118 protein-coding genes, 1 tRNA gene, 1 pseudogene and 1 riboswitch (1 of these 121 running past the window's edge) are annotated in these 111,437 nt (G+C 68.7%); of the genes and pseudogenes, 76 read left to right on the forward strand and 44 right to left on the reverse strand.

Annotated elements, in window-relative coordinates; genetic code table 11:
- The first annotated feature begins 175 nt into the window (after nt 1-175).
- The 4 genes from AB0H50_RS31550 to AB0H50_RS31565 all read left to right on the forward strand — a co-directional run bounded on the left by AB0H50_RS31550 (nt 176) and on the right by AB0H50_RS31565 (nt 3,190).
- On the forward strand, nt 176-646 hold the full coding sequence (locus AB0H50_RS31550) for an SRPBCC domain-containing protein (RefSeq protein WP_357459885.1): 471 nt from the start codon (nt 176-178) through the stop codon (nt 644-646).
- Between the two features lie 215 nt (nt 647-861).
- Nucleotides 862-2,028, forward strand: a complete 1,167-nt coding sequence (locus tag AB0H50_RS31555; protein ID WP_357459887.1) for an alpha/beta hydrolase — start codon at nt 862-864, stop codon at nt 2,026-2,028.
- Nucleotides 2,029-2,136: 108 nt separating this feature from the next.
- On the forward strand, nt 2,137-2,733 hold the full coding sequence (locus AB0H50_RS31560; protein ID WP_357459889.1) for an ABC transporter permease subunit: 597 nt from the start codon (nt 2,137-2,139) through the stop codon (nt 2,731-2,733).
- Nucleotides 2,717-3,190, forward strand: coding sequence for a hypothetical protein (locus AB0H50_RS31565; RefSeq protein WP_357459892.1), 474 nt, complete (start codon nt 2,717-2,719; stop codon nt 3,188-3,190). The genes AB0H50_RS31560 and AB0H50_RS31565 overlap by 17 nt, the downstream gene beginning before the upstream one ends.
- A 52-nt stretch (nt 3,191-3,242) precedes the next feature.
- Here the strand turns inward: AB0H50_RS31565 and AB0H50_RS31570 are convergent, their stop codons facing one another.
- The gene (locus tag AB0H50_RS31570) at nt 3,243-3,824 is read right to left on the reverse strand and encodes a TetR/AcrR family transcriptional regulator C-terminal domain-containing protein (RefSeq protein ID WP_357459894.1); all 582 of its coding nucleotides are present in this window, start codon (nt 3,822-3,824) and stop codon (nt 3,243-3,245) included.
- Between the two features lie 132 nt (nt 3,825-3,956).
- Between AB0H50_RS31570 and bioB the strand changes: the two genes are divergently transcribed.
- The 4 genes from bioB to AB0H50_RS31590 all read left to right on the forward strand — a co-directional run bounded on the left by bioB (nt 3,957) and on the right by AB0H50_RS31590 (nt 6,501).
- The gene (gene bioB, locus AB0H50_RS31575) at nt 3,957-4,970 is read left to right on the forward strand and encodes a biotin synthase BioB (protein ID WP_068068418.1); all 1,014 of its coding nucleotides are present in this window, start codon (nt 3,957-3,959) and stop codon (nt 4,968-4,970) included.
- A 9-nt stretch (nt 4,971-4,979) separates the two neighbouring features.
- Nucleotides 4,980-5,207 carry a hypothetical protein gene (locus tag AB0H50_RS31580; RefSeq protein ID WP_097248370.1) on the forward strand — a complete coding sequence of 76 codons (228 nt, stop codon included), beginning with the start codon at nt 4,980-4,982 and terminating at the stop codon, nt 5,205-5,207.
- Nucleotides 5,207-5,875, forward strand: coding sequence for a DUF2567 domain-containing protein (locus AB0H50_RS31585; RefSeq protein ID WP_357459897.1), 669 nt, complete (start codon nt 5,207-5,209; stop codon nt 5,873-5,875). The genes AB0H50_RS31580 and AB0H50_RS31585 overlap by 1 nt, the downstream gene beginning before the upstream one ends.
- A gap of 92 nt (nt 5,876-5,967) precedes the next feature.
- Complete coding sequence (locus AB0H50_RS31590) at nt 5,968-6,501, forward strand: DUF1353 domain-containing protein (protein WP_357459899.1); 534 nt, start codon at nt 5,968-5,970, stop codon at nt 6,499-6,501.
- A gap of 312 nt (nt 6,502-6,813) precedes the next feature.
- Here the strand turns inward: AB0H50_RS31590 and AB0H50_RS31595 are convergent, their stop codons facing one another.
- Nucleotides 6,814-7,566 (reverse strand): NUDIX domain-containing protein, encoded by a 753-nt coding sequence (locus AB0H50_RS31595; protein WP_357459902.1) that lies wholly within the window; start codon nt 7,564-7,566, stop codon nt 6,814-6,816.
- Nucleotides 7,567-7,642: 76 nt separating this feature from the next.
- Between AB0H50_RS31595 and nadA the strand changes: the two genes are divergently transcribed.
- From nadA to AB0H50_RS31615, 4 genes are all read left to right on the forward strand, one after another.
- Complete coding sequence (gene nadA / locus AB0H50_RS31600; protein ID WP_357459904.1) at nt 7,643-8,686, forward strand: quinolinate synthase NadA; 1,044 nt, start codon at nt 7,643-7,645, stop codon at nt 8,684-8,686.
- 93 nt (nt 8,687-8,779) lie between these two features.
- Entirely contained in the window at nt 8,780-10,465 is a 1,686-nt protein-coding gene (locus tag AB0H50_RS31605; RefSeq protein ID WP_357459907.1) for an L-aspartate oxidase, read from the forward strand.
- Between the two features lie 58 nt (nt 10,466-10,523).
- A complete protein-coding gene (nadC, locus tag AB0H50_RS31610; protein WP_357459910.1) occupies nt 10,524-11,384 on the forward strand; it encodes a carboxylating nicotinate-nucleotide diphosphorylase in 861 nt (286 codons plus the stop codon).
- A 210-nt stretch (nt 11,385-11,594) separates the two neighbouring features.
- Nucleotides 11,595-12,092, forward strand: a complete 498-nt coding sequence (locus tag AB0H50_RS31615; RefSeq protein WP_357459912.1) for a YbaK/EbsC family protein — start codon at nt 11,595-11,597, stop codon at nt 12,090-12,092.
- 82 nt (nt 12,093-12,174) lie between these two features.
- Here the strand turns inward: AB0H50_RS31615 and AB0H50_RS31620 are convergent, their stop codons facing one another.
- Nucleotides 12,175-12,813: a GNAT family N-acetyltransferase gene (locus AB0H50_RS31620; protein WP_357459915.1), complete on the reverse strand. Its 639-nt coding sequence runs from the start codon at nt 12,811-12,813 to the stop codon at nt 12,175-12,177.
- Between the two features lie 42 nt (nt 12,814-12,855).
- The gene (locus tag AB0H50_RS31625; protein WP_357459917.1) at nt 12,856-13,305 is read right to left on the reverse strand and encodes a MarR family transcriptional regulator; all 450 of its coding nucleotides are present in this window, start codon (nt 13,303-13,305) and stop codon (nt 12,856-12,858) included.
- A 104-nt stretch (nt 13,306-13,409) separates the two neighbouring features.
- On the opposite strand from AB0H50_RS31625, the gene AB0H50_RS31630 reads away from it, so the two are divergent.
- Complete coding sequence (locus tag AB0H50_RS31630; protein WP_357459919.1) at nt 13,410-15,005, forward strand: DHA2 family efflux MFS transporter permease subunit; 1,596 nt, start codon at nt 13,410-13,412, stop codon at nt 15,003-15,005.
- A 230-nt stretch (nt 15,006-15,235) separates the two neighbouring features.
- Here the strand turns inward: AB0H50_RS31630 and AB0H50_RS31635 are convergent, their stop codons facing one another.
- Nucleotides 15,236-16,414: a winged helix DNA-binding domain-containing protein gene (locus AB0H50_RS31635; protein WP_357459921.1), complete on the reverse strand. Its 1,179-nt coding sequence runs from the start codon at nt 16,412-16,414 to the stop codon at nt 15,236-15,238.
- A gap of 61 nt (nt 16,415-16,475) precedes the next feature.
- Nucleotides 16,476-16,664: a hypothetical protein gene (locus AB0H50_RS31640; RefSeq protein ID WP_357459923.1), complete on the reverse strand. Its 189-nt coding sequence runs from the start codon at nt 16,662-16,664 to the stop codon at nt 16,476-16,478.
- A gap of 23 nt (nt 16,665-16,687) precedes the next feature.
- On the opposite strand from AB0H50_RS31640, the gene AB0H50_RS31645 reads away from it, so the two are divergent.
- From AB0H50_RS31645 to hisH, 8 genes are all read left to right on the forward strand, one after another.
- Nucleotides 16,688-17,551, forward strand: a complete 864-nt coding sequence (locus AB0H50_RS31645) for an arylamine N-acetyltransferase (protein ID WP_357459926.1) — start codon at nt 16,688-16,690, stop codon at nt 17,549-17,551.
- 101 nt (nt 17,552-17,652) lie between these two features.
- Entirely contained in the window at nt 17,653-19,359 is a 1,707-nt protein-coding gene (locus tag AB0H50_RS31650) for a penicillin-binding transpeptidase domain-containing protein (RefSeq protein ID WP_357460252.1), read from the forward strand.
- A gap of 224 nt (nt 19,360-19,583) precedes the next feature.
- Nucleotides 19,584-21,107 (forward strand): protein kinase, encoded by a 1,524-nt coding sequence (locus AB0H50_RS31655; protein WP_357459928.1) that lies wholly within the window; start codon nt 19,584-19,586, stop codon nt 21,105-21,107.
- 67 nt (nt 21,108-21,174) lie between these two features.
- Complete coding sequence (locus AB0H50_RS31660; protein ID WP_357459930.1) at nt 21,175-21,777, forward strand: maleylpyruvate isomerase family mycothiol-dependent enzyme; 603 nt, start codon at nt 21,175-21,177, stop codon at nt 21,775-21,777.
- 177 nt (nt 21,778-21,954) lie between these two features.
- A complete protein-coding gene (hisD, locus tag AB0H50_RS31665) occupies nt 21,955-23,292 on the forward strand; it encodes a histidinol dehydrogenase (protein ID WP_357459933.1) in 1,338 nt (445 codons plus the stop codon).
- The gene (locus tag AB0H50_RS31670) at nt 23,289-24,422 is read left to right on the forward strand and encodes a histidinol-phosphate transaminase (protein ID WP_357459935.1); all 1,134 of its coding nucleotides are present in this window, start codon (nt 23,289-23,291) and stop codon (nt 24,420-24,422) included. Before hisD ends, AB0H50_RS31670 begins: the two co-directional genes overlap by 4 nt.
- A gap of 20 nt (nt 24,423-24,442) precedes the next feature.
- Nucleotides 24,443-25,075, forward strand: a complete 633-nt coding sequence (gene hisB, locus AB0H50_RS31675; protein WP_068059554.1) for an imidazoleglycerol-phosphate dehydratase HisB — start codon at nt 24,443-24,445, stop codon at nt 25,073-25,075.
- Entirely contained in the window at nt 25,072-25,707 is a 636-nt protein-coding gene (gene hisH, locus AB0H50_RS31680; RefSeq protein ID WP_357459938.1) for an imidazole glycerol phosphate synthase subunit HisH, read from the forward strand. Before hisB ends, hisH begins: the two co-directional genes overlap by 4 nt.
- A gap of 696 nt (nt 25,708-26,403) precedes the next feature.
- Here hisH and AB0H50_RS31685 read toward each other — a convergent pair.
- Nucleotides 26,404-26,925 (reverse strand): nuclear transport factor 2 family protein, encoded by a 522-nt coding sequence (locus AB0H50_RS31685; protein WP_357459940.1) that lies wholly within the window; start codon nt 26,923-26,925, stop codon nt 26,404-26,406.
- Between the two features lie 102 nt (nt 26,926-27,027).
- Here AB0H50_RS31685 and AB0H50_RS31690 point away from each other — a divergent pair, with 102 nt between their 5' ends.
- The 5 genes from AB0H50_RS31690 to hisI all read left to right on the forward strand — a co-directional run bounded on the left by AB0H50_RS31690 (nt 27,028) and on the right by hisI (nt 30,321).
- Nucleotides 27,028-27,480: a MarR family transcriptional regulator gene (locus AB0H50_RS31690; protein WP_357459943.1), complete on the forward strand. Its 453-nt coding sequence runs from the start codon at nt 27,028-27,030 to the stop codon at nt 27,478-27,480.
- 63 nt (nt 27,481-27,543) lie between these two features.
- Entirely contained in the window at nt 27,544-28,275 is a 732-nt protein-coding gene (priA, locus tag AB0H50_RS31695; RefSeq protein WP_357459945.1) for a bifunctional 1-(5-phosphoribosyl)-5-((5-phosphoribosylamino)methylideneamino)imidazole-4-carboxamide isomerase/phosphoribosylanthranilate isomerase PriA, read from the forward strand.
- 11 nt (nt 28,276-28,286) lie between these two features.
- Entirely contained in the window at nt 28,287-29,114 is an 828-nt protein-coding gene (locus AB0H50_RS31700) for an inositol monophosphatase family protein (protein ID WP_357459948.1), read from the forward strand.
- Nucleotides 29,115-29,118: 4 nt separating this feature from the next.
- On the forward strand, nt 29,119-29,892 hold the full coding sequence (gene hisF, locus AB0H50_RS31705; protein WP_357459951.1) for an imidazole glycerol phosphate synthase subunit HisF: 774 nt from the start codon (nt 29,119-29,121) through the stop codon (nt 29,890-29,892).
- Nucleotides 29,893-29,976: 84 nt separating this feature from the next.
- On the forward strand, nt 29,977-30,321 hold the full coding sequence (hisI, locus tag AB0H50_RS31710; protein ID WP_068059116.1) for a phosphoribosyl-AMP cyclohydrolase: 345 nt from the start codon (nt 29,977-29,979) through the stop codon (nt 30,319-30,321).
- A 153-nt stretch (nt 30,322-30,474) separates the two neighbouring features.
- On the opposite strand, the gene AB0H50_RS31715 is transcribed toward hisI, so the two are convergent.
- From AB0H50_RS31715 to AB0H50_RS31725, 3 genes are all read right to left on the reverse strand, one after another.
- Nucleotides 30,475-30,918, reverse strand: a complete 444-nt coding sequence (locus tag AB0H50_RS31715; RefSeq protein WP_357460253.1) for a transcriptional regulator — start codon at nt 30,916-30,918, stop codon at nt 30,475-30,477.
- A 201-nt stretch (nt 30,919-31,119) separates the two neighbouring features.
- Complete coding sequence (locus tag AB0H50_RS31720) at nt 31,120-31,719, reverse strand: permease (protein ID WP_357459953.1); 600 nt, start codon at nt 31,717-31,719, stop codon at nt 31,120-31,122.
- Nucleotides 31,720-31,882: 163 nt separating this feature from the next.
- Entirely contained in the window at nt 31,883-32,344 is a 462-nt protein-coding gene (locus tag AB0H50_RS31725) for a peroxiredoxin (protein ID WP_357459956.1), read from the reverse strand.
- A gap of 178 nt (nt 32,345-32,522) precedes the next feature.
- Here AB0H50_RS31725 and AB0H50_RS31730 point away from each other — a divergent pair, with 178 nt between their 5' ends.
- From AB0H50_RS31730 to AB0H50_RS31780, 11 genes are all read left to right on the forward strand, one after another.
- The gene (locus AB0H50_RS31730) at nt 32,523-34,085 is read left to right on the forward strand and encodes an anthranilate synthase component I (protein WP_357459958.1); all 1,563 of its coding nucleotides are present in this window, start codon (nt 32,523-32,525) and stop codon (nt 34,083-34,085) included.
- Nucleotides 34,082-34,918 (forward strand): TIGR02234 family membrane protein, encoded by an 837-nt coding sequence (locus tag AB0H50_RS31735; RefSeq protein WP_357459961.1) that lies wholly within the window; start codon nt 34,082-34,084, stop codon nt 34,916-34,918. Before AB0H50_RS31730 ends, AB0H50_RS31735 begins: the two co-directional genes overlap by 4 nt.
- A gap of 183 nt (nt 34,919-35,101) precedes the next feature.
- Nucleotides 35,102-35,920, forward strand: a complete 819-nt coding sequence (trpC, locus tag AB0H50_RS31740) for an indole-3-glycerol phosphate synthase TrpC (RefSeq protein ID WP_357459962.1) — start codon at nt 35,102-35,104, stop codon at nt 35,918-35,920.
- Nucleotides 35,920-37,182, forward strand: a complete 1,263-nt coding sequence (gene trpB, locus AB0H50_RS31745) for a tryptophan synthase subunit beta (protein WP_357459965.1) — start codon at nt 35,920-35,922, stop codon at nt 37,180-37,182. Before trpC ends, trpB begins: the two co-directional genes overlap by 1 nt.
- Nucleotides 37,179-37,979: a tryptophan synthase subunit alpha gene (gene trpA, locus AB0H50_RS31750; RefSeq protein ID WP_357459967.1), complete on the forward strand. Its 801-nt coding sequence runs from the start codon at nt 37,179-37,181 to the stop codon at nt 37,977-37,979. The genes trpB and trpA overlap by 4 nt, the downstream gene beginning before the upstream one ends.
- A gap of 73 nt (nt 37,980-38,052) precedes the next feature.
- Nucleotides 38,053-39,288 carry a prolipoprotein diacylglyceryl transferase gene (lgt, locus tag AB0H50_RS31755; RefSeq protein ID WP_357459969.1) on the forward strand — a complete coding sequence of 412 codons (1,236 nt, stop codon included), beginning with the start codon at nt 38,053-38,055 and terminating at the stop codon, nt 39,286-39,288.
- Nucleotides 39,289-39,516: 228 nt separating this feature from the next.
- Entirely contained in the window at nt 39,517-39,978 is a 462-nt protein-coding gene (locus tag AB0H50_RS31760; protein WP_357459972.1) for a TM2 domain-containing protein, read from the forward strand.
- Between the two features lie 163 nt (nt 39,979-40,141).
- Complete coding sequence (locus AB0H50_RS31765) at nt 40,142-40,897, forward strand: amino acid ABC transporter substrate-binding protein (protein WP_357459974.1); 756 nt, start codon at nt 40,142-40,144, stop codon at nt 40,895-40,897.
- Nucleotides 40,898-40,903: 6 nt separating this feature from the next.
- The gene (locus AB0H50_RS31770) at nt 40,904-41,572 is read left to right on the forward strand and encodes an amino acid ABC transporter permease (RefSeq protein WP_357459977.1); all 669 of its coding nucleotides are present in this window, start codon (nt 40,904-40,906) and stop codon (nt 41,570-41,572) included.
- A gap of 70 nt (nt 41,573-41,642) precedes the next feature.
- Nucleotides 41,643-43,064 carry a pyruvate kinase gene (pyk, locus tag AB0H50_RS31775; RefSeq protein WP_357459979.1) on the forward strand — a complete coding sequence of 474 codons (1,422 nt, stop codon included), beginning with the start codon at nt 41,643-41,645 and terminating at the stop codon, nt 43,062-43,064.
- On the forward strand, nt 43,065-43,970 hold the full coding sequence (locus AB0H50_RS31780; protein ID WP_357459981.1) for an acyl-CoA thioesterase II: 906 nt from the start codon (nt 43,065-43,067) through the stop codon (nt 43,968-43,970). It begins immediately after the preceding gene.
- 48 nt (nt 43,971-44,018) lie between these two features.
- On the opposite strand, the gene AB0H50_RS31785 is transcribed toward AB0H50_RS31780, so the two are convergent.
- The 4 genes from AB0H50_RS31785 to AB0H50_RS31800 form a co-directional block, all read right to left on the reverse strand.
- The gene (locus AB0H50_RS31785) at nt 44,019-44,390 is read right to left on the reverse strand and encodes a hypothetical protein (protein WP_357459984.1); all 372 of its coding nucleotides are present in this window, start codon (nt 44,388-44,390) and stop codon (nt 44,019-44,021) included.
- Nucleotides 44,391-44,554: 164 nt separating this feature from the next.
- Nucleotides 44,555-45,175, reverse strand: a complete 621-nt coding sequence (locus tag AB0H50_RS31790) for a low molecular weight phosphatase family protein (RefSeq protein WP_357459987.1) — start codon at nt 45,173-45,175, stop codon at nt 44,555-44,557.
- Nucleotides 45,176-45,403: 228 nt separating this feature from the next.
- On the reverse strand, nt 45,404-45,916 hold the full coding sequence (locus AB0H50_RS31795; RefSeq protein ID WP_357459990.1) for a DUF4188 domain-containing protein: 513 nt from the start codon (nt 45,914-45,916) through the stop codon (nt 45,404-45,406).
- Nucleotides 45,917-46,880: 964 nt separating this feature from the next.
- Nucleotides 46,881-46,967, reverse strand: a tRNA-Leu gene (locus AB0H50_RS31800).
- A gap of 299 nt (nt 46,968-47,266) precedes the next feature.
- Between AB0H50_RS31800 and AB0H50_RS31805 the strand changes: the two genes are divergently transcribed.
- The 8 genes and pseudogenes from AB0H50_RS31805 (at nt 47,267) to AB0H50_RS31840 (ending at nt 56,529) form a co-directional block, all read left to right on the forward strand.
- A complete protein-coding gene (locus AB0H50_RS31805; protein ID WP_067846705.1) occupies nt 47,267-47,887 on the forward strand; it encodes an ANTAR domain-containing response regulator in 621 nt (206 codons plus the stop codon).
- 360 nt (nt 47,888-48,247) lie between these two features.
- A complete protein-coding gene (locus AB0H50_RS31810; protein ID WP_357460256.1) occupies nt 48,248-49,324 on the forward strand; it encodes a branched-chain amino acid ABC transporter substrate-binding protein in 1,077 nt (358 codons plus the stop codon).
- An 86-nt stretch (nt 49,325-49,410) separates the two neighbouring features.
- A complete protein-coding gene (locus tag AB0H50_RS31815) occupies nt 49,411-50,451 on the forward strand; it encodes a branched-chain amino acid ABC transporter permease (protein ID WP_357459992.1) in 1,041 nt (346 codons plus the stop codon).
- Nucleotides 50,448-51,851, forward strand: a complete 1,404-nt coding sequence (locus AB0H50_RS31820) for a branched-chain amino acid ABC transporter permease (RefSeq protein WP_357459994.1) — start codon at nt 50,448-50,450, stop codon at nt 51,849-51,851. Before AB0H50_RS31815 ends, AB0H50_RS31820 begins: the two co-directional genes overlap by 4 nt.
- Nucleotides 51,848-52,792, forward strand: a pseudogene (locus tag AB0H50_RS31825) (ABC transporter ATP-binding protein); the annotation flags it as partial. The gene AB0H50_RS31820 and the pseudogene AB0H50_RS31825, both read left to right, overlap by 4 nt.
- A gap of 246 nt (nt 52,793-53,038) precedes the next feature.
- On the forward strand, nt 53,039-53,734 hold the full coding sequence (locus AB0H50_RS31830) for an ABC transporter ATP-binding protein (protein ID WP_245668534.1): 696 nt from the start codon (nt 53,039-53,041) through the stop codon (nt 53,732-53,734).
- Nucleotides 53,735-54,255: 521 nt separating this feature from the next.
- A complete protein-coding gene (locus tag AB0H50_RS31835) occupies nt 54,256-55,035 on the forward strand; it encodes a purine-nucleoside phosphorylase (RefSeq protein ID WP_357459996.1) in 780 nt (259 codons plus the stop codon).
- Entirely contained in the window at nt 55,036-56,529 is a 1,494-nt protein-coding gene (locus tag AB0H50_RS31840; RefSeq protein WP_357459998.1) for a phospho-sugar mutase, read from the forward strand.
- Nucleotides 56,530-56,565: 36 nt separating this feature from the next.
- On the opposite strand, the gene upp is transcribed toward AB0H50_RS31840, so the two are convergent.
- Nucleotides 56,566-57,189 carry a uracil phosphoribosyltransferase gene (gene upp / locus AB0H50_RS31845; RefSeq protein ID WP_357460000.1) on the reverse strand — a complete coding sequence of 208 codons (624 nt, stop codon included), beginning with the start codon at nt 57,187-57,189 and terminating at the stop codon, nt 56,566-56,568.
- Between the two features lie 155 nt (nt 57,190-57,344).
- On the opposite strand from upp, the gene AB0H50_RS31850 reads away from it, so the two are divergent.
- The 6 genes from AB0H50_RS31850 to AB0H50_RS31875 are packed head-to-tail and all read left to right on the forward strand — an operon-like array spanning nt 57,345 to nt 60,923.
- Complete coding sequence (locus tag AB0H50_RS31850) at nt 57,345-57,653, forward strand: hypothetical protein (protein WP_357460002.1); 309 nt, start codon at nt 57,345-57,347, stop codon at nt 57,651-57,653.
- 4 nt (nt 57,654-57,657) lie between these two features.
- A complete protein-coding gene (locus tag AB0H50_RS31855; protein WP_357460004.1) occupies nt 57,658-58,782 on the forward strand; it encodes a C40 family peptidase in 1,125 nt (374 codons plus the stop codon).
- Complete coding sequence (locus AB0H50_RS31860; RefSeq protein WP_068061023.1) at nt 58,779-59,120, forward strand: hypothetical protein; 342 nt, start codon at nt 58,779-58,781, stop codon at nt 59,118-59,120. Before AB0H50_RS31855 ends, AB0H50_RS31860 begins: the two co-directional genes overlap by 4 nt.
- Nucleotides 59,121-59,143: 23 nt before the next feature.
- Nucleotides 59,144-59,302: a hypothetical protein gene (locus AB0H50_RS31865; protein WP_357460007.1), complete on the forward strand. Its 159-nt coding sequence runs from the start codon at nt 59,144-59,146 to the stop codon at nt 59,300-59,302.
- Nucleotides 59,299-59,646, forward strand: a complete 348-nt coding sequence (locus AB0H50_RS31870; protein WP_357460010.1) for a YbaB/EbfC family nucleoid-associated protein — start codon at nt 59,299-59,301, stop codon at nt 59,644-59,646. Before AB0H50_RS31865 ends, AB0H50_RS31870 begins: the two co-directional genes overlap by 4 nt.
- A 26-nt stretch (nt 59,647-59,672) precedes the next feature.
- On the forward strand, nt 59,673-60,923 hold the full coding sequence (locus tag AB0H50_RS31875; protein WP_357460012.1) for a primosomal protein: 1,251 nt from the start codon (nt 59,673-59,675) through the stop codon (nt 60,921-60,923).
- 36 nt (nt 60,924-60,959) lie between these two features.
- Here the strand turns inward: AB0H50_RS31875 and AB0H50_RS31880 are convergent, their stop codons facing one another.
- The 4 genes from AB0H50_RS31880 to AB0H50_RS31895 form a co-directional block, all read right to left on the reverse strand.
- Nucleotides 60,960-61,610, reverse strand: coding sequence for a hypothetical protein (locus AB0H50_RS31880; RefSeq protein WP_357460257.1), 651 nt, complete (start codon nt 61,608-61,610; stop codon nt 60,960-60,962).
- Between the two features lie 217 nt (nt 61,611-61,827).
- Nucleotides 61,828-62,925, reverse strand: coding sequence for an adenosine deaminase (locus AB0H50_RS31885; protein WP_357460014.1), 1,098 nt, complete (start codon nt 62,923-62,925; stop codon nt 61,828-61,830).
- 144 nt (nt 62,926-63,069) lie between these two features.
- Nucleotides 63,070-64,359: a thymidine phosphorylase gene (locus tag AB0H50_RS31890; RefSeq protein ID WP_357460017.1), complete on the reverse strand. Its 1,290-nt coding sequence runs from the start codon at nt 64,357-64,359 to the stop codon at nt 63,070-63,072.
- A 78-nt stretch (nt 64,360-64,437) separates the two neighbouring features.
- Nucleotides 64,438-64,839: a cytidine deaminase gene (locus tag AB0H50_RS31895; protein ID WP_357460020.1), complete on the reverse strand. Its 402-nt coding sequence runs from the start codon at nt 64,837-64,839 to the stop codon at nt 64,438-64,440.
- 336 nt (nt 64,840-65,175) lie between these two features.
- On the opposite strand from AB0H50_RS31895, the gene sdhC reads away from it, so the two are divergent.
- The 7 genes from sdhC to AB0H50_RS31930 all read left to right on the forward strand — a co-directional run bounded on the left by sdhC (nt 65,176) and on the right by AB0H50_RS31930 (nt 70,517).
- Nucleotides 65,176-65,574, forward strand: a complete 399-nt coding sequence (gene sdhC / locus AB0H50_RS31900) for a succinate dehydrogenase, cytochrome b556 subunit (RefSeq protein ID WP_357460023.1) — start codon at nt 65,176-65,178, stop codon at nt 65,572-65,574.
- Between the two features lie 5 nt (nt 65,575-65,579).
- Nucleotides 65,580-66,011 (forward strand): succinate dehydrogenase hydrophobic membrane anchor subunit, encoded by a 432-nt coding sequence (locus AB0H50_RS31905; protein WP_357460026.1) that lies wholly within the window; start codon nt 65,580-65,582, stop codon nt 66,009-66,011.
- A gap of 91 nt (nt 66,012-66,102) precedes the next feature.
- The gene (gene sdhA, locus AB0H50_RS31910) at nt 66,103-67,872 is read left to right on the forward strand and encodes a succinate dehydrogenase flavoprotein subunit (protein ID WP_357460028.1); all 1,770 of its coding nucleotides are present in this window, start codon (nt 66,103-66,105) and stop codon (nt 67,870-67,872) included.
- Nucleotides 67,872-68,645, forward strand: coding sequence for a succinate dehydrogenase iron-sulfur subunit (locus tag AB0H50_RS31915; protein WP_357460030.1), 774 nt, complete (start codon nt 67,872-67,874; stop codon nt 68,643-68,645). Before sdhA ends, AB0H50_RS31915 begins: the two co-directional genes overlap by 1 nt.
- Before the next feature lie 183 nt (nt 68,646-68,828).
- Nucleotides 68,829-69,563, forward strand: a complete 735-nt coding sequence (locus tag AB0H50_RS31920; RefSeq protein ID WP_357460033.1) for a hypothetical protein — start codon at nt 68,829-68,831, stop codon at nt 69,561-69,563.
- Between the two features lie 313 nt (nt 69,564-69,876).
- Nucleotides 69,877-70,086 carry a type II toxin-antitoxin system VapB family antitoxin gene (locus AB0H50_RS31925; protein ID WP_084501563.1) on the forward strand — a complete coding sequence of 70 codons (210 nt, stop codon included), beginning with the start codon at nt 69,877-69,879 and terminating at the stop codon, nt 70,084-70,086.
- On the forward strand, nt 70,083-70,517 hold the full coding sequence (locus tag AB0H50_RS31930; protein WP_357460035.1) for a PIN domain nuclease: 435 nt from the start codon (nt 70,083-70,085) through the stop codon (nt 70,515-70,517). The genes AB0H50_RS31925 and AB0H50_RS31930 overlap by 4 nt, the downstream gene beginning before the upstream one ends.
- A 1-nt stretch (nt 70,518) precedes the next feature.
- Here AB0H50_RS31930 and radC read toward each other — a convergent pair whose 3' ends face one another.
- On the reverse strand, nt 70,519-71,202 hold the full coding sequence (gene radC / locus AB0H50_RS31935; protein ID WP_357460038.1) for a DNA repair protein RadC: 684 nt from the start codon (nt 71,200-71,202) through the stop codon (nt 70,519-70,521).
- 111 nt (nt 71,203-71,313) lie between these two features.
- Between radC and AB0H50_RS31940 the strand changes: the two genes are divergently transcribed.
- Nucleotides 71,314-72,858 (forward strand): alpha/beta hydrolase, encoded by a 1,545-nt coding sequence (locus tag AB0H50_RS31940; RefSeq protein ID WP_357460040.1) that lies wholly within the window; start codon nt 71,314-71,316, stop codon nt 72,856-72,858.
- A gap of 103 nt (nt 72,859-72,961) precedes the next feature.
- Nucleotides 72,962-74,458, forward strand: a complete 1,497-nt coding sequence (locus AB0H50_RS31945) for an alpha/beta hydrolase (protein ID WP_357460043.1) — start codon at nt 72,962-72,964, stop codon at nt 74,456-74,458.
- A 74-nt stretch (nt 74,459-74,532) separates the two neighbouring features.
- Here AB0H50_RS31945 and AB0H50_RS31950 read toward each other — a convergent pair whose 3' ends face one another.
- Nucleotides 74,533-74,736 carry a type II toxin-antitoxin system VapB family antitoxin gene (locus AB0H50_RS31950; protein ID WP_357460045.1) on the reverse strand — a complete coding sequence of 68 codons (204 nt, stop codon included), beginning with the start codon at nt 74,734-74,736 and terminating at the stop codon, nt 74,533-74,535.
- Between the two features lie 352 nt (nt 74,737-75,088).
- Between AB0H50_RS31950 and AB0H50_RS31955 the strand changes: the two genes are divergently transcribed.
- The gene (locus tag AB0H50_RS31955; RefSeq protein WP_357460047.1) at nt 75,089-76,000 is read left to right on the forward strand and encodes a phenylalanine 4-monooxygenase; all 912 of its coding nucleotides are present in this window, start codon (nt 75,089-75,091) and stop codon (nt 75,998-76,000) included.
- Between the two features lie 5 nt (nt 76,001-76,005).
- Here the strand turns inward: AB0H50_RS31955 and AB0H50_RS31960 are convergent, their stop codons facing one another.
- Both AB0H50_RS31960 and AB0H50_RS31965 read right to left on the reverse strand, forming a co-directional pair.
- The gene (locus AB0H50_RS31960; RefSeq protein ID WP_357460050.1) at nt 76,006-76,605 is read right to left on the reverse strand and encodes a TetR family transcriptional regulator; all 600 of its coding nucleotides are present in this window, start codon (nt 76,603-76,605) and stop codon (nt 76,006-76,008) included.
- A complete protein-coding gene (locus tag AB0H50_RS31965; protein ID WP_357460053.1) occupies nt 76,595-78,124 on the reverse strand; it encodes an MFS transporter in 1,530 nt (509 codons plus the stop codon). The genes AB0H50_RS31960 and AB0H50_RS31965 overlap by 11 nt, the downstream gene beginning before the upstream one ends.
- Nucleotides 78,125-78,308: 184 nt before the next feature.
- On the opposite strand from AB0H50_RS31965, the gene AB0H50_RS31970 reads away from it, so the two are divergent.
- Nucleotides 78,309-79,616 carry a D-alanyl-D-alanine carboxypeptidase family protein gene (locus tag AB0H50_RS31970; RefSeq protein WP_357460055.1) on the forward strand — a complete coding sequence of 436 codons (1,308 nt, stop codon included), beginning with the start codon at nt 78,309-78,311 and terminating at the stop codon, nt 79,614-79,616.
- Nucleotides 79,617-79,632: 16 nt separating this feature from the next.
- On the opposite strand, the gene yhjD is transcribed toward AB0H50_RS31970, so the two are convergent.
- The 3 genes from yhjD to AB0H50_RS31985 all read right to left on the reverse strand — a co-directional run bounded on the left by yhjD (nt 79,633) and on the right by AB0H50_RS31985 (nt 82,766).
- Complete coding sequence (yhjD, locus tag AB0H50_RS31975; RefSeq protein ID WP_357460057.1) at nt 79,633-80,652, reverse strand: inner membrane protein YhjD; 1,020 nt, start codon at nt 80,650-80,652, stop codon at nt 79,633-79,635.
- A 115-nt stretch (nt 80,653-80,767) separates the two neighbouring features.
- Entirely contained in the window at nt 80,768-81,799 is a 1,032-nt protein-coding gene (trpS, locus tag AB0H50_RS31980; protein ID WP_357460058.1) for a tryptophan--tRNA ligase, read from the reverse strand.
- On the reverse strand, nt 81,762-82,766 hold the full coding sequence (locus tag AB0H50_RS31985; RefSeq protein WP_357460060.1) for an oxygenase MpaB family protein: 1,005 nt from the start codon (nt 82,764-82,766) through the stop codon (nt 81,762-81,764). Before AB0H50_RS31985 ends, trpS begins: the two co-directional genes overlap by 38 nt.
- A gap of 124 nt (nt 82,767-82,890) precedes the next feature.
- On the opposite strand from AB0H50_RS31985, the gene AB0H50_RS31990 reads away from it, so the two are divergent.
- Nucleotides 82,891-83,526 (forward strand): TetR/AcrR family transcriptional regulator, encoded by a 636-nt coding sequence (locus AB0H50_RS31990; protein ID WP_357460062.1) that lies wholly within the window; start codon nt 82,891-82,893, stop codon nt 83,524-83,526.
- A gap of 10 nt (nt 83,527-83,536) precedes the next feature.
- Here AB0H50_RS31990 and AB0H50_RS31995 read toward each other — a convergent pair whose 3' ends face one another.
- From AB0H50_RS31995 to AB0H50_RS32005, 3 genes are read right to left on the reverse strand one after another with little or no spacing between them, the layout of a single operon-like run.
- Nucleotides 83,537-84,019, reverse strand: a complete 483-nt coding sequence (locus AB0H50_RS31995) for a barstar family protein (protein WP_357460064.1) — start codon at nt 84,017-84,019, stop codon at nt 83,537-83,539.
- Nucleotides 84,019-84,516 (reverse strand): ribonuclease domain-containing protein, encoded by a 498-nt coding sequence (locus AB0H50_RS32000; protein ID WP_357460066.1) that lies wholly within the window; start codon nt 84,514-84,516, stop codon nt 84,019-84,021. Before AB0H50_RS32000 ends, AB0H50_RS31995 begins: the two co-directional genes overlap by 1 nt.
- Nucleotides 84,513-85,292 (reverse strand): exodeoxyribonuclease III, encoded by a 780-nt coding sequence (locus tag AB0H50_RS32005; RefSeq protein WP_357460068.1) that lies wholly within the window; start codon nt 85,290-85,292, stop codon nt 84,513-84,515. The genes AB0H50_RS32000 and AB0H50_RS32005 overlap by 4 nt, the downstream gene beginning before the upstream one ends.
- A gap of 69 nt (nt 85,293-85,361) precedes the next feature.
- Between AB0H50_RS32005 and AB0H50_RS32010 the strand changes: the two genes are divergently transcribed.
- The 3 genes from AB0H50_RS32010 to AB0H50_RS32020 are packed head-to-tail and all read left to right on the forward strand — an operon-like array spanning nt 85,362 to nt 86,974.
- Nucleotides 85,362-86,258 carry an alpha/beta fold hydrolase gene (locus AB0H50_RS32010; RefSeq protein ID WP_357460070.1) on the forward strand — a complete coding sequence of 299 codons (897 nt, stop codon included), beginning with the start codon at nt 85,362-85,364 and terminating at the stop codon, nt 86,256-86,258.
- 60 nt (nt 86,259-86,318) lie between these two features.
- The gene (locus AB0H50_RS32015; protein ID WP_357460072.1) at nt 86,319-86,693 is read left to right on the forward strand and encodes a type II toxin-antitoxin system RelE/ParE family toxin; all 375 of its coding nucleotides are present in this window, start codon (nt 86,319-86,321) and stop codon (nt 86,691-86,693) included.
- Nucleotides 86,690-86,974, forward strand: a complete 285-nt coding sequence (locus tag AB0H50_RS32020; protein WP_357460074.1) for a helix-turn-helix transcriptional regulator — start codon at nt 86,690-86,692, stop codon at nt 86,972-86,974. The genes AB0H50_RS32015 and AB0H50_RS32020 overlap by 4 nt, the downstream gene beginning before the upstream one ends.
- Nucleotides 86,975-87,051: 77 nt before the next feature.
- Here AB0H50_RS32020 and AB0H50_RS32025 read toward each other — a convergent pair whose 3' ends face one another.
- From AB0H50_RS32025 to AB0H50_RS32055, 7 genes are all read right to left on the reverse strand, one after another.
- A complete protein-coding gene (locus AB0H50_RS32025; RefSeq protein ID WP_357460077.1) occupies nt 87,052-88,368 on the reverse strand; it encodes an acyl-CoA dehydrogenase family protein in 1,317 nt (438 codons plus the stop codon).
- A 28-nt stretch (nt 88,369-88,396) separates the two neighbouring features.
- Nucleotides 88,397-89,278 (reverse strand): SDR family oxidoreductase, encoded by an 882-nt coding sequence (locus AB0H50_RS32030; protein ID WP_357460079.1) that lies wholly within the window; start codon nt 89,276-89,278, stop codon nt 88,397-88,399.
- A 121-nt stretch (nt 89,279-89,399) separates the two neighbouring features.
- Complete coding sequence (locus tag AB0H50_RS32035; protein ID WP_357460081.1) at nt 89,400-90,278, reverse strand: MaoC/PaaZ C-terminal domain-containing protein; 879 nt, start codon at nt 90,276-90,278, stop codon at nt 89,400-89,402.
- A gap of 9 nt (nt 90,279-90,287) precedes the next feature.
- Nucleotides 90,288-90,722 carry an SRPBCC family protein gene (locus tag AB0H50_RS32040; protein WP_357460084.1) on the reverse strand — a complete coding sequence of 145 codons (435 nt, stop codon included), beginning with the start codon at nt 90,720-90,722 and terminating at the stop codon, nt 90,288-90,290.
- A gap of 32 nt (nt 90,723-90,754) precedes the next feature.
- Nucleotides 90,755-91,960 (reverse strand): lipid-transfer protein, encoded by a 1,206-nt coding sequence (locus tag AB0H50_RS32045; RefSeq protein ID WP_357460087.1) that lies wholly within the window; start codon nt 91,958-91,960, stop codon nt 90,755-90,757.
- A 499-nt stretch (nt 91,961-92,459) separates the two neighbouring features.
- Entirely contained in the window at nt 92,460-93,098 is a 639-nt protein-coding gene (locus AB0H50_RS32050; protein WP_357460089.1) for a helix-turn-helix domain-containing protein, read from the reverse strand.
- A gap of 176 nt (nt 93,099-93,274) precedes the next feature.
- A complete protein-coding gene (locus AB0H50_RS32055; protein WP_357460092.1) occupies nt 93,275-94,498 on the reverse strand; it encodes an MFS transporter in 1,224 nt (407 codons plus the stop codon).
- Nucleotides 94,499-94,876: 378 nt separating this feature from the next.
- On the opposite strand from AB0H50_RS32055, the gene AB0H50_RS32060 reads away from it, so the two are divergent.
- Nucleotides 94,877-95,137 carry a hypothetical protein gene (locus AB0H50_RS32060; RefSeq protein WP_357460095.1) on the forward strand — a complete coding sequence of 87 codons (261 nt, stop codon included), beginning with the start codon at nt 94,877-94,879 and terminating at the stop codon, nt 95,135-95,137.
- A 70-nt stretch (nt 95,138-95,207) separates the two neighbouring features.
- On the opposite strand, the gene AB0H50_RS32065 is transcribed toward AB0H50_RS32060, so the two are convergent.
- Nucleotides 95,208-96,203: a helix-turn-helix domain-containing protein gene (locus AB0H50_RS32065; protein ID WP_357460097.1), complete on the reverse strand. Its 996-nt coding sequence runs from the start codon at nt 96,201-96,203 to the stop codon at nt 95,208-95,210.
- A 197-nt stretch (nt 96,204-96,400) separates the two neighbouring features.
- On the opposite strand from AB0H50_RS32065, the gene AB0H50_RS32070 reads away from it, so the two are divergent.
- The gene (locus AB0H50_RS32070; protein WP_357460100.1) at nt 96,401-97,288 is read left to right on the forward strand and encodes an NAD(P)-binding domain-containing protein; all 888 of its coding nucleotides are present in this window, start codon (nt 96,401-96,403) and stop codon (nt 97,286-97,288) included.
- A gap of 303 nt (nt 97,289-97,591) precedes the next feature.
- Here the strand turns inward: AB0H50_RS32070 and AB0H50_RS32075 are convergent, their stop codons facing one another.
- Nucleotides 97,592-98,809, reverse strand: coding sequence for an NADP-dependent isocitrate dehydrogenase (locus tag AB0H50_RS32075; protein ID WP_068060917.1), 1,218 nt, complete (start codon nt 98,807-98,809; stop codon nt 97,592-97,594).
- A gap of 361 nt (nt 98,810-99,170) precedes the next feature.
- Nucleotides 99,171-100,664 (reverse strand): MFS transporter, encoded by a 1,494-nt coding sequence (locus tag AB0H50_RS32080; RefSeq protein ID WP_357460102.1) that lies wholly within the window; start codon nt 100,662-100,664, stop codon nt 99,171-99,173.
- A 135-nt stretch (nt 100,665-100,799) separates the two neighbouring features.
- Here AB0H50_RS32080 and AB0H50_RS32085 point away from each other — a divergent pair, with 135 nt between their 5' ends.
- The 3 genes from AB0H50_RS32085 (at nt 100,800) to AB0H50_RS32095 (ending at nt 104,283) form a co-directional block, all read left to right on the forward strand.
- On the forward strand, nt 100,800-101,555 hold the full coding sequence (locus tag AB0H50_RS32085; protein WP_357460105.1) for a TetR family transcriptional regulator: 756 nt from the start codon (nt 100,800-100,802) through the stop codon (nt 101,553-101,555).
- A gap of 52 nt (nt 101,556-101,607) precedes the next feature.
- Nucleotides 101,608-101,718, forward strand: a riboswitch (SAM riboswitch).
- Between the two features lie 85 nt (nt 101,719-101,803).
- Nucleotides 101,804-103,132 carry a bifunctional o-acetylhomoserine/o-acetylserine sulfhydrylase gene (locus AB0H50_RS32090; protein WP_357460107.1) on the forward strand — a complete coding sequence of 443 codons (1,329 nt, stop codon included), beginning with the start codon at nt 101,804-101,806 and terminating at the stop codon, nt 103,130-103,132.
- A gap of 47 nt (nt 103,133-103,179) precedes the next feature.
- Nucleotides 103,180-104,283, forward strand: coding sequence for a homoserine O-acetyltransferase (locus AB0H50_RS32095; RefSeq protein WP_357460258.1), 1,104 nt, complete (start codon nt 103,180-103,182; stop codon nt 104,281-104,283).
- A gap of 143 nt (nt 104,284-104,426) precedes the next feature.
- On the opposite strand, the gene AB0H50_RS32100 is transcribed toward AB0H50_RS32095, so the two are convergent.
- Nucleotides 104,427-104,672 (reverse strand): DUF3017 domain-containing protein, encoded by a 246-nt coding sequence (locus tag AB0H50_RS32100; RefSeq protein ID WP_357460260.1) that lies wholly within the window; start codon nt 104,670-104,672, stop codon nt 104,427-104,429.
- 236 nt (nt 104,673-104,908) lie between these two features.
- On the opposite strand from AB0H50_RS32100, the gene AB0H50_RS32105 reads away from it, so the two are divergent.
- From AB0H50_RS32105 to AB0H50_RS32120, 4 genes are read left to right on the forward strand one after another with little or no spacing between them, the layout of a single operon-like run.
- Nucleotides 104,909-106,300 carry a wax ester/triacylglycerol synthase domain-containing protein gene (locus AB0H50_RS32105; RefSeq protein WP_357460109.1) on the forward strand — a complete coding sequence of 464 codons (1,392 nt, stop codon included), beginning with the start codon at nt 104,909-104,911 and terminating at the stop codon, nt 106,298-106,300.
- 54 nt (nt 106,301-106,354) lie between these two features.
- Nucleotides 106,355-107,020: a transaldolase family protein gene (locus AB0H50_RS32110; RefSeq protein ID WP_357460112.1), complete on the forward strand. Its 666-nt coding sequence runs from the start codon at nt 106,355-106,357 to the stop codon at nt 107,018-107,020.
- 57 nt (nt 107,021-107,077) lie between these two features.
- Nucleotides 107,078-107,542 carry a tRNA (cytidine(34)-2'-O)-methyltransferase gene (locus AB0H50_RS32115; protein ID WP_357460114.1) on the forward strand — a complete coding sequence of 155 codons (465 nt, stop codon included), beginning with the start codon at nt 107,078-107,080 and terminating at the stop codon, nt 107,540-107,542.
- Between the two features lie 24 nt (nt 107,543-107,566).
- Nucleotides 107,567-108,220 (forward strand): Uma2 family endonuclease, encoded by a 654-nt coding sequence (locus AB0H50_RS32120; RefSeq protein ID WP_357460117.1) that lies wholly within the window; start codon nt 107,567-107,569, stop codon nt 108,218-108,220.
- A gap of 9 nt (nt 108,221-108,229) precedes the next feature.
- Here AB0H50_RS32120 and AB0H50_RS32125 read toward each other — a convergent pair whose 3' ends face one another.
- From AB0H50_RS32125 to AB0H50_RS32135, 3 genes are all read right to left on the reverse strand, one after another.
- Nucleotides 108,230-108,463, reverse strand: coding sequence for a DUF167 domain-containing protein (locus tag AB0H50_RS32125; RefSeq protein WP_357460120.1), 234 nt, complete (start codon nt 108,461-108,463; stop codon nt 108,230-108,232).
- Nucleotides 108,417-109,388, reverse strand: coding sequence for a DUF4349 domain-containing protein (locus AB0H50_RS32130; protein WP_357460123.1), 972 nt, complete (start codon nt 109,386-109,388; stop codon nt 108,417-108,419). Before AB0H50_RS32130 ends, AB0H50_RS32125 begins: the two co-directional genes overlap by 47 nt.
- Before the next feature lie 201 nt (nt 109,389-109,589).
- Nucleotides 109,590-109,856, reverse strand: coding sequence for a hypothetical protein (locus AB0H50_RS32135; RefSeq protein WP_357460126.1), 267 nt, complete (start codon nt 109,854-109,856; stop codon nt 109,590-109,592).
- A gap of 59 nt (nt 109,857-109,915) precedes the next feature.
- On the opposite strand from AB0H50_RS32135, the gene AB0H50_RS32140 reads away from it, so the two are divergent.
- A complete protein-coding gene (locus AB0H50_RS32140; protein ID WP_357460128.1) occupies nt 109,916-110,056 on the forward strand; it encodes a hypothetical protein in 141 nt (46 codons plus the stop codon).
- 277 nt (nt 110,057-110,333) lie between these two features.
- On the opposite strand, the gene AB0H50_RS32145 is transcribed toward AB0H50_RS32140, so the two are convergent.
- Nucleotides 110,334-111,437: the 3' portion of an error-prone DNA polymerase gene (locus AB0H50_RS32145; protein WP_357460131.1), read on the reverse strand. 2,259 nt of this gene lie beyond the right edge of the window; the window shows 1,104 of its 3,363 coding nt (coding positions 2,260-3,363); its start codon lies off the right edge, out of view — the gene reads right to left on this strand; the stop codon is at nt 110,334-110,336.

Genomic DNA, 111,437 nt, shown 5'->3' on the forward strand with positions numbered 1-111,437 from the left:
CCGAACCCGGAAGCTAAGGCCACCAGCGCCGATGGTACTGCACTCGACAGGGTGTGGGAGAGTAGGACACCGCCGGAACATCATTCGCGAAAGCCCCCGACCACGGTCGGGGGCTTTCGGCGTTTTACGGAGTTTCCGTATCTCCCACGTGGGCGGATCGGACTACCGTGGTGCCATGTCCAGCACCAGGATCGGCAAACACATTCGCGCGCCACGGACGACGGTCTACGGGCTGCTGCTGGATGCCGAAGCGGTCGCGAAATGGCGGGTGCCCACCGGGATGACCAGCCACGTCCACGCATTCGAGCCGCGCGAGGGCGGTTGCTTCCGCATCACCCTCACTTACGACGATCCGACCGACACCGGTAAGACCACCGCGCAGTCCGACACCTACCAGGGGCGCTTCGTCACCCTGATTCCGGACGAACAGGTCGTCGAAATGCTCGAATTCGAGACCGACGACCCGGCCGCCAGCGGCGAGATGACCATCGCCATCACCCTTTCCGACGCGGAAGACGGCGGAACCGACCTCGTGGCGATCCACGAGGGCGTGCCGAGCGCGATCAAACCGGAAGACAACGAACTCGGCTGGCGCCTAGCGCTCGCCAAACTCGCCACGCTCGCGGAGACCGGCACGCTCGACTGAGCGGAGATCGGCACGCCCGATCGAGCATCCTGTCGTGCGAATTCAGCGCAGCGCCTGGTTCGCGCAGTGGCTCTCTCGCCGGGGCTCGATCCGGTAGGGCCGTAACATGTTCCACCGCTTCACCTGCTCACGGAGCGGCCGAGAGGTTGTGCCGGGCTGCTCCGCCAGACGGCAACCATGTGGCAGCCGTCCACATCCGTCGTTACCGTGAAGGAATGTCGCCGTTGGACGATCGGCACCCGTCCACCGTCACCGACTGGGATGATGCGCGACGTAAGGCTCGACTCCGGGAGACCCGCCTCGGGCACCGGTGGACGACGTTGCGCCGCACCAGGTTGGCACTTTTGCGGGTCGCCGCACTGCTGATACTCGTACTCATCGTGTTCACTCAGTACTGGGTGCACGATGTCGCTCCCGAGCGCGCCAGACTCGCGTTGACCGAGCCCGCGCTGCTGCCGGTCGCGACTCCCGCGCGAGAGGAGAACTGGGACACCGCGGTCGTCGACCTCGTCGGCCTCGGCGGATTGAACGCCTCCGACACGGCGTCCGCAATGCCAGCGCTGCGGCGGATGGGTGTGGTCTGGGCCATCAAATACGACAATCAGGGCATCGACAGCAAGGTGATCGCCGATCTCGTGGTCCGCGCCGCCCAGATGTCGGGCGTACGGAACATCGTGCTGGTCGGGCACAGCATGGGCGGGGTCATCGCGCTGGAGGTCGCCCAGCACATCCACTTGGACAGCGATCGGCGGCTGGTCGGCGTGCTACTGGACTGCACGCCTGTCGATTTGAACGCGGTACGCCCGGAGAGCCGCGGACGCGGCGAGGACATGCTGCGCTGGATGGGCTGGCTGCCGGGAGCGCGCGAGAGCCGCGCGCTGCGCATGGCCGTGGAGACCTACGCGCGGCGCGACCGGTTCGTCGATCGCGCCGCCGATCCCGTGCCCACGATCCGGTTCGCCGAATTGAGGGACGTCCTCGTGGAGGTCGCGACCGAAAAGGTGATGTCGCGCAACGCGGCGAGCAACGGGCTGATCGAATCCCAGTTCCTGGCCATCGTCGGTGGCGGCGCGATCGACAATCTACGCGCCCTCTCCCGTCCGGTGAACGGCAAGCCGCGCCCGGCCATTGTCTACATCCGGCCGCGCGACGCCGAACGGGACCGCGTCGTCGATGTCGAATACTCGCATCAGGTGCTGATCGAACGGGTGGGCGGAGTGGACGGCAGCCTGCTGGTCGTGCTGCCGCGTGGCACCGGCCACGCCAACCCGAGGCAGGCACCCGCGGAGTACGACAAGGTGATCGCCCAGCAGGTGCTGCCGTTCGTGCAGCGGTATCTGGATCAGGTGCGCGGGGTGCGCAGCGCCGCGGCGCCGCGCTGACACCGGTTCGAATCACGCTGCCGTTAGGCGACCCTGGACGCTGGCGTTCTCGGCCGATTCGGCAGAACGGACGCCGCGCCCGCCGAGCTGCGGGTCAGAGGCAAGGTGATGCGACGCAGGCTCGGACCGGGCAAGCCGATTCCGTTCGGCATCGCCCTGGGCCCGACGCTGCTGCTGGTGGCGGCGTGGGTGATCGGTGCTGCGCGCGGCTATCGGTCTCGGTCTCAGCGTGATCATCGGGGTGCTGCTCGCGAGCTGGCCGCCGGGTTGAGCCGCGTCGGAGAAGCGTTGCTGGACGGGCCGGTTCAGATCAATCGGGCGATTCCGACGCTGGCGCTGATCCCGCTGTTCATCGTCTGGTTCGGCATCGGCGGGGAGATGAAGCTCATCGTCATCACCGCAAGCGTGCTCGTCCCGGTATACGTCAACACGCACGCCCACCTGCGCAGCGTGGACGTCCGCTACATGGAACTCGCCGAGACGGTGCAGCTTTCGCGTGCGGGCTTCGTCCGCCGCCATCGCGGCCGCGGGCCGCTACGTCACGGTGGTGGTGCTGGATGTCGAAGATGTTGCGCGGCCACGGATTACCGCATCAAAGGGTCCGAGGTCTGTGGGTGCGAGGTGTGCGGGGGTCGGTGCGGACGCGCCCATGTACGCGCTGGTGGTGAGGTAGGTTGTGGTGGTGGCCATGAGGAGTCGCGATGAGGTCACGCACCGAATCGATCAGGTGTTCGTGGGCTCGATGCCGCTCACCGAGAACGAACTCGCACCGCCGAGCATCGACGCGCCGTATGTCATCGCGCATTTTCTCGGCCGCTCGCGGGCGGACATCGACCGCTCGAGCTTTCTGCCCGGCCTGCACATGGAAGACTTCATGTACATGACCGCGCAGGCCGTCGAGTACTACCTCCCCGCGGTGCTGAAGCTGATGCTGATCCAACCGTACGACTTCGAGCTCTGGATCTATCTCAGCAGCTTTCTCGGCAGTGCGCGACGCGACGACGAGACGACCCTGCGCGGCCTCCGCCCCGCACAGCACGCGGCGATCGCGGACTGGCTCGAGCTTCTGTCCCGGGAGATCGACGAGGGGATCGGAGTCGATCGCAAAGACGCCGCGAAGCTGGCGCGGCTCTATCGGCAGCTCGCGAACGCCGCGGCGTAGCCAGGCGGCAACTTCGGCGACGGGAGGACGGACATCGTGACCGTGGTCGTGTTCAGCGGACGCGGCTGCCGAGGAGGTGGCGCACGCCCGCGACGAACAGTTGCAGGCCGAAGTCGAATCGGGCTGTCGCGTCCGGTGTTTCGTCGATCGGGGTGTCCTCGGCGAGGGCGCCCGCCGAGTCCATCTGCATCCGGGACTGTTCGTCGACGGTCTGGCCGAGCACGTAGTACAGCAGGGTGAACGCGGACAGCTCCGCCTCGTGGCGCGGCATTCCGGCGCGGATGGCCGCGCTCGCCAGGCGTTCGCGGCCCTTGCTCGTGGTGAGGCGGGACGCGTAGGTCGAGGAGACCAGCTCGGCGCCGTCGCGGTAGGCGAGCAGGCAGTCGCGCAGCCGGTGTGCGAGTTCGGTGATCTGGCCCGACCACTCCTCGGCGGCCACCGGATCCTCCATAGGCGCGAGTATGCGGTCGGCGACGGCGCCGAGCAGCGCCTGTTTGTTGGGAAAGTGCCAGTACAGCGCGCCGGGCTGCACCTGAAGCGAGCTCGCCAGCCTGCGCATGGTCAGATCGGCGAGGCCGTACTGGTCGAGAATCGCGATGGCGCCGTCGACCACGTCCGCCCTGTGCAGCTGCACCCGAATTCCTTCCCCGTCGTGTTTTGACTCACTCCTACCGCTACCCTAGCCTGAACACCGTTCAAGTTGCACGGCCACCTCGAACGCGAGGTGCCGTCGCCGACAGGCAGACCAGCCGAAGGGATTCGTGCAGTGACCCAGGCACCCGTTGACACCGATGTTTTGGCGATCGCCCGCGAGCAGGTGCTCGAGCGCGGCGAGGGTCTGACCCAGGAGCAGACCCTCGAGGTGCTGCGGCTCGGCGACGACCGGCTGGAGGAACTGCTGGCTCTGGCCCACGAGGTGCGCATGAAGTGGTGCGGCCCCGAGGTCGAGGTCGAGGGCATCATCAGCCTCAAGACCGGCGGCTGCCCCGAGGACTGCCACTTCTGCTCGCAGTCCGGCCTCTTCCAGTCACCGGTGCGCGCCGCGTGGCTCGACATCCCGAGCCTGGTCGAGGCGGCCAAGCAGACCGCGAAGACCGGCGCCACCGAGTTCTGCATCGTCGCCGCGGTGCGCGGGCCGGACGAGCGGCTGATGGCTCAGGTCGCGGCGGGCGTCGAGGCCATCCGCAACGAGGTCGACATCCAGGTCGCCTGCTCGCTGGGCATGCTGACCCAGGAGCAGGTCGACCAGCTGGCCGCGATGGGCGTGCACCGCTACAACCACAACCTGGAGACCGCCAAGTCGCACTTCCCGCAGGTCGTCACCACGCACACCTGGGAGGAGCGCTGGGACACGCTGCGCATGGTGCGCGAGGCGGGCATGGAGGTGTGCTGCGGCGGCATCCTCGGCATGGGCGAGACACTGGAGCAGCGCGCCGAATTCGCCGCGCAGCTGGCCGAATTGGAGCCCGACGAGGTGCCGCTGAACTTCCTCAACCCGCGCCCGGGAACCCCGTTCGGTGACCTCGAGGTGCTGCCCGCCGCCGACGCGCTGCGCGCCGTCGCCGCGTTCCGCCTCGCGCTGCCGCGCACCATTCTCCGCTTCGCGGGCGGCCGTGAGATCACCCTCGGCGATCTCGGCGCCAAGCAGGGCATCCTCGGCGGCATCAACGCCGTCATCGTCGGCAACTACCTGACGACGCTCGGCCGCCCCGCCGAGGCGGACCTCGATCTGCTCGGCGAGCTGAAGATGCCGATCAAGGCGCTCAACGAAACGCTGTAGGGCCCTGCCATGAGTACTGTCATGGATATGGACGAGCGCTACAACCCGTTCACCGGCAAACGGATCGTGCCAGGTCTCGACGACGCGGTGCCGGCCGCGGCCGCGTTGGGCCTCGAGCCGCCGCGCTTCTGCGAGCAGTGCGGGCGCCGCATGATCGTGCAGGTGAGTCCCGACGGCTGGTGGGCCAAGTGCTCGCGGCACGGCGTGATCGACTCGAAGAGTCTGGAACACCGCTAGTGGCGACCGTGCGGGCGGACGGCGTCCGGAGCGAGGCGGGAGCGGCGCTGCTGGTCCTGGCGGCGGTGGCGGTGTGCAGCGCGCTCGTCGGCGTGCTGTGGGGTTGGCTGGCGCCGACCGAGCAGCTGCTGGTCACCGAGCCGGGACGTGGCGCGCCGCTGACCGGGGAGAGCACGCACCAGTTCGACGCGGTCGCGCTGTTCGTCTGCGCGGGGGCGGTGACCGGCTTGCTCACCGCGGTGGCGGCCTGGCGGCTGCGCACCATACGCGGTCCGCTGCTCCAGGTCGGGCTGCTGTCCGGCTCGCTGATCGGCGCGTATCTGATGGCGTGGGTGGGGGAGTCGGTCGCCGAGTCGCTGCATCCGCGCCCAGACGACCCGCCGGTCGGCCAGATCGTCGAGCTGCCAACGCAAGTCGGTACCGCCCTCGCGTTCATCGTGCAGCCGCTGGTTGCTTCGCTGGTGCTGCTGTTCCTCGCGGCGCTCAGTCCGTCCGAGGATCTCGGCACCGGCTACGGCAGCGCATTCGGTCGCTATCGCCGGGCCGCGGAGTTCGAGCCGATCGGGTTCGACGCCGCCGTGCCCCGCGCGCCGTACGGAAGCGTCTATGGCGGTTACGATCCGGCGACCGAGGACGGGTCGGGATCCGTGTCGCGTCCGGCTCGCTGACCCGTCGCCCAACCGTTGCCTTCGCGGCCCTGCTTTCGTGCCTCTACCACGTAAAATGGTGGAAAACCGTTGCGTTCGGAGAGGGACGGGGCGTGGCGTTCATCGGTGGGGGTCCGGTCGTCGAGGAGATCGACGCGAAGTTCTGGGTGTTGTCGGAGCCGCTCGTTTATCAGGGTGATATGCAGGAGTTCATTGTGCCCGCGGGCTTCCGCACCGATTTCGCGTCGGTGCCGCGCGCGCTGGTCTGGCTTATTCCCCGCTACGGCGCCTACACCCGCGCTGCCATCCTGCACGACTACTTGCTGCACTCGCGCGAGGTGAGCACCGCGGACGCCGACGCCCTGTTCCGCCGCTGCCTGCGGGAGTTCGGCGTCTCGGTGCCGCGCCGCTGGATGATGTGGGCGGCGGTGCGCTCGGCGAACCGGCTGGCCGGTGCGAACGCGCGCGAGTTCGCCTTGTTCCTGCTCGTCGCGGTGCCCTCGGTGCTCTTCCTCGCGATGCCTGTCGTCGTGGTGACGCTGTCCCTGTGGTTCTTCTGGTTGGTGGAGCTGGTGTTCTGGGGCGCGGGCCGTCTCATCGCGCACACGGCTGCGCCGCCTCCGACACCCCAGATGAAAACGGCCTGAACGGATTTCGGGCCGCTGGCCAGCACACCGGAAAATCGGTGGAACGGTCCGCTTCCGGCCGCTACCGTGACCCGGCAAGCAAACGGGTGAGCCAAGGGGAGGAGGTGAACGACCATGCACGCCCAACCGCACACCACGAAGCAACCCGACCCGTCCCGAACCCCTTCGGAACGCCCGGATCTGACCGCCTGGCGCCGCCGCCACGAACTCCGCCGCTCCAACGCGGCTCAACCCATTCCAGGCAACCACCGCTACCGCCGCACACCGAAACACCGAAATCGTTCCCACGACGCGTGATTCGGCCGCCGGGGTTCATTCGGCGCGGGGGCGGAGGGCGGCGAATTCGTCGGTGACGCGGAGGCCGGAGTCGGTGAAGCGGTAGACGGCGGCGGGGCGGCCGCCCGCGCGGCCGGGGGCGGCGGTGGCACCGGTGGGGGTGATCACCTTGCGGCGTGCGAGGACGCGCTGGAGGTTGGTGGTGTCCACGTCGTAACCCAATGCCGCGCAGTAGATTTCGCGCAGCGTCGACATAGTGAAAGTGGACGGGGCGAGCGCGAAGGCGATGTTGGTGTAGGAGAGCTTGGCTGCCAGCCGGGTGCGGGCGTGGTCGACGACCGTGCCGTGGTCGAAGGACATGGCGGGCAGTGCGGAAACCGGGTGCCATGCGGTGTCGCCGGGCAGTTCCGGCTCGGCGGTCAGCGGGACCAACCCGAGGTAGGCCGAGGCGATCCGGCGCGGACCGGGCACGCGGTCGGGGTCGCTGAAGACCGAGAGCTGCTCCAGGTGGGTCAGCTCGCGCACGTCGACCTTCTCGGCGAGCTGTCTGCGCGCCGAGCCGTCCAGGTCCTCGCCATCGCCCAGTCGTCCGCCGGGCAGCGACCAGGTGCCCTTCTGGGGGTCGAGCGCGCGCTCCCACAGCAACACGGCCAGCTCGGTGCGCTGGCCGGGCGGGCACGGGCCCGATACGCCATTCGTGACGCCCTGACCTGCCGTTTTGCCGGTCGGGAAGCGGCGAACCTGGAACACCGCGGTGAGCGATTCGTGGATGGTGCTACTATGGGGCACGTTTTCGATTGTAAGACGAAAACCTGGTTTGGTGTGAATCGGCGGTGTTGCCGGGCGCACGAGGAAGGGAGCCATCATGGCGACGACGGGTGCGAAGCTGGCGCCTCCGCTGATGGGGCAGGTGTTCGACGGACCGTCCGGCTACACGGGTGTCGCGGCGACGCCCGAGTGGGCGCAGGAGGTCAAGCGTCTGGCGAGGGAGCGCAACGCGACCATTCTCGCGCACAACTACCAGCTGCCCGAGATCCAGGACGTGGCCGATCACGTCGGTGACTCGCTGGCGCTCTCGCGGATCGCGGCCGAGGCACCCGAGGACACCATCGTGTTCTGCGGCGTGCACTTCATGGCCGAGACCGCGAAGATCCTCAGCCCGGAGAAGACCGTGCTGATCCCGGACCAGCGCGCGGGCTGCTCGCTTGCGGACTCGATCAGCGCCGCCGAGCTGCGTGAATGGAAAGCCGAGCACCCGAACGCGGTCGTGGTGTCCTACGTGAACACCACCGCCGAGGTGAAGGCGCTCACCGACATCTGCTGCACCTCGTCCAACGCCGTCGACGTGGTCGCCTCCATCGACCCCGACCGCGAGGTGCTGTTCCTGCCGGACCAGTTCCTCGGCGCGCACGTCAAGCGGGTCACCGGCCGCGAGAACATGCACATCTGGGCGGGCGAATGCCACGTGCACGCGGGCATCAACGGCGACGAGCTCACCGAGCAGGCGCGCAGCCACCCGGACGCCGAGCTGTTCGTTCACCCCGAGTGCGGTTGCGCCACCTCGGCGCTGTACCTCGCGGGCGAGGGCGCGTTCCCGGCCGACCGGGTGCACATCCTGTCCACCGGCGGCATGATTGACGCCGCCAAGGCCGCAAAGTCGAGCCAGGTCCTGGTCGCCACCGAGGTCGGCATGCTGCACCAGCTGCGCAAGGCCGCCCCCGGCATCGACTTCCAGGCCGTCAACGACCGCGCCTCCTGCAAGTACATGAAGATGATCACCCCCGCCGCCCTGCTGCGCTGCCTGGTGGAGGGCGCCGACGAGGTGCACGTGGATCCGGAAACCGCGGCGCTCGGCCGCAATTCGGTGCAGCGGATGATCGCGATCGGCAATCCGGGCGGCGGCGAGTGAGCCGACGCCGTCGGCATGCGGCGGGCGACGTCGCGTGACTTCGGCGGGCGCGGTGGTCTCCGCGCCCGAGCTCGGAACGAGAGGCTGGCGGAGATGAATGCTCCGGTAATCGAGTGGGAGGCCTCGGCCGACCTGGTGGTGATCGGCGGTGGCGTCGCCGGACTGACGGCGGCGCGCACCGCGTCACTGCGCGGGCTGCGGGTTCTCACGCTCAGCAAGGGCGGGCCGATCGACACCTCCACCCAGTACGCGCAGGGCGGCATCGCCGTCGTCGCGCCGCACGGTGATTCGATCGAGTCGCACGTGCGGGACACGGTGGAGGCGGGGGCCGGTCTGTGCGAGACGACGGCGGTGCGCGCGATCGTCGAGGGCGGGCAGGCCGCCGTCGCGGCGCTCACCGACCTCGGCGCGGTGTTCGATCTCGGCCGGGACGGCCAGATTTCGCGCACCAGGGAGGGCGGGCACAGCACGCGCCGCATCATCCACGCCGGCGGCGACGCGACCGGCGCGGAGGTACAGCGCGCACTCAACGCGGCGGGTCTTCCGGTGCTGTTCGGCGCGGCGGCCTGCGAGGTGGTCACCGGGCCGAGCGGGGTGCAGGGCGTGATCGCGGTGTCGGACAGGGGTTTCGGCGTGGTGCACACCCCGGCCGTGCTGCTCGCCACCGGCGGGCTCGGCCAGCTCTACGCGCTGAGCACCAACCCGCCGGGCGCCACCGCCGACGGCATCGCGCTGGCGCTGTGGGCGGGCGCGACCGTCGCGGACCTGGAATTCGTGCAGTTCCATCCGACGGTGCTGTACACGCCGGGCGGGCTCGGCCGGCGGCCGCTGATCAGCGAGGCGGTGCGCGGCGAGGGCGCGACTCTGGTGGACGCCGAGGGCAATTCGGTGACAGCGGGGGTGCATCCGCGCGGTGATCTCGCGCCGCGCGACGTCGTCTCCCGCGCCATCGCCGCACGGATGCGCGAGCTCGGCACCGATCACGTCTTCCTCGACGGCCGCGCGATCGACGGTTTCGCCCAGCGTTTTCCGACGATCACCGCGTCTTGCCTCGCCGCGGGCATCGATCCGCGGACGGCCCTGATTCCCGTCGCGCCCGCGGCGCACTATCAGTGCGGCGGCGTGGTCACCGATCCGCACGGCCGCACCGGCGTGCCCGGGCTATACGCCGCGGGGGAGGTGGCGCGGACCGGTTTGCACGGTGCGAATCGGTTGGCGTCCAACAGCTTGCTGGAGGGCCTCGTCGTCGGCGAGCGGGCGGGCGCGGCGGCCGTGGAGCGCCTCGGCGCGCCCGCGGAGGTCACCGACGTGCGACCGCGGACCATGCCACGGGCTCCGCGCGCGGCGCTGCAGCAGGTCATGACCGCGCACGCCGCGGTGGTGCGGGACAGGGACGGGCTCGCGGGTGCGGCGGCGACGCTGGAACGCGCGGTGCTGCGCGGCATGTCGAGCCGGTTGGCCGATTCCGGGACCGTCGTGCCGCCCGCACCGGACGACTTGGCCGCCCGCCGGATCGCGGAACTGGAGGACGGCGCGCTGACGCTCACGGCCCGCGTGCTGCTGCTCGCCGCGGCGGCCCGCACCGAAAGCCGTGGCTGCCATACGCGATCCGATCACCCCGAGCCGGACGAGGCGCTGCGGCACAGCATTCCGATCCGCTTGGACGCCGACGGCCGCCCGGATGTGTTCCTGGTGGGCGGCTCGCCGGAGGGAGAGCCGCTGGCCTCCCGCCTTGCCGACGACCCCGAAGCCCCGGCACTGAGCGTGGCGGTGCCGTGAGGCCCGATATCGACTTCCGCTCGCGCTCGCCGCGGGCCGACAGAGGAGGAGTGCACTGATGGCGCTGGACGCCGCACTCGAGCGCGACGAGGTGCTCGCGCTCATTCGCACCGCGCTGGACGAAGACCTGCGCTACGGACCCGACGTCACCACGATGGCGACGGTGCCCGCCGACGCGGCGGTGAAGGCCTCGGTGGTGTCCCGGCAACCGGGCACCGTGGCGGGCATCGACGTGGGGCTGCTCGTGCTCGACGAGGTGATCGGGCCGGATGTCTACGAGGTCACCGAGCGGGTAGCCGACGGGACCCGGGTGCACGCGGGTGACGTCGTGCTCGGCGTGGTCGCGCCGACCAGGGGGCTGCTCACGGCCGAGCGGACCATGCTGAACCTGCTGTGCCACCTGTCCGGCATCGCGACCGCCACCGCGGCCTGGGTCGACGAGGTCGAGGGGACCGGTTGCCGGATCCGGGACAGCCGCAAGACGCTGCCCGGCCTGCGTGGCCTGCAGAAGTACGCGGTCCGGGTCGGCGGCGGCGTGAACCATCGGATGGGTCTCGGCGACGCGGCGCTGATCAAGGACAACCATGTCGTCGCGGCGGGTTCGGTGGTCGACGCGCTGCGCGCGGTGCGCGAGCTGGCTCCCGACGTGCCGTGCGAGGTGGAGGTCGACAGCCTCGAACAGCTGGACGCGGTGCTCGCCGAGAACGTGGAACTGGTGCTGCTGGACAACTTTCCGCTGTGGCAGACCCAGGCGGCCGTGCAGCGGCGCAACGCCGTCGCGCCGGAGACCGAGCTCGAGTCGTCAGGCGGGCTCAGCCTGGAGATGGCGGCGGACTACGCGCGCACCGGCGTGGATTACCTCGCCGTCGGCGCGCTGACCCATTCGGTGCGGGTGCTGGATCTGGGCCTGGACATGTAAGCGTCGCGACCGAGGCGGCAACGCGTCGGTCGGGCGGGGCCACCATGGCGCGTGCGGCCTGGTTCTCGTCGGTGATCCGATCGAGAAGAGGGGTCGGCATTCGTCGGCAAAAGGCGCAGACTGTTTCGTAGGACGGCTTGACGCCGTGCATCCGACTGTCCATCGTCACCGGGACACGGTGGCGCGCCGGCTAACGAGTGGAGGTCCACAATGTCCATGTCATCGACGGTGGAGGCATGCCTGCGCGAAGCGGGCGTCGAATACGAAGTGGTGCGTCATCCGCACAGCTACACCAGCGCCCATACCGCGTCGGTGGCCAACATCCCTGGTGATCGTCTCGCCAAGACGATCGTGCTCGAGGACGAGCAGGGCTACGTCGGCGCGGTGCTGCCATCCACCCATCACCTGCGCCTGTCGAAACTCTGGTCGCAGACCGGACGGCATCTTGTGCTGGCCAAGGAGTCCGAGCTCCGCGACGTCTTCAAGGACTGCGAGGTCGGTGCGATCCCGGCCGTCTGCACCGCGTACGGCGTGCGGACGCTGATGGACGAAAGCCTCACCACGGTGCCCGACGTCTATTTCGAGGCGGGCGACCACGAGGCGCTGGTCCACCTGCGCACGGATCAGTTCCTGCGTTTGATGGAGCGGGCGGAGAAGGCGCACTTCTCGAAGAGCGGCAAGAGCAGCACCGAGGAAGCCGCGATGTGAACAGGTGGCGAGCGAACGCACGGCGCGGACTCATGTCGTGACCGCGGCGCCTTCGCTCCCGCGCGGAAGGAACACGCCCTGATCAGAGGGCGCGCACCATGGTTCGCTGGTGCACGCGCCCGCCCCGATATCGCAGGCCGGGCACCAGGGGTTCCGCGCCGTGCGCGGCGAAGCCCATCCGCTCGAAAAACCGTACGGCGCGGGTGTTCTCGACCACGGTCTGGAGGTGACAGCCGGGGGAGCCCGCGGCCGCGGCGTGCTCGAGGAATCGAGATATCAGCGCGTCCGCCGCGCCGGTGCCCCTGCCCTCGTCGGCCACGTTGATGTGCAGGTGCGAGGGCCAGCGCGGGTCGGTGAACTCGCCCGCGGTGGGCAGGCGGCGCAACTTCGCGCCCACCGTGTCGAGCGCGGCGCGCCCGAAGAACGCCGCGGGCCCGCGCCGGAAGATCAAGCGGTATCGGCGAATCGCCTCGTCGATGCGCTGGTCTTCACCGGGGAACGCCGCGCTGTCGACGCAGCCCGCGAGATAGCCGATCAGCGCGCCGTCGCGCACGGCGACGAACAGCGACCTCGGTTCGAGATCCATATAGGGATCGAGATAGATCGCCGCCTCGGACTCCGGATGACCCCACAGCGACTCCGTAGGCGCCCCGGCGCCTGCGCGCCGGGCGAGGACGCGCAACTCGTCACGATCGGACTCGGTGAACCCGCGAATCTCCACCGCACCCAAACTACCGGCACGAGCGGCCTCGTTCGGTGCGCGTCAGCCTGCCAAGCTCGCCGTCAAGCGGCACAGCAGCGTCTCGAACTGTTCGAGGATCTCGGGCGGGTACTCGGCCAAGATCGCGTCCTGGCGTTCGTTGTACGGGCGGAAGAACTCATCTGCCCGTTCTTTGACCTGCGCGCTGGTGCGCAGGGTCACCACGCGCCGGTCGGTGTGCTCGCGCGTGCGGGTGAGGTAGCCGGCGTCTTCCAGCCGGTTGAGCAGCGAACTCATCGCGCCCGAGGTCAACGCGATGCGCTTGCTCAGCAGGGCGGGCGAGATCGGCGTGCCGAGCGCCTCGGCGGAGGCGATCTCCAGCAGGGCGAACGCGTCGGTGGAGTGCACGCCGAGGTCCGCGGCGAAGCGGCGGCCGAGCTCGGCGAAGCTCGCGCCGTAGGACAGCAGTCCCTCGGAGAGGCGTTCACGTTGCGCCGCAGGGTCGTTCGACACCGGCACTCCTTTCTCGATGGGCCTGAGCTCGTGCCAGCACGGATTGACAACTTACCCCGCGACGGAATAGCTTCATCATAAAGTAACTTCATGATGGAGGTAAATTGCCGACCGAGACCGAGACACCCACCGCCCGGCGCTGGCTGGGGCTGATCGCCGTCGCTTTGGGTGTCGCACTGATCGTCGTGGACCTGACCATCGTCAACGTGATCGTCGCGCCGATCATCGACGACCTCGGCATCACCTCGATCGAGGCGCAGTGGATCCAGGAGTCCTACGCCATCGTGTTCGCGGCGCTGCTGCTGCTCACCGGCCGCCTCGCCGATCTGTACGGTGCGCGAAGGCTTTTCGTCATCGGGCTGGTGATCTTCGGGGTGACCAGCCTGCTGGCCGCCGCGGCGCCGAACGGGGCCGCGCTCATCGCGGCCCGCTTCCTACAGGGCATCGGCGGCGCCATGATCCTGCCGACCTCGCTGGCACTGGTGAACGCGGGCTTCTCGGGGCAGGCGCGCGCCAAGGCGTTCGCGATCTGGGGTTCGACCATCGGCGCGGCGGCCGCGGTCGGCCCGTTGCTCGGCGGCTGGCTGGCGGACTTCTCGTGGCGGTGGGCCTTCGGGATCAACATCCCGCTGGTGCTGGCGATCGTCGCCGCGGTGCTGCGCTTCCTGCCCGCCTCGCCGCGCGTCCGAGGGGGCGTCGACCTGCGCGGCGCGGCACTGTCGGTCCTCGGCCTAGGGTTGCTGTCGTTCGCGTTGATCGAGGGTCGCCACTACGGGTGGGTGCGCACGATCGAGCCGCTGGTGATCGGGGAAGTGGCCTGGCGCGGGGGGCCGTCGCCGGTGCTCGTCGCCCTGCTCGCGGCGGCAGGCGCGCTGGCGCTGTGCTGGCGCAGACAGCGGCGGTTGGTGCGGACGGGTGGCGATCCCCTGCTGGACGTCCGGCTGTTCGCCGTTCCCTCGTTCCGCAACGGCAATGTCGTCACGATCGTGGTCGGCGTCGGCGAGTTCGGGATCATCGCGGTGCTGCCGCTGTGGATGCAGTTCACCCTCGGCTACACCGCCTTCCAAACCGGACTGGCCCTTGCCGCGCTCGCGGTCGGCAGTTTCTGCGCCAGCGGGGCGAGTTTCTCGATGACCGCGTCGGCGATGGCGCAGGTCCGCATCGGCCTGCTGCTCGAGGCCGCTGGGCTGGCGCTGCTCGCGCTCGTGGCCGCGGCGGACACGCCCTGGTGGCCCATCGTGCTCGCCCTGTTCGTCTACGGCGTCGGCGTCGGATTCGCCACCGCGCAGGTGACGAACGTGGTGCTCGCCGACGTGCCCCCCGAACACGGCGGCCAGGGCTCGGGAATCCAAAGCGCGGCACGGGAACTCGGCTCCGCTCTCGGCATAGCCCTGCTCACCACGCTCTTCTTCGGCGTGCTCGACGCCGACCTGCGCGACCGCCTCGCCGGTACACCCGCCGCCGACGACCTGACCGACGCCGTCACAGCCAGCGCCGGATCATCCATCCCCGCCCTCGCAGCCGACCCCACTACCGCCCCGATCGCCGAGGCCGCCCGCGCGGCCATGACCTCCGGCCTCGCGATCGCCGCTTACGTCTGCGCGGGGCTGCTCATCCTGGCCTTGGCCACCACCGTGTCCATCCGCCAACGCCCGGCGAGTTCCGCCCCGCGCGCCGAGGTAGACGAACGAGTCCGTTAGCCCACACGGTTGCCCGCGGGTCGGCCGCACCACGCTGGCCGAGCTGCCACACACTCTGCATACGTCGCACAGGCTCGACGCCTTTGTGAGGCGTAGGCGGCATGTGTGGCAGCGGGCTCTCCCAGCGGGATGGGCTGGTACCCGGTGGCATCGCATGGCGTTTGCGCGCCTCGCAGGGCATAGAGCCTGCGCGCGGCGTGTGGCAGGTGTGCGTGATTGGGACGCGGCGGTCAGGTGGTGAGTTCGCGTTCCAGGGGGGTGCGGAAGCGGGGGATGGTGCGGATGTCGGCGAACCAGGTGGTGGTGCGGGCGGCTTCGGCTTCGATGCGGGATTCGCCTTCGGAGCCGATGTCCTCCAGAAGTCGCCAGACGATCTCGCCGTCTTTGCGCTGGGCCCAGCCGCCGACGATGCGGCCGTTCCACCAGATGGTGGGGCCGATGTTGCCGTTGCGGTCGAAGAGGGCGGGGGCGTGCGGGCCGAGGTACCAGTTGCGGGACTGCCAGCCCATCGGGGTCGGGTCGAGGGCGGGCAGGAAGGTGGCCCAATCCTCGGGCGGGGCAACAGGTTCGAGGTCGTCGGCGAGGACCAGGCCGGGGGAGCCGTCCAGGTCGACCTCGGCGACATCGAGGCGGGCCAGTGCCTTGCGGACCTCGGCGAGGGTCCAGCCGGTCCACCATTTGAGGTCGGTGAGCGGGGCCGGGCCGAAGGCGGCCAGCCACTGGCGCACCAGTTCGGCGCGCGCCTCGTCGGCGGGTAGTTCCGCGACGCCGTCGGGCAGCCAGGACTCCACCGGCGACCACAGATACTGGCTGCTGGCCCAGCTGCCGTTGGGTCGCCCGCGCACGATGCGCCCTTCGCAGCCGAGGGTGACCAGCACCCAGGTGGTGATGTTGGTCGGCTTCGAATACGCCTTGCCCGGTGCGGGATTCACCTGGGTGCGCAGCCGCGGCACGTCCTTGCCGAGTTGCGCGCCGGTGGCCGCGCCGCGCGCCAGCAGCGCCCGATGGGTCTCCGCTTCGACCTCGGCCCACCAGCCCGCGACGTCGCCGTCCCCGATGCCTGCCTGTTCGAGGAAGCGTCCGTAGGTGCGGCGCTGCTTGTCCGCCAACGCGTTCGCGCACGAGGCCTGGAGTACCGGGACCAGCTCGACGGGCGCGACGAACATCGTCCGGCGCATCGCCAGCATCCGCAGCAGCGTCCGGTGCTCGTACAGCTCCCGCTCCACGTCGGCGGGTGTCGCGCGGTGGCTGCGCGCGCCGAGGGAGAGGAACACCGTCGCCGGGTCGGTGGCGTGCAAGACCACCAGCGACCTGGCGATATCCGTCACGTTGTCGGTGCGGTGCGCGTCGGCCAGCCGGTGCCGCACCCCCAGTCGCGCGCGCCGCTCGGCGGCATCGATCGAACGCATAGGCGAATACTAGCCGCCGCCTCCGACATTCGATCGTCGCGAACGACGCGGTGGCAGCACGTCAAAAACCTGTGGCGACCACCGATACAGCGGGCTCGATCGGTGACAGCGTCGCGCGGCTCAGCGCCGATTCCGACAGCGCACAGGCCGCTTCGACCGTCGCGCGGCCTATCCGCGATCCGGCAGGCATGGACGCCTGAGATCGCCGCTCGCCGGAACAGTTTTCGCCCCGATCCAGTTGTTCGGACAAGACACCGACGAGAGAGGCGTGAGATGAGCAAGCCAGCAGACCCGGCTTACCACTGGAACGGAGCGGACCTGGATCTGGACGCCTACCTGGCGCGGATCGGCTTCGACGGTGAACGCGCGCCCACCCTCGCGACGTCGCGCGAGCTCGTCCGCCTGCACACCACCGCCATTCCGTTCGAGAATCTGGAGCCGGTGCTCGGCCGCCCGGTCCCGCTCGACCTGGCCACCTTGCAGGACAAGCTGGTGCGCAGGCGCCGCGGCGGCTACTGCTACGAGAACGTCGGGCTCTTCGCCGCCGCGCTGGAACGACTAGGTTTCGGCGTCACCGGACTCAGCGGCCGGGTGACCATGGGGTCCGGCGGGTTGCGTCCCGCGACGCACGCCCTGCTGCGAGTGACCACCGCGGACGACGAGCGCGTCTGGATCTGCGACGTCGGGTTCGGCGCCGGCCCGCTCGAGCCCTACGAACTGGTGGAGCGGGAGGACGAATTCTCTTTGGGGCAATGGCGTTTCCGGCTGGAACGCAGGGTGGGCGAGCTGGGCACCGACCTGTGGGTGCTGCACCAGTTCGCGCGCGACGGCTGGATCGACCGCTACACCTTCACGACCGAACCGCAGTACCGCATCGATTTCGCGGTGGGCAACCACTTCGTGTCCACCTCGCCGCGTTCGCCGTTCACCGCGCGCCCGTTCGTCCAGCGCTTCCTGCCCGATGTGCATCACGTGCTCGACGGTCTGACTCTGACCACCGAACGTCCCGACGGATCGAGCGAGACTCGCGAACTGGAGCCGAGCGAGCTGCCCAAGATCCTGTCGGAGGTCTTCGACATCGAGCTCGACCCGGACGACGCCACCGCGGTGAGCGCCGCGCCCTGGCTCGATCGCTGAGCGCGACACCGGCTCGCGGATACGCCGCGCCGACGGACGATTTCGGTACCGTCGGCGGGGTGCGCATCCACCGGAAGCTCCTGGTTCTGTCCGCGGCACCCCTGCTCGCCCTGGCCGGGTGCAGTTCGGGGCCGGAGCAGCCCGACACCGTGGCCCGGCAGTTCGCCGACGCGCTGAACAGCGACGACGTCGCCGCGGCCGCCGCGCTGACCGACGACCCTGGCAAGGCCGCCGACACGCTGAACCAGCTCTACGACGGCCTCGGCAAGGACGTCGCCTTCGAGGTGCGCTCGACCGACGGGAACAATTTCACCCTGGCCGCCACCTGGCGGCTCGGCAAGGACGGCAAGGACGAGTGGAGCTACACCACCGTCGGCGAGGCGACCGAGGATAGCGACTGGGAGATTCGCTGGGACCCGGCCACCGTGGCGCCCGGCCTCGCCGCGGGCCCGCTGAGCTACGGACCCGCCTACGCCAAACCCGCCCGGATCCTCGATGGGGCGGGCGGCGACCTGATGGCCGAGCAGATCGTCACGCTGGTGAACCTCGCGCCCGGCGCGGACACGGCGGCCGTCGCAGCCCTGGTCGCACCGCTCGCGCCGGGCGTCACCGCGCAGTCCCTGCAAGCGGAACTGGCCGCCGCGCAGGGCAAACCGATCACCGCGATCACGCTGCGCGCCGCCGACATCGCCCCGATCAACGACGCGCTGGCCGCGCTGCCCGGCGTCACGCTCGCCCCGCAGACCCGGCTGCTGACCACCGACAAGGCGCTGTCCTCGCCCACCCTGTCCGGCCTCGCCGACCTGTGGCAGCAGAACGCCGATGCGGCGGCGGGCTGGGCCGTGCGGGCCAAGACGCCCACCGGCACCGAACGCGTCGCGGGCCAGGACCCGCGCCAGACCACCGACATCGCCACCACGCTGGACGTCGGATTGCAGCGCGCCGCCGAGGACGCCCTCGCCTCGATCGGGCAGCCCGCCGCGATCGTCGCGCTGCAACCGTCCACCGGCAACGTGCTCGCCGTGGCGCAGAACGCCGCCGCCGACGCGCAGGGACCGATCGCGTTGACCGGCCTCTACCCGCCGGGGTCGACCTTCAAGACGGTGACCGTCTCGGCCGCGCTCCAGGCGGGCGACGCGACGCCGGACAGCGTGCTCCCGTGCCCCGGCACCGCGGACATCGAGGGCAGGCGGATCCCCAACGACGACAAGTTCGACCTCGGTCAGGTGCCGCTGCACACCGCCTTCGCCCGCTCCTGCAACACCACCATGGCCGCGCTAGGCGTCAAGCTGCCACCGGACGGGCTGACGAAGGCCGCCGCGCAGCTCGGCCTCGGCATCGACTACGTCACCCCCGGCCTCACCACGGTCACCGGCAAGGTGCCCACCGCCGACACCCCGGCCGAGCGCGTCGAGTCGAGTATCGGTCAAGGGCAGGTGACGGCATCGCCGTTCGGGATGGCGCTGGTGGCCGCCTCGATCGCGCGCGGTTCGGCGCCGGCGCCGACCATCGTGCATGGCAGGCCGGGCGTCGCCGACCGTCAGCCGGAGCCGCTGCCCGGCGCGGTCGACGACCAGCTCGAAGGCATGATGCGCGAGACCGTGACCGGCGGCACCGCCACCCAATTGCGCGACATCTCCGGGCTGCTCGGCAAGACCGGCACCGCGGAGTACATCGACGACACCCACGCGCACGGCTGGTTCGTCGGCATCGACGGCGACCTGGCGTTCGCGGTGTTCGTCAGCGACGCGGGCAGCTCGGCGCCCGCGGTGGACGCCGCGGGACGGATGTTGCGCGCAGCGCGGTAGTTTTCGGCGTTCGCGCACCACACACGCCCCTCCGCCGTCGCGCGGGTCGTGCGGCGTCACGGCTGTCGACCCGCTACGGTGATTTGGGCGGCGAATATATCCCGGCTGGCGCGGACCGCGCTTCGTCCGCCCGCTACACTCGTCCGCGGACCGCTTAAGCGGTCAATATGCGGGATGTCACGATTTCGAGAAGGTTCGGAGTAGGCGCCATCGATACCGGTCAGTTGATCGCGGAGCATTACCGCCTGGTCGAGCGGATTGGTAGCGGCGGCACAGGTGTCGTCTGGCGTGCCACCGACGAGCGACTCCGGCGTTCCGTGGCGATCAAGCAGATCCACATTAAAGCCAGCCTGCCGCAGGCCGAACGCGAAATCACGCGCCAGCGCGCGATCCGCGAGGCCCGCAACGCGGCGCGGTTCCAGCACCCGAACGCGATCGTGGTGTTCGACATCACCGAACACGAGGGTGACCCGTGCCTGGTGATGGAGTACCTGAAGTCGCGGAGTCTGGCCGCGGTGCTCTCCGCGCAGGCGACGTTGCCGTTGACCCAGGTCGCGCGCATCGGCGAGCAGGTCGCCTCGGCGCTGATCGCCGCGCATCAGGCGGGCATCGTGCACCGGGACGTGAAGCCGGGCAACATATTGCTCGACGACCACGGCACGGTCAAGATCACCGACTTCGGCATCTCCCGCGCCACCGGCGACGTCACGCTCACCGAGACCGGCCTGATCTGCGGTACGGCCGCCTACCTGGCTCCCGAGGTGGCCCGCGGCGCCGACCCGACCCCGGCCGCCGACGTGTTCTCGCTCGGCGCCACGCTGTTTCACGCGCTGGAGGGCGAACCGCCTTACGGCGCGAGCGCGAATCCGCTCGCGGTGCTCTACGCCGCGGCCAACGGTCAGGTCAGCGAGCCGCGAAACGCGGGGCAGGCCACCGACTTCCTGCTCGCGCTGCTGAACCCGGACCCCGAGGAACGGCCGAGCATGCGCGTCGCGCGCGACACCCTGGCCGCCTTCGCCGACTCCGCCGCCGTGCCCGCCGGATTCGTGCCCGCCAGTGAGGCTTTCGCGCGCCAGTCCGCCTCGGACGCGGCGACGCGGGCGCTGCGCCACCCGGTGCCCCAGCCCACGTACCAGCCGACCGAACGGCACGTCCGCCCGCTCCCCCCGCCGCAGCACGCGCCCGCGCATCCGAACACGGCCGCGCACCCTAGGACCGCGGCCCAGCCGCGTCCGGCGTCTTCCTCGGGCGGCAAGCGTCGCGCGGTGCTCATCGGCGGTGTGGTCGGCGCGGTGGTCGCCGTCGCCGCGCTGCTGATCGGCAGCCTGAATCAGTCGGAGTCGAACTCGCCCTCGGCGCAGGCGACTCCGCCGTCGGCGAGCGCCCCGGCCACCGGTGCCACCACCACGGCCCCGGCGCTTGGCCGCACGCCGAGCGCGGGCACCGTCGAATGGGGACCGGCCGGTCAGCTGATCGTGAACTTCTACAACAACCCGAGCGGGTCCTGGTCGCTGCTCACCCCGGCGGCGCAGAAGGCCTACGGCGGGGAACAGGCGTTCCGCGAGTACTGGAGTTCGCGCATCGTCGACACGTTCTCCGGCATCAACGCAGCCAACGGCTCCAACAACCCCGACGGCTCGGTGGACATGCGGCTGGCCAATCTCACCGTGGAGGGCGAGTCCAAGCAGCTGGTGCTGCGGGTCGTCGACGGCGGCGGCCGCCTGCTGATCGACAGCGAAACCCGCTGAGCCGCACGCGGTCGTCGGGCGTCGCCGCCATCTGGGCCCTCGGCGTTGCGGCCGTTAGTCTTTCGGCATGGAGATCAGGGGGATGCTGGTCGAGGAACGCGCCGAGCTCATCGAGTTGCTGCGTGACCTGAGCGCGGAGGACTGGGAGACGCCGTCGCTGTGCGCGGGGTGGTCGGTCCGTGACGTGGTCGGGCATCTGCTGTACGACACGATCGCACCGCTGACCTACGGGGGTGTCGTCGTGCGGTGCGGGTTCTCGATCGATCGGGTGAACGGCCTGTTGGTCGAGAAGGCGCGGGCGCTGTCCACCGACCGGCTGATCGACATGTTCGAGAACGCCGCCGGGACGCTGTCCCGATTCGGTCCCGCCCTGGTACTGGCCGATCTGTTCGTGCACCAGCAGGACATTCGCCGCCCGCTCGGCCGCACCCGCACGATCCCGGCCGACCGGCTGCGCCGCGCGCTCGAACATCCCGACCCGCTCACCCGCCCTGGACGCCGCAGCAAGGGGCTGCGGCTGGTGGCCACCGATCTCGACTGGGCCTGCGGCAGCGGGCCGGAGGTGCGCGGTCGCGCCGAGGCGCTTGCGCTCGCCGTCGTCGGACGCACCTCGGTGCTCGACGAACTCGAAGGGGACGGAGTCGCCGAGCTGCGTCGCCGCTGCGGGTGATCGACCCGAATATCGCCACACGCCGCTCGACCCGGCGACCTCTATCGCCGAATCGGGTGAACCAGCCGCTGCGGCCCCGGCGCGGGCTGGCGACGGACGGGCGCCGGGCGGCGTCCACTAGGCTGGTAGCGGCAACTTTCCTGTTGTGACCAGCCGGAGACAAGGATCGACACCGACATGACATCCCGCATCGAGCTCGCCCGCGTCGATTTGCGCGGTCGTACTCCTTCCGCTGCCGAGCTGCGCTCCGCGCTGCCGCGCGGGGGAGTCGACGTGGACTCGGTGCTGCATCAGGTGCGGCCGGTGGTGGAGGCGGTCCGGGAGCACGGCGTCTCGGCGGCGCTGGAGTTCGGCGAGCGGTTCGACGGTGTGATTCCCGCGACCGTGCGCGTCCCCGCCGCCGAACTGGTCAAGGCGCTCGACGAGCTGGACCCCGCGGTGCGCGCCGCGCTGGAGGAGTCGATCGCGCGGGCCCGCGCGGTGCACGCCGATCAGCGCCGCACCGACACCACCACCCAGGTGGTACCCGGCGGCACGGTCACCGAACGCTGGGTGCCGGTGGAGCGGGTCGGGCTGTACGTACCGGGCGGCAACGCCGTCTACCCGTCCAGCGTGGTGATGAACGTGGTGCCTGCCCAGACCGCCGGCGTCGGTTCGCTGGTGGTGGCCTCGCCGCCGCAGGCCCAGTTCGGTGGCCTGCCGCACCCGACCATCCTGGCGGCCGCGCAGCTGCTCGGCGTCGAGGAGGTGTGGGCGGTCGGCGGCGCGCAGGCCGTCGCGCTGCTCACCTACGGCGGCGTCGACACCGACGGCGCGGAGCTCGAGCCGGTGGACCTGATCACCGGTCCCGGCAACATCTACGTCACCGCGGCCAAGCGGCTGTGCCGCGGCTTGGTCGGCATCGACGCCGAGGCGGGCCCCACCGAGATCGCCATCCTGGCCGACGCCACCGCCGATCCGGCGCACGTGGCGGCCGACCTGATCAGCCAGGCCGAGCACGACGTGCTCGCGGCCAGCGTGCTCGTCACCGACAGCGCCGAGCTGGCCGACGCGGTGGACGCCGCGCTGAGCACCCAGATGACGGTGGTCAAGCACGCGCACCGGGTGCGAGAGGCATTGACCGGCAAGCAGTCCGGCACCGTCCTCGTCGACGACATCGAGCAGGGCTTGCGTGTGGTGAACGCCTACGCGGCCGAGCACCTGGAGATCCAGACCGCCGACGCGGCCGCGGTCGCGGGCCGCGTGCGCAGCGCGGGCGCGGTGTTCGTCGGGCCGTACGCGCCGGTCAGTCTCGGCGACTACTGCGCGGGCTCGAATCACGTGCTGCCCACCGCGGGCTGCGCCCGGCACTCCTCCGGACTGAGCGTGCAGACCTTCCTGCGCGGCATCCACGTCGTCGAGTACACCGAGGCGGCGCTGAAGGATGTGGCCGGGCACGTGGTCGCGCTCGCCAACGCCGAGGATCTGCCCGCGCACGGCCAGGCCGTCACGGTGCGATTCGAGACGCTGTCATGACCGGTCAGCTCACCGCGCCCGGGTCGGCCATCGGCCTGGACGACCTGCCGCTGCGCGAGAATCTGCGCGGCAAGAAGCCTTACGGCGCACCGCAATTGACCGTTCCGGTGCAGCTCAACACCAACGAGAATCCGCACCCGCCGAGCCGTGCGCTCGTCGACGACGTCGCCGAGTCCATCCGCGCAGCGGCCGCCGACCTGCACCGCTACCCGGACCGCGACGCGGTGGCGTTGCGTACCGACCTGGCGGCCTACCTCACCCGCCAGACCGGGGTCGCGGTGGACACCGCGAACGTCTGGGCCGCCAACGGTTCCAACGAGATCCTGCAGCAGCTGCTCCAGGCCTTCGGTGGGCCGGGCCGCAGCGCACTGGGTTTCGTGCCCTCCTACTCGATGCACCCGATCATCTCCGAGGGCATCGACACCGAGTGGGTCGAGGCCAAGCGCAACGCCGATTTCTCGCTCGACATCGACTACGCGCTGGCGGCCATCGCCGAACGCAAGCCGGACGTGGTCTTCGTGACCAGCCCGAACAACCCCACCGGACACAGCATTCCGCAGGACGACCTGGTCAGGATCCTCGACGCGGCACCCGGCATCGTGGTGGTCGACGAGGCATACGGCGAATTCTCGGCGGCGCCGAGCGCGATCGCCCTGATCGACCGGTTCCCGGCCAAGCTGGTGGTGAGCCGCACCATGAGCAAGGCTTTCGCCTTCGCGGGCGGCCGCCTCGGCTACTTGGTCGCCGCGCCCGCGGTGATCGACGCCATGTTGCTCGTGCGACTGCCCTATCACCTGTCGGTGGTCACCCAGGCCGCCGCGCGCGCCGCTCTGCGGCACGCGGACGAAACCCTCGGCAGTGTCGCGGAATTGGCGGCCCAGCGCGAGCGGGTCGCGTCCGCGCTGCGCGAGATGGGCTTCGAAGTGGTGCCGAGCGACGCCAACTTCGTGCTGTTCGGCCGTTTCGCCGACGCCGCGCGCGCGTGGCAGCGGTATCTGGACCGCGGCGTGCTCATCCGCGATGTCGGCATTCCGGGCTATCTGCGGGCGACCATCGGCCTGGCCGCCGAGAACGACGAGTTCCTGCGCGTCAGCACGGAATTGGTCGGCACCGAGCTCACGCCCCGATGAACCCCGTGGAGGAAGCACCGATGAACAGGACCGCGCGGGTCGAGCGCATCACCAAGGAATCCAGCATCGTCGTCGAACTGGATCTGGACGGCACCGGCAAGACCGAGATCTCCACCGGCGTCCCGTTCTACGACCACATGCTCACCGCGCTGGGCGCGCACGCCAGCTTCGACCTGACCGTGCGCGCCGAGGGCGACGTCGAGATCGAGGCGCACCACACGGTGGAGGACACCGCCATCGTGTTCGGGCAGGCGCTCGGCAAGGCGCTGGGCGACAAGTCCGGCATCCGGCGCTTCGGCGACGCCTTCATCCCGATGGACGAGACCCTCGCGCACGCGGCGGTCGACGTGTCGGGGCGGCCGTACTGCGTGCACACCGGCGAACCGGAACACCTGCTGCACGCGGTGATTCCCGGCAGCCCCGTGCGGGGCCGCTCCGAGCCGGGCGCGCCGTATTCGACCGTGCTCAACCGGCACGTCTTCGAATCGATCGCGCTCAACGCCCGCATCGCGCTGCACGTGCGGGTGCTCTACGGCCGCGACCAGCACCACGTCACCGAGGCCGAGTTCAAGGCCGTGGCGCGGGCGCTGCGGGCCGCCGTCGAACTCGACCCCCGGGTGAGCGGCGTGCCGTCGACGAAGGGAACGCTGTGACAACGAAATCCGTCGCCCTGCTGGACTACGGCTCCGGCAACCTGCACTCCGCCGAGCGGGCGCTGGTCAGGGCGGGTGCGCACGTCGAGGTGACCGCCGACCCGCAGATCGCGCTGGCTGCCGATGGTCTCGTGGTGCCCGGCGTCGGCGCGTTCGCGGCCTGCATGGCGGGACTGCGTGAGGTGCGCGGCGAGCGCATCATCGGTCAGCGCCTGGCGGGCGGCCGCCCGGTGCTGGGCATCTGCGTCGGCATGCAGATTCTGTTCGAGCGCGGCGTGGAATTCGGCGTGGAGACCGACGGGTGCGCCGAATGGCCGGGCGTGGTGGAGCGGTTGTCTGCTCCAGTGCTGCCGCACATGGGCTGGAACACCGTGTCGGCCCCGTCCGACAGCGTGCTGTTCAAGGGCATGGACGCCGACACCCGGTTCTACTTCGTGCACTCCTACGCCGCCCAGACCTGGGACCTCCCGGCGAGCGAGCACTTCGCCTCCCCGAAGCTCACCTGGGCCGAGCACGGCGTCCCGTTCCTCGCCGCCGTCGAGAACGGCGCCCTGTCCGCCACCCAGTTCCACCCGGAGAAGTCCGGCGACGCCGGAGCTCACCTGTTGCGCAACTGGATCGATTCCCTCTGATCCGCGTCCGTGGGTGATTGGGCCGCGTCCTTCCACGAACCTGTGGCGCGGGGAGCGGTTCGCGTATGACTACCGTCGATTCTGGCCCCCATTCGACTCCCGTCGATCCGCCCCACACCCGGATATCAGGCAGGCGGACGCCGCCACATCGGCACCACAACCCCCAACAGCCCCACCGCGGGCGTTCGCACACACCGTGTGTACGCCCTACATAGGCACCGACTATGTAGGGCGTATGGAAAGTGTGTGACCCGAAAGTGACGTGCCTCCCCCGACCCCGTCCCAATGAACGCAACCACAGCCGGTCGACCACGCCGGAAGCCGCACCCGCGCACACGAGGGCGGGAGGTAAGCCGGGTACCGCTCCCAACGTGCCCAGCACTGTTCGGGGAATACCTGGTAGACAGCGCGTGGTCGGCGCGTTCACTCCCGGAACTACGTTTGCCGACGCCCCCACCCACTCTGTCGCCGTCCACCGAAAACCGAGGTAGCCGGTCCGGTTGGCAAGTCCCGCTACCGAAACACCGACGCACCCATCCGATCCCGGCGCCGTTCGCGGGGTTCACCGCCGGAGCCACGTTCGTTGACGTGTCCAATCCGCGCTCGGCGCCGTTCGGGGCAACCGATGGAGCCGAGCTCGGTTGACGAGTGCACCAACGAAACCGCCGAACCCCGCTTCCGTGCCAGCGACCGCGCCTAGAAGCGGGTGCCGATCGCCCAGTGCGGGGTGGTCTGCACGCGCGACAGCCGCCACCCTTGCGAGGTTCGCACCGCGTCGAACTCGTAGATCCCGCCGAGGGTGTACTTCGGCTCGGTGAGAGTAGCCGCTACCACCGGAGTGAACGTGGCGATCATGTTGGCCCGCACCGCTGCCGTGTCGCCTTGCAGGTCGATGATCACATTGCTGATGAAATGTTGAATTCGCTGGTCGGCGGAGTGGTTTCGCCCCGCCTGCGCGATCATCGCGTCGACACCCTGCGCGGTCCCGCCGGGCGTGGTGGCGCTGGCGTCGGCCGTGTAGATCTCACGGAAGTCCTCGAAAGCGCCTTCGTCGAGAGTGTGGCCGATGCGGTCGACGAGCGCGGTGATGTGGTTGTGGTCCAACAACTCTCGGACTTCCCGTCGCTCGGCGTCGGCGTCCGTCACGGTGGACGAGCATGCGGCGAGCGCCGCGATCGGGAGCAGGGCGAGGGGGAGGACGAAGCTGATCTTCTTCACGGCGATGGCCCTTTCGGACGGTATGTTGGCAGCGCCAATGTTGGCGAGACCAACAATAACAAATGTGGGTGACGCCAACAAGTGGATTGCTAGATTGGTGCCATGGAGATCGCGCACGACGGCGTCGCGGGCAGGCTGCGCGCGCTGCCCACCCGGCTGCTCAATCAGGTGGCCCTGGTGGCCGACCGGGCGACGGAACGGGCACTGGAGGACACCGGGTCGCGCAGGCATCACTACGCCCTGCTCGCCACGTTGCGTGAGTTCGGTCCCGCGAGCCAGGCCGATCTCGGCCGCCGCACCCGCATCGACCGCAGCGACATCGTCGCGGCCCTCAACGACCTGGCCGACCGCGGTTTCGTGGAACGCAGCCCCGACCCGGGCGATCGCCGCCGCAACATCGTCACCCTCACCCGCCCCGGCGCGCGCCACCTGGACGATCTGGACGCGCGACTGGACACCGCCCAGGACGAGTTGCTGGCCGCGCTCTCCGCCGCCGAGCGCCGTCAGCTGGTCGGTCTGCTCACCCGCGTGCTGGACGATCACTCGCGATCCTGACCGGGGCCGCGTTTCCGCAGGCCGGAGGTGGGGTGCGGGGAGTGGGCGACTATGCTGCTCGGAGTGAGTCTTGTGCTGCTACCTGCCGTCGATGTCGCCAATGGAGAGGCCGTGCGCCTGGTACAGGGGGAGGCGGGCAGCGAGACCAGCTACGGCTCGCCTCGCGACGCCGCGCTGGCCTGGCAGGAGGCGGGCGCCGAATGGGTGCACCTGGTCGATCTGGACGCGGCGTTCGGCCGCGGCTCCAACCGTGAACTGCTCGCCGAGGTGGTCGGCGAACTCGACGTGCAGGTCGAGCTGTCCGGCGGCATCCGCGACGACGACTCCCTCGAGGCGGCGCTGGCCACCGGCTGCGCCCGCGTCAACCTCGGCACCGCCGCGCTGGAGGACCCGGTGTGGTGTGCCCGCGCCATCGCCAAGCACGGCGAGCGCATCGCGGTCGGCCTCGACGTGCGCATCATCGACGGCGAACACCGGCTGCGCGGCCGCGGCTGGGTCAGCGACGGCGGCGACCTGTGGGAGGTGCTCGAGCGCCTGGAGCGCGACGGCTGCTCGCGCTACGTGGTCACCGACGTCACCAAGGACGGCACGCTGACCGGCCCGAACCTGGATCTGCTCCGGGACGTGTGCGCGGCCACCGACGCACCGGTGATCGCCTCCGGTGGCGTGTCCACCGTCGAGGACCTGGTGGCCATCTCCGGTCTTGTGCCAGAGGGCGTCGAGGGCGCGATCGTCGGCAAGGCGCTGTACGCGGGCCGGTTCACCCTGCCCGAGGCGCTGGCCGCGGTGCGCTGATACGAAAACCGATGGCTGCCAACCCGATCACGGAGCTTCCCGAACTGCTCGCCGTCGCGAGCGAGATCCTCGACGACGCCAGTGCGCGTTTCGTCGAGGGTCTCGGCGCGCCGAGCGCGGTCGCCAAGGGCCGCAACGATTTCGCCACCGAACTCGACCTGGAGCTGGAACGAACCGTCTCCGAGAGCCTTGCCCTGCGCACCGGAATCGAGGTGCACGGCGAGGAATTCGGCGGTCCGCAGCTCACCTCCGGCACCGCGTGGGTGCTCGACCCGATCGACGGCACCTTCAACTACTCCTCGGGTCATCCGCTCTCGGGCATGCTGCTCGCGCTGGTGCGCGACGGCGAACCGGTGCTCGGGCTGACCTGGTTGCCGATCCTCGGCCAGCGCTACGCCGCGGTGCGCGGCGGGCCGGTGCTGCTCAACGGCAAACCGCTGGCTCCGCTGCCGCCCGCGAAACTGGCCGACTCGATGATCGGATTCGGCGCGTTCAACGTCGACTCCGACGGCCGCATCCCCGGCCGCTTCCGTTTCGATCTGCTCGGCCCGCTGAGCAGGCTCTCCTCCCGGGTGCGAATGCACGGCTCCACCGGCATCGACCTGGCCTTCACCGCCGCGGGGGTGCTGGGCGGCGCGATCGTGTTCGGCCACCATCCGTGGGACAACGCGGCGGGCGTCGCGCTGGTTCGCGCGGCGGGCGGCGTGGTGACCGACCTGGCGGGCGAGCCGTGGACCATCACCTCCGGGTCGGTGCTCGCGGCGGCGCCGGGAGTGCACGAAGAACTGCTCGAGATGATCTGCACGGTCGCCGATCCGCCGACCGCCGAGGAAGGATGAGCCGATGACGTTGGCCGTACGCGTGATTCCGTGTCTCGACGTGGACGCGGGCCGGGTGGTCAAGGGCGTCAACTTCGAGAACCTGCGCGACGCGGGCGATCCCGTCGAACTGGCCGCGACCTACGACGCCCAAGGCGCCGACGAACTGACCTTCCTCGACGTCACCGCCTCCACCGGCGACCGCGGCACCATGATCGACGTGGTGACCCGCACCGCCGAGCAGATCTTCATCCCGCTCACCGTCGGCGGCGGCGTGCGCACCGTCGAGGACGTGGACCGGCTGCTGCGCGCGGGCGCGGACAAGGTCTCGGTGAACACCGCGGCGATCGCCCGCCCCGAGGTGCTGCGGGAGATGTCCGAGCGATTCGGTTCGCAGTGCATCGTGCTCTCGGTGGACGCAAGGACCGTGCCCGACGGCCAGCCCGACACCACCTCCGGCTGGGAGGTCACAACGCACGGCGGCAAGCGCGGCACCGGCATCGACGCCATCGAATGGGCCGTTCGCGGCGCCGAATTGGGGGTCGGCGAGATCCTGTTGAACTCGATGGACGCCGACGGCACCAAGACCGGTTTCGACCTGCCGATGATCCGCGCGGTCCGGGCCGCCGTCTCGGTGCCTGTCATTGCCAGCGGCGGTGCCGGCGCGGTCGAGCACTTCGCCCCCGCGGTCCAAGCGGGCGCCGACGCCGTGCTCGCGGCGAGCGTCTTCCACTTCGGCGACCTCACCATCGGCCAGGTCAAGGACTCGATGCGCGCGGAGAACATCGTCGTCCGCTGATCCCGCGCCGGACGGGGGAGGTCCTCGGCGCGCTGCGCCGCACGCGCCGAACCGATGCCGCGACGGCCCTGTTATAACGGTGACATGACACTCGACCCTGCCATCGCCGCCCGCCTCAAGCGCAACGACGCGGGTCTGGTGGCCGCCGTCGCGCAGGAACGCGGCACCGGCGATGTGCTGATGGTCGCCTGGATGGACGACGAAGCACTGGCGCGCACGCTGGAATCCCGCAAGGCGACGTACTATTCGCGCTCGCGGCAGCAGTACTGGGTCAAGGGCGAGACCTCCGGCCACACCCAGTACGTGCACGAGGTGCGCTTGGACTGTGACGGTGACACCGTGCTGCTCGTCGTGGACCAGGAGGGCGCGGCGTGTCACACCGGCACGCACACCTGCTTCGATTCCGACCTGCTGCTCGGAGAGGCCTGAACGACGCTGCCGGACGTGGTCCGTCCGAAGACCGCGCATGGTCGGAGCGAAGGCGGAGGTCCCCCCTTATCGGCGCTGCCGGACGCGCGTCCGAAGTCTGCGCACGCCCGAGCGAAGGTGGAATACGCCTGATCGGCGCTGCCGGACGCGCGCTCAGTCGCTCGACCGGTCGCCTCGCACGTCGGCGCTCGGCGCGAGCCGGCTCACCGCCTCGGGGAGGCGCTGGGCGAGGATCTCGCTGAGGTCGGCGAGCTGGGCCTTCTGGGTGTCGTCCAGTCCGTCGAATACCAAGCGCCGCACCGCGTCCAGATATCCGGGCGCCGCCTCGACGACCTTGAGGTAACCGTCGTCGGTGAGCACCGCCTGCACGCCGCGCCGCCCCACCGTCACCGAGCGCTCGGCCCAGCCCAGCCGCTCCAGCTTCGACACCACGTGCGACAAGCGTGATAGCGATGCATTTGCTTTGTGGGCAAGATCACTCATTTGAAGTCGATGCCCCGGTTCCTCGGAAAGCAAGGTCAATACCCAGTATTCGAAATGAGTGACCCCGGATTCACGCTGTAATTGGGTGTCCAAGGCGCTCGGCAGCCGTGTCATCAGCGCCACGACTGCGCGCCAAGCCCGTTGTTCCACGGGATCCAGCCACTTCGTCACTATGCGCCTTCTTTCGAGCCAAGTGACGTGGGTAGTTAGGGAGCCTATCGATTAGTGCAAAGCAAATTCACAGTCACTCGCGTGCAACGAGTTTGCCACGACTTCGCTCGGCGGTCATGGGGATACCCGATGTCGTGAGTTCATTCACAAATGGTCCTGGCGTGTCGGTGTCGAGTCCCGCGTGCCCGGCGTCGGCGTGGCGGTGGTGGGTGGCGCGGAGGCGGTCTGCCCGGCAGCTTTCTTGCGGCGCACCTGCCCGCGCACCACGAAGAACACGACACTTAGGAAGACCAGCGCCGCCGTGATCGCGCCCGCGAGGCAGGCGCCGCGAAACGCGGGCGCGTCCACGTCGAGGACGCGCTCGCCCGCGTGGGCGGCGCTGTTGTTGCCGAGCACGATGGACAGCGTCATCAGATTCGGTATCGCCAGCAGCACGGCGAGCACCACCGCGGCGCCCGCCAGGAACTTGCCGGCCCGTCTGCGCCACATCAGCACCGCGAAAAGCAGCAGCAACAGCGGCACGATCGTGCACACCGCGCCGAGGAGGAATCCCCAGCCGATGCCCTTGCCGAAGCTGCCGCTCACCATTTCGGCGATCCGTTGCGCCCACCAGCGCGGAATGAACGCGGCCAGGATGAGATAGGTGACGACGAGGACCACGACGAGCACCACGCCGCCGATGATCCGATTGCGCCAGACTGTCGCGCTGGATTTGCCGTCCGGCCGAACCTCGCTCGAAGTCATGGTTTCAGCGTAGGTCGACCGGACGGTCTCCGTACCGCAGTGCGGTCGGCGTTTCGCCTCGTCAGCGCTTTCGGACGGGTCCTGCCGCCGCCAGCCACGCACGTGGCCGGAGGGGGAGTCCGCCGTCGGCCTCCCGACGGCCGGAGCGAAGGCGGAGCTACACCTAGCGAACCCGTTCGCGCAGGAAGCTCAGCGCCTCGTCGGCGTGCGCGTCGGCCCGCAACTCGCTGGAGATCACCGCGAGCACGGTGCGGTCGGTGCCGATGACGAAGGTCCGCCGCTTCACCGGCGCGAGCTTGCCGAGCAGGCCGCGCTTGACGCCGAACTGCGCGGCGACCGCGCCGTCGCTGTCGGAGAGCAGCGGATAGCCGAGGCCCTGTTTGGCGGCGAAGCCCGCCTGGGTGTCCACCGCGTCGGTGCTGATGCCGACGCAGGAGGCGCCGAGCGCGGCGAAGTCCGCGGACAGATCCCGGAAGTGGCAGGCCTCGGCGGTGCATATCGGGGTGTTCGCGGCCGGGTAGAAGAACAGCACCAGCGGTCCGTCGGCGAGCAACTCGTCGAGGGAGCGGCGGGCGCCGGACTGGTCGGGGAGCTCGAACTGCGGGGCGAGCTGGCCTTTTTGCATGAAAGGGACAGTACCGGGCGTACCTGACGCCCGGTACTGTCCTTTCGGCCGCTGGCCGGTTGCCGATCGGGCGTCACGCGCCGACGATCGCGACGCGGCTGTTCCTGCCCGGCGCGCCAGGGGCGGCCTTGCACCGGGCCGAGCGAAGCCCGAGCATCCGCCCTGGGATGATGGAGTAATGCCTGGCGCGTCCACTCCCACCACCACGACCCGCGAACAGTTCCATCTGCTCGCCGCGGAGCACCGGGTGGTCCCCGTGACCCGAAAGGTGCTGGCGGACTCCGAAACTCCGCTGTCGGCCTATCGCAAGCTGGCCGCCGACCGGGCGGGCACCTTCCTGTTCGAGTCCGCGGAGAACGGACGGTCCTGGTCGCGCTGGTCGTTCATCGGCGCGGGCAGCCCGTCCGCGCTGACCGTGGTCGACGGCGAGGCGGCGTGGCTCGGCCATATCCCCGCCGACGCTCCCTCGGGCGGCGACCCGCTGGTCGCGCTGCGCGAGACCCTGCAGCTGCTGCAGACCGAGCGGCTACCGGGTCTGCCCCCGCTCACCGGCGGCATGGTCGGTTACCTCGGTTACGACGCGGTGCGCCGGATCGAGCGGCTGCCCTCCCTGGCCACCGACGATCTCCAGCTGCCAGAGATGGTGCTGCTGCTCGCCACCGACCTGGCCGCCTTCGATCACCACGAGGGCGCCATCACGCTGATCGCCAACGCGGTGAACTGGAACGGCACGGCCGACCGTGTCGACGAGGCCTACGACGACGCGGTCGCCCGCCTGGACCGGATGACCGAGGCGCTTGCCGCTCCCGCCGCGTCCACGGTCTCCGTCTTCGACCAGCCCGAGCCGCAATACCGCAGGCAGCGCACCTCCGAAGAGTTCGGCGCCGGCGTGCGCAGGCTGGTCAAGGAGATCGAGGCGGGCGAGGCGTTCCAGGTCGTGCTCTCCCAGCGGTTCGAGATGGACTATCGCGGCGAGGCGCTCGACCTGTACCGGATGCTGCGCGCGTCCAACCCGAGCCCGTACATGTACCTGATCCACGTCCCCGACGGCGCGGGCGACACGGCCTTCTCGATCGTCGGCTCCAGCCCGGAATCGCTGGTGACCGTGAAGGAAGGCGTGGCAACCACGCATCCCATCGCGGGCACCCGCTGGCGCGGCGCCACCGAGGAGGACGACCTGCTGCTGGAGAAGGGACTGCTGGCCGACGAGAAGGAGAACGCCGAGCACCTGATGCTCGTCGACCTCGGCCGTAACGATCTCGGGCGGGTCTGCCAGCCGGGCACGGTGCGCGTCACCGAGTACCGGCACATCGAGCGTTACAGCCACGTCATGCACCTGGTGTCCACCGTGTCGGGACGGCTGAAGCCGGGCAAGGTGGCTCTCGACGCGGTGAGCGCGTGCTTCCCGGCGGGCACCCTCTCGGGCGCGCCGAAGGTGCGCGCGATGGAGCTCATCGAGGAACTCGAGCCGACCCGGCGCGGCGTCTACGGTGGCGTCGTCGGCTACCTCGACTTCGCTGGCGACGCCGACACCGCGATCGCCATTCGCACCGCCTTGCTCAAGGACGGCATCGCCTACGTCCAGGCGGGCGCGGGCGTGGTCGCCGATTCCGATCCGGACTACGAGGACGTGGAATCGCGCAACAAGGCGATGGCGGTGCTGAAGGCCGTCGCCGCCGCCCAGACCGTGCGCGCCTACAGCGCCGACCTACCCGCGGATCAGGACGGCGGCGTCCGATGACCGGCGCGGAACCGGAACGAGATCCGCGCGCCTCGGCCGAGACCGGCGAGCCCCCGGCAGCCGAGGCGGCCGCGCCCGCTCGCCGCGCCGAGAGGCGCAGATATCCGATCGGGGCCATCGTGCTGCTGGCGCTCGCCGCGGCGCTGATGTGGGGCTCGTCGCGACTGACCTGGGTGACGGTGTCGTCCTCGGACGGACTCACCGAACCGCGCACCGACGAACTGAACGGCGGCGTCTGGTTCGGCGCGCTCACCCCGCTCGCGCTGGTGCTGCTCGCGGCCATCGCCGCGCTGCTGGCCACCAGGGGATGGCTGCGGCGGATGGTCGGCGTGCTCGTCGCGCTCGTCGCGGCGGTGACCGCGGTGCCCGCCTTCGCGCTGCTCACCGGTCAAGGCGCGACGAACGAACGTGCCGCCGCGCTGGCCGAGCTGCCCGGCCGTGCCACGGTCACCGAGGTGACCACCGCGCCGTCACCCGCCGTCCTCACCATGGCCGCGGCACTCGCCGCGTTCGCGGCGGGCGTGCTGCTCGCGCGGATGCCGAGCGAATCGGGCAGGCTCTCCGGCAAGTACGAGAGCCCGGTGGTGCGCCGCGAGGCCGCCGCCGAGGAAGTGACCAAGCAGCGTGCCGCGGACACCTCGGGGCAGCTCTCGGAACGGGTGCTGTGGGACGCGCTGGACGCGGGCACCGACCCGACCGACGACACGCCGGGCACGGGAGCGAATTCGCGCAACGGTTCCGAGCAGGCGCCGCGCGACCGAGCCGAGCCCGATTCGCGCGACTCCGCGGAGCCGAACTCACGCGACCGTGCGGTGGACGGCGGTGCGGGCTGACGTGACCGCCCACACTGCGCCCGGTGGGTTCCCCGCGTGGCGCGACCGCCGGTCGGCCGCGGAGCTGAACCCCGGCGGCAAGACAACAGGTACAGCCATTTATTCTTTGTCAGCATCGGTGAGACAGCGCCTGGGGGGATTCTCAGGCAGCAAGTCCGTCTCCCCAGAAAGGATTCGAGCCAGATGACGGTACTCGACTCGATTCTCGACGGGGTCCGCGCGGATGTGGCCGCTCGGGAAGCCCTGCTGGACTTCCCGGCCATCAAGGCCGCAGCCGCCGCCGCGCCCGCCCCGCTCGACGCGCGCGCCGCGCTCCTGGAAGACGGCATCGGCGTCATCGCCGAGGTCAAGCGGGCCAGCCCGTCCAAGGGACCGCTGGCCGACATCCCGGATCCCGCGAGCCTGGCCAAGGCCTACGAGGACGGCGGCGCCCGCGTCATCAGCGTGCTCACCGAGGGACGCCGCTTCGGCGGTTCGCTCGACGACCTGGACGCGGTGCGCGCCAGCGTGAACATCCCGATCCTGCGCAAGGATTTCGTGGTCGGCCCCTACCAGATCCACGAGGCGCGCGCGCACGGCGCCGACGTCATCCTGCTGATCGTCGCCGCGCTCGAGCAGGACGTGCTGTCCTCGCTCATCGACCGCACCGAATCGCTCGGCATGACCGCGCTGGTCGAGGTGCACACCGAGGAGGAGGCCGACCGCGCGCTGTCCGCGGGCGCGTCGGTGATCGGCGTGAACGCCCGCAACCTCAAGACGCTCGAGGTGGACCGCGACGTGTTCGCCCGCATCGCCCCCGGCCTGCCCACCGAGGTCATCCGGATCGCCGAGTCCGGCATCCGCGGCACCGCCGACCTGCTGGCCTACGCGGGCGCCGGCGCGGACGCGGTCCTGGTCGGCGAGGGCCTGGTGACCAGCGGCGACCCGCGCGCGGCGGTGTCCGAGCTGGTGACCGCGGGCACCCACCCGTCCTGCCCCAAGCCAGCTCGGCGGGGCCGGTGATGGCGGTGAACGCACTACCTCAGGCCAGCGCGGGCGTCGCTCATCCGAGCGCGCACGAACCGGATCTCGGCGGCCACTTCGGCGTCTACGGCGGCAGGCACGTGCCGGAGGCGCTGATGGCGGTGATCGAAGAGGTCACCGCCGAGTACGAGAAGTGCCGCGCCGACCACACTTTCCTCGATGAGCTGGACCGGTTGCAGCGCGACTACACCGGCCGCCCTTCGCCGCTGTTCGAGTGCAAGCGGCTCGCCGAGCACGCGGGCGGCGCCCGCATCCTGCTCAAGCGCGAGGACCTCAACCACACCGGCTCGCACAAGATCAACAACGTGCTCGGCCAGGCGCTGCTCGCCAAGCGGATGGGCAAGACCCGCGTCATCGCGGAGACCGGCGCGGGCCAGCACGGCGTCGCCACCGCCACCGCGTGCGCGCTGCTCGGTCTCGACTGCGTCATCTACATGGGCGCGGTCGACACCGCCCGCCAGGCGCTGAACGTGGCGCGGATGCGGCTGCTCGGCGCCGAGGTGATCTCGGTGACCACCGGTTCGCAGACGCTCAAGGACGCCATCAACGAGGCGCTGCGCGACTGGGTCACCAACGCCGAGCAGACCTACTACTGCTTCGGCACCGCCGCCGGGCCGCACCCGTTCCCGCTGATGGTGCGCGACCTCCAGCGCGTCGTCGGCCTCGAGGCGCGCCAGCAGGTGCAAGACATGACGGGCAGGCTGCCCGACGCGGTGACCGCCTGCGTCGGAGGCGGCTCCAACGCGATCGGCATCTTCCACGCTTTCCTCGACGACCCGGCCGTCCGGCTGATTGGCTACGAGGCGGCGGGCGACGGCGTCGATACCGGCAGGCACGCCGCGACGTTCACCGGCGGCACGCCGGGCGCGTTCCAGGGCGCCTACTCGTACCTGCTGCAGGACGAGGACGGCCAGACCATCGAATCCCACTCCATCTCCGCGGGCCTGGACTACCCGGGCGTCGGCCCCGAGCACGCCTACCTCAAGGACATCGGCCGCGCCGAGTACCTGCCGATCACCGACACCGAGGCGATGGACGCGCTGCTGCTGCTCAGCCGCGCCGAAGGCATCATCCCGGCGATCGAGTCCGCGCACGCGGTGGCGGGCGCGCTGCATCTGGGCAAGGAACTCGGCCCCGGCGCGATCATCCTGGTCAACCTGTCCGGCCGCGGCGACAAGGACATGGACACCGCGGCCCGCTGGTTCGGGCTGTTCGACGCACCGCAGGAGACCGAGTCGTGAGCCAGCAGTCCCGCCTCGCCAACACCTTCGCCGCGGCGCGCGCGGAGAACAGGGCCGCGCTGATCGGCTACCTGCCCGCGGGCTACCCGGATCTGGCCGGTTCCATCGACGTGTGCCGCACGATGGTCGAATCCGGTTGCGACATCATCGAAGTCGGCGTCGCCTACTCCGATCCGGTGATGGACGGCCCGACCATCCAGGCCGCCGCCGAGCAGGCGCTGCGTGGCGGCGTGCGGGTGCGCGACGTGTTCACGGTGGTCGAGGCGATCGCCGAGGCGGGCGGCAAGGCCGTGGTGATGAGCTATTGGAACCCGGTGCTCAAGTACGGCGTCGACCGCTTCGCGCGCGATCTGGCCGCGGCGGGCGGCGCGGGCATCATCACACCGAACCTCATTCCGGAGGAGGCCGACGACTGGTTCGTCGCCTCGGCCGCGCACGACCTGGACCGCATCTTCCTCGTCGCGCCGTCCTCCACCGAGGAGCGCCTTGTGAAGACGCTCGAGGCGAGCCGCGGGTTCATCTACGCGTCCTCGACCATGGGCGTCACCGGCGCGCGCGACGTGGTGTCCTCCGCGGCGCCCGCGCTGTGCGCCCGCATCCGCGCCCACTCCGACATGCCGATCGGCGTCGGCCTCGGCGTCCGCAACGGCGTCCAGGCCGCCGAGATCGCGAGCTACTCGGACGGCGTGATCGTTGGTTCGGCGCTGGTCACCGCGGCGGCCGAGGGGTTGGACGCGGTGCGCGCGCTGACGAGGGAACTCGCCGAAGGCGTCCGCTCGGCGACCGTCGTCTCGTAGTACCCGCCGTCGGGAGGCGCCGTCGGGCGGAGTCCGTCAAGAGCGCGCGCGAGTCCTCGGCTACGGTGGCCCCGTGACCTTACGAAGCGATGTGCTGGCCTATATCCCCAGCCCCCCGCAAGGCGTGTGGCAACTCGGGCCGATCCCGCTGCGGGCCTATGCCCTGTGCATCATCCTCGGCATCGTCGTCGCCATCTGGTGGGGCGAGCGGCGCTGGCATGAGCGCGGCGGTCAACCGGGCACGGTGCTGGATGTCGCCATGTTCGCGGTGCCGTTCGGTCTGATCGGCGGTCGCCTCTACCACGTGGCGACGGACTGGAAGAAGTACTTCGGCGCGGGTGCCAACCCGATCGAGGCGCTCTACATCTGGCAGGGCGGCCTCGGCATCTGGGGCGCGGTGTTCCTCGGCGGCGTCGGCGCCTGGATCGGCTGCCGCGTCTATCGAGTCCCCTTGCCCGCCTTCGGCGACGCCATCGCGCCGCCGATCCTGCTCGCCCAGGCCATCGGCCGCCTCGGTAACTACTTCAACCAGGAACTCTACGGCCGCGAGACCACCGTGCCATGGGGCCTGGAGATCTACCCGCGGTTCGACGCCAACGGCGATCCCGACCCGATGAACGGCGTCTCCAACGACGTCGTCGAGAAGATCGTGCACCCCACGTTCCTCTACGAGATGCTCTGGAACCTGCTGATCGTCGTGCTGCTGGTGCAGATCGACCGGCGCTGGCGAATCGGCCACGGGCGACTGTTCGCGCTCTACGTCGCGGGATACAGCTTCGGGCGGTTCTTCGTCGAGCTGATGCGCGACGACGAGGCCACCGAGATCGTGGGTATTCGCATCAACTCGTTCACCTCGGCGCTGGTCTTCCTCGCGGCCATCGCCTACTTCGTGTTCGCCACCAAGGGCCGCGAGACCGCCGAGCAATTGCAGCCAGGCGCGATGAAGCGCCCGTGGCCGTGGCAGATCGGTGCACTGCGCGCCGCAGGCGCGTCGACGGCGACCGCGGTGGCGTTGGACAAGAGCGAGGTCTCGGCGAAAGACCCGGCGGACTCGGCGGATTCGGAGGACGAGTCGAATCGATCCGAGAAGGCGGCGTCGGAGAAGTCCGCCGACGACAAGTCCGACAAGGCAGCGACGGCGCCCGCCGAGACGTCCGCCGCGAGCCTGGGGGAGGAATCCGATACCGCGGAGGCGGAGCCGAAGTCCACGGCGGCGGCGAATGATTCGCCGGACGCGGACGACGACACCGCCGAGGACGCGAAGTCCGGCGTAGCGGCCGAGAAGACCACGGCGGACAAGGGCAAGTAGCCGCCGCGCGAAATCGACCGCGCGCGATGGCAACACATCCGCCACCGCGCGCGATAACGATGCGGAGTCCGCAGAATTCCGTTCTTCGGGCTCCGCGCCCAGGGGCGCCGAGGCGACAAAACCGGTCGATTACGGCAAGAATGACCGGTGATCGTCGCGGGCGTGCCCGTCGAGGCGATCGACGACCGGGGGCCAGCAATGGGTGCCCACTTGATGAGGAGGACATAAGTGACCGACCCTTACCAGAACAATCAGGGCTTCGGCGGCCCGCAGTACGGCCCGCCGGGTACGGGTCCGGACCTGAACAAGGACGCGTCGGGCCAGCAGCAGTACGGCCAGCCCGCCGACCAGTACGGCCAGCAGCAGTTCGGCCAGCAGCCCGGTGGCTACCCGCCAGCGGCGCCGTACGGCCAGCCGCAGCCGCAGGGTTACAACCCGGCCGATCCGGACGCACCGTACGGCCGTGACGCTTTCGGCGTGCCGCTGTCCGACAAGCAGAAGATGATCGCGGGCATCCTGCAGCTGCTGGTCGGCACCCTCGGTATCGGTCGTTTCTACCTGGGCTACACGACCATCGGCATCCTGCAGATCGTCACCTGCGGCGGCTGCGGCATCTGGTCGCTCATCGACGGGATCATGATCCTGACCGGCAAGGTCCCCGACGCCAACGGGCGACCACTGCGGGACTGACCCACGCTCCGAAGGGCGTCGCCGAGCAGGCGGCGCCCTTCGCGTTTTCGGCTGTGCCACCCTTTCGCGCACGGTGATCGCGATACTGTGCACCGGCCCGCAACGGGCGTAATTTGGGCTGAATCTGCGTGTGGGAAGCCCACGCACCGGAGAGAGGGATTTCGTGCGTCGCAAGCTGTTCGCCGCCGTCGTGCTCGCCATCGTCGCCGCCACCGGCCTCACCGCCTGCGGCAGCGGTGACGACCCGAACGTGCTGAAGGTCGGCACCGAGGGGACATACTCGCCGTTCAGCTACCAGGGCTCCGACGGCGCGCTCACCGGTTACGACGTCGAGGTGGTCCGCGCCGTGGCCGACAAGCTCGGCCGCAAGGTCGAATTCGTGCAGACGCCGTGGGACGCGATCTTCGCAGGTCTGGAATCGAAGCGTTTCGCGCTGGTCGCCAACCAGGTCTCGATCACCGAGGAGCGCAAGAACAAGTACGAGCTCTCCCAGCCGTACACCACCTCGGAGGGCGTGATCGTCACCCGCGCCGACAACACCGCCATCACCTCGCTCGCCGACCTCGCGGGCAAGACCTCCGCGCAGTCCGCCACCAGCAACTGGGGCGCGGTCGCCACGGGAGCGGGCGCGAAAGTGGAGGCCGTCGAGGGCTGGGTGCAGGCCATCCAGCTGCTGAAGAACGGCCGGGTCGACTGCACGATCAACGACAACCTGGTGTTCAACGAGTACACCAAGGCCTCGGGTGACACCTCTGTCAAGATCGCCGCCCGGACCGGCGAGACCAGCGAGATGAGCTTCGCCGCGCGTAAGGGCGATCCGTTGATCGCCGAAGTGAACCGGGCGCTGGACGAGCTGCGCGCCGAGGGCGCGCTGGCGCGGATCTCGGAGAAGTACTTCGGCGTCGACGTCAGCGAATAGCCGCTCGTGGACGCCGCGACCAGAGAGCTGATCTGGCACAACCTGTGGCCGATGCTGGAGGCCACCGTCACCAAGACCATCCCGCTCACCGCGATCAGCTTCGTGATCGGATTGGTACTTGCGTTGTTCGTCGCGCTGGCGCGGATGTCGCCGACCTGGCTGCTGTCCGCGCCCGCGCGCTTCTACATCTCGATCATCCGCGGCACGCCGCTGCTGGTGCAGCTGTTCATCGTGTTCTACGCGCTGCCGCAGTTCGACATCGTGATCGATCCGTTCCCGGCGGCGGTGATCGCATTCAGCCTCAACGTCGGCGGCTACGCGGCCGAGGTGGTGCGCGCCGCGATCCTGTCCGTCGCGCACGGGCAGTGGGAGGCGGCGCAGGCGCTCGGCATGTCGTATCCGATGACGCTGCGGCTGATCATCCTGCCGCAGGCCGCGCGGATCGCGGTGCCGCCGCTGTCGAACACGCTCATCTCGCTGGTCAAGGACACCTCGCTGGCTTCGACCATCCTGGTTACCGAACTGTTGCGCACCGCGCAGCTGGCGGCTGCGCCGACCTTCGACTTCTTCGCCCTCTACGGTGTCGCGGCGCTCTACTACTGGGTCATCTGCCTGATCCTCGGCTTCGGTCAGACTCGCCTGGAGACGCGCCTTTCCCGGCACGTCGCCCGGTGAGGACGCGTTCACCAAGTCTTCACCGAGGCCACGACGGGCCCGCGCCACCCAGCAGGACTACGCTCTACTCGTGATGCGACGGACGAAGATTGTGTGCACGCTCGGCCCGGCCACTGCCACCGAGGACCGTATCCGCGAACTCGTCGAGAGCGGTATGGACGTGGCTCGCCTGAATTTCAGTCACGGCGAGCACTCCGACCATGCCGAGAACTACAAGAAGGTGCGACAGGCCTCGGACCACGTCGGCAGGGCGGTCGGCATTCTGGCCGACCTCCAGGGCCCCAAGATCCGGCTCGGCCGGTTCATCGAGGGCCGCACGGTGTGGGCGACCGGGGAGGAAGTGCGCATCACCGTCGACGAGATCGACGGCACTCACGACCGGGTCTCGACCACGTACAAGGAGCTGTCCAAGGACGCCAAGCCCGGCGACCGGCTGCTCGTCGACGACGGCAAGGTCGGCCTGACGGTGACCAGCGTCGAGGGCAACGACGTGGTTTGCCGGGTGACCGAGGGCGGACCGGTCTCCAACAACAAGGGCGTCTCGCTGCCCGGCATGGACGTGTCGGTGCCCGCGCTCTCGGAGAAGGACATCGAGGACTTGGAGTTCGCGCTGAAGCTCGGCGTCGACTTCATCGCGCTCTCGTTCGTGCGCTCGCCGTCCGATGTGGAGCTGGTGCACGACGTCATGGACCGGGTGGGCCGTCGCGTCCCGGTGATCGGCAAGCTGGAGAAGCCCGAGGCCATCGACAACCTCGAGGCGATCGTCCTGGCCTTCGACGCGATCATGGTCGCGCGCGGCGATCTCGGCGTCGAGCTGCCGCTGGAGCAGGTGCCGCTGGTGCAGAAGCGGGCCATCCAGATGGCGCGTGAGAACGCCAAGCCGGTCATCGTCGCGACCCAGATGCTGGAGTCGATGATCGAGAACTCGCGCCCGACCCGCGCCGAGGCCTCCGACGTGGCCAACGCGGTGCTCGACGGCGCGGATGCGGTGATGCTGTCCGGCGAGACCTCCGTCGGCGCGTACCCGATCGAGACCGTCCGGACGATGGCCCGCATCGTGCACGCGGTCGAGGCCGAGTCCTCCACCAGGGTGCCGCCGCTGACCCACGTGCCGCGCACCAAGCGCGGTGTCATCTCCTACGCGGCGCGCGACATCGGCGAGCGGCTCAACGCCAAGGCGCTGGTGGCGTTCACCCAGTCCGGCGACACCGTGCGCAGGCTGGCCCGGCTGCACACGCCGCTGCCGCTGCTCGCCTTCACCCCGCTGCCCGAGGTGCGCAGCCAGCTCGCGCTGACCTGGGGTACCGAAACGTTCATCGTCCCCACGGTGAAGACCACCGACGCGATGATCCACCAGGTGGACCAGTCGCTGCTGTCGATGGACCGATACAAGAAAGGCGACCTGGTCGTCATCGTGGCGGGCTCCCCGCCCGGTACTGTCGGCTCCACCAACCTGATTCACGTGCACCGTATCGGTGAGGAGGACCACTAGATGAGCGCTTCGCTAGGCGGCCACGTCGGCACCGAAGAGCCGACGAAGCGGTCCGATCTGGATGTGCTGCTCGGTCTGCTCGACCTCGAGCAGATGGACACCGACGTCTTCGTCGGCCACCATCCGGAGAAGGTCTGGAGCCGGACCTTCGGCGGACAGCTGGTCGCCCAGGCGATCATGGCGGCCGGTCGCACCGCGGGCGACCGGCCCGTGCACGCCGTGAACGCGCATTTCGTGCGCGGCGGCGATCCGAAGAAGCCGATCGAGTACCGGGTCGACCGGCACCGCGACGGCCGCTCCTTCGCCAACCGCACGGTCACCGCCGTGCAGGACGATCAAGAGCTGTTCGTCATGCTGGCCGCCTTCCAGGACTCGGGCAAGGGGCTCGAGCACGCCCACCCCCATCCCGAGGTGCCGGACCCGGAGCAGCTGCCGCGCGTCGAGGAGAGCTTCGAAGGCTTGGAGGACAAGCTGGAGATGTTCGTCAACGCGCCGCACCCGATCGACATGCGCTACACCAACGATCCCGCCTGGATTCTGAAGGGCACGGGGGAGCGGCTCAACCACAACCGGGTGTGGATGCGCGCCGACGGCGCGCTGCCCGACGATCCGCTGATCCACGTTGCGATGCTGGGCTATTCGTCCGATACGACGGTGCTCGACTCGATCATCACCACGCACGGTCTTTCCTGGGGGCTGGACCGGATCGTCGCGGCCACGGTGAACCACTCCATCTGGTTCCACCGTCCGTTCCGCTTCGACGACTGGGCGCTGTACGCTACCGAGTCCCCGGTCGCCGCGGGTTCGCGCGGCCTGGCCACCGGCCGGTTCTACTCGCGCAGCGGTGAACTCCTCGCCACCACGGTGCAAGAGGGCGTCATCCGCCACTTCCCGTCGCGCGGCTGAATCCCGTCTGCCGGTGCGGCGAGCGCCCACGCCGAAATGGCGTGGGCGCTAGAGGATCTCCCGCTCGAACTCGATATCGAAGCTGTCCCTGCGCTGCGTGCTGATCGTGCGCGGCACGTCAGGATCGTCGGTACCGCAGGATGTTTCGATCATCAGCCGGCGTTCCAGGGCGGCCAGGCTGGGGGCGGTCAGATCGCGCGGCGCGCCGACCAGGCTGAGCGCGATCTCGTAGGTGCGGCGCGCCTCCGGTTCCTGGCCGGGATGGTCTACGCGCCACTGGGTTTCGAGGAGAATGTGGGCCGGGTCGTCCGGCTCGACCGGCAGTGTGAAACGCCAAGCGAAGACGTCGCGGTCGTGCAGGTGGTCGTCCACCACCGCGCGCACCGTCTCGACGACGCGTTCGAGGGTCTCAGGCGTCACATAAACATGAAGCGAAACATCCGAAATCCGTTTCGGCATGTCTGATTCCTGTCGTGTGTCGAACCATCAACGGCGAATACTGTCCGCGGGGAGTGTAATGCCTAGGCGGGCACGGGCGACATAGCCGGGTGCGATTTGTCCGGCGTGCCCCGATTGCGCGGCGGTCATCGGATGCGGTGCGCCGCCAGGAACGCCGAGAGCGGCGCGGGCGCGGCGCCAGGCTGCACCACCAGTCCGGGGCGTTCGTCGTCCTCGGGGCGGGTCTGTTCGTACGGTGCCAGCGCCATCATGAGTGGCACAAGCGCCTCGGCGATGCGGTCGCCGACCTCGCAGTAGGCGGCCTCGGACAGGCCGACGGGGTCGGCGATGTTCTCCCGGCCGACGATGGAGAGATCGTTGCGCGCCAAGTGCAAGTCGGCGACCGTGCGTGCGCCGGTGACCTTGGCGATCCGGTGCGCTTCGAGCAGTGTGAAGGTGCGCGAGGCGGCGCCGAAGGCCATGTCGGCGGCCTGGTCCCTGATCTGTTCGGTCATGGCGAGCACGAGGTCGGCGCGGTCGATCAGTTCCGGCTTCAGTTTGCGCGCACGGAAGCCGTCGGGATCCGCGCCGAGACCGGAAATGGTTTGCGCGGTGAGCGGTTCGATGGAGAAGCCGACAAGCGCTCTTGTGCCCGCGCTTTCGGCGGTGAGACCGGTGAGGTTGTGTTCGACGGCGAGCGCGCGGGTGAGCCGCTCGGCGATCACCGAACGGCACACATTGCCGTTGCAGACGAACAGGACGTGCATGCGATCACGGTAATTCGGCCGCTCGCGGACCAGAAGTCTGCCGTCACGGAATCACAGGTGCGCAGACACATATTCATCTAGCTGTCGCGCGCCGTACACAAAGCTCACCCGGGTATTCAGGCGGATTCTCGATGCACGTCACGATCGAGCGCCGGGCTTATCGCTGAAGTTACCCAGCTGTTTCCAGCTTCAATCATCGATTTTGCCGTCGCTTGCCCGTGTGCCGCCTCACTCGTATTCGTTTCGGTAATAACTGTTTTCGGCTACCACCGGCGCGACTTTCGCGTTTTCGCCGTGCACTCGCCCCCGGGTGGAGAACATCGGCCCGCGGGAGGCGACCACCGGCGCGAACCGGGCCATCCCGGTGGCGGGCCCCATGTCGTCGTACATGGCGTCGATGCCGCCGCGCGCGAAGTACGCCTCGTGCCAGAACCCAGTTCCGCCGGAGTCCTTCAGGAATTTCGCCCACCAGTCCCGGTGCGGCTCCGACCGCGTCCACCGCTCCAGGCTGTCCAGATCGCGCCAGTACTGCCGCGCGCCCCAGTGCGGCGGAAACAGCCCCCACACCACGTCCTCGTGCAACAGCAGTCCATCTGGCCGGTCCCGATGCGAGCGGTAGAGCTTCGGACCCAGCCCGAGCAGCCGCAGCATCCCCCGCGGCCGGCGCACCCGCATCCCGAGGTAGATGACCACCAGATCCGGATAGCCGGACAAGTCGACGGTCGTCCTGTTCACCCGCATACAGAAACCTCCGCAACGGCGCGCACGATTGCGCCCACCTACGACTACGTGCGAGCCCGACCTTCGGTTCAGTCGGCCGAGCGCCTCGCCGGTATTCCTGCCATAGTCGCGAGCGCTCGCACTCCACCGAGCCCGGTGCGCAGCCGTAACCGCCGCACAGGCCTACGGCAGATTGTCGGCATGCAGGCGTGATGCGCCGCGGCCGTGGTTCCCTCTTTACGGCGGGCGGTCGGCGAGCCGGCACCGACGCCAAGAGTGCACCCTGCTACCACCATCGAGAATCCGCTCAGGACAACAGGTTTGGTATTCCAGCCAGCGCAGGAATCGGTGGTTGGGACGGAAATGCCCAGCGGCACCACATTTCCGAGACTGCTCCGGGATTTCACCTCGGCCACAACTCGAACAACAGCAGGCAAGTAGGCGACAACTACGGAAACGGCAGAGATATCCACTCGGAGCTCGAATCGGTTGCGTTCCTGTGCGAGGCAGCCTGATTCGATCGCCGCCAACATGTCGAGTCGCCTTGATGTCGAGCGGACAATCGCGTCGAATACGGCACCCAGCCGGTTCGAAGGCTGGTGCCCGTGCGGTCCCGGTCGTGGGCCGCGCCGGACATCCAGTCGCCGGGGCTATGCAGTCGTCGCGTCGGGCAATGGCAACATCGAGCCCGAGCCCGCCGCGAACGTGCGCCGACCAAGGTCGGCTATGAACACCCATCCAACGGCCTCAGCGCTCCTGCCCACCCGAACGCGGTCCGCATCTGAACGTCGATTGACGCCCCGGCCCCTGGCTCACTCGAACGCAACCCTTGATGAAGGCGCCAAGAACAACCGAACGTAACCACTGAAAGGGGGTCCGGGGGGCACCGCCCCGCCGGGCGGGGCCTGGGGGTTGCACCCCAGAAAAACACATCGCCAATGCCCCGGCGCAGCCGCGAAGCGCGCAAGCAGGGCAAACCCAGCATTGGTGCCGAGTGTGGGACTCGAACCCACACGTCCTTTCGGACAACGGTTTTTGAGACCGTCGCGTCTGCCAGTTCCGCCAACCCGGCGCACCGGGTGTGAACTATAGCGGGTCGGTGTGGCTTTCCGCGAATGGGTTGCCATGTACGCCACAGTTTCGTCTTTACGCAGGGTATATGCGTTGTCGGCCGAACTGAAAGGTACTCTTTACATCACTCGACAGCGCGCAGGGGTGAGTGAGGCCAGGCTGGTGTTGGCCCCGGCCCGTTCCTGCGTGTCGGGACAGGCATCGGAACCAGAGGGGTCTACCTATGAGTGAGCGCAGCGAACGAATCCTGTGCCAGCGCGCGGTGCGCATGCCGGAACCGAGCGTCAGCGGGGTGCGGGCATGAGCAATACTGCGGCAGGGGGCGCCGGCACGAAGAAGGACGCCGGGGCGAAGCGGGTCGTCGTTGCCGAGGACGAGGCGCTCATCCGGATGGATCTGGTCGAGATGCTGACCGAAGAGGGCTATCAGGTGGTCGGCGAGGCGGGGGATGGGCAGCAGGCGGTGGATCTGGCGGTGGAGCACCGGCCGGATCTGGTGATCATGGATGTGAAGATGCCGCGCCGTGACGGCATCGACGCGGCCGCCGAGATCGCGTCGAAACGTGTTGCGCCGGTGGTGATTCTGACCGCGTTCAGCCAGCGTGACCTGGTGGAGCGGGCGCGCGATGCCGGCGCGATGGCGTATCTGGTGAAGCCGTTCACGAAGTCGGATCTGGTCCCTGCGATCGAGCTGGCGGCGAGCCGTTTCCACGAGATCACCGCGCTGGAGAGCGAGGTCGCGAATCTGGCCGATCGGCTGGAGACGCGCAAGCTGGTCGAGCGGGCCAAGGGCGTGCTGATGCAGACCCAGGGTTTGTCCGAGCCGCAGGCTTTCAAGTGGATTCAGCGGACCGCGATGGATCGCCGGACTACGATGAAGGCCGTTGCCGAGGTGGTGCTGGAGAACCTGGCGCCGAAGTGATGCGCCACCCCTCGGGCCGGTGTCGGCTGGGAAGATTTACGCATCGGAAACGCGATCGCCAAAAAGAATTCGACACGAAGTCATCCGCATGACGCGAATGTGATGCGGATCTAACGTGCCAACGCTATGTTCTGACCGGGCTGACGTGGTCGGCCTCCTCGGATTGCCCCGGGGGAGCACAGGACGTAGAGGTGAGACGTGCTTAGTTCGACATGGCGCAGTCGTTCGACGCGTGGCGTATTGGTGATCGGCGCTGCGGCGGCGCTCGCGTTGACCGGGTGCAGCGACAAATCCACCGACACCGGGTCCGGCGCGACCGGGACCGGTTCGGGAGGCCTGTCCATTCAGCCGGTGATGCAGGTGGATACCGCTGGTAAAGAGGTGCCGAAGACGGATCCCGCGAAGGCAGCCGATCCGGCGGGTGACGGCAAGGCGACCTGTGCTCCCGGTACCGCTATCGCCATGGCGGGCGCGCTCACGGGCCCCGACGCGGCGCTCGGCATCAACATCGTCAACGGTGTGAAGCTGGCGCTGGATCAGCACAACAAGGCGAACCCTGGCTGCAAGATCGAGTTGAAGCAGTTCGACACCGAGGGCGATCCGCAGAAGGCGACCCAGGTGATCCCGCAGATCGTCAACGATCGGTCGATCATCGGCCTGGTCGGCCCGGCGTTCTCCGGTGAGACCAAGGCGACCGGCCAGATTCTGAGCGACGCGGGCCTGGTGGCGGTGACGTCGTCGGCGACCAACGCGACGCTGACCCAGAACGGCTGGACCAGCTTCTTCCGTGGCCTGGCCAACGACGACGTGCAGGGTCCTTCGGTGGCGAAGTACCTGGTTGGCACCGCGAACTACAAGAAGGTGTGCGTGGTGCAGGACAACACCGATTACGGTGTCGGCCTGGCCAAGAGCGTCACCGAGGGCCTCGGCGCCGCCGCCGATCCGGCGTGCGCGGCCAGCATCAAGAAGGGTGACAAGGACTTCTCGGCCACCGTCACCAAGATCGCGGCGGCGGCGCCGGACGCGGTCTTCTTCTCGGGTTACTACGCCGAGGGCGCGCCGTTGGCGCAGCAGTTGAAGTCCGGTGGCGTCAAGGCCGTGTTCGTCGGCCCGGACGGTGTCAACGACCCGCAGTTCATCTCGCAGGCGGGCAGCGCGGCCAAGGGTGCGAACCTCACCTGCCCCTGTGGCCCGGCTCCGGAGAAGTTCGCCAAGGACTACGAGGCGCTCAACGGTCAGGCTCCCGGCGTGTACTCGGTGGAGGCCTACGACCTGACCGCGATCCTGGCGAAGGGCATCGACGGTGGCAAGGTCACCCGCCCCGACCTGCTCGCGTTCGTGCGCTCCTACGAAGGGCCGGGTCTGGCCCGCACCTACAAGTGGAGCCCGAACGGCGAATTGGCCAACGCGCAGATCTGGATCTACGAAGTCAAGTAAGACCGCGAACCCAGCACGTACGGGGGTGCCCGTAACGCCCCCGTACGTGCTGTTTCATGAGGGGCACTGGTGAGGGCGATATTCGCATGACAGCATCAGCACTGACCGGCGGCGTGGCATACCTCGCCGACGGCTCGATCGACTTCGACTATCAGGGAGTGATCGATCAATTCTGGCGACTGACCGTCGACGGAGTTACCTACGGTTCCATCTACGCCTTGGTCGCGGTGGGCTATACCCTGGTCTACGGCGTACTTCGGCTCATAAATTTCGCCCATTCGGAAATATTCATGTTGGGCATGTTCGGTCAGTTGATCGGGCTGATGCTGTTCGGTTTCACCGCCAGCCCCGATGTCTACAACCAGGGCGTGCTGCTGACGATCCTCTACATCGGTTTGGCGATGATGGTCGGCATGCTGGTGTCCGGCGGCGCGGCGGTCGGATTGGAGCGAGTCGCCTATCGCCCGCTGCGCAAGCGCGGGGCCAAACCGCTGTCCTTTCTGATCACCGCGATCGGCATGTCGTTCGTGATCCAGGAGTTCGTCCACTTCATCCTGCCGAAGATCAATCCCGATCTCGGCGGCACCAATGCCCAGCAGCCGGTTCAGCTCGTCGAGCCGACGGTGCAGTTCAGCTTCGGCGGCGCCGATGTCACCAATATCGCGATCCTCATCGTGGCGGCCGCGGTGGTGCTCGCGATCGCCACCGAAATGCTCATCAACAGAACGAAATTCGGCCGCGGCATCCGCGCCGTCGCGCAGGACCCGGACACCGCGACGCTGATGGGCGTCTCCCGGGAACGGGTCATCATGCTGACCTTCCTCATCGGCGGCGTCCTCGCGGGCGCGGCCGCGACGCTGTACGCGATCAAGATCCCGCCCGCGATCATCTACTCGGGCGGCTTCATCCTCGGCATCAAGGCGTTCAGCGCCGCGGTGCTCGGCGGCATCGGCAATCTGCGCGGCGCGCTGCTCGGCGGCCTGCTGCTCGGGGTCGTGGAGCAGTACGGGCAGATCCTGTTCGGTATCGAATGGCGCGACGTGGTCGCGTTCGTCGTGCTGGTGGTGGTGCTGATGGTCCGGCCGACCGGCATTCTCGGTGAGAGCCTCGGGAGGGCCCGCGCATGACCGACCTGACCAAGACGGCGCCGAGGCAGGGCGTCGGCGACGCGATCCGCACCTGGTGGGAGGGACTGTCGCGGCCCGCGCAGTGGGCCGCGGGCGTGCCCGCGATCATCGCGCTCGCGCTGCTTCCGCTCTTCCCCCCGCCGATTCTGGACACCCCCGCCTACAACTTCGGCCTCGTCATGGCCGAGTTCGCCATGTTCGCGCTGATCGCGATCGGCCTGAATGTGGTTGTCGGACAGGCGGGTCTGCTCGACCTCGGCTACGTCGGCTTCTACGCCATCGGCGCCTACACGGTGGGCCTGCTGACCAGTCCGAACAGTCCATGGAACCAGACCGACGGCGGCTGGCTCGATCCCGAGTGGGCGTGGCTGGCGTGTCTGCCGATCGCGGTCGCGGTGACAGCGATCTCGGGTCTGATCCTCGGCTCGCCGACGCTGCGGCTGCGCGGGGACTACCTGGCGATCGTGACGCTCGGCTTCGGCGAGATCGTGCGCCTGCTCGCCGACAACCTGCACGAGCTGACCAACGGCAGCCTCGGGCTGTCGGGGGTGGCGTACCCGCACGTCGGCGAGTCGGCGGAGAAGCCGAACGGCGTGTTCTCCGCGGGCAACACCGGCGACCCGGACAGCGCCAACCTGCTCGACCGGGCCAGCTACGGCACCTACTGGTTCTGGCTCGGCATGGCGCTCGTCATCGTCGTGCTGCTGATCGTCGGAAACCTGGAGCGCAGCCGGGTCGGCCGCTCCTGGGTGGCCATCAGGGAGGACGAGGACGCCGCCGAGATCATGGGCGTGCCGACGTTCAAGTTCAAGCTGTGGGCGTTCCTGATCGGCGCCGCGGTCGGCGGGCTGTCCGGCGCGATGTACGCGGGCCAGGTGCAGTTCATCAACCCGGCCGGGTTCAACATCATCAACTCGATGCTGTTCCTCTGCGCGGTGGTGATCGGCGGCCAGGGCAACAAGCTCGGGGTGATCTTCGGCGCGTTCATCATCGCCTACCTGCCCAAGCGGTTGACCTCGGTGCAGCTGGTGGACAACGAGTCGACCGGCTACCTGCTGCTGATCATCGATGTGGCTCTGTTCGTCGGCCTGCTGGTGTTCTGGCGGTACAAGGGCCGCGAGTTCGGGGTCTGGCCGCGCCGCGGGTTGATCACCGGCATGGTGTTCACCGGCGTCATGGCGGCGCTGCTGCTCGGCAGCGTGCTGCTGTTCCGCAAGGGCGGCGCCCAGTCGCTCGGCGACCTCAAGTATCTGTATTTCGGAATCGCGTTGGTGGTGATGATGATTCTGCGGCCGCAGGGTCTGTTCCCGGCCCGGCAGAAGCTGCTCACCTACGGCAGGCAGGTCTACCAGGCCGTGCGCAGACCCACGGTGGGCGAGCCGATCGGAGCGGCGAAATGACCGGGCCGGGCGCGGGCGACGCGCTGTTCGACAACGAAGACATGGCGGCCGGTTACGTCGCGCCGCCGGAGGCGAGGAGCGCGGGCGAGGTCGACGTCACCGCGGTGATTCCGGAACTCGGCGACAAGGAGACCGTCGCCGAAGTGGTCGCACCGCACCGCGAGATCGAGACCGAGGTCGGCGCGCCGCTGCTGAAGACCGAGGACCTGACCGTCAAGTTCGGCGGTCTCACCGCGCTGGACAAGGTGAGCTTCGAGATCCGCCGCGGCGAGATCCTCGGGCTCATCGGCCCCAACGGCGCGGGCAAGACCACCTGCTTCAACGCGATCACCGGCGTGTACAAGCCGGCCTCCGGTCTGGTGTATTTCGACGGCAAGCCGCTCACCAAGACCAAGCGCAACGCCATCACCCGGCTCGGCATCGCCCGCACCTTCCAGAACGTGCGGCTCTTCGGCGAGATGACCGCGCTGGAGAACGTGGTGGTCGGCACCGACGCCAGGCACAAGACCTCGGTGCCGGGCGCGGTGTTCCGCAGTCCGCGGCACCGCCGCGAGGAGCGCGACGCCATCGAGCGCGGGATGGCGCTGCTCGAGTTCGTCGGTATCGCGCCGCGCGCGGTGGAGAAGGCGCGCAACCTCTCCTACGGCGATCAGCGTCGGCTGGAGATCGCCCGCGCGTTGGCCACCGAGCCGAAACTGTTGTGCCTGGACGAGCCCGCGGCGGGCTTCAACCCCAGCGAGAAGTCGGCGCTGATGGATCTGATCCGCAAGATCCGCGACGACGGGTTCACCGTGCTGTTGATCGAGCACGACATGCGGCTGGTCATGGGCGTGACCGACCGGATCGTGGTGCTGGAGTTCGGCCGCAAGATCGCCGACGGGCTGCCCGGCGAGATCCGTGACGACCCCACGGTCATCGCGGCCTACCTCGGCGTGCCCGACGCCGAGGCCGAGTCCGGGCCTGCGTCCTCGGCGGACGAGGGTGCATCCGGCACTGGCGCAGCCGATGCCGAAGGGGAAGGCGAATCCGGTTCCGGCGCAACAGAATCGGCGGAGGAGCCGACCGAGCTGCCGCCGACCGGCGGACCGGCGGTGAGTGAACGGAAGGAGCCCCAGCCGGGCGAGCAGCCTGCCGCGCCGCCGGAGCGAGACTTCAGCGACGCGCCCGCGCTCCTCGAGGTCGACGACATGGTCGTCAACTACGGCAGGATCCAAGCCCTGCACGGCGTGTCGCTGCGCGTCGCGGAGGGCGAGCTGGTCACACTGCTCGGCGCGAACGGCGCGGGCAAGACCACCACCATGCGCGCGCTGTCGGGGCTGTTGCCGCTGACGCGCGGGCGGATCAAGTTCGAGGGCCGCGACATCACCACGATGAAGGCGCACGAACGGGTGGTCGGCGGGCTGATCCAGGCGCCGGAGGGCCGGGGCGTTTTCCCCGGCATGACGGTGCAGGAGAACCTCGACATGGGCTGCTACGGGCGCACTTTCGCGCAGAAGGCCGAGTATCAGCGGACCCTGGACTGGGTCTTCGAGCTGTTTCCCCGGCTGCTGGAGCGGCGCAAACAGGTCGGCGGCACACTCTCCGGCGGCGAGCAGCAGATGCTGGCCATCGGCCGCTCGCTGATGGCGCGACCGCGTCTGCTGCTGCTGGACGAACCGTCCATGGGCTTGGCGCCCATGGTGATTCAGCAGATCTTCCGCATCATCGGGGAGATCAACCGGCAGGGCACCACGGTGCTGCTCGTCGAGCAGAACGCCCAGCAGGCACTGGCCCGCAGCGACCGCGCCTACATCCTGGAGACCGGCGGCGTCACCAAGACCGGAAGCGGCAGCCAGCTGCTCACCGATCCCGCGGTGAAGTCGGCCTACCTCGGCGTGGGATAAGCGAACCGCCCCGGCGCGAGCAGGGTGCCGGTAGCGCCGTTGTGATCCCCGCGGTGCCGAGCCCGACAACCTCGGCACCGCGGTGACCGTGCACGCTATGGCGGACGACCTCGGCACCGCGATCACCGTGCACGTTGTCGCGGACGCACCGGGGCACGGACCTCATCCAACCAAGACGCTCCATCCCCGCGCTGCCAACCACCCAGGGGCGAGCCCGACAAGCCCGTTCGCGGCCGTCTCGCTTCCCAGCGGCTGAGACGCATGCGACGAAGTCGTGGGTCTCGGGTTTGCCGAGAATGGCCGCTTTTGCGCTGCCACCGAATCGGACTCCTCGGCCTGAAGGCTCCATCCACGCACTATCAACCACCCCAGGGCGAGCTCGACGAGCCCGTTCGCGGCCGTCTCGCTTCCCAGCGGTCGAAGCGCATGCGACGAAGTCGCGAGTCTCGACCGCTGGGAAGCGAGACACAAGGGGCCGCGGACCCGCGCGCGCCAGCGCGCCGAAAACATAGACTCTTCCCATGCTTGCCGAACAGGCCGCCGAGGCGATCGCGGAACGAACGGGAGTCGAGCGCCACCGGGTGGCCGTCGTGTTGGGGTCGGGGTGGCAGCCGGCGGCCGCCGAAGTCGGTGCGCCCTCGGCGTCGGTGCCGATGCCGGAACTGCCCGGATTCGGCGAACCGACCGCGCAGGGCCACGTCGGCATGGTGCATTCGGTGCACGTCGACGAGACCCCGGTGCTGCTGCTGATGGGCCGACAGCATCTCTACGAGGGCTATCAGCCCGCCGACGTGGTGCACCCGGTGTCCGCGGCGGTGGCGGCAGGCGCGGAGATCGTGGTGTTGACCAACGCGGCGGGCGGCATCCGGCCCGGCCTGCAGGTCGGCGAGCCGGTCTTGATCAGCGACCACCTCAATCTCACCGGCCGCACCCCACTGGCCGGGGCGAGCTTCGTCGACTTGGTCAACGCGTGGGACCCCGAATTGCGTGCGCTGGCAAGGGAAATCGACCCGAGCCTGACCGAGGGCGTGTACGCGGGCCTGACCGGACCGCAGTACGAGACGCCCGCCGAGATCCGCATGCTGCGCACCATCGGCGCCGACCTGGTCGGCATGTCGACGGTGCTGGAGGCGATCGCCTGCCGCGCGCTCGGCGCCCGGGTACTCGGCATCTCGCTGGTGACCAATCTGGCCGCGGGCGTGACCGGCGAACACCTTTCGCACGCCGAGGTGCTCGCCGAGGGAAACGCGGCAGCGCCCCGGCTCGGCAAGCTGCTGCGCGGCGTGCTGGAGCGGCTCTAGATGCTGCGATTCGGGACCGCCGGTCTGCGCGGGCCGTTGCGCGAAGGCCCGGACGGCATGAACGTGACGACCGTGAGCGGGGCGACGGCGGGCGTCGTCGACTGGCTGCGCGGGCGGTGCCTCGGCGGCGGACGCGTCGTGGTGGGCCGCGACGCCAGGCACGGTTCCGCGGATTTCGCCGCCGCCGTCGCGGAAATCTTTGCGGCGGCGGGCTTTCCGGTCACCCTGCTGCCCGGCGCGGTGCCGACGCCGGTGGTCGCGTACGCGGTGCGCGAACTGGGCGCGGTGGCAGGTGTGCAGATCACCGCGTCGCACAATCCGCCCGCGGACAACGGCTACAAGCTGTATCTCGACGGCGGCTCACAGTTGATCGCCCCGGCGGACACCGAGATCGAACGCTGCATCGAGGCGGTCGGCGAGCCGATCCCGCGCGTCCCTGTCGCTGAGTCCGACGACGAGCTCGTGCACCGCTATCTCGCGCGGGTGGCCCGGCTGCCCGAACTCGTCGGCGGTTCCGGCGCGCGCGCCGACATCCGAATCGCGCTGACGCCGCTGCACGGAGTCGGTGGCGAGGTCGCTGTGCGAGCGCTGGCCGCGGCTGGCTTCTCCGATGTGCATGTGGTGGCCGAGCAATTCGCCCCCGATCCCGACTTCCCCACCGTCGCCTTCCCGAATCCGGAAGAGCCCGGCGCCGCCGATCGGCTGCTGGCATTGGCCGAACGGGTGGGCGCCGACGTGGCCATCGCACTGGATCCCGACGCGGATCGCTGCGCGGTCGGCGTTCCTGGCCCGGACGGCTGGCGCATGCTGCGCGGCGACGAAACCGGTGTGCTGCTCGGTGATTGCGTGCTGCGCACCGCCGCGCCGGACGCGCTGGTGGCCACCACGATCGTGTCCTCGCGGCTGCTGTCGAAGCTGGCGCAGGCCCGCGGTGCCCGCTACGCCGAGACGCTTACCGGCTTCAAATGGCTGGCCCGCGCGGGCGACGGTCTGGTGTACGCGTACGAGGAGGCCATCGGTCACTGCGTCGACCCGGCGGCCGTTCGCGACAAGGACGGCATCTCGGCGGCCGTGCTCACCGCCGACCTGGTGGCCAGGCTGAAGGCCGAACGGCGCACGCTGCTCGGCGAACTCGACGGTCTCGCCGTCGAATTCGGCCTGCACGCGGGCGATCAGGTCGCGCTGCGGCTGGCCGACGCCGACGCCGCCGCGGCGGTCGTCGAGCGGCTGCGCGCCGACCCGCCCGGCGAGATCGCCGGCGAGCCGATGAAATACGCGGACCTGCTCCAGGCGCGCGGCCGGTTGCGCACCGACGCGCTGATCTTCGAGGGCGCCGGCTCCCGGGTGGTGATCCGGCCGTCCGGTACGGAACCGAAACTCAAGTGCTACCTGGAGGTCGTCGAGCCGGTCCCTGATCGGGCCGGGCTGCCCGCAGCGAGAAGCGCTGCCGCCCGGCGACTCTCCGCACTCGCCGAGTTCTGCCGCTCGCTGTAGCGGGCGGACCCTGTTCGCCGGGCAACGTCGAGCGCGTCAGCGCGGGCCGAACTGGCGGTCGCCCGCGTCGCCGAGGCCGGGGACGATGTAGGCGTCGGCGTTCAGGCCCGCGTCGACGGTCGCGGTCACCAGCCGCTCCAGCAGGCCCGACTTCTCCAGCACCGCAAGGCCTTCCGGCGCGGCGACGACGCAGACCGCGGTGATGTCCGTCGCGCCGCGGGCGGTGAGCAGTTCGAGGGTGTGCCGCATGGAGCCGCCGGTGGCCACCATCGGGTCCAGCACGTACACCGGGATTCCGGCGAGATCCGCGGGCAGCGATTCCATGTACGGCACCGGCTGGTGCGTGGTCTCGTCCCTGGCGATGCCGACGAAACCGACTTGGGCATTGGGGATCAGCTCGGCCGCGGCGTCGACCATGCCGAGCCCGGCGCGCAACACCGGCACGAGCAGCGGCGGATGGGCCAGCCGAACGCCCTCGGCGAATGCCACAGGGGTTTCGATCTCGTACCTGGTCACGGGCGCCTCGCGCAGCGCCTCGTAGACGAGGATGCCGGTGAGATCGCGCAGCGCGTTGCGGAAGACCGCGTTCGTCGTGCGCGCGTCGCGCATCGTCGTCAGCAGTGTGGCGGCGAGTGGGTGGTCCACGGTGTGCGTACGCATGAAGGAACGATAAGGTTCGAGACGAGTTCGGCGTCGAACGTCTCCGTGAATTTTTTTCGGACGCGGCGGAACCGAATGGCAAGGCGACGCGTCGAACCAGTTGGATGACGTACTCTGCCTGGGAACGAACAGATGGGGGAAGCACTATGGCAAAGATGTCGGCTGACACCGAAGGCATCGCTGCCTACGGCGCCACCGCCGAGGTGATGGCCGGTGAAATGGCCGGTGTCGCAGCGGGGGCCGCGGGCGCCTCGCCCGCGTCGCTCGGTCCGATCATGGGCCTCATCGGCGGGGATTTCATGGCCGCGTATACCGCGGCGCACGCCGGACACGTCGCATCGATCGCGCAACTGTCGGCGGTCCTCTCCAGCATGGGCGGCGCGGCGGCCGGAGCGGCGACCGTGCTCACCGAGACCGACATGAACAACGCGGCCGCGCTGAGGTCCGCCGACCTGGACGGATGAGCCGGTGATCGACGTCAACCTCTTGGTCAAGCCACTGCTCGATCTGCTCGGCAGCTTCGGCACCGGCGTGCTGCCCACCGGCGGCCCGGCCGACGCGCTGACCACCACGTCGGCGGCGCTGGATCAGCTGCACCAGTTGGGCCGCAACAGCATCAACCAGATGAACACCGCGTGGGACGGCGTCGCCGCCGACGCGGCGACCGCGAAGGCGCTGCGCGTGCAGACCTCCTCGGCCAACATCTCGGACCGCGGCAACGAGATGGCAACCGTCGTCCAGCAGGCCGCCACCGAGGTCGAGACCGGGCAGAAGGATCTCGACACCATCGTGCAGTCCTTCGTGAGCACCGCGACGGCGCTCGGCCCGACGATCACGACGCCGCCGGGTTTCATGGCACTGGTCGGCACCGCCATCGACCATCTGAACCAGGGACTCGGCGTGGTCGGCCGGGTGCGCAACGAGCTGGACACGCAGACCGCGTCGATGACCCAGCTGACCCCGCCCCCGTCCAGCCCGTCGCTCGCGTCGCTGCCTGGCGCGCTGACCAGCACGGCGAGCTCCGGCATCTCGGGCCTGATGGGCGTCGTCGGCCAGGCCGGTTCGCTGGTCACCAGCATCGCGAGCAGCGCGGCGCAGAACGTCTCCAAGGCGAGCCCCGGCAACGGCAACAACTCGAACTCGTCCAACTCGCAGAAGCCCGGCGGCGACACCACCGCCACGCCGAGCGGCAAGGACGGCGTGAAGATCACCCTGCCCGACGGCAGCGTCGTCGAGGCGCCGAACGAGAAGGCCGCGACCGCGGTCCAGTCGGCGCTGAGCGCGGTCGGCACCCCCTACGTCTGGGGCGGCAACTCCCCGGGTGCAGGCATCGACTGCAGCGGCCTGACCAAGTACGCATACGGCGAGGCGGGCGTCGAACTACCCCGCCTGGCCCAAGAGCAGCACGTCGGGCACCCGCAGGTCTCGCCCGGCGATCTGATGCCCGGCGACCTGGCCGTATGGGACGGCCACGTCGCCATGGTCGTCGGCAACGGGCAACTCGTCGAGGCCGGCGATCCGGTCTCGGTCAGTTCCATCCGAACGGAGAACATGGGTATGGAGTTCTACGGCTTCTACAGGCCGACAGCATGACCGATCAGCAGGTCCCGAACGTCACCCTCGCGGTCAGCCAGAACCGGTCCGGCACCATCGCGGTGCGCGCGACCGATCAGGGCATGCCGGTCGAGATCAAGTTCGAGCGCAGCGAATACCGTTACGGCGCCCAGGCTCTCGCCAACGAGATTCTGCGCCTGACCCAGCGCTCGGCCATCGCCGCGCGCGCCAAGCGCCGCGAGGTACTCGCCGAGGCAGGCATGCCCGCCGACGTCCTCGACCGGCTCGGACTGCCCACCCGGCAGCAGGCGGTCGACGAGCTGGACCGCATCGACGACGCCGACACGGGACCGACGAGCTGGATGAGGCCGGTATGAGGGAGCGAAGCGAGGTGCAGGCAATGAGCGAACGCAGTGAGCGAATCATGTACCAGCGCGCCGCGCGCATGCCGGAGACGAGTGTCCGCGAGGTGCAGGCAATGAGCGAACGCAGTGAGCGAATCATGTACCAGCGCGCCGCGCGCATGCCGGAGACGAGTGTCCGCGAGGTGGAGGCATGAGTGCGGAGATGGACGCGCTCGTCGCGAGTGCGACCCAGAAACTGGAGGCGCTCGAGGCCGCGCTGTACGGCCTCAAGCAGGTGCGCGGCCAGTTCACGACCGAGGACGGGGCGGTCACCGTCGAGATGAACAGCGAGGGCGCGCTGGTCGGCCTGACGCTGTCGGAGGCGGTCACGTCGATGGCGCCCGCCGACGTCTCCCAGCTGATCGTCTGGGCCTGCAGGCAGGCCTCCGAGGACGCCGGAGCACAGCGCTCGAAGGTCGTTGCGACACTGAACGAGTCGTTCGCCCCGGCGCCCAGCGGCGCGGCGGGCACTATTGGGGGCGGGCCGGATAGTGCCTGAGCCGGAAGGTCGATAGGCTTCCGCACATGGCTTCTGGAGACATCGTCCCGATCGAGCTCGGCCTGACCGACGGCGATCTCGTCACCCTGTGGGCACCGCGCTGGCGCGACGGTGACGACGAGTGGATGGCATTCCTCGGTCACGAGGATTCCCTCTATGGCTTCGATACCGTCGCCGAGCTGGCCGCGTTCATCAGGACCAACTCCGACAACGATCTGGTCGACCATCCCGCGTGGAAGGTCGTCGCCGGACTCTCGGCGGTGGAACTGGAGCCGGAGGAGGATTTCAGCTTCGACCTGGTCGCGGTGGCCGAGCTGGCGGCGGGCGACCCCGACGGGGAGACCATCGCCGAGCTGGAGGACACCCTCGGCATGGTCCGCAACATCGGCGAGGTGTGCGAGCTGGAGACGGTCACCAAGTTCTTCGGCTCGCACCCCGTGCTGGGCGCGCTGCCCGGCGGGGTGAGCGCGTTCGTCGGGCGCGACGGCGAGGAACTCTGGGACCAGATCGGCGCCGCCATCGCCAAGGACTGGGACTCGGTGCTCGACGCCATCGACTCGGTGGTCGCCACCCCGGACGTGGACGCCGAGGCCGTCGCGGTCGCCGAAGCCGAGTTGCTCGCGGCCGAGGAGAACGTGGTCGATGCCGACGACGCGGCCGACAGCGACGAGGACGAGGAATTCGAATCCGTCGACCTGGACGAAGAGGAAGAAGACGAGGACGAGGACGACTCGTTCTGGCACGAGGTCGGCATCGACCCGGTCAAGATCGTGACCGCGGACGGCACTCACTTCACGCTGCGCTGCTACCTCGACGACGAGCCGATCTTCCTCGGCAAGAACGGCTCGATCACCGTGTTCGGTTCCGAGCGCGCCCTCGCCCGCTACCTGGCCGACGAGCACGACCACGATCTGGCGAGGGTGAGCACCTACGGTGAGGTGCAGACCGCCGCCGTGGACGGTTCGCTCGAGGTCGAGGTGACCGACGAGAACGTCTACGTGCTGCCCGGCCTGGCCGACGATCTGGCCGAGGGCCCGGAGGCGGTCGACATCGAGCAGCTCGACCTGGCCGTCGAACTGTTCACCGATGCCGCCGACTACGCCGAGGACGACACGGTGGAGCAGGCGCTGGCCCAGTCCACTCCCCTGGGCTGGTACGTCTCCTACCTGCTCAACCCGGACCCGACCCGGATGGCGCCGAACCCGCCGTTCGCCGCGGAGGCGCAGAGCTGGCGCGAGCTCGAGCGCGCGTTCGAGGCTCGGCTCGCGCCGCAGTAGTTCGTCGTGTTGGGGCCGAATCCATTCGGCCCCAACTCATTTCAATCGGATCCAGATGTGCTCGGCGCGGCCGAGCAGCCGCTCGCCTGCGCCGTACACCGCGGTGGCGGAGTAGAGTTTGCGGCCCTGCGCGCCGTGGCTCTCGCCGACCACAACGCACGGCTCGCCCGCCTCGGGCAGGTCGAACACCGCGGCGGTCATCGAACCGAGCAGGGCGGGCTGCTCCAGCATGTCGGGCACCGACCAGCCGCCGGGGCAATCCAGCGCCGCCCACAGCAGCGCGGCGTCGATCGGCAGCGTTTCGTCCGGCGTCCACGGCGCCGCGACAACGCCCTCGCGCACCGGACCCGGCTCGATGCGCAGGCCGTCGCCGCGCGCGCTTCCGCACACGAAGCAGTGCGCGAACATGTCGTTGGTCTCGTACGAGCCCGCAGCGACCTCCGCCACTTCGCGTGCGACGGATACCGGTACGTCCCGTTCGAACACACCCGCCCGCGATTCCGCGATCAGGCGCTCGCCGTCGAACAACTTGCCGTCCTCCAGCCGCAACGGCGTGTCCAGCGGAGCCGGGTTCCGCAGCATCACCGTCACCGTGCTCTCGTCGCGGTGTTCGGCTAGGCATCCGGCGACGTAGCCGCCGTTGCCCGAATTCGGCGGACCGTTGAATCGACCAGAAATCTGCACCATCGTCACGAGATCCCACGATAACGGGCTCTATTGGGGCTCTCCGTGGGCTGTCCGCCCGCACCGCGCGAGATAGGCGACCTCGCCCCGCGTGGTGTGTGGCGCACCAGTGCGGACTCACCGAGGCCGCCTGCCCGACGTGCGCCGGTGCACTCGCCGGACCCCCGGCACGATGTGCAACAGTGCGGCGAGACGCGCTGGAGCGGCGAGACGCACGCTCTCAGCCCAGCAGTACCGCGTACCCCGGCTTGATGATGTCGTCGATAATGCGCAGCCTTTCCGGGAACGGGATGAAGGCCGACTTCATCGCGTTGATGGTGAACCGCTCCAGATCGCTCCAGCCGTAGCCGAAGGTCTCGACCAGCTTGAGCATCTCCGCGCTCATCGTGGTGTCGCTCATCAGGCGGTTGTCGGTGTTGACCGTGACGCGGAAGCGCAGCCGGGCCAGCAGGTCGAAGGGATGCTTGTCCAGCGCGGGCACCGCGCCGGTCTGCACATTCGATGACGGACACAGCTCGAGCGGAATTCGCATGTCCCGCACATAGTTCGCGACCAGTCCCAGTTCCGCGTCCGCCAACGCGCCTGGCACGTGGATGTCGTCGGTGATGCGCACGCCGTGCCCGAGCCGGTCGGCGCCGCAGAACGCCAGCGCCTCGTGGATCGACGGCAGCCCGAACGCCTCGCCCGCGTGAATGGTGAAGTGCGCGCTGTTGGCCCGCATGTACTCGAACGCGTCCAGGTGCCTGCTGGGCGGGTAGCCCGCCTCCGCGCCGGCGATGTCGAAGCCGCAGACGCCCCGGTCGCGCCAGCGCACCGAGAGTTCGGCGATCTCGAGCGAACGGGCCGCATGCCGCATGGCCGTCAGCAGACAGGTCACCACGATGGAATGCCCCGCCTCGGCGGCGGCCGCCTCGCCCTCGCGGAAGCCGGCCAGGGTGTGCTCGACCACCTCGTCCAGGCTCAGGCCGCGCTCCAGATGCTGCTCGGGCGCGAAACGCACCTCCGCGTACACCACGCCGTCGGCGGCCAGGTCCTCGGCGCACTCCTTGGCCACCCGGCGCAGGCCCTCCGGCGTCTGCATCACCGCGACGGTGTGCGCGAAGGTCTCCAGGTAGCGCTCCAGCGATCCACTGTCGGCCGCGTCGCGGAACCAGTCGCCGAGGGCGGCCTCATCGGTGGCTGGTAGGTCGTCGTAACCGCAATCGGCGGCGAGCTCCAGCACAGTCGCGGGCCGCAGACCACCGTCTAGGTGATCGTGCAGCAGTGCCTTCGGAGCTTGGCGGATCGAGGCGAGGGTGAGTGGCATCGGTCCTGTCATGACCACACGTTAGCCGCGCCGCGCGGAATCGGCAGCGAACTTCCGGCGTGGCAACCATCTCGTTGCCGTCCGGCTACGGCGCGGTCCACAGCGCGTCGACGCGGCGTTGCCGATCACCGTCGGCCGCCCGCTTGGAGCCGGCGCTCAGGAACCGATCCGGTCCAAGACCAACGGCGACTCGCCCGCGGGTGCCGCTTCCTCGATGGTGATCGAATCACCCAGTGCGGCAAGAGCTCCCGGGATCGCGTCCGGGGTGTCGGTGTGCAGGGTGAGCAAAGGTTCTCCGGCGACGACCGGATCGCCCGGCTTGGCGTGCATCTCGATGCCCGCGCCGAACTGCACCGGGTCGCCCTGGCGGGCGCGGCCCGCGCCGAGGCGCCACGCGGCGACGCCGACGCCCATGGCGTCCAGACGGGTCAGCACGCCGTCGCGGTCGGCGCGCAGTGTCTCGGTGAGCGCGGCCCGCGGCAGCGGCGCGTCGGGGTCTCCGCCTTGGGCGCGGATCATCGCGCGCCAGTAGTCCATCGCCCTGCCGTCGGCGAGCGCATCGGCCGGATCGACGTCCAGGCCGGCCAGCGCCACCATTTCCCGCGCAAGCGCCAGGGTGAGCGCCACGACGTCGGCCGGTCCGCCACCGGCCAGCACCTCGACCGATTCGGCCACCTCGAGCGCGTTGCCCGCGGTGCGGCCGAGCGGAGTGTCCATCGCGGTGAGCAGCGCGACCGTCCGCACCCCCGCGTCCTGGCCGAGTGCGACCATGGTCGTGGCCAGTTCGCGGGCGGCGCCGAGGTCCTTCATGAACGCGCCCGCGCCCACCTTCACGTCGAGCACCAGCGCGCCGGTGCCCTCGGCGATCTTCTTGCTCATGATCGAGCTGGCGATCAGCGGGATCGACTCGACCGTGCCGGTGACGTCGCGCAAGGCGTAGAGACGCTTGTCGGCTGGGGCGAGGTCGGCGCCCGCGGCGCAGACGACCGCGCCGACCTTCGGATCGGCCAGGATCTCGCGCATGCGCGGCGTCGCCAGGTCGGCCCGCCAGCCGGGGATCGACTCGAGCTTGTCCAGGGTGCCCCCGGTGTGGCCGAGCCCACGACCGGACAGCTGGGGCACGGCCGCGCCGCAGGCCGCGACCAGCGGCGCGAGCGGCAGCGTGATCTTGTCCCCGACCCCGCCCGTGGAGTGCTTGTCGACCGTGGGGCGCGGCAGGTCCGTGAAGTCCATCCGCCGACCCGACGCGATCATCGCGGCGGTCCAGCGGGCCGTCTCCCTGCGCGTCATCCCGCGCCAGACGATGGCCATGGCCAGCGCCGACATCTGCTCGTCGGCGACCGCGCCCCGGGTGAATCCGTCGACCACCCAGTCGATCTGCGCGTCCGAGAGCTCCCCGCCGTCGCGCTTGGTCGTGATGATCGAAACCGCGTCCAAACCCGTCACCCGGCCAGTCTGGCACGACACCTCGGCACGGCTGGGTTCTTGTCGGACCGCTCCGATAGCCTCACCGCATCACGGCGACTACTGCTGCCCGGCGTCCAGGTCGTCGGGGCCGAAGGCATCGGGCAGCAAGGTGCGGAGCCGGACCGGGCCGGTGCGGTGGTCCACCAGGAGATCGGGGCCGCCGTGCTCGTGGAGAAGTTGGCGGCAGCGACCGCATGGCATCAGGATTTCGCCGCGGGAATCGCAGACCGAGACGGCCGTCAGTCGCCCTCCACCACTCGCGAATAAGTTACCGACGAGTACGCATTCGGCGCAGAGGGCCAATCCATATGAGACATTTTCCACATTGCAACCGCTCACAATTCGCCCGGCGGAAGTGAGAGCAGCGGCACCCACCGGGAAACGCGAGTAGGGTGCATAGGCGTTGCGCATAACTCGAATAGCATTGTCGCGCAAAACATTCCACTCGATTTCGGCCATCGAGAACCTCCCGCCGGACAACCGCGACAAGGCCGCGCGGCAGCAGCCGCACAGCCCATTACGCATCAACAAAGGTAAACCTAACCCAGCTGAATGTCGCGCAACGCACGGCACGCCGAATTAGTTCCGGGAAACCGAGAGGATTAGAGTCCACAACAGATCGGTTCAGGTTCCCGGCGGGCCCCGTGCAAACGGAGCACGTGCCACGGCACACATGGAGCACGTGCCACGGCACACATGAAGCACAGCGCAGCAACCTGGGCATTCGCCCCCTTCACGCGGCCGGCCCGGGACCTGAAACCGGGTCCATCAACGACGTTGGAGGCACCGCACTCTATGACCACGATCGAAGCTCCGGCCCAGCCGAAGCGGAAGACGCTGTACCGAGGCGACCCCGGAATGTGGTCCTGGGCGCTGCACCGGATCACCGGTGTCACCATCTTCTTCTTCCTCTTCGTGCACGTCTTGGACACCGCGCTGGTCCGGGTCAGCCCGGACACCTACGACCAGGCGATCGAGACCTACAAGAACCCACTCGTCGCGCTGATGGAGATGGGTCTCGTGGTCTGCGTGCTGTTCCACGCGCTCAACGGCGTCCGCGTGATCCTCGTCGACTTCTGGTCGCAGGGCCCGCGCTACCAGCGCCAGATGCTCTGGATCGTGCTGGCCATCTGGGTCCTGGTCTCCGCCGCCGGTGTCGGCCGCCAGTTCTTCTACCTGTTCACGGAGCACTGATCACCATGACTGCACCTGTCCTCGGTAAGTCTCACGACCGGCCGGCCAGCCTGGATCTGCCCCGCTCGCCGCGCGCCCGCTCCAGCAACAACTTCGAGAAGTACGCGTGGCTGTTCATGCGCTTCTCCGGCCTGCTGCTGATCGTCCTCGTGCTCGGCCACATGTTCATCATGCTGATGATCGACGGCGGTGTGCAGCGCTTGAACTTCGCCTTCGTCGCGGGCCGCTGGGCCTCCCCGTTCTGGCAGGTCTGGGACCTCACCATGCTCTGGCTGGCCCAGCTGCACGGCGGCAACGGCCTGCGCACCGTGATCGACGACTACTCCCGTAAGGACTCGACCCGGTTCTGGCTCAAGACCCTGCTGGTGATCTCGATGATCCTGGTCATGGGCGTCGGCACCTACGTCATCTTCACCTTCGACCCCAACATCAGTTAGGAACAGGCCCTCGCATGAGTGAGCGCAGCGAACGAATCATCGACACAGCGTGCTTCGCACATGCCGGAGCCGAGCGGAGCGAGGTGCAGGCATGAGTGAATCGCGACCGATTCAGGAACACCGCTACGACGTCGTCATCGTCGGTGCCGGTGGCGCGGGCATGCGCGCGGCGATCGAGTCCGGTCCCCGGGTCCGCACCGCGGTGCTGACCAAGCTGTACCCCACCCGCAGCCACACCGGCGCGGCCCAGGGCGGCATGTGCGCCGCGCTGGCCAACGTCGAAGAGGACAACTGGGAGTGGCACACCTTCGACACCGTCAAGGGTGGTGACTACCTGGTCGACCAGGACGCCGCGGAGATCATGGCCAAGGAGGCCATCGACGCGGTGATGGACCTCGAGAAGATGGGTCTGCCGTTCAACCGGACCCCCGAGGGCAAGATCGACCAGCGCCGCTTCGGTGGGCACACCCGCGATCACGGCAAGGCCCCGGTCCGCCGCGCGTGCTACGCCGCCGACCGCACCGGCCACATGATCCTGCAGACGCTGTACCAGAACTGCGTCAAGCACGACGTGGAGTTCTTCAACGAGTTCTACGTGCTCGACCTGGTGCTCACCGAGACCGAGCGCGGTCCGGTCGCCACCGGCGTGGTCGCCTACGAGCTGGCCACCGGCGAGCTGCACGTCTTCCACGCCAAGTCGATCGTGTTCGCCACGGGCGGCTCGGGCCGGATGTACAAGACCACCTCGAACGCGCACACGCTGACCGGCGACGGCATGGCGATCGTGTTCCGCAAGGGTCTGCCGCTGGAGGACATGGAGTTCCACCAGTTCCACCCGACAGGTCTGGCCGGCCTCGGCATCCTGATCTCGGAAGCGGTCCGCGGTGAGGGCGGCATCCTGCGCAACGCCTCCGGCGAGCGATTCATGGAGCGTTACGCCCCCACCATCAAGGACCTCGCGCCGCGCGACATCGTCGCCCGGTCGATGGTGCTCGAGGTGCTCGAGGGCCGCGGCGCCGGTCCGAACAAGGACTACGTGCTCATCGACGTGACCCACCTCGGCGAGGACGTGCTCGAGGAGAAACTGCCCGACATCACCGAGTTCTCCCGCACCTACCTGGGTGTCGACCCGGTGAAGGAGCCGGTGCCGGTCATGCCGACCTGTCACTACGTGATGGGCGGCATCCCGACCCGGATCCGCGGCGAGGTGCTGCGCAACAACACCGACATCGTCCCCGGCCTCTACGCGGCGGGCGAGTGCGCGTGCGTCTCGGTGCACGGCTCGAACCGCCTCGGCACCAACTCGCTGCTCGATATCAACGTGTTCGGACGCCGCGCGGGCATTGCCGCCGCGGAGTACGCCCAGCGCACCGAGTTCGTCGACATGCCGGAGAAGCCGGCACAGATGGTGACCGAGTGGCTGGAAATGCTGCTTTCGGAGCACGGCAACGAGCGGGTCGCCGACATCCGCACCGAGCTGCAGTACACGATGGACATGAACGCCGCGGTGTTCCGCACCGAGGACACGCTCAAGCAGGCCCTCACCGACATCCACGCGCTCAAGGAGCGGTACACCCGGATCACGGTGCAGGACAAGGGCAAGCGGTACAACAGCGACCTGCTGGAGGCCGTCGAGCTCGGCTTCCTGCTGGAACTGGCCGAAGTCACCGTCGTCGGCGCGCTGAACCGCAAGGAGTCACGCGGCGGCCACGCGCGCGAGGACTACCCGGACCGCGACGACGTGAACTTCATGCGGCACACGATGGCCTACAAGGAGAGCCCCGAGCTCATCGCCGACATCCGCCTCGACTTCAAGCCGGTGGTGCAGACCCGTTACGAGCCGATGGAGCGTAAGTACTGATGACTGCTGTAGCCGAAGCACCCTCCTCGCAGAAGCCGGCTCCGGTCCCCGAGGGCTCGGTGATGATCACCGTCAAGGTGGCCAGGTTCAACCCGGAGGACGAGAAAGGCGCGCACTGGGAGTCCTTCCAGGTGCCGGTCCTGCCGACCGACCGCTTCCTGAACGTGCTCATCTACATCAAGTCCTACCTGGACGGCACGCTCACCTTCCGCCGCTCGTGCGCGCACGGCGTCTGCGGTTCGGACGCGATGCGGATCAACGGCGTGAACCGGCTGGCCTGCAAGGTGCTGATGAAGGACATGCTGCCCAAGGGCGGTAAGTCGCTCACCGTCACCGTCGAGCCGATCCGCGGCCTGCCCGTGGAAAAGGACCTCGTCGTCGACATGGAGCCGTTCTTCGACGCGTTCCGCGCGGTGAAGCCCTACCTGATCACCACGGGTAACGAGCCCACCCGCGAGCGGATCCAGAGCCAGGCCGACCGCGCCCGGTTCGACGACACCACCAAGTGCATCCTGTGCGCCTGCTGCACCACCTCCTGCCCCGTGTACTGGAGCGACGGCAGCTACTTCGGCCCGGCCGCGATCGTGAACGCCCACCGCTTCATCTTCGACAGCCGCGACGAAGCCGCCCGCGAACGTCTCGACATCCTCAACGACGTCGAAGGCGTCTGGCGCTGCCGCACCACCTTCAACTGCACCGACGCCTGCCCCCGCGGCATCGAGGTCACCAAGGCCATCCAGGAAGTCAAGCGCGCCCTGCTCTTCACCCGCTGATTTCCGGATCCGCACGGATCCACCGGCCAACCGAAGGCCGCCGCCATCCAAAGATGGTGGCGGCCTTCGCCGTTCATCGGCGAGACCGATGCGACCACCTGGTCGTGGACGGCGGATGGACGGGAGTGCCAGGTCGAGCCGCACTTGATAGTCTCCGTCGGAGATCGATCCGAGGGGGGCAATGTGCAGTACAACGGTCATGGCTGGTCCGCACCGGGCCCGGCTCAGGGCTATTACCCTGGCGGCGCCCCGGGGTACAGCCCCGCGCCGGGGATGCCGATGGCTCCCGGATACGGGCCGGGATTTCCGCACGGCGCGCCGCCGCGGCGGTCCTCCAGCGTTGTCGGATGGGTACTCGGCGGGGTGGGTGCGGTGCTCGTTGTCGTGCTGATCGCCGTGGTCGCGATCGCGTACGCGGCCAACCGCGCCACCGATGAGGACGACATGGCGCGGCTCTTTCCAGGCCTGGCCAGGCACGTGTCGAGTGGGGCCGGATTGGGATACGACGGCCAGAGCTGCTTCTGGCGGGACGCGGGCGAGCGGGTTGTCGCGCCGCAGGACGACACGCTCCGGCTCGGGAACTGGACCGGCGCCTGGGACTGCTGGGGCATGTTCGACAAGCCGACCTATGTGGTACTGGCGTACGCCGACCGCTCCGACGTCGAGGCCGTCGTGACCGGGCTCCCCCGGAACACCGAGAGCTTCGGCTACGACGACAGCGATGCGTACTACAACGCTTACAGCTGGCAGACGCCCGACTCCGGCTCGTCGGTGCAGTTCTGGAAAGCGCACGCCTTCCGGAACGGCGAGCGCAGCCGGTTCCTGGTCCTGGCGCAGGAGAAGCACTGGCCGCGCCTGAATCAGGGCAAGAACAAGCATGACTTCGATCGCTGGTGTGTCGCAATGCCGTTCAGCTAGGCCGAATCCCACAGCAGCTCCGTTTCCCCGGCCATGCGCTCTCGATGATGGCCACACCAGATTCGCAACGTGTCACCGACCATCCGGCGACGCCGAGTCGCTGTGCCAGGAACCGAGACCGTAATAATGCCTGTCTGTCTCTTCGCCCGCTGACTCACCGGGCTCCGAAGGTCGCCACTGTCCCGAAAGATGGCGGCGACCTTAGCTATTGGGGCTCCTCCAGCCGACCAGAGCACACCGATCCGCGGCAGCGATGATTACGAATATCTATCGATATTGCTGGGCACACAGCTGGAGATTTATCGTGAGACACATGAAGACCATGATCGACCTCAACGACGAAGCGCTGGCGCTGGCCGCTAAGGAGCTGGGCACGACCACGAAGAAGGACACGGTCAACGCCGCGCTCGAGTTCGTGGCCGATCGCAGGCGACGGATCGAGCAGGTGTTGAACGATCCCTACGGCTTCGGGGTCGGACCCGACATCGATGACCCGGAGATCATGCGCCAGGCTCGCCGTTGACCGAAACGACGCCGCTACGGCTGCATCTCGTCGACACCTCGGCGGCCGCTCGCATCAGGCACCCACCGGTACGTAGTGTCATCGCGGGCCTCATCGCCGATCGCGCCGCCGCGACCTGCGTCACCGTCGACCTGGAGGCAGGCTACTCCGGTCGCAATCTGGCCGACGTGCAGAACATCGGCCAGCGACGCCGCTCTCTATACGTCAATCTGCCCATCAACGAAACCATCGCCGACCGCGCCCGGGAGGTTCAACTCCTTATGGCGCGCAGGAGTCAGCACCGTTCGGCAGGGATCATCGATCTGCTCACCGCCGCCGTGGCCGAGTTCCACGGCGCGGTCCTGGTCCACTACGACGCCGACTTCGAGCACATCGCGGCCGTCACCCGGCAACCGCAGGTGTGGGTGGCCCCTCCGGGCAGCCTGAACTGACTCATTCGCGCCCGAGGGTGGTCGGGGTGGCGCGGGACCATTGTTCGCCCGCGAGGACTACGTGGTCGAGGAAGCGGAGGCCTACGGTGCGGGCGGCTTCGATGAGGGCGGTGGTGGTGCGGCGGTCGTCGAGGCTGGGTGTGGCGGTGCCGGAGGGGTGGTTGTGGACGAGGGCGAAGGCGCGACCGTCGTGGCGGAGCACGGTGTTGAGGATTTCGCGGATCGGGACGGCGACCTGATCGACCGCGCCTTCGGCGACGAAAACCTTCTGCCGCAAGCGGTTTTGGGTGTCGCAGACCAGCACGAGGATTCGTTCCACGCGGACACCGTCGAACAGTGGGCGGGCGATGCGGACGACGTCGAAGGCGCTTTCCAGGTGCGGCGCGGCCTCGGGTTCGGCGCGCGCCCTGCTGCCGAGCTGGAAGGCGGCGATGATCGCGGCGGCCTTGGCGACACCGACCCCCGCTCTGCGGAACAGCTCCTCGGGCCGGGCCGCGGCCAGCCCGGGGATGCCGCCGTATTCGGCGAGGAGTTCCGCGGCCAGTTCCAGGGCGCTCTCGCCCCGGCGACCCTGGCCGAGCAGCAGGGCGAGTAGCTCACTGTCGCTGAGCGCGTGCGGGCCGACCGCGAGCAGTCGCTCACGCGGGCGTTGGCCGAAGGGCAGGTTGGCGATCGGTACCGACATCTCAGACCCCCTCGAAGGCGTTGGAGAGTTCGGATTGTGCCAGCGGCCACCGACAGGTCGGGTGGGTGCGCGGTTCGGGCAGAATGGGGGACGAACCGATTGGGGGGACGAATGTCTGGTTGGCGCAAGGACTCCAAGAACTCGGCGGCCCACGGCCGCAACGGCGCGGCGCGGGCCGTCCGCGCACTGAGCGCGATCGCGCTGCTGACGCTCGCGGCCTGCGGTGGCTCCGGCACCGCGGCGAGCCCGGATCTCGACAGGTACTACGACCAGCGAGTCGAATGGGGTTCCTGCGCGGACTTCCCACACGGCGCCGAGCTGACCGCGGGCGGCCTCGAGTGCGCGCGGGTGACCGTCCCGCTCGACTACGCCGAGCCGAGCGGCGCCACTGCCTCGATCGCCATCTCCCGCCTGCCTGCTCGCGGCGAGCGGATCGCCGCCCTGCTCACCAACCCCGGCGGCCCTGGATCGCCGGGACTCGCGATGCCGCTGATGTTCGCGAAAAGCGAGATGGCGCAACGCTTCGACGTGATCGGCGTCGACGTGCGCGGCCTCGGCGCCTCCACACCGAAGGTGGTGTGCCTGACGCCGGAGGAGTTCCAGGCGGAGCGCAACGAGCTCGACGTCGACTATTCGGCCGAAGGCATCGCGCAGACCGAGCGCGAACACCGCGACTACGTCGCCAAATGCGTGCAGCGGACCGGCGTCGACGTACTGGCCAACGTCGGAACCCGCGAGGTGGCACGGGATTTCGATGTGATCCGGGCGGCGCTCGGCGACGAGAAACTGACCTACTACGGCGGCTCCTACGGCACCCGCCTCGGCTCCACGTTCGCGGAGATGTTCCCGGATCGCGTGCGCGCCATGGTTCTCGACGGCGGCGTCGACCCGGCCACCGACATGGTCGACACGGTGGTGTTCTCGCGCGGCTTCCAGCAGGCCTTCGACGCCTACGCCGCCGACTGTGCGAAGGCGCCGGACTGTCCGCTCGGCACCGACCCGGCCCGCGCCACCGCGGCCTTCCATGCCCTCGTCCTCCCACTGATCGACCGGCCCGCCGCCACGGCAGACCCGCGCGGCCTCGGCTACCGCGACGCGCTCAGTGGGGTGGCCAATTCGCTGTACAACCCGGCGGGCTGGCCCGGTATCACCACGGGTCTGCGAGAGCTGGCCGACGGCCGCGGCGACGCCCTGCTGGCGTTCGCGGACGTCATGGCGAGCCCGAGCATCGTCGACCGGGATCTGCAGCAGGCGGTGTTCTGCCTCGAGGAGAAGCGCGTCACCGATCGCACCGAGGCCGCCGAACTGGACCGTCGCACCCGCTCCGCCGCACCGATTTTCGATGACGGTCGCGCCAGCGGACAGGCTCCGCTGGGCATCTGCGCCTTCTGGCCGGTGCCGACGAATTCCCAGCCGCACGTCCCCTCGGTGCCGAAGCTGCCGAAGGTCGTGGTCGTCTCCGTCACCGGTGATCCGGCCACCCCGCACGAGGGCGGGAAGAACCTGGCCCGCGCGCTCGGCGCGTCCCTGATCACCTACGAGGGCGTGCAGCACGGCGCCGTCAACCAGGGTGTCGCGTGCGTGGACGAGCCGGTGTTGCGCTATCTGATCGATCTCACCCCACCGCCCGAAGGACTGGTCTGCCGGCCGGCCTGAGCGGGTCCCAGCAGGCGCGACGACCGCCGGTTCGGGCACACTGTTCGGCGGACCGGTATCCGGGGGAAGGCGAATAGTGCGAAGGCGCAGGACAATCAAGGGAGTGGCGCGGTCGTGGTTTCCGCGCGCGGCGCTGGCGGCGCTGCTGCTCACCACGGCGGCGTGCGCGGACGATGAACCGCTCGTCGCACCGGCTCCGACCTTGGAACCGTTCCTCCGCCAGACCCTCACCTGGGAGTCGTGCGAGAACTATCCCGGCGGCGCGGGGCTTTCCGCCGAGGGCATCGAATGCGCGCGGGTGACGGTTCCACTGGACTACGCCGATCCCGCGGGCGAGACCGCCCGTATCGCCATCTCTCGGCTGCGGGCGCGCGGCGAGCGTGTCGCCGCGATCCTCACCAACCCGGGCGGCCCTGGCGGACCCGGCCTTGACATGCCGAGGATGCTGGCGAAAACGCCGCTGGCCGAACGCTTCGACGTGATCGGCATGGATGTGCGCGGACTCGGCGCCTCGACGCCGCTGGTGCGCTGCCCGTCCGCGGAGGAGACGCGGACGGAGCGGTTGCTTCAAGGGGTCGGCCATACCTTCGGCGAGGTCGACCAACTGGAAGAGGAGGTGGAGGACTACGCCGTCGCGTGCGCGGAAGGTTCGGGGCGGAAGCTGCTCTCGCATGTCGGGACCGTCGATGTGGCCAGGGATCTCGATGTGATCAGGACGGTGCTCGGCGAGCAGAAGCTGACGTACTTCGGTGGTTCCTACGGCACCCGCATCGGTTCCACCTTCGCCGAGATGTTCCCGGACCGGGTCCGGGCGATGGTGCTGGACGGTCCTATCGATCCGGCGGCCAACATGGGTGATCCGGTGGCCGACGCCGCCGCGTTCCAGCGGGCATTCGAGGCCTACGCGGCGGACTGCGCGACGGCACCCGACTGTCCGCTCGGCACCGACCCCCGGCAGGCCACCGAGGTCTACCGGAAGCTGACTCTGCCGCTGATCGACCACCCCGCGGCCACCACGGATCAGCGCGGAGTGGACTTCTTCGATGTGGTCGAGGGGGTGATCGCCTCGATGTACAGCCCGAAACTCTGGCCGGACCTCACCGCAGCCCTCGCCGAGCTGAGCCGGGGCCGTGGCGACGCACTCCAGGCGATCACCACGGGCCATTCCGAGTCCGTCGGGCTGGGCGTGCACCTGGCGGTGAAGTGCCTCGAGGAGGTCAGAGTCACCGACCGGACACAAGTAACCCAGCAGGAACGCCGAATCCGAGAGGTCGCCCCCATTTTCGACAGCGGACTGCCCATCACCGAGTCAGCCTTGGACGTCTGTGCGTTCTGGCCGGTGCCGCCGAATTGGCAGCCGCATCCGCCGGTGATCACTGGCCTGCCGAAAGTGGTCGTCGTGGCGTCCACCGGCGATCCCGCGACGCCGTACGAGCGCGGCGTGCGGCTGGCCGAAGCCCTCGACGCACCACTGATCACCTACGCGGCCACCCAGCACGGCGTCACGTTCAAGGGCGTGCGCTGCGTGGACGAGCCGGTCATGAAATACCTGATCGAACTCGTTCCACCGCCGGACACCAGCTGCGCACAACAGCGATAGGCGGCGGGTCGGGCCTCCGCCTTCGCTCCGGCCATGCATGGGACTGCCGACGGACCTCGTCCGGCAGCGCCCGTCTAACCGTCGACGGTGACGACCTCCGGTGCGGGTAGCGCGCACAGCACACCCGAGGCCAGCTTCTCCAGGTGATGGAGTTGCCGCTCGTGCACCACGATTCGGCGCAACGCCTCGTTGACGGTGGCGTTGCTGTTGGACGTCCCCATGATTTCGGCGGCGGCGGCCAACAGCTTCTGGTCGAGATCGATCCGCACGGTATGCATGCGTCCTCCTTCGTACTTTCGCCATCTTGCGCCATCACCCCCGCCCATGTCCGGCAAATCGCGGACACCCGCCGGCATCCACGGCAGGGCGCGCAGCGCATTCCGCGTCACCGGCGCAGCTGAACCCTGTCTCGAAGTCCGGCCGGATGCATCCGTGGCTCACCCGGCCGAGGGCCGCCGACGGCCGCAGCGAAGGCGGAGCAACGCGAACGTCCGCCACCGAATCGCCGACTGTCACCGTTTTCCAATCACGAGACCGGTAATCGAGGGAACCAGCCCGGCCAGCTAGGCAGTGTGTACAGCTGGGAGGGCTTTCATTGTCGGATCGATCAGGCGGTGCTTGCATCGAAGTATGTTCACCGAGGCTCAGCTGTACTCACCGGTCACCCGTACCCGTGACGGCGACGTGACGGTGCACCTGAGCGATGAGCACCCCGGCGTGCACGATCCCGAGTACCGTGCCCGCCGCAATGCCATCGCCGCCCTCGCGCTGGCCCACACGCCGGGCGAACCCGCACCGAAGATCGACTACACCGACGAAGAACAGCAGGTCTGGCGGATCGTCTCCGCAGAACTGGCCCGTAAACACCGCACCTACGCGTGCGCGGAGGTACTGGCCTCCGCGGCCCGGCTCGACCTGCCCGCAGACCACATTCCACAACTGGACGACGTGACCGCGGCCCTGACCCCGCTCACCGGTTTCCGCTACGTTCCCGCCGCCGGGCTCGTGCCGCTGCGCGAGTTCTTCGGCTCCTTCGCCGAACGCGTGTTCCACTCCACCCAGTACATCCGGCATCACTCCGCACCGCTCTACACCCCCGAACCGGACGCCATCCACGAGATCATCGGGCACGCCAATCAGATCGCCAGCCCGCGCTTCGCCGCCATCTACGAAACCGTCGGCGCGGCGGTCGCCAGGCTGACCACCGAGAAGGCGCTGAAATTCCTCGCCGACGTGTTCTGGTTCTCGATGGAGTTCGGCGTGGTGCGCGAACATGGCGAAATCCGCTGCTACGGAGCGGGATTGCTGTCCTCCTACGGCGAGCTGGACGAGTTCCGGAATGCCGAGCTGCGGCCGCTCGACGTGGTCACGATGGGGACCGCCACCTACGACATCACCCACTACCAGCCGATTCTCTACTGCGCCGAGTCGATCTCGGAGATCGAGGACGTGGTCGGCGCCTTCTTCGCCGAGATGGACGACGACACTCCCCTGCGCGCTCTGCGCGACAAGAAGCGCCCACCGGTGGCCGAGGCGAGCTGACGGGTCTATTCGAGCGGGAGACCGGCCTCGAGGAAGTCCATCGCGCGGCCGAGATTCTCCGCGTTCACCGGCGTGCGCAGCGAAATGGCAATGCCCGCACCGGCCACCGCGCCAGCCGCCACGCGCACCTCGAAATCGTCGGCCGGGCGGCCGAGGTATTCGGCGATCAGGTCGACGATCATCTCGATGCCGCGCTCGAGCTCGATTCCGATGGCGGCGCGCAGCTCCGGCACGTGGTAGATCAGCGCTTGGCGCTCCTGTTCGAAGGCCAGTTCCTCGGGCGTCAGCGTGGCGAATACCGAATCCATCGCGTTGCGGAAGACACGGATCGGGGAAAGGCCGCGCGGCTGGTTGCGGACCTCCTCGATCAACAGCGGATCGAGATCGTCGGCGATGACCAACTGCTCCTTGGTCGGGAAGTAGCGAAAGAACGTGCTCGGCGATACATCGGCCGCCGCGGCGATCTGCTCGATGGTGGTCTCGCCGTAGCCCTGCTCGCGGAACAGCCGGAACGCTTCGGTGCGAATCGTCCGGCGGGTCCGCTCCTTCTTGCGCTCCCGTAGTCCCGGCGCCGCGACACCCTCACCTGTTGACTCAACCGACATGTGTCGATTCTGACCCATCCCGGGCCGCGGCGACGATAGGTGCGTCCACAGGCGCGGGCGCGCGACGGGGCAGCACCCACAGCGCCAGCGGCACCGACACCGCGCAGATGGCCGCGCAGACCCACAGCATCAGGCTCATTCCGCCGACGAACGCGGACTGGACCTGCGCCAGCGCGTCGGCGCTTCCGCTCGCCTTCGCGGCGGCCGCCCCGCTGCTCACCCCGTCGTCGAAAGGCGCGACGTTCAGCGCGCCGAGTTCGGCCCGGTATCGGGTGACCAGCACCGTGCCGAGCAAGGCGACGCCGATGGTGCCCGCCGCCTGCCGCAACGCCTGCAACAGCGCGGATCCGACACCGGCACGGGCGACATCGAGGTCGTCGATCGCGACCGCCATCGCGACCGGCATCGCCATGCCCATGCCCGCGCCGACCAGCGTGATCCAGCACGCGGTGACCCAGTAGGCGGTGTCCACCTCGGTCAACGCGCCCCAGCCGAGGCCGATGCCGAGCAGCGCCAGCCCCGCGGTGATCACCACCCGCGCACCGGCCCTCGGCAGCACCCGATCTCCCAGCCGCGCACCGACGACCAGCCCGCCGATCATCGGCAGCAGTCGCAGTCCGCTGCCGAGCGCGTCGGCGCCGAGCACCTCCTGGTAGTACTGCGGGACGGTGAAGAACATGCCGAACATCGCGAAGGTGATCAGCACGGCGAACACCGAACCCCAGCGAAAACCGTTGCTGCCGAACAACGCCAAGTCGATCAGCGGATGACGTCCGCGTCGCTGCCACAGCAGGAACGCCGCCGCGGTGACCGCGCCGCAGGCGAGCGCCACCCAGGCCAGCGGGTCGCCCCAACCCTGTTCGCCGAAGCGGATGAAACCGTAGGTGACGCCGAGCATGCCGAGCATCGACAGCAGCACGCCCGGCAGATCGAGCGGAAGCTTTTGCGGGTTGCGCGATTCGGGCACCAGCACCGCCACCGCCGCCGCGCCCGCCACCACCATCGGCACGTTGATCAGGAAGACCGAGCCCCACCAGAAGTTGTCGACGAGCCAGCCGCCGAGCACCGGCCCCAGCGGCAGGCCGAGCGAGGTGGCGGTGACCCAGATCGACATGGCTCGGGCCCGCTCCCGCTGCTCGGGGAACAGCACCGGCAGCACCGCCATGGACAGCGGGATCATGGCCGCGGCGGCGATGCCGAGCACCACCCGCGCGGCGATCAGCTGACCCGAGGTGTCCGCGAAGGAGCAGGCCAGCGAGGCCAAGCCGAACAAGATCAGGGCGGCGAGCAGGACCCGCTTGCGGCCGTAGCGGTCGCCGAGCGCGCCCGCGGGCAGCATGAAGGCCGCGAGCGCCAGCGTGTAGGCGGAGCTGAACCATTGCAGCGCACCGGTATTCGCGTTCAGGTCGACGGCGAGGGTGGGCAGCGCGACGGTCAGGACAGTCACGTCGAGGCCGATGGTCAGCATGGCGAGCGCCAGCGCGCCGAGGGCGAGCCACCGCCGGGAATCAGCGTTCATCATCTCTCCAAAAATGGAAGCTACTACTATTTGATAGTAGCTCTCATTTAATGGTAGCTGTCAATACTCGGCGATCCACGGCCTTCGCGCGGCTGTCCGGCTATGCGCGCGTCCGCCCTCGTCCCGGCCATGTGCGGGCTGATTGGCGGCCTTCGGCCGAGCGCGCCGGTTACGCTCGCTCCCGATGAAGATCTCGCATCCTGGCCACCGCGCCACGCGACGCCTCGCAGGCACGCTGGCTGCCGCCGCACTGCTCGGCGGCCTGATCGCGACGCCGGCTCTCGCGGCGCCGCCGACCTCGACGACCACTCCGTTCACCACCCCGAACACGGACAACTGCCCGCAGAAGACCAAGCCGCCTGCGCCGATCGACGCCTCGGAGGCGCCCGCGCCGGGCAAGCCGACACCCGCCCCGCTCTCGGTTCCCGTTCCTCCGGTGGGCGGGACCAGGATGGGCGAGTGCGGCGTGGTGCTGCCGAAGGGCGCGCCACCCGCTCCGCGGGACATCTCCGCGACCGCGTGGGTTGTGTCGGACCTCGATACCGGCGAGGTGCTCGCCGCCAAGGACCCGCACGGGCGCTACCGCCCCGCGAGCACCATCAAGGTGCTGCTGGCCACCGTCGCGCTGCGCGCGCTGGAGCTGGACACGGTGGTCACCGGCACCCAGGAGGACGCGGACGTCGACGGCACCCGTGTCGGCATCGGCCCCGGCGGTCGATACACCAACCGGCAGCTCTTCCAGGCGCTGATCATGGCCTCGGGCAACGACGCCGCGCATGCCATCGCGGCCCAGCTCGGCGGCGACGAGGCGACCGTGACCAAGATGAACCAGCTGGCGAAATCGTTGTACGCCTTCGATACTCGCGCGGCGACGCCGTCCGGCCTCGACGGGCCCGGCATGAGCACTTCGGCCTACGACCTGTCGCTGCTGTTCCGCGAGGCGATGACCATCCCGCTGTTCGCCGAGTTCATCCAGACCGAACAGATCGATTTCCCTGGGTATCCCAGGAATCCAAAGATTCCGGGCGACCCCGACCACCCCGGCTTCGCCGTCGGCAACGACAACCACCTGCTGTTCAACTACGAGGGCGCGCTCGGCGGCAAGACCGGCTACACCGACGACGCGAGGCAGACCTTTGTCGCGGCCGCGCAACGCGACGGGCGCAGGCTGGCGGTGGCCCTGCTGCAAGCCGAGGTGCGCCCGATACGGCCGTGGGAACAGGCGGCCCGGCTGCTCGACTACGGTTTCGCGCTGCCGCGCGGCACCGAGGTCGGCCGGCTGCCGAATCACGAGACGAACCACGAGACGAACGAGGCCGAATCCACTGCGGCACTGGCCACTCCGCCGGGCACGGAGGGCGGCGACGTGCTCGCGAGCCCGCAGCGCGAGCGCGATCACGTGGGCACGCGCACGCTGGTGATGGTCGGCGGCCTCGTGCTGATCCTGTTCCTGCTGCTCAAGGCGCGGCGCGTCAATCGCCAACGCCGCTGAGCCGGCGCGGGCCCGCTCAGCGACGCCTGCGCAAGGTCGCCAGCCCCAGGGCGGCCAGCGCGCCCGCGCCGAAGTAGGCCGCGCCGCTGCCGAACGACCCGGCGCGGTTGACGACCCGCGGCCGGATGACGGCTCCGGCGGTCGGGGGCTCGACCTCGGGCTCGTTCTCGGAAGCGGTAGCGGCCCATGCCGTCGCGAACAGGATGATGCGATAGGTGATGTAGGTGAACACCATCAGACCGATGATCGAACCGAAGGCAGCGCCCGCCGGGCTGCGCAGCACGATCTGCAGGTAGATCGACGCGACGAACTTGAAGACCTCGAAACCGAGCGCGGCGAGCAGCGCTGCCCTCGCGGCACTGGCCAGCGTGACGGGCTCACGCGGGAGCCGCGCGATCACCCACGCGAACACCGCCCAGCTCGCCAGCAGCGCGAACAGGATCGACAGCAGCGTCAACAGCAGCCGAGCGCCAGGCAGCTCGTCGAGACCGTAGCGCGCCAGCAGCTGTGCGCCCAGATTGCTGGAGGCCAGCCCCGAAAGCCCGAGCGACACCACGAAGGCCAGGCCCAGCCCGATCAGCGCGCCGAGATCGGAGATCTTGGTGCGCAACCAGTTGCCTTCCTCGGTCTTCTGCTCCCACTGCTCGGTGAGCGCGGCGCGCAGATTCGCCATCCAGCCGAGTCCGGTGTACAGACCGGCGAGCAGGCCGAGCACGCCGACCGTGCCGCGCGAACGGACCGCCTGATCGATGAGTTGGTTGAGCTGGGTACCGAGCTCGCCGGGGATGGTCTCGACGACCTTGTCCTGCAGTTCTCGGAACAGCTGCTCGTTGCCCGCCAGCACGAAGCCCGCGACCGCGAACCCCACCATCAGCAACGGAAACAGCGACAGCACGGTGAAATACGTGATCCCGGCCGCGTAGTAGTCGCCGCGCTGACGCTCGTAGCGGCCGCCGGCCCGGATCAGATGATCCAGCCACGGCCGCGCCTGCACGCGGCGTTCGATCCCGGCTTTGACGTTGTCGATCGCCTGCACGTGCTCGCCCCTTCGACACCCGATGAACGCGGCCGGGCGCGATCCGCCGCCTGCCCGCGCACAGCCGGAGCGAAGGCGGAGTCGCACCCGACCCCTCGCAAGCGTCGTACCCGAGCTAGCGGGCCAGGAAACCCACCCGGTCGTAGACCTGTGCGAGGGTGTTGCCTGCGATCTCCCGCGCCCGCTCCGCACCGGCGGCGAGGACACGGTCGAGTTCGCCTCGATCCGCAAGATACTCTTCCACCTTGGCGCGCAAGGGCGTGACAAATTCGACCAGTGCGTCGGCCACGTCGGATTTCAGGTCGCCGTAACCCTTGCCCTCGTAATCCTTCTCCAGCGTCACGATCGGCGTTCCGCCCAGCGAGCTCAGAATGACCAGGAGATTGCTGACGCCGGGTTTCGCGTCCGGGTCGTAGCGGATCTCGCGCTCGGTGTCGGTGACCGCCGAACGGATCCTCTTGGCGGTGATCTTCGGATCGTCGAGAAGGTTGATCAAGCCCGCGTCGGTGGCGGCCGACTTGCTCATCTTGGCGGTCGGATCCTGCAGGTCGTAGATCTTCGCGGTGCCCTTGACGATGTGCGCGTCCGGCACCACGAAGGTCTTCTTGAAGCGAGTGTTGAAGCGCTGCGCCAGGTTTCGGGTCAGCTCCAGATGCTGACGCTGATCCTCGCCGACCGGCACCTGGTGCGGGCGGTAGAGCAGGATGTCGGAGGCCATCAGCACGGGGTAGGTGAACAGGCCGACGGTGGCGTTCTCCGCGCCCTGTTTGACCGACTTGTCCTTGAACTGGGTCATCCGGCTGGCCTCGCCGAAACCGGTGATGCAGCTGAGGACCCAGGCCAGCTCGGCGTGTTCGGGCACCTGGCTCTGCACGAACAGCGTCGACTTCTTGGGGTCGATGCCGATCGCCAGCAGCTGCGCCGCCGCTGCCCTGGTGCGCGCCCGCAGTTCCTTCGGGTCCTGCGGGACCGTGATGGCGTGCATGTCCGGGATGAAGTACAGCGCGTCGTAGTCGTCCTGCATGGTCACCCAGTACTGCAGCGCCCCAAGGTAGTTGCCCAGGTGGAACGAGGAGCTGGTCGGCTGGATCCCGGACAGCACACGCTGTTTACGCTCGACGACCGGGGCTGATGCGGGACTCGACATGCCCTCGATCTTCCCATGCGAGTCCAGCGGAATTTCGAGCCGCCCAGTTGCGCGGGTCGACGCCGGGCATGCTCGGCCTGCCGGTCCGCGTCAGCTTGCGCTCGCGTTCGGAGACCAACCGGTAGACCGGTCCGCTCGGACCGGCGAGCGTGCCGCGCAGCACCTTGGGGGCGAGCGGCGGCGCGACGTGTGCGGTGCGCACACCGCCCGCGAGCGCGCGGAAAGCGAGCTCGTCGGCCGTGCCCCAGCGCATGCCGTACATGGCGCGGATGCGCGGCGGCAGACTGCCCTGCACCAGCAGGAAGAACGCCGAGGCGACCTGCTGCAACGGCGCCCGCTGCGGATACGGGACACGCTGACCCGCCAGGTACGACCCGACCAGCCGGGCCTCGTCGGTGAGGAACAGTTCGTCGGAGGCGAGGTAGCCGTCGAAGAAGCGGCGGAAGGCGCGATAGTCGGCGGGGGCGGCGTCGCTGGGCATGCCGAACAGTTCGGCCCAGCGCACGTAGTCCTGGTAGAGCCCCTCCCGCTCGCCGTCGGTCAGCCTGCGGACCAGCAGGTCGTACATCGCCTCGGCGGAATCGAAGGTGAACGCCATGGTCATGAACATCAGGTGCGGATCGAGGGCCGAGTACGGCGTGCCCGCCGGATGGCGCGGCCCGGCGTCCTCGGGCAGCTCGCCGACGACCTTTGCGTGCTTCTTGGTCGTGAAGGCCAGCGCCCGGTCCGCCTCCTCCTTGCTGCCGAGGAAGACGGCCTCGAACAGCTTCCCGGTCAGCGCCAGCCGGGTGTAGGGCGTGCCGCGGTGCTCGGTGTTCTCGGCCGTCCCGACGTAGAGCCGAGGGTGTACAGCGCCGATCACCAGCGCCCGCTGTCCGTAGGTGAGGCCAACGGCGCGCTTGCTCATGACGCGTCGCGCCATCGAGTTGCCTGCGAAGTATCCGGGCTGGGACGGGTGTGCGGACATCGTTGTCTCCTCATCGAAAGCCCCGGCCTGCACCGGGACCGACACCATCTGGCAATAGAATCCCCCAGATCCAGCCTTCTGGCAATACTCAATGCCAGAATCGTGTCCGTGCCAGAATCGTGCTGTGACAGCGCAGCGGACCTACGGCGGCGTCTCCGCCGACCAACGCCGGGCACAGCGACGCACCGCACTGCTGGACGCAGCGCTCGAGATCATCGGCGTGCACGGCTTGGCCAAGCTCACCGTCTCCGGGCTGTGCGCGCAGGCCGGGCTCAACGAGCGGTACTACTACGAGAACTTCGACAGCCGCGATGCCGTGCTCACCGCGCTCACCGACCGGATCGCCGAGGAACTGGCCATCGCGATCCTGGACGGCCTGCGCGGCGCTCCGGACGACTCGCGAGCCAAGGCGCACGCCGCCATCGCCGCGGGCATCCACTTGCTCACCGACGATCCGCGCAAGGCCAAGGTCGCGCTGGTCGCCGGTATGGCGACGCCGGAACTGCGCGCCAGAACCACCGAGACGATCCGTGTGTTCGCGCGTATGGTCGCGTCCGAGGGCATCGACTTCTACGGCATCACCGATCCCGAACCGGATCCCGCCATCTTCTTCCGCGCGACCTACCTGGTCGGCGGCCTGGTGCAGACGCTGACGACGTGGCTGCAAGGCGATCTGCCGCTCACCAAAGAGGAGCTCATCGAACACACCACGGACGTGTTCGTGCTGCTCGGCGAGGACCTCGCGCGCCGCCTCGGGTAACGCGGGCCGATCAGGCCAGGGTCAGCGCGACGACCTCGGCCGAGAACGGCCGGCTCTGATAGACCACGCGGAACGCGACCTCGCGCCGCGCCCAGTAGTCCGCGCAGTCGCGCATCGCCTGCTCGAACCAGTCCCGCTCCTCGGGCTGATCGTCGAGCAGCGCGGCCGCGTCGCGCACCACGGCGACGTAACCGCTCGCCTCCCCGACGAAATCGTCCAGGTCGCGCAGGCATTCGTCGAAGGCGTCCTTGTTGGCGCCGAAGTAGTACGGGAACTGGAAGGCCGCCGCCCACTCGTCGAACACGCCGGCGGTGCCGCGCATCTTGCGCCCGCGCAACTCGCGCACCAGGTACCCGGCGGGCGCGCGATAGCGGACTTCGCTCAGTTCCGGCGCGTCGACAGGCAGCGCGCCGAGCACCGGCTCGGACCGGACGGAAGGCGCGCCGTCGCCGGCGCGGGCGAGGAACCGCGAGAGCGGGACCGGACGGGGCATCAGCGCATCCTCGTGAAGGTCTCGTAGTGGTCGCCGGTGTACCAGGCCGTGCCGTCGCTACCGGTCACGATGCGTTCGGCATCGCGGGAACGGTTGCGCTGCTTGGGATTGACGTCCCACTCCTGATAGGTGATCGACCTGCCCGCGGCGTCGGTGCGCGGCAGCGTGCCCTCCCGGTTCATCCAGCGCTCGCCGCCCTTGGTGCCGGGCGCGTTCGCCGAATCCGGCCAGCGGCCCGCGTCGATCTCGGCCAGCGTGACGTAGGCGCGGTCGGGTACGCCCTGCGCCCGGCTGGGTGTGGCCGTGACCGCGGCGGGCGAGACGCCGGTCGGGCGCGCGGAGACGTTCGAGGCGGTCGCCGTGGCGTGGATCGTCGCGGTGGCCGAGCCCGCCGTGCGGTCGGTGTCGGAGCCGCCGCGCGACGCGAGCACCGCGAGCACCAGCACCACTGCCACCGCGCCGAGCGCAGCCAGCGCCCGAATCACTTTGCCGTTCATCGGTACTGCACCGTGACCGGAGCGTGGTCGGACCAGCGCTGATCGTAGGCGGCGGCCCGCTCGACGACAGCCTGCTTCGCGCGGCCGGGCAGCTCGCCGCGCGCCAACTGGTAGTCGATGCGCCAGCCGGAATCGTTGTCGAAGGCGCGGCCGCGGTAGGACCACCAGCTGTACGGCCCGTCGACGCCGGGATGCAGCTGACGCACCACGTCGACATAGCCCGCGGCGATCAGCTCGTCGATCCAGGCGCGTTCCTCGGGCAGGAACCCGGCCGACTTCAGGTTGCCCTTCCAGTTCTTCAGGTCGCGTTCGGTGTGCGCGATGTTCCAGTCGCCGCTGACCACGAAGTCGCCGGCGCGGGTCTTCAAGTAGGCACCGAACTCGGCCATGAACCGGTACTTCTCGTCCTGGCGCGTGGTGCCGGCGTCACCGGAGTGCACGTACACGCTGGCGACGGTCACCTCGTCGAATTCGGCCTCCAGGTAGCGCCCCGAGGTGCCGAACTCGGCGCTGCCGAATCCGATCCGCACCGCCTTCGGCTCCCGCCTGGACAGGATGCCGACACCGGCCCTGCCCTTGGACTCCGGCTCGGCGTGCGCCAGCCACCAGCCGTCGGCCAGCGCGGGCGCCAGCGCGGCGCGGGTCTGCTCGTCGGTGGCGCGCGTTTCCTGCAGGCAGACGATGTCCGCCTCGGTGGCCGCGAGCCAGTCGAGCATGCCCTTGCCCGTGGCCGCTCGGACGCCGTTTACGTTGACCGTAGAGATGATGTAGGGCACGCAACGACCGTACAATGCTGGTCAGAGATACCGCCCCCGGACACCGCCGTCCAGGAAGGGGTGCTGACGATGAAGTCCGACACCTCCAAGTCACCGGCCGCCGCCCCGCGTTCCGCCCGAGCGCGAACCGCCGCCCGCACGGCCGACAAATCGATCAAGGCATTGCACCTGGGATCCGGCGATCCGCTGCTGCTTTTGCACGGCTTCATGCTCTCGCCGCACTGCTGGGAGCGCACCGCTGACCGGTTGTCCTCGCACTGCGAGGTGTACGCTCCCGCCCTGCCCGGTCACTGGGGCGGCCCGCCTGCCGAAGGCGGGTTCGTCGGCGTCGCCACGCTGGCCGACGCGATCGAGGCCCAGCTCGACGAAATGGGTTGGCGCACCTGCCATATCGCAGGCAACTCGCTCGGCGCCTGGATCGGCGTCGAACTCGCCCGCCGCGGCCGGGCCCGCACGCTGACGCTGATCGCGCCCGCCGGTGGCTGGAATGTCCCCTCGATCACCCAGTTCCGGGTGGGACTGAAGTTCCTCTTGCTGGTTCCGCTCATCCGAATCGGCAGGCGGCTGGGCAATTTCGCCACCGACAACGTCATCCCCCAGCGATTCGCGCTGTTCCTGCTGAGCAAGCACGCCTCGGCGGTGCCGCGCCGCGAGATCGCCAACGTTTTGCGCGCCGCGCTGAACTGCACCGCGATGCTGCCGATGATCATCGGCGGGCTGCGCGCCCCGGCCTTGGCCGACCTGTCCGACCTGGCCACCCCGGTGCGCCTGCTGCTCTCCGAGTACGACCGCATCATCCCGAACCGCGTCTACGCCCGCCGCTACCTGAAGGAACTCCCCGACTCTGCCGACCGCATCCTCGTCAACGGCGTCGGCCACGTCCCCATGCTCGAAGCCCCCGACCGCATCGCCACCCTCATAGCCGAACACGTCTACGCCAGCCGCAACCACCTCCGCGCGGTGTGAACGCAAGACAAGGCGGACGGACCAGACAGGACCATCACACAGATGTGATATCTTCGGGTCATGCTGTATGCGATCGAGATCGAGCCCGAGATTCGCTCGTTCCTGGCTGGACTGCCACCGATCGATCTGGCCCGCGCGGATTTCGCCGCCGGACTCCTCGCCGCATACGGCCCCGAACTCAGTGAACCGTATTGCCGCTACCTCGGCGACGGGGTACGCGAGCTGCGATTCACCCTCACCCGCAACCGGGCCACTCGAATCACGTACTGGTTTCCTGGCAGCCGAAAAGCCGTGCTGCTGACCGTGTTTCATAAAACAAAACAACGCGAGACGGCCCAGGTCCACCGCGCGAAACTGGCCCGCAAGCTATGCGAATCGGAGCACATCGGCCCGACGCACTTGACCTTCGACCCGATGGGAGACACCGAATCATGACCAGCCAGAAGGAATTCGACGACCACCTAGAGGCGACCCGCGCCACCCCCGAGTACCAGGCAGCCGCCCGCGCCTACGCTCTGGCGTACGAACTCGGCCGCCAGGTCCGCGCGGCTCGTGAAGCGCGCGGGTGGTCGCAAACCGAGCTGGCCAACCGCGCCGGGATGCGTCAGCACGCCGTGAGCCGCCTCGAGGCAGGGGACGTGGTGCCGACGATCACCACACTGGAACGGATCGCTGCCGCTCTCGACACCGAACTGACGGTCTCGCTGGCGGCATAGACTTCGGCCGCACCCGGCCTACACACCCTCCGCACGCCGCACGCAGGCCGGTGCCTGTGTGCGGCTTGGGTGCGGGGTCAGGGGGCTAGGAGGGCCTTGGCGATGTGGGTTACTTGGATTTCGTTGGAGCCCGCGTAGATCATCAGGGATTTGGCGTCGCGGGCGAGTTGTTCGACGCGGTATTCGGTCATGTAGCCGTTGCCGCCGAAGAGCTGGACCGCTTCCATCGCCACGTCGGTGGCGGCCTCGGAGCAGTAGAGCTTCATGGCGGAGGCCTCGGCGAGAGTCGGCGGTTTGCCCGCGCGGCCGCGCTCGAGCGCGTTGAACACCATGTTCTGCACGTTGATCCTGGCGATCTCCATCTTGGCCAGCTTGAGCTGGACCAGTTGGAAGCGCCCGATCTCTTGGCCCCACAGCTTGCGGGTCTTGGCGTACTCGACGCACAGCCGGTGGCATTCGTCGATGATGCCGAGCGCCATGAACGCCACGCCGATGCGTTCGGCGGTGAAGCTGGAGCGCGCGGACTCGCGGCCGTCGCCGCCCTTGTGCTCCTCGGTCTCGCCGAGCAGCCGGTCCCGGCCGACGCGCACGTTGTCGAAGAACAGTTCGCCGGTCGGCGAGGCGTGTAGCCCCATCTTCTTGAACGGCTTGCCCTGGGTGAGGCCTTCCATGCCCTTGTCGAGGACGAAGGTCAGCACCTTGCGCTCGCGCTTGTCCACCGCGGCGGCCCGCCCCTCACCCGACCGCTGCCCCTCATCGGATCGCTGCGCGACGCTGGGCCCTTCGTCGAGCTTCGCGTAGACGATCATCACGTCGGCGAACGGACCGTTGGTGATGAAGGTCTTCTGGCCGTTGAGGATGTAGTCCTCGCCGTCGCGCTTGACGTAGGTCTTCATGCCGCCGAACGCGTCGGAGCCCGAGTCGGGCTCGGTGATCGCCCAGGCCGCGACCTTACGCATCGTCACGATGTCGGCGAGCCAGCGCTCCTTCTGCGCAAGCGTGCCGCGCGACATGATGGTGGTCGCGCCGAGCCCGATGCTGACGCCCATCGCGGTAACCAAACCCATGCAGACACCGGACAATTCGCTGATCAGCACCGCCATCAGCGACTCCTGGCCGCTGAACGGGCCACCGCCGGAACGCTTCTCGCTCTTCTCCTGCGCGGACACTCCGGCCGCGAGCGCCTCCTCCTTGGCCCGCTGCTTGGCGAGCAGCTTCTCGACCGCCTCGCCGCCCATCGCGTCGATACCGAACTCGGCGAACAGCTTCCGGATGATCGGATACGGCAGCATCTCGCCGCTGTCGAGCGCGTCCAGGTGCGGGCGGATCTCCTTGTCGATGAAGGTGCGCACCGCGTCGCGGACCAGCACATCGGTCTCGGACCATTCGAACATCGTCGTTCTCCTTTCTGGCGGCCCAGCCTCAGGGCAGCCGAGCGGCGATGTCGTCGACGAGCCAGGGGCCCTCGGTCTCGATCGTCTTCACGTCGTGCCAGCCCGCCAGCTCGGAGATGGCGCCGCCCTGCACCGCGAACACCTTGCCGGTGACCGGGCACTTGTCCGAAGCCAAGTATGCGACCAACGGGGAGATATTGGCGGGGCTGAAGGCATCGAATCCGCCCGCTTCCTCGGCGGCCTCGGCCTCGGCGGCCATCATCTCGCCCATGCCCGGCGTGGCGAGGGTGAGCCGGGTCCTGGCGATCGGCGCGATCGCGTTCACCCGCACGCCGTAGCGGGCGAGTTCGTCGGCGGCGACCAGGGTCAGCGCGGCGATGCCCGCCTTGGCCGCGCCGTAGTTGGCCTGGCCCGCGTTCGGGACGGTGGTGCCCGACGCGGACGCCGTGTTGATCACGGCCGCGTTGGGCTGGTTGCCCGCCTTGCTCTGCTCTTTCCAGTACGCCGCCGCGTGGTGCAGCACCGCGGCGTGGCCCTTCAGGTGCACCGCGATCACGGCGTCCCACTGGGCTTCGTCCATGCCCGCGACGAACGCGTCGCGCAGGATGCCCGCGTTGTTGACCACGATGTCGAGCCCGCCCAGCTCCGACACTGCCTGCTGGACGAGGTTGCGTGCGCCCTCCCAGGAGGCGATGTCGTCGGTGTTGGCGACCGCCTTGCCGCCCGCCGCGACGATCTCCTCGACCACCTGCTGGGCCGGGCCGGAATCGGTCCCCTCGCCCGCGTTGCTGCCGCCGAGGTCGTTGACTACGACGCGAGCGCCCTCGCGTGCGAACAGCAGCGCGTGCTCGCGGCCGATCCCCCGCCCCGCGCCGGTGATGACGGCGACCTTTCCTTCCAATGCGCCCATGTGTGCGTCTCCTGTGCTGTGCTCTCGCCCGCCGGATCGGGTGAGGGTGTGATGAATGGGGTGCCGGCTCGCGCCGGACGAAAGAGCGGCCCGCGGCGATCCGAGCCGTGGGCCGCTCGGCTCAGTCGGCGATCTCGGCGAGGCCGTCGCTCAGCACGACGTCCGTGCCGCGCACCGTCTCGAAGGCGTAGGTGGTGACGCCGTCGGCGGCGCCCACCTTCCAGATCCGGGTCTCCAGGTCGTCGCCGGGAAAGACCATCCTGGCGAAGCGCACCGCGAAGCGGCGCAGCCGGTGCACGTCCGAGCCCGCGGCCTCGGTGAGCACCGCCCACGACGCGAACGCCATGGTGCACAGGCCGTGCGCGATGATGCCGGGCAGTCCGGCGTCCTTGGCGACCTGCTCGTCCAGGTGCAGCGGCACCGGATCGCCGGAAGCCGGTGCGTAGCGGAAGGTCTGGTCGTCGTCGACGTGCTGCGGCACGACTGCGAACGGCTCGGTTCCGCGCAGCGACTCGTCGAACTTGTGCGGCGGCGCCGCCTGCCCGACGGTCTTGCCCGCGTCGATATTGCGGAAGAACGCGGTCAGGTACTGCTCGTTGACCAGTTCCCCTGCCTCGTCGCGGCATTCGACGAGGATGGTGATCGTGCTGCCGTTGGACTTGCTCGCGTAGCCGACCGCCTTTGCGCGGGTGACCAGCCGGTCGCCGGGCCGAATGGCGCGGTGGAAGTGGAAGTCCTGCTCGCCGTGCACGACCCGGCCGAAGATGTCCATCGGCGCCACGTCGATCACCGGCATCATCATGGCCTCGAAGACCGGGACGATGCCGAACACCGGCGAAGCCACCTCGCCCGCGCGGTGCGCTGGGATGGGATCGTTGGTTGCTGCGGCATATTCGGCGATCCGCTCCGCTGTCACCGTGAAACGTTCTTCGTCGCACCAGGTTTCCAGGCCCGCGTCGTCGAATTCGACGACTCGGGACGCGGTGGTTTCCGCTGTCATCGCGACGTCCTACGCCGAGGCCAGCGCGTCGAGCTGGTCGAGCGATTTGTCCAGCTGCTTGATACCGTCCTTCTCGACCGCCTTGCCGAGCGCGCCCTTGATCAGCGCGCCCTCGAAGTCACCGGAGACGACGATGGTGCTGCCCGCGCCCTTCGGCTGGATGTCGAAGGTGAATTCGGTTTTGACACCGGCCATTCCGGTGCCGCCCAGTGTCAGCTTGTTCGGGGCGGCGACCGCCTTGATGGTCCACTCCAGCTTGTTCGCCATGCCGAGCATGACGATCTTCGCCACCAGCTTGGACCCCTCGGCCAAGACGGTGGGCGGCTCCTCCATGAAGCGTTCGTGGATGGTGAACCACTTGTCCCAGGTCTGCGGGTCGGAGACGACCGCCCACAGCGCTTCCGGGGTGGCGTTGACGTCCTTGGTAGCTTCGATGTGTCCCATGACTTCTCCTGTTGGATAGCGGTTTTCGCCGGTCAGCGGTCGGCGCGCCGGTACGCGGTGACGACTGCGGCGCCGCCGAGGCCGATGTTGTGCTGGAGTGCGGCGGTGACGCCTTCGACCTGGCGTTTGCCGGCCGCGCCGCGCAGCTGCCAGGTGAGTTCGGAGCACTGCGCCAGGCCGGTGGCGCCGAGCGGGTGCCCCTTGGAGATGAGGCCGCCGGAGGGATTGACGACCCACTTGCCGCCGTAGGTGGTCTGGTTGCCGTCGATCAGCGCGCCCGCCTCGCCTGGCCCGCACAGGCCGAGCGCCTCGTAGAGCAGCAACTCGTTGGCCGAGAAGCAGTCGTGCAGCTCGATGACGTGGAAGTCCTCGGGGCCGAGGTTCGCCTGCCGGTAGACCTGTAGCGCGGCTTGCACATTCATGTCGTAGCCGATCAGGTTCTTCGCGGTGCCGTCGAAGGTGGAGGCGAAGTCGGTGGTCATGGCCTGGCCGACGATCTCGACGGCCTGCCCGGCGAGATCGTGTGAGTTCACGAAGTCCTCGCTCGCGAGGATCACCGCGCCGGAACCGTCGGAGGTCGGCGAGCACTGCAACTTGGTGAGCGGGTCGTAGATCATCCGCGCGCCGAGGATGTCGTCGAGGGTGTACTCGTCCTGGAACTGGGAGTACGGGTTGTTCACCGAGTGCTTGTGGTTCTTGTAGCCGATCTTGGCGAAGTGCTCGGCGGTGGTGCCGTACTCCTTCATGTGCTCGCGACCCGCCGCGCCGAACATCCACGGCGCCACCGGGAAGAGCACCTCGGAGATCTCGGCGAGCGCCATGACGTGCTTGGCCATCGGCTGCTCGCGGTCGTCCCAGGTGGAGCCGAGCGATCCGGGCTGCATCCTCTCGAAGCCGAGCGCGAGCGTGCAGTCGGCGAGGCCGCCGCGGATCGCCTGCGCCGCGAGATACAGCGCGGTCGAACCGGTCGAGCAGTTGTTGTTGACGTTGACCACCGGGATGCCGGTCATGCCCAGCTCGTAGACCGCGCGCTGGCCGGAGGTGGATTCGCCGTAGACGTAGCCGACGTAGGCCTGCTGCACCTCGCGGTAATCGATGCCCGCGTCGGCGAGAGCGTTGGTGCCCGACTCGCGGGCCATGTCCGGGTAGTCCCAGTCGGTGCCGTCCTCGTTCTTGCGACGGCCCGGCTTCTCGAATTTCGTCATGCCGACGCCGACGACGTAGACCTTGTTCGCCATCGAACTCCTCCCTTCGTGCCTGCGCGCGCCGCGGCGGATGCACCGGTGGCGCGGGCGGCGGACATCAGCGTCCGATCCGACCGGATCGAGCTGAAACAAACATACAAAGCTGTATGTAAGCGCGCAAGGGTTAGCCGATACTCGGGGTTCTATTCGCTGAATAGCCAGGTCAACGAAGTGTTGACAGACATACAACTAGTTGTGTATCCACATCTACCAGCTGCCGACGTGCCAACCGCACGTGCCGCACAGTCCGCGAAATCGACGACCTTCACAGAGACGAGTACCAGGCAACAGTCGACCGCCCACTCCCCTGCCCACGACCATGGGCGACGATCGAACGGCTTCCGGGACAACGAATGAGAAGCACACGAGGCGAAATCGCTACCCACGCACAAAGTTTCGAGGGCATTGCTGTGCGCCCAGGCTTCGGCGTCAGCGCAGCGACGTCAACGCACATCAGCAGAGGCATCGGCGCGTGTACGCCAACGCATCCGCGTCACTGCACTCGCGCAACCAGACTCGCCGTCGCGGCGGCGCGCAGATTGGCCGACGCGCGAGCCCAGCGCCGGCGGGCCCGATCGGTGTCGGGCTCGATGAAGTTCGAGATGAGGATGCCGCGCAGGGCGTCCATGGCGGTGTAGACGAAATCGCGAGCGTCCTTGCGGCGCATCTCGTCCGGGACGAAGCGGGCCACGGCCATCAGCACCGCGTTGTTGACGAACGGCTCGACCTTCTCCATGGCCGAGGCCAGCACCGGGTCGGTCCGGCCCGCGACCCACAGCTCGACGGTCGCGATGAACAGCGGGCCCTGGTGCAGCTCCCACAGGAAGTCCAGTGCCGCGGCGACCGGATCGGCGCCGCTCTCGACCTTGGCCATCTCGCGCATCGCGGTCTCCGCGCGGCGCTGGGCCAGGTGACTGATGGCGGCGACGACGAGATCGTTCTTGGATCCGAAGTGGTGCACCTGCGCCCCGCGCGTGACGCCCGCGCGCTCGGCCACCCGCGGCGTCGTGGTGCCCCCGTAGCCGTATTCGACCAGGCAGTCGATGGTGGCGTCGAGCAGCCGGACGCGCATCTCGCTGCTGCGCTGCTCCTGGGTTCGGCGCTGCGGCTTGTCGGCGGCGGTCCTGGTCATTCCGACGATTCTACACTTACATACAGACCTGTATGTCCTGGTGGCGGAGCGCGTTGTTCCCACACCCCGTGCGTACGCCTCACATAGCCACCGCCTATGTGAGGCGTACGGAGGGTGTGTGTCAACCGGCCCACGCAAGAAGGCGACGCAAGCCGGTGGACGAGTCGGTGGAACCACTACCGGCATGGAGCCGGTGCGGTGCGCCGGGAGAGCCACACCGTGACGGCGAAGAGCAGCGTACCGACCACCGCCAGCCCCGCGCCGACGGCGGCGGGCGCGGTGTAGCCAAGACCCGCCGCGATGACCAGACCGCCGAGCCACGCGCCCGCGGCGTTGGCGATGTTCAGTGCGGCGTGATTCAGTGCGGCGGCGAGGGTTTGAGCGTCGGCGGCGACGTCCATCAGGCGGGTCTGCAAAGCGGGGGCGAGCGCCGCGCCCGTCGCACCGACCAGGAACGCACCGAGCGCGGCGGTGAACGGATGGTGCGCCGCGGCGACGAAACCCGCCAGGACGACGGCCATCGCGATCGACGCGAACAGGATCGCGCGGTCGACGCCGCGATCGGCCAGCACGCCGCCGACGATGTTGCCCGCCACCATGCCGAGGCCGAACAGCATCAGCACCACCGGCACCATGCCGAGCGGCATACCCGCCACGTCGGTCAGGGTGGTGGTGATGTAGGTGTAGACGGCGAACATGCCGCCGAAGCCGACCGCCCCGACCGCCAAGGTCAGCAGCACCTGCGAGCGACGCAGCGCGCCGAGTTCGATCATCGGGTCGGTGGTTTTGATGCCGGTCAGTTCCGGCACGAATCGAACGAGCGCCGCGACGGTGGTGATGCCGATCAGCGCGACCACCACGAAGGCGTCCTGCCAGCCGAGGTGCTGGCCGAGCCAGGTGGCTGCGGGAACGCCGACGACGTTGGCGGCGCTCAGCCCCAGCATAACCGCGGCAACCGCTCTCGCGCGCTGGCCCGCTGGCGCGAGCGTGGCGGCGGCCAGGGAGGCGACGCCGAAGTAGGCGCCATGCGGCAGACCCGAGACGAAGCGTGCGGCGACCAAGCTCTGGAAGCTCGGCGCCACAACGGTGGCCGCGTTGCCCAGGGTGAACGCGATCATCAAGGCGATGAGCAGGCGCTTGCGCGGAACCCGCGCGCAGAGCGCGGCCAGCAACGGCGCGCCGATCACCACACCGAGCGCGTAGGCCGACACGGCGTGGCCCGCGGTCGGCTCGGAGATGTTCATGGCCTGCGCGATATCGGGTAGCAAACCCATGGTGACGAACTCGGTGGTGCCGATGCCGAAACCGCCGAGGGCCAGCGCCAGCATCGCGGGGACATGCCAATCGGTCCGCGCCCGCTCGGGCGGGGCGGGCTGCTGGGTTGCTACCTGGCTCGTCACGTCTTCATGTAACCGGCGCGCGAGCGGGATCGCTCCCCAAGCCGACGTGAGTTCGACCACCACCGGCCCCCGTATTCGTCCAGCTCACTCGGCATTCCGGCATTCGCCGTGCTCGGCCGAACTCCCACGCCCATCGTCCCCGAAGCCGTCGTGATCGGAGTGCCGGTGAGGTTGCGTTTCGACTGTCGCCGCGTGGCGATGGTTTCCGACCGCCGGTGGCCTGAGCCGCAGCCACCTCGGTGGGATCGAACCACTTCAAGGGGGCAGTACCGCACACCCTGGGTGTCCTTTCGGCGTGGTCCGGTGTCGAGCAGTCTGGACAGCGTCATCACGACAGCGGGACCGTCCCGCCACGCCGAACACGAAGGAGCACCGCCTATGACCACCAACCAACGCTCGACTCGCCGCGCTCGGTTCGCCCGCGCCCTGACGCTCGCCGCCGCACCCGCACTGCTGGGCGCGGGCCTGGTGACGGCCGGCGTCGCTCAGGCCGAGCAGGACCCCAACGTGCCGACCTGTTCCTGGCCCAACCTGGTGTGCGGCGGGCAGCGGGATCTGACCCCGGGCCGCCAGATCGACCTCACTCCTGTCTCGGCGCCCGAGAACTACGACGACTACGGCAATTACTACTACTACTGATCTACTACTACTGATCACCGTGCCAGTGCGGCCGCGCCGCACTGGCACCGCTGTCGTCATGGGGATGGAGTCAGGCGATCGGCTCCCGGCGCGCGAAGGTCCGCCGGTACTCGGCGGGCGTCACGCCGACCACGGACCCGAAATGGCGGCGCAGGTTGGTCGCGGTTCCCAGGCCGGACAGGCGGCTGATCCGCTCGATGTTGAAATCCGTGGTCTCCAGCAACGACTGGGCGTGCGCGAGTCGCTGGTTCAGCAGCCACTGCATCGGGGTCGCGCCGGTGGAACGGTGCAGGCGGCGATGGAAGGTGCGCGGGCTCATGTTGGCTCTGGCCGCCAGAGTGTCGACGGTCAGCGGCTCGTCGAGGTGCTCGACGGCCCACTGCAGCACCACGCCCAGGTCGTCGGCCGGGCGCGCTGGCACGGTCCGATCGACGTACTGCGCCTGACCACCGGACCGATGCGGTGGGACGACCATGCGGCGCGCCAGCTGGTTGGCCACCTCGGCGCCCAGATCGCGCCGCACCAGGTGCAGGCACAGATCCACCGCCGCCGTCACGCCCGCGCTGGTGAGCACGTCGCCGTCGTCGACGTAGAGCACCGAGTCGTCGACCTCGATGTTCGGGAAGCGCTTCGCCAGCATCTCGGCGTGCGCCCAGTGCGCGGTGACGCGCCGCCCGTCCAGCAGCCCCGCCGCCGCGAGCGCGAAAGTGCCGTCGCAGAGCGCGACCATGCGCGCGCCACCGCGATGCGCGGCCGCCAGCGCGTCGAGCAGTTCGGGTGGCAGTTCGCGTTCGGCAGTGACGCACTCGTGGGCCACCGAGGGAACTATCACGGTGTCGGCGGTGAGCAGGTCGTCGAGGCCGTGCTCGGCGCGCAGAAAGGCGCCGAAGCCGATCGGCTGAATCTGCTGGTCCGGCGCTATCGAGCACACCTTCAGCTCGTACCAGGGGTCGGCCAGATCCGGCTGCGGTGTGCCGAAAATCGATGCGACGACGCCTAATTCGTACAGATCCCAGGGGTGCAGCGCGCCGGGGGCAATAGCCATGGCGACAGTTCGACCGCTCATGCCTGCGCCCCGCTGACGCTCGGTTCTGGCGTGCCTGCGCGCTGGCACATGATTCGCTCACTGCGTTCGCTCACGCCTCCGAGTGTATGGCAGGAATAGTTCGATCGGCGTCAGTTCTGCCACTCACACCTCGGCGGCCCGAGCGCGAAGACTGGTCGGCGGGCGCCCACCCGACAGAACGACACGACGGAGGAATCATGAGCAAGGCATCGGTCACCGTGCTGGGTCTCGGACGGATGGGCACGGCGATCGCCGAGGTCTTCCTGCGCAACGGATACCCGACCACGGTGTGGAATCGCACGCCGGGCAAGGCGATTCACCTCGACGAACTGGGCGCACGGCGCGCCGACAACGTCGTGGACGCGGTCGCGGCGGGCGAACTGATCGTCACGGTGCTCGCCGACACCGCGGCCGCCGGGGACCAACTGACCCCGCTGGGCGAGGCGCTGAACGGACGCACGGTACTGAACGTCGCCACCGGACGGCCCGACACCGCGCGCGAGCTGGCCGACCGGCTCGCCGAGCACGGCGCGCGCTTGCTGGACGGCGGCATCTTCGGCGTCCCGCAGACGCTGGGCACACCCGATACGCTGCTCGTCTACAGCGGCGCGGCCGACGCGGAGGCCGAATTCGCGGACGTCGTAAGGGAACTGGGCGCGACGAAGTACGTGGGGACCGACGCGGGCCTCGCGGCGCTGCACGACATGGCGGTGCTCGGCGGGATGTACGGCCTGTTCGGCGGGTTCTTCCAGGCGACGGCGATGGTGCACACCGAGCAGGTCTCCGCGGTGGATTTCACCGACGCGTTCCTGGTGCCCTGGTTGCGCTCGCTGCTCGACATGCTGCCGACACTGGCCGCCGAGATCGACTCGCGGGAGTTCCCGGTGAACTTCTCCGATCTCGCGGTCAACGCGACGGGGCTCGCCGACATCCGCGCCACCAGCCGAAATCAGGGCGTGCCAACGGATCTGCTCGATCCGCTGCAGCGGCTGTTCGACGCCGAGGTCGAACGCGGGCACGGAACCGCCAGTTTCACCAGGGCATTCGCCGGACTGCTCGACGCAACGGTGCCCTCCGGCCGCTGACAGCGGCGCCCGAATGAACTGCGGCACAACGGCGCTCGACCGGCACGCACAGCGCTTCCGGCTTCGCCGCGCCCACAAAGGCCGCGCCGTCGTCGTCGGATTCCGCTGATCTGCTTCCGGAGACACGTCGGGCACCCGTTCCACCGCGAGGTGGGCGGGTGCCCGGTTCAACCCGGCGCTGGGATGTCCCAGCGCCGGTCGGGGTCGGACGGATCGCGCCCGGCCCCGGTGCAATGGACTCAGCCCTGAATGGGCTCAGCCTCGAGTGCACTCGGTCTTGAATGCACTCGGTCTCGAATACACTCAGCGCAGTGCGCGAGCCAGATTCGCGTCGAGCGCGCCGAGGAACTCCTCGGTGGTCAGGTAACCCTGGTCGCCGCCGACGAGCAGCGCGAGGTCCTTGGTCATCTGGCCGCCCTCGACGGTCTTGATGACGACATCCTCGAGGGTCTGCGCGAAGCCGATCACCTCGGGGGTGTTGTCCAGCTTGCCGCGATGCTCGAGGCCGCGGGTCCAGGCGAAGATCGACGCGATCGGGTTGGTCGAGGTCGGCTTGCCCTGCTGGTGCTGGCGGTAGTGCCGGGTGACGGTGCCGTGTGCCGCCTCGGCCTCACAGGTCTTGCCGTCCGGGGTGAGCAGCACCGAGGTCATCAGACCCAGCGAACCGAAGCCCTGGGCCACGGTGTCGGACTGCACGTCGCCGTCGTAGTTCTTGCAGGCCCAGACGTAGCCGCCCTCCCACTTCATGGAGGAGGCGACCATGTCGTCGATGAGACGGTGCTCATAGGTCAGGCCCGCCGCGTCGAACTGGCTCTTGAACTCGGTGTCGAAGATCTCCTGGAAGGTGTCCTTGAACATGCCGTCGTAGGCCTTCAGGATCGTGTTCTTCGTCGACATGTACACCGGGTAGTTCTGCTGCAGGCCGTAGTTGAACGACGCCCGCGCGAAATCCTCGATGGACTTCTTGAAGTTGTACATGCCCATGACGACGCCGCCGTCCTCCGGCATCTTCACGACCTCGTGCACGATCGGCTCGCTGCCGTCGTCCGGGGTGAAGGTGAGGGTGACGGTGCCGCCCTGGAAGACCTTGAAGTCGGTGGCGCGGTACTGGTCGCCGAAGGCGTGACGGCCGATGATGATCGGCTTGGTCCAACCCGGAACCAGTCGCGGAACGTTGGAGATGATGATCGGCGCGCGGAAGATGGTGCCGCCGAGGATGTTGCGGATCGTGCCGTTGGGCGAGCGCCACATCTTCTTGAGGCCGAACTCCTCGACCCTGGCCTCGTCCGGCGTGATGGTGGCGCACTTCACGCCGACGCCGTGCTGCTTGATCGCATTGGCCGCGTCGATGGTGACCTGGTCGTCTGTCTTGTCCCGGTATTCGATGCCCAGGTCGTAGTACTCGAGGTTCACATCGAGGTACGGGTGGATCAGCTTGTCCTTGATGAACTGCCAGATGATCCGGGTCATCTCATCACCGTCGAGTTCTACGACGGTGCCTTCAACCTTGATCTTGGACATGGATCTTCGTGTCCTCCTAGGATGGTGCCCTTATTGCACGGCCAGGCGAACACGCTTGTGAGCGGACCCCAGCTGTTCAACAGACAACGTATATGTACCGCGTTGTTTGCGGGACAAGTGGTGCAAGCAAGACAAGCGTACTGCTGCCGACGATCTCACCGCGCGGGGAGGGGCCACTGTGCGGACTCCGTGACGGGTTACCGACGAGTAGCCCGCATGTGACCCCAACCACTTTCTCCATCATGTCATCTCGGGGTGATCGAGCCCTCCGACCTGGGCGGAAGCCGGACGACCGCCGGATGCGGCACGGCCCGCGCACCGGATCCCGAGGAAGCGATGCGCGGGCCATGCCCGGTCCGAATCAGACCGCGATCGGGATGCGAGCGCCCTCCTCCGCGTCCTCGGCGAAGTTCTCCGGTCCGGCCTTGATCATCAGCGCGATCACCGGGATCGCGGCGAGGAAGAAGCCGGCGCCGACGTAGAACGCGATGTCGTAGCTGTGGATGGCGGCGCGGGCGGCCAGGTTGTCGACGGCCGGGTTGTCGGCGAAGTAGTCCTTCGCCGCCTGCACCGAGATCGTGGTGAGCAGCGCGGTGCCCACCGCGCCGCCGACCTGCTGGGCCGCGTTGAGCAACGCGCTGGCGACACCGGCGTCGGCCTCGTCGACCTTGTGCAGCGCGACCGCCTGCATGCCGACGAACAGCGGTCCCATGCCGAGCGCGATCAGCACCTGGGCGGGCAGCACGCCCGCGGCATAGCTGTCGCCGTAGCTCAGCTGTGCGAGCCAGATCAGGCCGACCACGCCGAGCGCGGCGCCTGCCGCCATCAGCGGCCGCGGTCCGAGCTTCGGCAGCAGCGCGCTGGTGACGCCCGCGGAGATCGCGATGCCCGCGGGGAACGGCAGGAACGCGACACCGGCCTTCAGCGGCGAGTAGCCGAGCGTGACCTGGAAGTAGAAGCTCAGGAACAGGAACATCGCGAACATCGCGATGGGGATGAGCAACGCGGCGAGCAGCGCGCCGCCGCGATTGGTCTCGCCCGGAATGCGCAGCGGCAACAGCGGATTCGACGAACGACGCTCGATCGCGACGAACGCGATCAGCAGGGCGAGCCCGGCCACGAGCAGCCCGAGGGTGCCGCCCGAGGTCCAGCCGTGCTCGGCGGCGCGGCTGAATCCGTACACGATGGCGATCAGACCTGCCGTCACCGTGACGGCGCCGGGCACGTCGTAGCCGCCGGTCCGCGCGACGGGCACGTCCTTGATCACGAACGCGAGCGCGCCGACCAGCGCGATAATCGCGATCGGAGTGTTGACCAGCAGGGTCCACCGCCAGGACGCGTATTCGGTGAGCGCACCGCCCGCGATCAGCCCGATGGCCGCGCCGCCTGCGGAGATGCCCGCGAACACCGCGAAGGCGCGAGCCCGCTCCTTCGCCTCGGTGAAGGTCACCGAGACGAGTGCGAGCGCGGCGGGCGCGAGCAGCGCGGCAAAGGCGCCCTGCAGTCCGCGGCCCGCGAAGAGCTGGACGCCGTTCTGCGCCAGACCCGCGAGCGCCGACGCACCCGCGAAACCGATCAGGCCGACCAGGAAGATCCGGCGGCGGCCGAGATAGTCGGCCAGCCGGCCGCCGAGCAGCAGCAGTCCGCCGAAGATCAGCGTGTATGCGGTGAGGGCCCACTGCTTGTCGCCCTCACTGATGCCCAGGTCGCGCTGCGCGAACGGCAGCGCGATCGTCACGATGGTCGCGTCGAGGACCACCATCAGCTGGGCTAGACCGATCACCCCCAATGCCAGCCAGCGGGCCGAGTCGCGCCGGTCCTCCGGCACGTGCACGGCTGTCGAAGTCTCGCTCACTTTGTCTCCTCATCCTCGGAAGTGGCGTGGAGCAATCCTGTCATCGCGCGACATTTGGCGTCAATAGAAAAATGTCGCAGTCAGACATTTGCCTGGATCTGACAGTTGATGTGGGATCTGCGTTACAGTGGGGAGATGCTCGACTCACCGACGCCGACGAGCCCGACCACGGCCGATCATCGCGCCGTGACCGGGGACAACGCCGCGCCCGCGAACCGAGACTGCGCCGAGACCGCGATGCGCGAACGCCCGATCGGCCTGCGCGAGCGCAAGAAGCAGCAGACCAGGATGCGGATCACGAACATCGCGCTCGAACTCTGCGACGCCCAGGGCTTCGACGCGACGACGGTCGAGCAGATCGCGAACGCGGCCGATGTCTCGCCGCGCACCGTGAACCGCTACTTCGAGACGAAGGAGGACATCGTCCTCGCTCCCGTCCTCGACTTCGGTGAGATGGTTGCCAACAAGTTGCGAGAAGAGCCGTGCGGCGGCAACGAGCTGCGCGCACTGTGCAATGCCTACCTGCGGGTGATCGATGACGCGGCAACCGAGAACTCGCCGGTCTCGTTCCGCAGGTTTCAGCAGATGCAGCGGATCGCGCGCGACTGCCCTTCGGTCAACAGCCGCGCGCTGGAGTTCGCCGACAACAAATCCGACGCCATCACCGCGGTGCTTGCCGAGCGCCTCGACACCACACAAGGGGCGCTGCCCGTCCGGCTGATCGTCTCCACCTGGCAGATGCTGTGCCATTTGGCGATGGACGCGCACGGCGAGCTGATCATGGACGGCGATCCGGCCGACGCGGTGCGCGCGTCGCGGGCGACCCTGCTCGACGCGTACGCGGAGTTCATGCGGGTCTGCGCGGAACCGCCTGCCGAATCACCGGAGTGAGATCGGCAACGAATTTCGGTCATTGACCGCCCGCCAGCTACCATGTCCGTCAGGTCATGAGTGCCAGCGCGAAGCCCCGGCTCGCTGGTCGGCAACCCTCCAGCAGCGGTGGGGTGCTCCGGGTGATGACCGGGCCCTCGAAGGTCGAGGGCAAGCGCGCTGTCAGGAGGTTCCCGGAAATGTGTTGTTGTGGATAGACCGCATTCCCGATTTATTGGTTCCGGCGAACAACTCTTGTGGAGCATGACATGACCGACCCCGTCGCGGCCGAGTTCGATCCTGCCCTGTGGTCCTTCGAGACCAAGCAGATCCATGCGGGCCAAGCGCCCGATCAGAGCACCGGCGCCCGCGCGCTGCCGATCTACCAGACCACTTCCTACGCTTTCCGCGACACCGACCACGCCGCCGCGCTGTTCGGGCTCGCCGAACCGGGCAACATCTACACCCGGATCATGAACCCGACCCAGGACGTGGTCGAGCAGCGCATCGCCGCCCTGGAAGGCGGCGTCGCGGCGCTGCTGCTGTCCTCTGGCCAGGCCGCCGAGACCTACGCGATCCTGAACTTGGCTTCCGCGGGCGACCACATCGTGTCCAGCCCGCACCTCTACGGCGGCACCTACAACCTCTTCCGCTACTCGTTGCCCAAGCTCGGCATCGAGGTCTCGTTCGTCGACGACCCGGACGATCTCGAGCAGTGGCGCGCCGCGATCCAGCCCAACACGAAGGCGTTCTTCGGCGAGACCATCGCCAACCCGAGCAGCGCCGTGTTCGACATCCCCGGCATCGCCGAGGTCGCGCATGCCGCCGGGATCCCGCTCATCGTGGACAACACGGTCGCGACCCCGTACCTGATCCAGCCGCTCTCGCACGGCGCCGACATCGTGGTGCACTCGGCCACCAAGTACCTGGGCGGGCACGGCACGGCCGTCGCGGGCGTCATCGTGGACGGCGGCGCCTTCGACTGGACGGTGCGCGACGACAAGGGCGAGTCCCGCTTTCCCGGTTTCACCACCCCGGACCCCAGCTACAACGGCGCGGTCTTCGCCGATCTCGGCGCACCCGCGTATGCACTGAAGGCCCGCGTGCAATTGCTCCGCGATCTGGGCGCGGCGGTCTCTCCGTTCAACGCCTTCCTCATCGCGCAGGGCATCGAGACGCTCAGCCTGCGTGTCGAGCGCCACGTCGCCAACGCGCAAGCGGTCGCCGAATTCCTGGCGGAGCACCCCGCCGTCGAAGCGGTCTTCTACGCGGGACTGCCCGACTCGCCATGGCACGAGCGGGCGAAGCGGCTGGCGCCGAAAGGGACCGGCGCGATCGTCTCCTTCGAACTGCGCGGCGGCGTCGACGCGGGCAAGAAGTTCGTGGACGCATTGGTCCTGCACAGCCACGTGGCCAACATCGGGGATGTGCGCTCCCTCGTGATTCACCCGGCCTCGACCACACACTCCCAGCTGACGCCCGAGCAGCAACTGGCTTCCGGCGTCACCCCGGGACTGGTTCGTCTCGCCGTGGGCATCGAGGGAATCGACGATATTCTGGCCGATCTGCGCGCCGGATTCACGGCGGCGACGACGTGACCGTGAGCACCGATCAGAGCCCCGCCCGCCCGGTGTCCGGAGTCGACATGCTGCCGCCGCCGGACGGACGGCCGGGCGTGATCGCGATCGGGGACGTGCGGCTGGAAAGCGGCGCGGTGATCCCGGACGTGCACCTCGCGGTGCAGCGGTGGGGCGAACTGTCCCCCGCCCTGGACAATGTGGTGCTCGTCGAGCACGCTCTGACCGGTGACTCGCACGTCGTCGGCACGCCCGACGACGTGCACTCGCAGCCCGGCTGGTGGGAGGGCATGGTCGGGCCCGGCGCGCCGGTGGACACCGACGAATGGTGTGTCATCGCGACCAATGTGCTCGGCGGCTGTAAAGGCAGCACCGGACCGTCCTCGACCGCGCCCGACGGCAAGCCGTGGGGCTCGCGTTTCCCGGAGATCTCCATCCGCGATCAGGTGACCGCCGAGGCCGCGCTGCTGGATCTGCTCGGCATCGAGCGGCTCGCCGCGGTGGTCGGCGGTTCGATGGGCGGCATGCGGGTGCTGGAGTGGATGATCGGCGCGCCCGAGCGGGTGGCCGCCGCGCTGGTGCTCGCCGTCGGCGCTCGCGCCACCGCCGACCAGATCGGCACCCAGACCACCCAGATCGCGGCCATCAAGGCCGACCCGGACTGGCGGGGCGGCGACTACCACGACACCGGCCGCGCGCCGATGACCGGCATGGGCATCGCCCGCCGCATCGCGCACCTGACCTACCGCACCGACGGCGAACTCGACCACCGCTTCGAGAACCGGGCGCAGGGCTCGGAGGACCCGTGGCGCGGCGGCCGCTACGCGGTGCAGAGCTACCTGGACCACCAGGCCGAAAAGCTCTGCAAGCGTTTCGATCCCGCCACCTACGTGCTGCTCACCGAGGCGATGAACCGGCACGATGTCGGTCGCGGACGCGGCGGAATCGACGCGACGCTCGCCGCGACGCCGGTGCCCTGCGTGGTGGGTGGCGTCGACTCCGACCGACTGTATCCGCTGCGCACCCAGCAGGAACTGGCCGACGCACTACCCGGTTGCGATCGACTGGAAGTAGTGCATTCCCGCGACGGCCACGACGGATTCCTCACCGAGGCCGCGGCCGTTTCCAAGCTGCTCATCGAGACCATGCGCCTGGCGCGCGAGAACCGGTAGACACAGTCTCCGGCCGCAGGGATCAGAACACACTCTCGCCGCACGAGACCAGATGGGAGGCAGCAACTTTCGCATGCCTCGTTTCGCCGGCCCACAGTCAGCACAGGCAGTGGCGCTGTGCGGCGTCGAAATGCTCTGTGGGATCAGCCGACGCCGAGGGTGTTGATGGTGGCGGCCAGGAAGACGATGGCGGAGCCGAGCAGGCTCAGCGCGCCGACGTCGAACGGCTTGCTGCGCACCGCGAGCAGGCCCACCCGCGTGGACGGCAGGCACAGACGGAAGGTCGCGGCCAGCAGCGTCGCACCGCCGAAGAACAACGCGCCGCGACGCCAGCGATCCGAGGCCACGAACACCACCGCGACCAGAACGACCAGCGCCACGGCCACCATCGGCAGGTGACAGCGCAGGAACTGCGCGGCACGGCTACCGCCTGCGTGTCGTCCGGCGGACGTGTCGACATCGGTCACGGCACCGATTCTTGCAGACGAACCCCAGCCACCCCCACCCGCTCCGGCCTCGAGACGCCGCCCGTCTCGGCGACCGCACCTCCACACATGGGCATCGAGTGATCCTCGACACAGTCCCTTCGGGGGCTTACCCATTCCATGTTCTTGTGCCAATATTCATGGCGCGAGAAGCGATCTTCGACGCCACTGAGGCGCGCTTCGATCCGGGGGAGGATAATTTGTCGACCAGGACTGGTTTCGGCACCGTCGATGCCGAGTTCTATTTCATGGAAAAGTACATCAACGGGAACACATCGATGATGTGTCTACTGGAGCTCGAACGTGAACCCGATTTCGATCGTCTGATCGGAAAATTGGACATCGTCAGCTCGATCACCGAAAGGCTGCGTCAGCGAATCAAGCCGACAGCGCTCGATCTGACTGTCCCAACCTGGATCACGACGGATGATTTCGACATCAGACATCATGTGACGCGACGTGAATTACCGGACGGATCCGATTCATCGACCATGATGCGTATCGTCGACGCCATCCAGAGCGCGGCATGGCCGGACGGTGAGCCGCCGTGGTCGTTCACACTTTTGTGCGGGTCGGATATGCCGCCCATGTGCGTGATCAAAATGCACCACGCTTTGGCGGACGGCGCGACGATGGGTGCACTCTGGGCGCTCGCGTTGTCGGCGGGCACCGGGAGCGGACGCAGCGCGAACATCGAACATCGAAGCGTTCCCTCCACCACCGTAGCCGCGGCCGATTCGGCCGTGAAAACACCCGCGGCGACTCACACCCGGAGCTCGCGCCAGGCCCGTGAACCCGGGATTCGAGAGCGGGCGCGCCGAACCGTGCGTGCTTGGCAAGACTTTCGCGCACCGACTCCGACCACTCGCTCACGCAGGTCCTACCTCGTCGACGTCGACGCTTCGCGCTTCCAAGAGCTGGCGCACCGCCACGGCGGCGGGGTGAACGACCTCTACTTGGCGCTGAGCGCCGATATATGGGCGAACTACACGGTCGCCGTCTCCGGCGCAGCGCGCGGCGTAACGCATGTCGGCATGCCGGTGGACCTGCGGAGGTCCAGCATCCGCGAGCGTGGCGGACGGAACCTGGTCCATGTGGCGACCGTGCCGGTCGACACCACACGCCCTGCGCTCGACAACGTCGCATCCATTCGCATCGACGCGACCCTGGCGCGCGAGATCGCTCTCAGCGGAGCCCAGCCGCTGGATTTCGGCCCCCGCGTCTGGCCCGGCCGGCTGCGCGCGCGATGCGCGCACGGGCGTTCGGCCCGCAACGAGGTTGCCGCGACCAATCTGGCAGCACCCGCGAACCTGGACGTCGGATCCGTTCCCGTGCGGTCCGCGTACGCCGTCGCGCCGTGCATGGGAGCGGCCTTCGTGTTCGGGCTGATGCGATCCAGCGACCAGATACACATCGCGCTCAACACCGACGACAACCGAATCCCGCACTCGAACGCCGTCTGCCAGAGTATCGATCGCGCTTTCGAGGCGATCGGCCTCGACGTCGCGACATTTACCAGGCGTGACACATAGACGGCCCTGCCGGGCAACATCTACCGCCCGCCAACGAAGAAAGCTCACAGAACGATGAAGTTCTATCTGGACAGCGCAGACCTATCCGAAATCAGAAAATGGTTGGCGACCGGCGTCGTCCGGGGCGTGACCACCAACCCGGTGATTCTGCGGAATTCCGGAGTATCCGATATCCAGGCCCATCTCGAAGAAGTACTCGCCTATGTCGGCGAACTCCCTGTTTCGGTGCAGGTTTCTTCTTGCGACCCAAGGTCGGTACGCGAGGAATCGGCGGCATTCAGCGCACTCGCCACCAACGTCCATGTCAAGATCCCGATCATCGATGCCACCGGTTCTTCGATGCTGCCGATAATTTCCGAGCTCGCGGCAGAGGGTGTCAAAGTGAACGTCACCGCGTGCTTCACCGCGCTGCAGGCCATTATGGCCGTCACCGCCGGAGCCTCCTACGTATCACTGTTCGCCGGACGCCTCAGCGATGAAGGCTCCGACCCGGCGGCGCACATCGCATACACCAGGACCTGGATAGACGACAGTGAGGCCGACGCGGAAATAATCGTCGGCAGTGTCAGACAACCATCGTCGATATACGACATCATCCAGGCCCGTCCGCACATAATCACCGTCTCTTCCGCGGTTCTGGGAAAGTGCCTCGATCACAGCTACTCGCGGAGAACTGTCGCGGAATTCGAGGGAGCGGCGTTGGAAGGCAGCTTCGGCTGAGGTTTGCGCCGGTGGACCCGGCGGGCGGGCGGTGGCGGGGCCTGATTGACTGATTCCGTGTTCCGCCTGATGTTCCACGAGCCGTGCATTCCGCCGAACACCGGCAACGCGATCCGTCTGGTCGCGGGGACCGGTTGCGAGCTGCATCTGATCGAGCCGCTCGGGTTCGATCTCTCGGAGTCGAAGCTGCGCCGCGCCGGACTGGACTACCACGATCTGGCCTCGGTCACCGTGCACGAGAGTCTGCCCGCGGCGTGGGAGGCGTTGCGGCCGGAACGCGTCTACGCCTTCACCACCAAGGCGACGACCCGGTACACCGACATCGCCTACCGACCCGGCGACGTCCTGCTCTTCGGCACCGAACCCACCGGTCTGCCCGACCACGTGCTCGACGACCCGCACGTCACCGCCCACCTGCGCATCCCGATGCTGCCCGGTCGCCGCTCGATGAACCTGTCCAACGCCGCCGCCGTCACTGTCTACGAAGCGTGGCGTCAGCTGGGCTTTTGCGGGGGGACCTGACCGTGGAACGGCTACCATTTACGCATGCCCGAGCCGGACCGCAAGCAGCCGAATCTCCCGACCAACCTGACATGGGATGAACTGGAGAAGCTACCTGCCGAGATCGCGTCGCAGATCGAGCTGTGGAACGGGCGGGTGGTCTGGCTGCGCCGCGGCCCCGGCGAACACCAGATATTCACCGGCCGAATGTGGACGGCACTCGAACGCTGCGTACGCAAATACATGTCGTCTAGTACCGAGCATTGCTGGCGCGCGAACCTGGAGACCAACGTCTTCTTCGGCAGGACCGGCAAGTCCGACTTCGTGACACCCGACTTCCTGGTCCATCGCTGTCTGGAACGGCCCTACCAGGATGTTCGCGCCGGTGATGTCCTGCTGGTCGGTGAAGTGCGCTCCCCGGGCAATACCCAATCCGACATGGAAGCCAAGAAAGCGCGCTACGCGATCGGTGGCATCCCCTGGTACTGGGAGGTCATGCTCGACCCCAACGACAGCGCCATAGCCACCGTCCGGGTCTACGGACTCGAAACCGAATACGGACAGCTCCCCGACGGAGTTCGCCCGCTGCACCCCGCCAACTATCTGGTGACCGGGGAATGGACCCGCGAGGACCCGAACGGTATCGAGTTCGATTTCCCGTTCCCGATCAGCATCCCGTGGACCGAACTCGAGTTCTGAGCTCGCCGCTCAATCCCCGATTTCGAAGCGCTTGAAACGGGACGTGGCGCCCGCGGTGAGGCGGACTGCGGTTTTGGGGACGTCGTAGTGGTCGGCCAGGAGTTCGATCGCGGCCTTGTTGGCCTTGCCCTCCACGGCGGGCGCGCGGACGTAGAGCTGGAGCGTTCCGTCGGGAAGGGCTTCCACGAGCGGACCTTTACGGCTGTTGGGTTTGATGATCGCCCTGACCACTGTCGGGGGCATCGGGGGCTCCTGTCTGGGTGGCCGCAGTCGTCGGCTGTGCGAGATCGCCAGCGGGCGAAGGGGTTTCGGGGGTCGCTCGGCGCTTGCGGCGCACGACGCGGACGAGGGCGAAGACGAGACCGGCGATGATCGTGAGGAAGCCGAGCCAGGGAATCGCCTTGCCGATGAACACGATCGCGTCCTTCAGCCAGTCGACCAGGGAGTTCCAGCCCGCGACGACGCCGTCCCAGAAGTTGGTCGGCCCCTCGTCGGAATCCTTGGCGGCCGTGGTGATCTCGATGGTGAGGGTGGACAGCGCGACCTGATCGTCGAGGAGGCGTTTCTGCGCGGTGAGGCTGTCGAGCTCGCCCTGGCGGCTGGACAGCGCCTGCTCGGCGGCGATGAGGTCGGCGGTGCTCGCGGCGCTGGTGATCAGCGCCCGCAGGCGGTCGACGGAGGCTTGCAGCGCCTTGATCCTGGCGTCCAGGTCCTCCCACTGCATGGTGACGTCGTCGCGGTTGACGCTCACCCGGGTGAGGGTGCCGATCCCGCCGAGACCGCTCACGAACGCGTCGGTCTTGTCCGCGGGAACCCGGACGGTCAGCGAGGCGCTGGGGTCGATGTCGTCGGTGCCGGGCTGCTCGGTGCGGCTGTCCAGCCTGCCGCCCGCCTCGCGCACCCGGTCGGCGACCCGCGCCGCGGCCGCGATCGGATCGCCCGCCGTGAGCGCGATGCTGCCGGTGACGACCTCCTTGCGGTCGACGGTGTCGGTCTCCTGCCCGCGCCCCTCACCCGGCGCCTGCTCCCTGAACCCGGGCGGCGACACCGGCGCAGGCCCGGCCGTCACCGCCGTCGAACCCCTCGAACCGGCACTCTTGTCGGCGCCGCAGCCGACGAGCAGCGCCAGCCCGAGCAGACCGACGCACAGCACAGCAAGCTTCCGCATGCTCGCAGCGTAACCGTCGCGGTGCGCGCGGTCACCGAACTCGTTCGCCGCATGCAGAAGCCGCGAGTGCGTGGATACCGTCACGGGACCGCGGGGCCCGCGAGCAGCCGCCGAGGGAACGGGGGTGTGCAGGCTCATGGCGATGCGCCACTGCCGCAGCGCGGACACCGGGCGCTCGTCAGGAAATATCGCGACGAGGCATCACAGGTCGGCGGGCAGGATTCGGAAGGCGTTCACGCCCGGCGTCAGCGGCTCGATCGCCCGGAAGTCGCGCTGGTCCAACGTGAATATGCAATCTGTCCGATACTTGTCGGCGAGCGCGACTCCGACAGCGTCCGCCAAGTCGAGCCGGAGGCCCTCGTATTTTGCGCGAATCGTCTGCGCGGCCGCGAGATCGACGTGCTTCAACTCCGCAAGCTTGTAGCGCCCGTCGATCAGACGTCCCATGAGAGCATCGGTGACCTGCATCGCCGCCTCGAATCCGAGGTCGCGGTGTACGAGGTGGTCCAGTTCGGTCAGGACCAGTGGTGAATCACCAACGTCTCGGTTTCCATGACCAGGAGCACTCGATCATGCTCCACCTGGTCCCGATCGAAGGCTGCGAAGAGGGCGGAAAAATCGGCAACGATGATCACCGCCGCGCCGCCCGCGACCTGATGTGGTCGTAGATCGCATCGTCCATATCCTCAGCACTGCGCGATCGACCACTGCGAAAGACCGGCAGCGGTCGGTCATCGTTCGGTCTGTCCGATGAATCGAGCAGCATGGTGATCCCCCGTCGAATGAGTTCCGCCTTGCTCACCCCGTCGCGGCAGCTTCGGCGTCAAGCCGGACCTCCAAGTCTTCGGGAGGTACACCGTCGTCTTGATCATGCCATAGGGCACCACCCGTGGGTCACCGTGAGCGCGATGCCGTCTCACCGTCGTGCCGACGCCGATGGTCCGCTCACCGGAAGTCGCGCGACCTCCCCTCGATCCGAAGATGCAGCCGCTGAAGATGTTCCGCGACGACGCTGACCGCGCCCTCCGCGTTCTGCACCCGGCCGCGGATGAGCAGGGCGGTGGCGCTCTGGGCCAAGCGGCGGTAGCGGGCCCACAGGCCGACCGAGCAGACGACGTTCACCATGCCGGTCTCGTCCTCCAAGTTGAGGAAGGTGACGCCTTCGGCGGTGGCGGGGCGTTGGCGGTGGGTGACCGCTCCGCCGACCAGTACCCGGGAACCGTCGGGAACGGCGAGCAATCCGGCGGCGGGGACGGCGCCGAGCGCGTCGAGCTGGGGACGCAGGAACTCGGTCGGGTAGCTGCCCGGTGAGATCCCGGTGGCCCACACATCGGCGGCGGCGAGTTCCAGTTCGCTCATGCCGGGCAGGGCGGGCGCGGTGGTCGCCGCACCGGTGCCGGGCAGCCGATCCGCGCGCTCCCCCGCCGCGGCGCCCGCCGCCCACAGCGCCTCGCGCCTGCTGACGCCGAGGCTGCCGAGCGCACCCGCGGTGGCCAGCGATTCGGCTTGGGCGACGGTGAGCGGCACCCGCCCGGTCAGATCGAGAAACGAAGTGTACGGGCCGCTTTCACGGCGGGCGGCGACGATGCGCTCGGCCACTTCCGTACCGAGATGACGCACCGCGGCCAGCCCGAGCCTGACCTCGGAGCCCGTCGCCTCCAGGGTGGCGTCGGCGAGGCTGGCGTTGATGTCAGGGCCGTGCACCGCGACACCGTGCCTGCGCGCGTCGGCGACCAGGGATTGCGGGGAATAGAAGCCCATCGGCTGGGCGCGCAGCAATCCGGCGCAGAACGCGGCCGGATAGTGCAGCTTGAACCATGCCGAGTAGAACACCAGCGCGGCGAAACTCTGTGAATGACTCTCCGGGAAGCCGAAATTCGCGAAGGCGTAGAGCTTCTCGTAGATGCGATCGGCGACCTCGCCGGTGATGCCGTGCAGCTCGCGCATGCCCTGGTAGAGGCGGGCCTTGATCCGTTCCATGCGTTCCGGCGACCGTTTGGAACCCATCGCGCGGCGCAGCTGATCGGCCTCGGCGGCGGTGAAACCGGC

Origin of the sequence: Nocardia sp. NPDC050793, from assembly GCF_040654065.1 — a bacterium.
Classification (GTDB): domain Bacteria; phylum Actinomycetota; class Actinomycetes; order Mycobacteriales; family Mycobacteriaceae; genus Nocardia.

Coding starts and splice junctions, on each gene's coding strand:
- AB0H50_RS31550 (WP_357459885.1), top strand. CDS start 176: ATGTCCAGCACCAGGATCGGCAAACACATTCGCGCGCCACGGACGACG.
- AB0H50_RS31555 (WP_357459887.1), top strand. CDS start 862: ATGTCGCCGTTGGACGATCGGCACCCGTCCACCGTCACCGACTGGGAT.
- AB0H50_RS31560 (WP_357459889.1), top strand. CDS start 2,137: ATGCGACGCAGGCTCGGACCGGGCAAGCCGATTCCGTTCGGCATCGCC.
- AB0H50_RS31565 (WP_357459892.1), top strand. CDS start 2,717: ATGAGGAGTCGCGATGAGGTCACGCACCGAATCGATCAGGTGTTCGTG.
- AB0H50_RS31580 (WP_097248370.1), top strand. CDS start 4,980: ATGAGTACTGTCATGGATATGGACGAGCGCTACAACCCGTTCACCGGC.
- nadA (WP_357459904.1), top strand. CDS start 7,643: ATGGCGACGACGGGTGCGAAGCTGGCGCCTCCGCTGATGGGGCAGGTG.
- AB0H50_RS31605 (WP_357459907.1), top strand. CDS start 8,780: ATGAATGCTCCGGTAATCGAGTGGGAGGCCTCGGCCGACCTGGTGGTG.
- nadC (WP_357459910.1), top strand. CDS start 10,524: ATGGCGCTGGACGCCGCACTCGAGCGCGACGAGGTGCTCGCGCTCATT.
- AB0H50_RS31615 (WP_357459912.1), top strand. CDS start 11,595: ATGTCCATGTCATCGACGGTGGAGGCATGCCTGCGCGAAGCGGGCGTC.
- AB0H50_RS31635 (WP_357459921.1), bottom strand. CDS start 16,414: ATGCGTTCGATCGATGCCGCCGAGCGGCGCGCGCGACTGGGGGTGCGG.
- AB0H50_RS31645 (WP_357459926.1), top strand. CDS start 16,688: ATGAGCAAGCCAGCAGACCCGGCTTACCACTGGAACGGAGCGGACCTG.
- AB0H50_RS31660 (WP_357459930.1), top strand. CDS start 21,175: ATGGAGATCAGGGGGATGCTGGTCGAGGAACGCGCCGAGCTCATCGAG.
- hisD (WP_357459933.1), top strand. CDS start 21,955: ATGACATCCCGCATCGAGCTCGCCCGCGTCGATTTGCGCGGTCGTACT.
- AB0H50_RS31670 (WP_357459935.1), top strand. CDS start 23,289: ATGACCGGTCAGCTCACCGCGCCCGGGTCGGCCATCGGCCTGGACGAC.
- hisB (WP_068059554.1), top strand. CDS start 24,443: ATGAACAGGACCGCGCGGGTCGAGCGCATCACCAAGGAATCCAGCATC.
- AB0H50_RS31690 (WP_357459943.1), top strand. CDS start 27,028: ATGGAGATCGCGCACGACGGCGTCGCGGGCAGGCTGCGCGCGCTGCCC.
- AB0H50_RS31700 (WP_357459948.1), top strand. CDS start 28,287: ATGGCTGCCAACCCGATCACGGAGCTTCCCGAACTGCTCGCCGTCGCG.
- hisF (WP_357459951.1), top strand. CDS start 29,119: ATGACGTTGGCCGTACGCGTGATTCCGTGTCTCGACGTGGACGCGGGC.
- hisI (WP_068059116.1), top strand. CDS start 29,977: ATGACACTCGACCCTGCCATCGCCGCCCGCCTCAAGCGCAACGACGCG.
- AB0H50_RS31715 (WP_357460253.1), bottom strand. CDS start 30,918: ATGACACGGCTGCCGAGCGCCTTGGACACCCAATTACAGCGTGAATCC.
- AB0H50_RS31720 (WP_357459953.1), bottom strand. CDS start 31,719: ATGACTTCGAGCGAGGTTCGGCCGGACGGCAAATCCAGCGCGACAGTC.
- AB0H50_RS31725 (WP_357459956.1), bottom strand. CDS start 32,344: ATGCAAAAAGGCCAGCTCGCCCCGCAGTTCGAGCTCCCCGACCAGTCC.
- AB0H50_RS31730 (WP_357459958.1), top strand. CDS start 32,523: ATGCCTGGCGCGTCCACTCCCACCACCACGACCCGCGAACAGTTCCAT.
- AB0H50_RS31735 (WP_357459961.1), top strand. CDS start 34,082: ATGACCGGCGCGGAACCGGAACGAGATCCGCGCGCCTCGGCCGAGACC.
- trpC (WP_357459962.1), top strand. CDS start 35,102: ATGACGGTACTCGACTCGATTCTCGACGGGGTCCGCGCGGATGTGGCC.
- trpB (WP_357459965.1), top strand. CDS start 35,920: ATGGCGGTGAACGCACTACCTCAGGCCAGCGCGGGCGTCGCTCATCCG.
- AB0H50_RS31780 (WP_357459981.1), top strand. CDS start 43,065: ATGAGCGCTTCGCTAGGCGGCCACGTCGGCACCGAAGAGCCGACGAAG.
- AB0H50_RS31790 (WP_357459987.1), bottom strand. CDS start 45,175: ATGCACGTCCTGTTCGTCTGCAACGGCAATGTGTGCCGTTCGGTGATC.
- AB0H50_RS31795 (WP_357459990.1), bottom strand. CDS start 45,916: ATGCGGGTGAACAGGACGACCGTCGACTTGTCCGGCTATCCGGATCTG.
- AB0H50_RS31805 (WP_067846705.1), top strand. CDS start 47,267: ATGAGCAATACTGCGGCAGGGGGCGCCGGCACGAAGAAGGACGCCGGG.
- AB0H50_RS31815 (WP_357459992.1), top strand. CDS start 49,411: ATGACAGCATCAGCACTGACCGGCGGCGTGGCATACCTCGCCGACGGC.
- AB0H50_RS31820 (WP_357459994.1), top strand. CDS start 50,448: ATGACCGACCTGACCAAGACGGCGCCGAGGCAGGGCGTCGGCGACGCG.
- AB0H50_RS31830 (WP_245668534.1), top strand. CDS start 53,039: ATGGTCGTCAACTACGGCAGGATCCAAGCCCTGCACGGCGTGTCGCTG.
- AB0H50_RS31835 (WP_357459996.1), top strand. CDS start 54,256: ATGCTTGCCGAACAGGCCGCCGAGGCGATCGCGGAACGAACGGGAGTC.
- AB0H50_RS31840 (WP_357459998.1), top strand. CDS start 55,036: ATGCTGCGATTCGGGACCGCCGGTCTGCGCGGGCCGTTGCGCGAAGGC.
- upp (WP_357460000.1), bottom strand. CDS start 57,189: ATGCGTACGCACACCGTGGACCACCCACTCGCCGCCACACTGCTGACG.
- AB0H50_RS31850 (WP_357460002.1), top strand. CDS start 57,345: ATGTCGGCTGACACCGAAGGCATCGCTGCCTACGGCGCCACCGCCGAG.
- AB0H50_RS31860 (WP_068061023.1), top strand. CDS start 58,779: ATGACCGATCAGCAGGTCCCGAACGTCACCCTCGCGGTCAGCCAGAAC.
- AB0H50_RS31865 (WP_357460007.1), top strand. CDS start 59,144: ATGAGCGAACGCAGTGAGCGAATCATGTACCAGCGCGCCGCGCGCATG.
- AB0H50_RS31870 (WP_357460010.1), top strand. CDS start 59,299: ATGAGTGCGGAGATGGACGCGCTCGTCGCGAGTGCGACCCAGAAACTG.
- AB0H50_RS31875 (WP_357460012.1), top strand. CDS start 59,673: ATGGCTTCTGGAGACATCGTCCCGATCGAGCTCGGCCTGACCGACGGC.
- AB0H50_RS31880 (WP_357460257.1), bottom strand. CDS start 61,610: ATGGTGCAGATTTCTGGTCGATTCAACGGTCCGCCGAATTCGGGCAAC.
- AB0H50_RS31885 (WP_357460014.1), bottom strand. CDS start 62,925: ATGACAGGACCGATGCCACTCACCCTCGCCTCGATCCGCCAAGCTCCG.
- AB0H50_RS31895 (WP_357460020.1), bottom strand. CDS start 64,839: ATGGCCGAAATCGAGTGGAATGTTTTGCGCGACAATGCTATTCGAGTT.
- sdhC (WP_357460023.1), top strand. CDS start 65,176: ATGACCACGATCGAAGCTCCGGCCCAGCCGAAGCGGAAGACGCTGTAC.
- AB0H50_RS31905 (WP_357460026.1), top strand. CDS start 65,580: ATGACTGCACCTGTCCTCGGTAAGTCTCACGACCGGCCGGCCAGCCTG.
- sdhA (WP_357460028.1), top strand. CDS start 66,103: ATGAGTGAATCGCGACCGATTCAGGAACACCGCTACGACGTCGTCATC.
- AB0H50_RS31915 (WP_357460030.1), top strand. CDS start 67,872: ATGACTGCTGTAGCCGAAGCACCCTCCTCGCAGAAGCCGGCTCCGGTC.
- AB0H50_RS31925 (WP_084501563.1), top strand. CDS start 69,877: ATGAAGACCATGATCGACCTCAACGACGAAGCGCTGGCGCTGGCCGCT.
- radC (WP_357460038.1), bottom strand. CDS start 71,202: ATGTCGGTACCGATCGCCAACCTGCCCTTCGGCCAACGCCCGCGTGAG.
- AB0H50_RS31940 (WP_357460040.1), top strand. CDS start 71,314: ATGTCTGGTTGGCGCAAGGACTCCAAGAACTCGGCGGCCCACGGCCGC.
- AB0H50_RS31950 (WP_357460045.1), bottom strand. CDS start 74,736: ATGCATACCGTGCGGATCGATCTCGACCAGAAGCTGTTGGCCGCCGCC.
- AB0H50_RS31955 (WP_357460047.1), top strand. CDS start 75,089: ATGTTCACCGAGGCTCAGCTGTACTCACCGGTCACCCGTACCCGTGAC.
- AB0H50_RS31960 (WP_357460050.1), bottom strand. CDS start 76,605: ATGTCGGTTGAGTCAACAGGTGAGGGTGTCGCGGCGCCGGGACTACGG.
- AB0H50_RS31965 (WP_357460053.1), bottom strand. CDS start 78,124: ATGAACGCTGATTCCCGGCGGTGGCTCGCCCTCGGCGCGCTGGCGCTC.
- AB0H50_RS31970 (WP_357460055.1), top strand. CDS start 78,309: ATGAAGATCTCGCATCCTGGCCACCGCGCCACGCGACGCCTCGCAGGC.
- trpS (WP_357460058.1), bottom strand. CDS start 81,799: ATGTCGAGTCCCGCATCAGCCCCGGTCGTCGAGCGTAAACAGCGTGTG.
- AB0H50_RS31985 (WP_357460060.1), bottom strand. CDS start 82,766: ATGTCCGCACACCCGTCCCAGCCCGGATACTTCGCAGGCAACTCGATG.
- AB0H50_RS31995 (WP_357460064.1), bottom strand. CDS start 84,019: ATGCCCCGTCCGGTCCCGCTCTCGCGGTTCCTCGCCCGCGCCGGCGAC.
- AB0H50_RS32000 (WP_357460066.1), bottom strand. CDS start 84,516: ATGAACGGCAAAGTGATTCGGGCGCTGGCTGCGCTCGGCGCGGTGGCA.
- AB0H50_RS32010 (WP_357460070.1), top strand. CDS start 85,362: ATGAAGTCCGACACCTCCAAGTCACCGGCCGCCGCCCCGCGTTCCGCC.
- AB0H50_RS32015 (WP_357460072.1), top strand. CDS start 86,319: ATGCTGTATGCGATCGAGATCGAGCCCGAGATTCGCTCGTTCCTGGCT.
- AB0H50_RS32020 (WP_357460074.1), top strand. CDS start 86,690: ATGACCAGCCAGAAGGAATTCGACGACCACCTAGAGGCGACCCGCGCC.
- AB0H50_RS32025 (WP_357460077.1), bottom strand. CDS start 88,368: ATGTTCGAATGGTCCGAGACCGATGTGCTGGTCCGCGACGCGGTGCGC.
- AB0H50_RS32030 (WP_357460079.1), bottom strand. CDS start 89,278: ATGGGCGCATTGGAAGGAAAGGTCGCCGTCATCACCGGCGCGGGGCGG.
- AB0H50_RS32035 (WP_357460081.1), bottom strand. CDS start 90,278: ATGACAGCGGAAACCACCGCGTCCCGAGTCGTCGAATTCGACGACGCG.
- AB0H50_RS32040 (WP_357460084.1), bottom strand. CDS start 90,722: ATGGGACACATCGAAGCTACCAAGGACGTCAACGCCACCCCGGAAGCG.
- AB0H50_RS32045 (WP_357460087.1), bottom strand. CDS start 91,960: ATGGCGAACAAGGTCTACGTCGTCGGCGTCGGCATGACGAAATTCGAG.
- AB0H50_RS32050 (WP_357460089.1), bottom strand. CDS start 93,098: ATGACCAGGACCGCCGCCGACAAGCCGCAGCGCCGAACCCAGGAGCAG.
- AB0H50_RS32060 (WP_357460095.1), top strand. CDS start 94,877: ATGACCACCAACCAACGCTCGACTCGCCGCGCTCGGTTCGCCCGCGCC.
- AB0H50_RS32065 (WP_357460097.1), bottom strand. CDS start 96,203: ATGAGCGGTCGAACTGTCGCCATGGCTATTGCCCCCGGCGCGCTGCAC.
- AB0H50_RS32070 (WP_357460100.1), top strand. CDS start 96,401: ATGAGCAAGGCATCGGTCACCGTGCTGGGTCTCGGACGGATGGGCACG.
- AB0H50_RS32075 (WP_068060917.1), bottom strand. CDS start 98,809: ATGTCCAAGATCAAGGTTGAAGGCACCGTCGTAGAACTCGACGGTGAT.
- AB0H50_RS32085 (WP_357460105.1), top strand. CDS start 100,800: ATGCTCGACTCACCGACGCCGACGAGCCCGACCACGGCCGATCATCGC.
- AB0H50_RS32090 (WP_357460107.1), top strand. CDS start 101,804: ATGACCGACCCCGTCGCGGCCGAGTTCGATCCTGCCCTGTGGTCCTTC.
- AB0H50_RS32095 (WP_357460258.1), top strand. CDS start 103,180: ATGCTGCCGCCGCCGGACGGACGGCCGGGCGTGATCGCGATCGGGGAC.
- AB0H50_RS32100 (WP_357460260.1), bottom strand. CDS start 104,672: ATGGTGGCCGTGGCGCTGGTCGTTCTGGTCGCGGTGGTGTTCGTGGCC.
- AB0H50_RS32105 (WP_357460109.1), top strand. CDS start 104,909: ATGGCGCGAGAAGCGATCTTCGACGCCACTGAGGCGCGCTTCGATCCG.
- AB0H50_RS32110 (WP_357460112.1), top strand. CDS start 106,355: ATGAAGTTCTATCTGGACAGCGCAGACCTATCCGAAATCAGAAAATGG.
- AB0H50_RS32120 (WP_357460117.1), top strand. CDS start 107,567: ATGCCCGAGCCGGACCGCAAGCAGCCGAATCTCCCGACCAACCTGACA.
- AB0H50_RS32125 (WP_357460120.1), bottom strand. CDS start 108,463: ATGCCCCCGACAGTGGTCAGGGCGATCATCAAACCCAACAGCCGTAAA.
- AB0H50_RS32130 (WP_357460123.1), bottom strand. CDS start 109,388: ATGCGGAAGCTTGCTGTGCTGTGCGTCGGTCTGCTCGGGCTGGCGCTG.
- AB0H50_RS32135 (WP_357460126.1), bottom strand. CDS start 109,856: ATGCAGGTCACCGATGCTCTCATGGGACGTCTGATCGACGGGCGCTAC.